The organism is Klebsiella sp. I138 (assembly GCF_051131765.1).
GTDB lineage: Bacteria > Pseudomonadota > Gammaproteobacteria > Enterobacterales > Enterobacteriaceae > Klebsiella.
Window position 1 is genome coordinate 4482592 of sequence record NZ_CP180447.1, and the last position, 115343, is coordinate 4597934.

Sequence of the window (115343 nt, forward strand, 5' to 3'; positions counted from 1 at the left end):
TACCGTCGGCGTTACGGAGCTCGCGGCGGTCGCCGTTGTCGACCAGGGTCCAGCCGCTCGGCAGCTGCGGTTGCCATGCGGCGATAGGCCAGTGGCTGAGCATCACGTCGGCCAGTACCTGACTTGCCGGCGGCAGCTGCGGGACTACGATGGATTGTTCGGTTCGCAGCCCCTTTTCATCATAGGTCACCAGAAACAGGCGGATCCCCACCGATGAGAGACCCGCGAGGGTGATTTTTTTGTCATCGGCATTGAGCATCACCAGCAGCGACTGGGTCTGGCCGTGAAAACGCCCGGTCAGCAGCTGCTGAGCGTTCAACGGTGGGCTGATCCCCGGAGACGGTAGGGTAACGCGGGTCCCCGGCTCCAGCCATGCCTGCGGGCGGCCTTCCTGCGGTGGCGGCGAGTGGCTGCATCCGGCGAGGATTACGGTGGCGGCCAGCGCGGCTGCACGCCAGAATCTGTGCTTCATCATCGTCTTTTTTTCTCTTTTTTACCGGGCATCGCCAGAGGGGAAAGCAGGAACGCGGTGAAAATACCGCTGACCAGCACAATGCCAAAACTACTGATGGCCTGAGTGGCGCTGAAAACCAGCATGCCGAGAGTCAGCAGCGTGGTCATCATGGCGAGGATGATGGCCAGCAGCGACGTTAGCGGTGTCCCGCGCGGGTTGCTGAAAAACAGGGTGTAGTTGATGCCGATCCCCAGCACCAGCACTAGTGCCAGCAGTGAAAACAAATTCACCGGGTGGCCGCTGAAGGACAGGGCCGCCAGCCCGCAGCCTAATGACAACACGGAGGGCACCAGGCTGAACAGCCCTTTACGCCAGCCCAGACGCAGCATGGCGCCACAGGCGATGACTGCCAGCGCAACGGCCAGCAGCCCCGTCAAAATATGACGATAGAGGGCGAACAGCTCGTCAAAGGTGCTTTTTCTGTCGACCCACGCGACGCCGGGCTGCGTTGCGCTCAGCGCCTGTAACGCCGCGCTTGATTTCACACCGTCAACCGGAACCAGCACGCCGCTTTCGCCGTCTTTTAGCGTCAGCCACAGCAGGCGCCAGCCTTCGCTGGCAGGGCTGGCAAGCCAGGCATCGACCGTGACCGGCATGGCGGTAAGATCCGCTTCAATCGTTTTTAACCCGGCGTTTTGCAGGGCGGCGGTGACCGCCGGAACAGCCGCATTGAGCAGCGTCAGATCCTGACGTTGGCGGGACAGTGAATTCAGCGGCAGCGTGCGATAACCGCTGAGCATCCCCTGACGTTTGGCCTGCTCCAGAGCCGGCGTAAAGGCTTCCAGTCGTTCCAGCGTTTGCTGTGGTGTTGCGCCGTAGACCACGAACCATTTCTGATCGACACGTTGGCCGGTTAGGGCAACGATGGCTTTCTCTTCGCCCAGAAGATGCTGCGGCAGCGCCTGGAGCTGAGAAATATCGTCATCGACGCGCAGGGTGGCGATGCCGGCCAGCGAGAGGATCGTCAGCGCCAGTGGCAGGCCGATGTAGAGCTTTTTATTGCGCCGCCATGCCGCCAGCCAGCGCAGCAGCAGCCCCATCGCCGGAACCGGACGAACCGGCAAACCGCGGGAAAGCAGCGGATGCCAGAAAATTACCGTCAGACAGGAGGCGCTGAGTCCGGCGGCGGCGAACACCGACATCTGGCGAATGCCGGGGAAGGGGGCCAGCATCATGATGAGATAGGCCACCACGGCCGTCAGCAGCGCCAGAAGTAGCGCGCGACGAACTCTGGCAAGGCTTTGCCACGGCGTGACATCATGCCCGTGGACCATACGTTCCGTCAGATAGTAGAGCGTATAGTCGGCGGAGATGCCGATAATGCTCATGCTCATCACCAGCGTCATCATATGCAGTTCGCCGAACAACAGCAGCGTGGCGACGGTGCCAGCCAACCCGCCAATGCCGACGGAAATCAGGCACAGCAGCAGCGGACGTAGCGAACGGAAGGCTACGACGATAAGCAGGATCACGCCCAGTATCGTGGCGACGCCGAGGGTGGAGATATCCTGCTTCGCCTGCTGGCTGGCGTAGTCGCTATAAAACACCGTCCCGCGAGAGAGCAGTTGCGCCTGCGGGTAGCGCGCTGTTAATTTCTCTTCCAGCCCGGCGAGGGTGGTCACGACGTCGTGCGTCTGCTGCATATCGAATGAGGAACCCGCCAGCTCACCGTGGATCAGATACCAGTCATTCCCCTGTTTATCCTGGGCGACAAGCCAGCCGTCTTTTAGCTGCAGGCGCTGGCCGTTTTGCGCCATCGCCAGCTGCGAGCCACGCATTAGCATCAGGGGATCGTGTTGCAGCTCTTTGCCGCTGACGCCGGAGAACGCAGAATAGAGCTGAGAGAGGACCCACTGCGCCTGGGCAGTACCGCCATTTTGCAGGCGGGCGCGGGTGGCATCATCGATAAGCCCGTTGCGGTGCTGCCAGAAAAATGCGCCCCAGGCCTGCTGGCTGGCGGCATCCATCGGGCCTTTTACTTCCGCGAGGGTATGTGACTGCTGCAGGAGAGTGAGCCATTCGCGTGCCACCTGTGGATCGGCCTGCTTGCCGGGGCTCACCAGCCAGACAATCTGCCGGTCCAGACGCTGCATAAAACCATCGTTCAGGGCCGGAGGAATGGCGCCGAGCGTCTGTTTTGGCAGCATGGCCAGCACGCTGCTGTTGATGCGCGATTGAGGCAGCAGCGTCAGCAGAACGCCCAGCATCAGCAGGCAGGCGCATCCCCACAGCAGCGCGATGCTGCGGCGGTTACGGTGCAGCAAATCGTTGTCGTTCGTCATCGGTCAGTTGTGCAGGCGTCAGTTGGTGGTGAGAAAGTGCGATATCGGTGCGATCGCCCTGTTTATCATTCAGTTGAATGCTGTCCAGATAGGTCTGCCCGGCCAGATCGATGGTGGCGAAGATTTTATCCAGCGGCGCGGTGAGCGGCGTCAGGCGCAGGGTCCAGCGCCCCTGTCCCTTATCGCTAAATTCGACGCGAAAATTCTGTTCGAGCACGCGACGGTCGGCCTGGAACAGCGCGCGCAGCAGATGATTGAACTGAAACATCTGCGGGTTGTTCTCGGCGGTAATGGTTTGCGGCGGCTGGCCGTTGATTACCTGCACCATCCGTTTATCATCCAGCAGGAGCTGCATCGGAAACGGCGTTGTCTGATCCCACAGCAAACCCTTATCGCGGGCGATCAGCATCTGACCCTGGGATCGTAGCGGCTGCGGAAGATCCTTGATGGTGCGAGTTTGATCGAAGTGGGCGCGGACCACTGGCTGCTCGGTAAAGCGCTGTTGCAGATCGTCAAGCGTCAGGGCGCTGACCAGCGGGCTGATCAGCAATGCCAGCAGAGGCCACCACTTCATGGCTTCACCCCCATCCGCTCAAAGAGAATATCCGGGCTGACGAAGCTCAGCTCACGACTCTTCTCTTCCACCGCCACCTGGATGGTGTAGCCGGTAGTCGTGCGTTTCCCGCTGTCGGCGGCGAAAATCTCATAGCCGATGCGCAGCCGGTTTTCGTACTCTTCGAGCCTGGCGCGTACGCGAAAACGTTGTTCAAAGGTCAGGACGTCGCGGTACTTCACGCGGGTGTCCACCACCGGCCATAAATAGCCCGATGCTTTCATCTGGCGGTAGCCGTAATTAAATTGATTAAGCAGCGCCTCGCGGGCAATCTCAAAGTAGCGGAAGTAGTTGCCGTGCCAGACAACGCCCATCATATCGACGTCGTGAAACGGTACGGTCAGCTCTACCTCGGCAGTAAAACGGGGATCGTTAAGCACCCTTTACTCCTTCTCTTTGGCATCCGGCAACTGCCAGAAATCGAAAAAATTAAACCAGTCCAGCGGTGACTGGAGCGCGTAGTGCTCAAGACGTTTTGCATAGCGGTCAATCGTGCGCTGTAACGCCGCCTGGCGTTCGGCACGAGGCAGCAACAGCGGATCGGCGAAGGATTCACAATGAATATGCAGCTTACCCTGCTGGCGCAGTGCAAAAATCAGCTGCACCGGGCAACGCAGGATCGACGCCAGAATAAACGGCCCCTGCGGGAAAGGCGCGGGCTGCCCCATGAATTCGCTCCAGCAGACGCGCCATTCGCCGCCGCGCTGAGGGGTGACGGCGATACGATCGCCAACGATAGCTACCCACTCGTTACGCTCCAGCTTCTCTTTCAGCAACATGGCGGTCTCGGGGCCAATGTCATCCACCGGCATCAGGTTGACCCCGGCCTGGGGGGCCATCTCCTGCATAATCTGTTTAAAGCGCCGGGCATTTTTGCTAAAGACCAGCGCAGTAATGACGGGGCCGCCCTGCAATTGCGCCAGCGCCCGACAGGCCTCGACATCACCGAGGTGCGAGGCCAGTAGCAGCCGGCCGCCTGTTGCGCCACGGTTGAGCGTTTCCTCGGCGCCAGGCGCAAAAACAACATCGCGGCCGAGGCGTAATTCGCCGCGCCAGCTGGCGATTTTGTCGAGCATCGCATCGCCAAAGCGCAGAAAATGGCGATAGCTGTTGAGGTGCTCCGGCAGCGGCTGCTGGCGGGCGGTGAGCCGGGCACGTACGCGGGACAGCCAGCGTTGCGAGGCCTGACGGGCGCGGTGCGCCGTTAGCCAGTAGACGGCCACCACCGGGTAGAGCAGCCATGAAAACGCGCGACGCCCCAGCAGCCGCCAGACCAGTAGCATCAGGCGCATCCCCCACAGCCCTTTGACTTCATCCTGTCGCGCCCAGTGCGTTGCCCGGCGACGAAACAGCAGCGAAGGGATACGCGGTAACATGCCGAGGAACAGGCGGGTGTGCATCCAGGAAATGCGGCAGTTGTCCTTCAGCGCATCAAAATGCGACAACCCGTCTACGGGATAGGTGACGCGGGTCGGTACAAAATAGCTGTCATTGCCCAGCCAGTAGAGGCGCACCATGACTTCGGTATCGAAATCCATGCGCTTACCCAGCGCCACGCGCTGCGCCAGCTGAAGCGTTGGCGCAATCGGGTAGACGCGAAAGCCGCACATGCTGTCTTTCAACTGTAGCGAGAGCGTTTCGATCCATACCCAAACGTGGGTTATCCAACGGCCATACAGCCGCGAGCGGGGAATGGAGTCGTCGTAAACGGGCCGCCCGGAGATCAGCGCCGCCGGATGCGCCTGCGCCAGCGTCAGCAGCTGCGGAATATCCTCAATGGCGTGCTGCCCGTCGGCATCGACCTGTACGGCGTGGCTAAATCCAGCCTCGGCAGCGGCCTGCAAACCGCGAATCACCGCCGTGCCTTTGCCTGAGTTCTCCGCCAGACGAATCAGCGTCAGCCCGGGTTCCTGCGCCGCCAGCTGTTCCAGCACCTGGCGCGTTGGCTCGTCGCTGCCATCGTCCACGACAATGCACGGCAGATGGTAGGGCCGCAGGCGAGCCAGCACCCGCGGCATCATTACGCCGTGGTTGTAGCAGGGGATCACCACGCAGGGCATGAATGTCACTGACATAGACGGATTTTCCCGCTGCTGGCGGTATGACGCGCTTCGCCATCGTGGCGCTGGAAGCTGAAGGCGAGGATCTGGCGCGTTTCCTGCCAGTGCAGAGTGAGTGTGACAGTGGCGCCCGGTAAGAGCGGAGCCTGGAATTTGACGTTCTGAATACTGTGGAAATGCCAGCCAGGCGCCAGCAGCGTGGTGGCGTAATGCATTACCCAGTCCAGTTGGGCAACGCCGGGTAACAGCGGCTGTACAGCAAAATGCCCACGGAACCAGAAAAGCTCAGGATCGAGGGACAGGATAATCTCAATCTGCTGCTGGTGTGCCTGATGGCGCCCAATTTCATGGGGTTTCATGAAACAACTCCTGTAATTGCGCATAGACACGCTTGTTCATACTGTTCACCGGGATCTCGTCGATAATGCGCCAGTAGCGGGGGATGGCGACGGGCTCAAGCGTTGGCCGCAGCGCCTGTCGCCAGGCCTGCTCAAGGATTTTGCTTGTGTTATGCCACCGCTGTCGGGTTTGCGCGTCCAGCACCAGCAGGACCCCGACGCTCTGGCGGCCGCCGCGGGTTACGGGCAGGGCGACCGCTTCGCGAATGCCTTCCAGTTCCAGCAGGCGCTGCTCAACTTCGCCGAGCGAAATCCGCTTTTCTTCAATTTTCACTACCCGCCCACGGCGACCCGTCAGCTGGAAGTGACCGTTGGCCGCGAACTGTAGGCTATCGTCGAGCAACAACCCGTTGTTGTCGGCAATCAGCGGTGAAAAGACGCGGAACGTTTCTCCCTGGGCGTGGAACCTGACGCCGGGTAACGGCTGCCAGGCGGCCTGCTCCCGATCGCGCAAGCGCCAGGCGAGAACGCCGGTTTCGGTGCTGCCGTATATCTCATCCGGCCAGCGTTTGAGCCAGTCGGCCGTCCGTACCGCATCCTGCCAGGCGAGCAGGCCACCTGCGGAGATGATGAGATCGACCGACGGAGGTTCCAGTCGGTGATCGAGGCGCTTTAAAAACGCCGGGCTGCTGATAAACGCATAGCGGTGCCGATGATCCAGCGCGGTAACCTGCTCGGCATAGTTCAGCATCCCCGCATGCAGCGGCAGGCCGAGCGCCATAGGCAAAAAAATGCGGAAAGTCAGGCCGTAGAGATGCTGAGGTGCTACCGATGCGACAACGCGACAGCCCGCCAGTCGGTCGGCAAAGTGCGTAGCCAGCAGTTCGGCCTCGCGGTCAAGGCTGGCCAGCGGCTTGATAACACGCTTCGGCTGCCCCGTCGATCCTGAGGTAAAGAGCTCGATGCAGGCATCATCGGCGATGTTGCGAAACGTGATGGCCTCTGTCAGAGCTTGCTGTGCGCTGCCGACGATAAGCGTAGGGCCGTTCCAGCCCATGGCCTTATCGCTGATGACGCCATCAAACAGCGCCCGCTGTTCATCCAGCAGCGAAATGCGGCCGTGTCCTGGCATGACCGGCGTTTTACCGGCGTGTAGCGTGGCCAGAAGCGCGACGAGGAACAGATAGCTGTCGTCGAAACAGAGCGCCCAGCGCTGGCTACTTTGTTTCTCCAGCTGCGTTACCCACCGCGCGACGTCATTGCGGAGCTGGCCTAATGTCCAGCGCTGTTCATTCACCCAGGCGATGAGCGTGTCGGCCGGGCGGGGAGCATTCAGCCAGCGGGAGAGGGCAAGAGGTGTCATCATAACGATTCTCGCTTGATGACCCGGCGGCGCACCAGCCACTCACCGCCCATCAGCGCGCCGATCAGCAGATAGGCAATCATGCCATTCCAGGCGGTCCACAGCGCCATATCGCCATATAGCGCTGTCGCGAGGGCGATGCTGCCGTTAACGCTAAAAAAGACGCACCAGACCTGGGTGACTCGGCGGGTATAGCCTACGGCGGCGGCAGGAAGCTGAGGGTCCTGGATGCGGGCAAGACGTTCAACGATTGGCATGGCGGACCTGAGCGAGCCGCCAAAAATCGCCAGCATCACGCCATTCACCACCACCGGGTAAAACAGCAGCAGCTGGTGCGTTTTCAACAGATAGCTGGCAGCGCAAAGCGTGATGCCCGCCAGCGCCACCACCTGGGTGACGACGCGCAGCGGCCCCGCCTGGCGCCGGGTCTGATGAAAGCGTAAACAGAGCAGCAGCGCCATCACGGGCAGCAGCCAGTGCAGGCTGTTATGCGCGAGACCCAGCCAGATGAGACATGGCCAGGCCAGCAGGAGCAGCGTCGTCAGCAGCAGTATGGCTTTGCGTGAGAGTGCCCCCGACATACGGATCAGGCTTCTCGGGACAAGCGTTCAAGGGCATCAACAACGTCCTGAACGGTACGCACGGCTTTAAACTCTTCGGCCTTGATTTTTTTACTGGTTTTCTTTTGCAGGTGGACAATCATATCGACCGCGTCGATGCTATCCAGCTCCAGGTCTTCATACAGGCGCGCTTCCGGTTTGATATCTTGCGGATCAATTTCAAACAGTTTGACCAGAAGTGCCGAGACCTCGGCATAAACATCGTGTGATTCAGTCATGGGGCGAGCCTCAGGTACGTTGAGCGTGGATAAAAGCGGCCAGGGTGGCAACGGAGAAGAAGTGCTGGCGCATCTCATCACTTTCGGCCGAGAGCACGACGCCATACCGGTTCTTCACCGCCAGTCCAAGCTCCAGGGCGTCAATGGAATCCAGACCCAGTCCATCACCAAAGAGTGCCGCATCGGTGTCAATGTCGTCAGCCGACAGATCTTCCAGATTGAGCGTATTAATTATGAGATTTTTAATTTCAAGATAGAGCGCTTGCATCATTAATTCCTGAGCCAGGCGTAGTACCTGATTGTAATTGAAGCAAAAGATGCCGGTTTAGCTGTCGTGCCGCCAGCGATGGCGCCTGTGAGCTGGCATCGTAAAACTGGTCAATACGTACCCGATCCCGCACCTCAATCGTAAACAGGGGTTTAGTGGGCGGCGCATCGTACCATTTGCAGTGCTTGCCAAGCATGTGCTCGCTGCAACGGATCGTCACGACCCGTAAATCGCTGGCGCAGCGTACGGCGATATTGGCTGCGCCGCGCTGTAACGTCATTTGTTCACCGGGTCGCGTGCGCGTGCCCTCAGGGAAAATCAAAATCGTATCACCCTGTCGTAGACGGTTCTGGCTGGCGGGCAGCAGCGAGTCCGCCTGATCGTTAATCAAATAATCCGCTGCGCGAATCACCCCGCTGACGAACGGGTTCTTCAGTAAGGCGCTTTTAACCAGGCAGTCGGTCTCCGGCATGATGGAGGCCAGCATCACGTAGTCGATCAGGCTGGGATGGTTGGCGACCACCAGACACCCGCGCTCCTGGCGCAAAATGTCACCGCCTTCAATGCGGTAATCCAGGACGCCGACGGCTTTCACTACCGCAAGAAAGAGGCGGAAACTGGCCGCAATGCTGCGCCGGGCCACGCGACGGCGACGAGGTTTGTTCCTGACAACGAGCAGCAGCAGGTTGAACCAGATGAGGGACAGCAGCAGCCCTCCAAGACCGAACAGGGCGAAGCAGACGCCGGTCATGGCGGCTCGCCAGATCCGGTTCAGGCGCATTACGACACCGTTCATGCGCGACTCCACTGCCACTGCATACGTTCGCCAGGCAGGCTGAACGCAGGGCTGTTCTGCAAATAGTGTTTTAAAAATAACAGGCTTTGCGGCAGTTCGGCCTCCGGGGACGGTGCGTGACGCCGGGTGGTGCAGCGCCACGTCTCCCCGGCCTCAATCACCAGCGCCAGCGCGTAGGGCCAGGTTGGCATGGCGGGCGGAAGTTGCGGGCGATAAAACTCGGGCAGATGGCCATCAAAATCAACCATTAGCACGCGCTGATAGCCCGCCTGCAGCAGGCACATCACTTCACAGAGTCCTTGCTGGAAGGTATCGCGCCCGGCTGAAAGCGAAGAGGACGTTATGGGCTGGCGGGCGGCAATCGTCAGATTCCCCACTGCCGAATTATGCACGGAAAGGGCGAAGTCGGTCGGCGAAATGGCCTGCTCCGTTGCCAACGCGTGGAGGATACGATAGTTACGCTCCAGCTCCCCGTGACGGCTGGTGTACAGCACGGCATCGATATTGTGCTGGCGGAGCATTGCCAGCCCGCATTCAACGGCAAGTTTGCTGCCGGAGCTCAGTCGCCGGGCGGTCATCATCGGTAATTCGGTTAAGGCGGCCTGCGGGGCCGACGGATCGATGGCGAGCGAATGCCGTGACCATTGCTGCCACTGCGCCGTTTCGCTCAGTCCCGGGGCTCTGCCCTGCCAGTCAACTATGTTTAGTGCAAATTTCATCAACGCGTATCCGCGGTAAGCCGGATATCCCGGCGACGTTTTTAACCTAACGTTGTTATTTTTCTTCTGACCTGCGAATACAGTATGGCTAACGTCTGAACGAACGGCGACCTGCCTGGATTCATGACGACCTCACTTTTCTGCCGACCGGATATCCATTCTGCAAATTAAGCGAAGAACGCACCGACAAGCAAATTCACCGCATGGCAATTTATGACGCGAAGTCTGCGCGTATTTTCGATATTTTCACACGCCAGTGCAATTTATTATGGCAAATATTCTCGCCTGACAGAGATATACCGTTATTCCGTCAACAGGCCAGTGACCTGCCTCTGACATTTCCGCCACATCTTGTACAGAATGGCCTACGAATACATAGGATAATGCTGAATCCCGGTAGTGCAGCGGAATAGTCTCTGTCTCAATTCTTCGGTAGGAGATGCATACTTGCGGGTTATCCTCTGAATTAATGAGTGGAAGAAAATGCAATGAGAACGATTTCTGATTGACGTCCGCTGTCCGCGGTCCCCCGTACGACTTTCCTGTTAAATTCAGGTAATACAGTGAAATGACGGATGTGAAAAAATGAATACCAGACAGAATAAAATTCTGGATAAATAGGGCGGGCGAATTTCCGTTTTATCGTATGCGGTACAGGAGGCCGCATAATGCGGGAGTGCAGAGTCGCCGGTATCATTCCATCATGAGGCATGATTTTATGGGGTTGAATTTTCACAGCATAGCGAAATTGATCGCGTTCTGGGAACCTGCATTATTATTCTCGGGTGGGGAATAATCCGCGATATAGCACCATATTGTCGGAAGCATATAAATATGGCTAAAAACCATTAGTGGGTAGCCAGAGAAGCTTGCGGTAGGCAATATTTATATAGCAGGGATATTATTTAGCGCGGTAAGAACGCCAGCCGCGGCACAGAGAAATATCTCATCCGGCGTGGGAGGCTGCGTGATTTTTGGCTCAGTGGGCTGCTTTTGAGCAGGCGACGTGGTAATAGTGAAACACTGTTGTAAAAATCTGGTGGACCCGATGCCCGAACCCGTCGACGAACCGGCGCTGAATGGACTGCGCCTCAATCTGCGGATTGTCTCAGTTGTGATGTTTAACTTTGCCAGCTACCTGACAATTGGCCTGCCGTTAGCCGTCCTGCCAGGCTATGTGCATGACGTGATGGGATTCAGCGCGTTCTGGGCCGGGCTGGTGATTAGCCTGCAATATTTCGCAACCCTCCTCAGTCGCCCTCATGCCGGGCGCTATGCCGATCTCCTTGGTCCAAAAAAGATCGTTGTCTTCGGGCTGTGCGGCTGTTTTCTCAGCGGTGCGAGCTATCTGCTGGCGGCTGTCAGCAGCGGCTGGCCGTTCGTTAGCCTGGTTCTGCTGTGTCTTGGCCGCGTAATTCTCGGCATCGGGCAAAGCTTTGCTGGCACTGGTTCAACGCTATGGGGCGTGGGCGTGGTGGGGTCGTTACACATCGGGCGCGTTATTTCGTGGAACGGCATCGTGACCTACGGGGCGATGGCGATGGGGGCGCCGCTGGGCGTGCTCTGTTACTCCCTCGTGGGTCTGCATGGGCTGGCATGGACGATAATGATCGTGGCACTGATAGCTATCCTGTGCGCGCTGCCGAGGGCGGCGGTCAGGGCAACAAAGGGCAAGGCGATGTCATTTCGCGCCGTGCTTGGCCGGGTCTGGCCGTATGGAATGGCTCTGGCGCTGGCTTCTGCCGGGTTTGGTACGATCGCGACGTTTATTACCCTGTTTTACGACGCGAAAGGCTGGGACGGCGCGGCGTTTGCGCTGACGCTGTTTAGCTGCGCGTTTGTTGGCACGCGTCTGTTGTTCCCCAACGGGATTAATCGTCTGGGGGGACTCAACGTCGCGATGCTGTGCTTTAGCGTTGAGATTGCCGGGCTCTTGCTGGTGGGGCTGGCTGATAGCTCGCTGATGGCGAAAATCGGGACCTTCTTTGCCGGTGCCGGTTTTTCACTGGTCTTCCCTGCGCTGGGGGTGGTCGCGGTGAAGGCGGTGCCGCAGCAGAATCAGGGTTCGGCGCTGGCGACCTATACGGTATTTATGGATCTGTCTTTAGGGATTACCGGTCCGCTTGCCGGGCTGCTGATGGCATGGGCCGGGATTTCTACGATTTATCTGGCGGCGGCGGGGCTGGTTGCGGTGGCGCTGTTGCTAAGCTGGCGGTTAAAAAAACGGCCCCCGGTTGTTGCTCCGGAGGCCGCGGCGTCGGGCCAGTAGTTACTGGATGACGAGGGTGTTGATGATGTTTTCAGCCGCGCTTTGCGCCTGCTGCTGGTTGTCTGCCGGCAGCGTGATCTGCAGGGTCAGCAGCTTATCGTCAACCTTGCCGAGGATAACGGAAGACCAGGCGGTCTGCCCCTTGGCGGAGATGATGCTGTCCAGCTGTTGCAGCGTGTGACCTTTGATCTCAATTGATTTATTAGTGACAACCTGCAGCTGCGGATCGCGGCTGCGCTGCTGATCTTCCAGGCGCTGAGCCAGCACGCTTAATTCTTCACTGGTGGTGTCGCCGACAATCACGATCACTGCTTTCTGCCCGGTGACGTCAGAATAGACGTGCATGTTGTTGGCCTGGGTTCCCAGCTTGCCGCTCTGGTCGGTCATTCCTGCTGGCAGGGAGAAACTCAGCTTCCCATCCAGCAGGCTGATATTTTGCCCACTGGCGTTGCTTTCTGCTGCTGCCCCTTCGGTTGGCGCTTTTGAATCGCTGTTATCACAGGCCGCAAGCCCCATAACCAGCAGGCCAATACCGACATATTTAACCAAATTGCGCATTGACATCTTCCTTTCGATAAACGGCCATTAACGGCTCATCCGCGTATCTTATCACATCAGCCTGCGAGTACTCTTAACCTGGCTGCAATGCTGATAAATCAGATTTATCTGCCAGTTTTTTCATCAGCATATTCAACAGCATGCCATACATCGGCAGGAAGAAAGCAATGCTAATCAGTACCTTGAAGCTGTAGTCGACAATCGCGATTTCTCCCCAGTTTGCCGCCATAAACGGGTCCGGGCTGCGCCAGAACGCAATGAAGAAAAAGGCCAGGGTATCGCTGACGTTGCCGAACAGGGTAGAGGCGGTTGGCGCCAGCCACCAGCGACGGTTCTGCCGCAGGCGGTTAAAGACGTGGACATCGAGGATCTGGCCCAGCGCGTAGGCCATAAAGCTGGCGGCAGCGATACGAGCGACGAACAGGTTAAAGTGGGTCAGCGCAGCAAAACCTTGCCACTCGCCCATATAGAACAGGGACGAAACGCCATAGGAGATCAGCAGCGCAGGGACCATCACCGCAAGGATAATGCGTCGCGCCAGCGGAGCGCCGAAAATTCGCACCGTCAGATCGGTTGCCAGGAAGATAAACGGAAAGCTGAATGCACCCCAGGTGGTATGAAAACCAAAAATGGAGATCGGGAGCTGCACCAGATAGTTACTGGAGGTGATAACCAGCAAATGGAAAAGAGAAAGCCAGACCAGCGCTTTTTGACGCTGTGACGTCGTAAATGGACTCATATTGTGACCTTTTTAGTGATTGGGGTGAGGGAACCCAATAAATCAATACTCGCGCGGTGGCTTGCCAGCGTGCGTGTACCAGCGTGAAGCGGCAGAATGATACTGCGTTGAGCAGGTAATGCAACGGTTGTTTTTCGCGCAAACGTTAACCTGGCTTGCGTAGCGGAAAAGTGGGGGTAAACTAGGGCCGTTTTGTTGATGTGAGATGAAAATGACCGAACTTTTCTCCAGTCCTGACCACACTCTGGATGCTCAGGGCCTGCGTTGCCCGGAGCCAGTGATGATGGTGCGTAAGACCGTACGTACGATGCCGGTGGGCGAGACGCTGCTGATTATCGCCGACGATCCGGCTACAACTCGCGATATTCCGGGCTTTTGCCGCTTTATGGAACATGAGCTGGTTGCGCAGGAAACCGAGGCGCTGCCCTACCGTTATCTGATTCGCAAAAGCCATTAAGCACGGGTTTGCGTACCGCGCTGCCAAGGACAAAGATCTCTGGCTCCCGTAGCCCCGGTAGGCAACGCGCCACCGGGGTCTCTCCGCTTATTTCTTACGTAACAGTCGCAGGGCGTTTGCGGTCACCAGCACCGTCGCCCCCGTATCGGCCAGCACGGCCAGCCACAGCCCGGTCAGTCCGAGCAGCGTGGTGATAAGGAAAATGCCCTTCAGCCCAAGCGCAATCGCGATGTTCTGGCGGATGTTGGCGTGGGTGGCTCGGGCCAGAGAGATCATCTGCGCCAGACCAGTTAAGCGATTATGCGTCAGGGCGGCATCGGCGGTTTCCAGCGCCACGTCGGTTCCGCTGCCCATCGCAATGCCGATGGTGGCGGCCTTCATCGCCGGTGCGTCATTAATCCCGTCCCCGACCATGGCCAGCGGTGCAGCGGCGTTGAGCGCCGTAACCGCTTCCACTTTATCGGCTGGCAGCAGCCCGGCACGGAATTCCAGCCCCAGCTCTCCGGCAATGGCGGCCGCTGCACGCGGATTATCGCCGGTGAGGATCACCCCTTGCACTCCCAGACGATGCAGGTCATCGACCGCCTGGCGGGCGTCATCGCGCAGCGTATCCTGCAGTGCCAGAATGCCGAGCAGAGACTGCTCGCGCAGCACCAGTACCACCGTCTGACCGGCGCTTTCAAGCTGTTGAATCTGCGCCTCATGCCGGGGAGCCGCACCGTTACCCGCCGCGCAAATCAAGACGCGACGGCCGTCGACTTCGGCTTCAATACCGGAACCTGCCAGCGCACGCTGGTCGCGGGCGGACGGAATCACCAGCTGGCGTTGCTGAGCTTCGCGCACGATAGCCTGCGCCAGCGGGTGGCTGGAGCCTTGTTCTACCGCCGCGGCCAGTGCCAGCAGGTTATTTTCATCTTCGTCATTCAGCGGGATTGCGGCGGTGACGCGCGGTTGGCCGACGGTCAACGTCCCGGTCTTGTCAAAGGCCACCTGGCGTACGCGGCCCAGTTGCTCAAGCGCTGCCCCCCCTTTAATCAGGGCACCGCGACGGGCCGCCACTGCCAGCCCGGACGTAATGGCCGCCGGAGTGGAAATAACCAGCGCACAGGGGCAACCGATCAGCAGCAGCGTCAGACCCTTGTAGATCCACGGCAGCCACGTGGCGGCAAAAAACAGCGGCGGTACGATAGCGACCAGCAGGGCGATGGCCATAATGGCCGGCGTATAGACCCGGCTGAAGCGATCGATAAAGCGTTCAATTGGTGCCCGGCGTTCCTCTGCCTCTTCAATCAGCTTCAGAATGCGGTCAATGGCGCTGTCACCCGGCTCTGAAATCACCGTTAGCTGAACCAGGCGGTCGACGCTGGTAGCCCCTGCCGCCACGCGCTCGCCGGAATGGCGTTCGACCGGCACGGATTCGCCGGTTAAGGCGCTCTCGTCGAAGCTGGCGAACGGCGTGTTCAACTGACCATCTGCGGGTAAACGACCGCCTGCCGCGACTTCAATGACGTCGCCGGGGCGGAGATCGCGCTGGGCGACGGTTTCCCGCACGCCGTCACGCAGGCGAGTGGCGGTATCGGGTTTTAACGCCATCAGGGCGCTCACGCCCTGACGGGCACGGCTGGCGGCCCAGCCCTCAAGACGCTCGCCAATCATGAACAGCAGCAGCACCATTGCGGCTTCGGCCGTTGCGCCGATAAACAGCGCCCCGATGGCGGCGACGCTCATCAGTGTTTCAATAGCGAACCAGCTGCCGCTGCGGATCAGGCGTACTGCCTGGCGGGCGACGGGCCACAGGCCTACCAGCGTGGTGGCAATAAACGCCAGCTCGCCGAAGGGGTGATTAAATTGTTCCAGACCCCAGCTCAGCGCCATCAGCAGCAACAGCGTTATCAGTGGCAGGTTCTCGCGCAGGCGAGAGGTTTCCGGCGGCGGGGTGCTTTCATCGCGCAGCGTGTAGCCCACGGCACGCACTGCGCTTTCTACGGCTGAGCGGATATCGGTATCGGCATTGACCAGCAGTTTTTCGGTAGCAAACAGAACCTGCACCTGGCCGACGCCCGGAACCTGACGCACCGCATTTTCGACCTTACGGGCGCAGGCAGCGCAGTCCATACCTTCGACCAGCCAGCTGTAGCGCGCCTCGTTGAGTGCGTCGCTGTCGGGAGTGGCATTGGCGGTACAGCCTGATTCTGTGCAGCAGCTGTCAGCCTCGGCGGCAACCGGCTTTAATTTGAATGACGAGAACTGCGGGACTTTTTTATCCTGAGCTTCTGGCGTCGACATGGGACCCTCCGGGCAATGATAATTTTCTCATTACCCAAAGGATACACTCTGGAGTCGACTCCAGAGTCAAGCGCTAAATTAGAGGTACAGTGCGCGGACGATCAGGAAGTGGCCGGCAAAGTAGAAGGCGGCGGCGATGGCATTATCGGCGCGAAAACGACGGCGATAGTGGCTGATCAGCCAGACGATATTGCTCAGGAGCAGGAATGTTGCGCCGGCGAAGCCTGAAAGCGCGGTATCTGTCGGACGGAAGAACCATAGCTCACCGGCCAGCCAGACCATCACCAGCGTCATACCAATGAAGGTGAACACCGGCATGCGCAGATCTTCCAGCCGACTCCAGATAACCGCCAACAGCAGCGCGCCGATAACCAGCAGCACCAGCGGCAGCGGCCAGAAAAACGACATTGTCATCTGGCTGGCAAACCAGATTGTGTACAGCAGGTGCGACAGGAAAAAGGCGCCCACCGCATACATCACCCGCTGACGCGGCAGCAGCGTTAATGCATCACCCAGTAACGAGGCGCACAGCCCGGCGAGCACCAGGTAGCTGATGGCGTTGAACATCGGCGCCTGCCAGGCCAGCAGCAGTAGCAGGATCAGCGTGACGGGTTTAAAAACCCAGCGTTGCCACGTGGGGCCGCGATAGGATGCATCGACATAAAGCCACGCGGAGAAACAGACAGCAATAAACGACCAAAGCATAGTAAGTCCTTGTATCTGTTATTATTAAATGGTTGATGTATTGACGGTACTGAATTCTAGTGTAGTGGTTCGGAGCGGCAGATGACAATGTTAATCAAGGCGCGGTATGCTAATTCCTGAGAATTCTTATGGGTTAGATCAATGAGCAAGGTTCCGCTGTTTTTTATTCTCGTCGTCGCCGTCATTGTGGTGGCCGCCTCGGTGCGCTATGTCCAGCAGCGACGGGAAAGTATGGATAATGACGCTGCGCCAGTACTACAAAAGCGGGTGGTGGTGAGTAATAAGCGGGAAAAGGTGATTAACGATCGCCGGTCGCGCCAGCAAACCGTGGCGCCTGCCGGGAGCGATACGCGCTATGACGCGAGCTTCAGGCCGCAAAGCGGTGGTCTGGAAGTGAGTTTTCGACTTGAGGCGGCGCAATATCATGCGCTGAGCGTCGGTGACCGGGGAACGCTGAGTTATCAAGGCTCAAGGTTTGTCGCGTTTACGCCAGAACCTTGAGCCAGGAGGATTACTTCTTACGTAGCGTGGCCTTGAGCTTTTTCTGCCAGGCCACCAGTTCGAACACGCCGAAGACAAAAATGCGAACCTGCTCGAAGCGGCCCAGCGGCGGGGCATCTTTCGGCTGGGTGGCCTTCAGCAGCGTCAGCTGCAGGCCGTGCATCAGGATCATAAAGATCAGCGCGACGTTAACGAAGATGTTCAGCGGCTTCGGAAAAGGCTGAAACAGGTTTAATAGCAAGAATGCCCAGACGCACAGCATCAACACGCGGCCAAAATTAATCAGCATGATTTTCTCCTTGTGCCTCACGTTGATAGAGACGGTAGGCGACCTGTCCGGCCACTTTTTCACGATACAGGTGCCAGCTTGTCGGCACCGGCGGTAAACCATTTTCGACTTCGCTCTCAACATAGATAAGCGCGTCATCGGCGAGCCAGCCGTTATTTTCCAGCAGGCGCAGCGTCTCTTCCAGCAGACCTTTGCGAAAAGGCGGGTCGACAAACACGATATGGTGCGGCGTTCCGGGCTGATTGAGATAGCTGAGCGTATTGGTGTTGACCACCTTGCCATGGTTGGCTTTCAGGGTCGCCAGGTTTTTTTGCAGCTGCTGGGCGACGCCGCGCTCCATTTCCAGAAGCGTTGTGCTGCCTGCATAGCGCGAGAGCGCTTCCAGCCCGAGGGCACCGCTACCGGCAAAGCAATCAAGGCAGTGCGCGTCGACCATTACAGGCGCCAGCCAGTTAAAAAGGGTTTCACGGACCCGGTCGGTGGTCGGGCGCAGGCCCGGGCTCTCCGGCACCGGTAATTTCCGGCCCCGCCATTGCCCACCAATAATGCGGATCTGGCCGCTGCCCGCGTGGTTTGGTTTCTTCATCTCTTTGCTCTGGTCTCCACTTTCAGCCCGCTATTCTAGCGATCGAACGCGGATGACGAAACCTTAATCCGGGGGCGGTGATGCGAGTTAAGTTAAGTGATAGACTATCCGACTAATTTCATCATTTTTCAGCTTCCGCTATTGTTATGCCGAAGCTGTGCCATGAATAAACAGCGGGAGTGTCGTCGCAAATGGCAAAAGAGAAAAAACGTGGCTTCTTTTCCTGGCTGGGCTTTGGACAGAAAGAGCAGGCGCAGGAAACCGAGACCGAACAGAAAGTAGAAGGGCAAACCGAGGTTGCTGAACAGCATCCGGCTGCGGAGTTGCCTGCTGAGGCGGTTGCGGCACCAGAGGCGGATGCGGTGAGCGCACCTGCAGAGGAAAAAGAGGACCCGGAAGCCTTTGCAGCCGATGTCGTTGAGGTCACTGAACAGGTTGCTGAGAGCGAGTTACCGCATTCGGCACCGATGACGCCAGCGGCTGAAGCCCCGGTCGACGTCGAAGAGATCCCTCAGCCGCACGTTGCTATCGAAGCGACGCCGGTTGTCCACGCGACGGAAGAAGAGGTCGCCGTTGAACCGGTTATCGCGGAGACCGTTGTTGAAGATGCTGTTGTTGAAGAGCCTCGGGCGCAAGACGCTGTCGTCGCAGAGCCGCTGGTTGAAGAGATTATCGCTCAGCCGGTTGTCGCGGAAGCGGTCGCCGGGCAGACGCCGGAAGTCGCCGCTGTTGTAGAAGAGACGGCGAGCGATGAGACGCTCGATGAAGAGCAGTCCGAACCTGCGCTGTCTGATGAAGAGCTGGAAGCTCTGGCGCTGGCCTCACAACCTCTTGATGATGAAGAGGTTGCTGAAGCACAAGAAGAAGAGGGCCAGCCGGAGGATACCGCGCAGCAGGAGCAGGAAAAACCGACGAAAGAGGGCTTTTTCGCCCGTCTGAAGCGCAGCCTGATTAAAACCAAGCAGAACCTCGGTTCCGGATTTATCAGTCTGTTCCGCGGCAAAAAAATCGACGATGATCTGTTTGAAGAGCTGGAAGAGCAGCTGCTGATTGCCGATGTTGGTGTGGAAACAACGCGTAAGATCATTACGAATCTTACCGAAGGCGCGAGCCGTAAGCAGCTCCGCGATGCGGAAGCGCTGTATGGCCTGCTGAAAGAAGAGATGGGCGATATCCTCGCGAAAGTGGATGAGCCACTGAATGTTGAAGGGAAAACGCCATTTGTTATTCTGATGGTTGGCGTGAACGGCGTGGGCAAAACGACCACCATTGGCAAGCTGGCGCGTCAGTTCGAGCAGCAGGGTAAATCGGTGATGCTGGCGGCAGGGGATACCTTCCGCGCCGCTGCGGTAGAGCAGCTGCAGGTCTGGGGTCAACGTAACAACATCCCGGTGATTGCCCAGCATACCGGTGCGGACTCGGCATCGGTCATCTTCGATGCTATCCAGGCCGCGAAGGCGCGCAACGTTGACGTGCTGATCGCCGATACGGCGGGCCGCCTGCAGAATAAATCGCACCTGATGGAAGAGCTGAAAAAGATCGTCCGCGTAATGAAAAAACTGGACGAAGATGCGCCGCATGAGGTCATGCTAACCATTGATGCCAGTACCGGGCAAAATGCGATTAGCCAGGCCAAACTGTTCCATGAAGCCGTTGGGTTGACCGGTATTACGCTGACTAAGCTGGATGGCACTGCGAAGGGGGGCGTTATCTTCTCCGTCGCCGACCAGTTCAGTATTCCGATTCGCTATATTGGCGTCGGTGAACGTATTGAGGATCTGCGTCCGTTTAACGCGGGCGACTTTATTGAGGCACTTTTTGCCCGAGAGGATTAATCATGATTCGCTTTGAACAAGTCAGCAAAGCCTATCTCGGTGGGAGACAAGCGCTGCAGGGGGTGAACTTCCACCTGCAGTCGGGCGAGATGGCATTTCTGACCGGCCACTCCGGCGCGGGGAAAAGTACCCTGCTTAAGCTTATCTGCGGTATCGAACGGCCGAGCGCCGGGAAAATCTTATTCGGCGGCCATGATATTAGCCGCCTGAAGAGCCGTGAGGTGCCGTTTTTGCGCCGCCAGATCGGGATGATTTTCCAGGACCACCACCTGCTGATGGACCGTACGGTGTTTGATAATGTGGCTATCCCGCTGATTATTGCTGGCGCCAGCGGGGATGACATTCGCCGTCGCGTGTCGGCGGCGCTGGACAAGGTCGGGCTGCTGGACAAAGCGAAAAACCTCCCTATCCAACTTTCCGGCGGGGAACAGCAGCGCGTGGGGATTGCCCGCGCGGTGGTGAATAAGCCCGCTGTGCTGCTGGCGGACGAACCAACCGGTAACCTTGATGAGGCGCTCTCGGAAGGCATTTTACGTCTGTTTGAGGAGTTTAACCGCGTAGGGGTAACGGTTCTGATGGCGACGCACGACATGGGGCTGATTTCCAGTCGCTCGTATCGCATGCTGACCCTGAGCGACGGTCATATGCATGGAGGCCATTGGGGTGAATAAGCGCGACGCAATAAACCAAATTCGCCAGTTCGGCAGCAGATTCGATCGCTTACGCAATGGCGCAGGCGCTGGCGGCGGTGGACGTAATGCCCCGAAGCGGCCGAAAGCGGCACCGAACCCGGCTTCCCGTAAGAGCAACGTCTTTAACGAACAGGTGCGCTATGCCTGGCATGGCGCGGTGCAGGATCTGAAAAGTACGCCGCTGGCCACGTTCCTGACGATTATGGTTATCGCCATTTCGCTGACGCTGCCGAGCGTATGCTACATGGTGTACAAAAACGTCAACAGCGCGGCGGCGCAGTACTATCCGTCACCGCAGATCACCGTTTATCTTGAAAAAACGCTGGACGATGACGCCGCGGCGCGGGTGGTAGGCCAGCTCCAGGCGGAGCAAGGCGTGGAGAAGGTCAACTATTTGTCGCGGGATGAAGCGCTAGGGGAGTTCCGCAACTGGTCTGGTTTCGGCGGCGCCCTGGATATGCTGGAAGAGAACCCGCTGCCGGCCGTGGCGATTGTCGTGCCGAAGCTGGATTTCCAGAGCACCAATGCACTGAATACCCTGCGCGATCGCGTGACGCACATTCAGGGCGTGGACGAAGTGCGTATGGATGACAGCTGGTTTGCTCGCCTCTCCTCGTTGACCGGGCTGGTGGGCCGGGTGTCGGCGCTGATTGGCGTGCTGATGGTCGCGGCGGTATTCCTCGTTATTGGCAACAGCGTGCGTCTGAGCATTTTCGCCCGCCGCGATACCATTAACGTGCAAAAACTGATTGGTGCGACCGACGGCTTCATCCTGCGTCCGTTCCTGTATGGCGGTGCGTTGCTGGGCTTCTGCGGTGCCTTTTTGTCGCTGATTCTCTCGGAAATTATGGTGATGCGTCTGTCATCTGCAGTGACGGAAGTGGCGCAGGTATTTGGAACGAAGTTTGAACTCAGCGGGTTAGGGTTCGACGAGTGCCTGCTGATGCTGATTGTCTGCTCGATGATCGGTTGGGTTGCGGCCTGGCTGGCTACCGTTCAACATTTACGTCACTTTACCCCCGATTAAAAAAAGTCTGATATAATCTTTCCCTGCACTGATGAATGTCTCTCTGCAGGGAAAGAGTCCCTGTTGTCTCTTCCCTACGTTTTCATTTCCATGTCACATTTTGTGCGTAATCTATTCACATCGTTGCATGGAACTTGTGGATAAAATCACTGTCTGATACTAATGTGGGTGATATTCTCGTTGCTCATAAACGCTGGCATGTTTGTTGCTCATCTCGCAGGAACCATCACGTCAGACGATATCGATTGAGAGGATTTGAATGACCAAAGATATGCAAACTTTAGCTTTAGCCCCCGTTGGTAACCTGGAATCGTATATCCGGGCTGCAAACAGCTGGCCGATGTTGTCGGCCGATGAAGAGCGGGAGCTTGCTGAAAAGCTGCATTACCAGGGCGATCTGGAAGCAGCGAAAAGGCTGATCCTGTCTCACCTGCGCTTTGTTGTTCATATTGCTCGTAATTACTCGGGCTATGGCCTGCCGCAGGCGGATTTGATTCAGGAAGGCAATATCGGCCTGATGAAAGCCGTACGTCGTTTCAACCCGGAAGTGGGCGTGCGTCTGGTTTCCTTCGCCGTGCACTGGATTAAGGCTGAAATTCATGAATACGTCCTGCGTAACTGGCGTATTGTGAAAGTCGCTACGACGAAAGCGCAGCGTAAGCTGTTCTTTAACCTGCGTAAAACCAAGCAGCGTCTGGGCTGGTTTAACCAGGATGAAGTCGAAATGGTGGCCCGCGAGCTGGGCGTGTCGAGCAAAGACGTACGTGAAATGGAATCCCGTATGGCGGCGCAGGACATGACCTTTGATATGTCGTCGGATGATGAGTCCGATAGCCAGCCGATGGCGCCGGTGCTCTACCTGCAGGATAAAACATCTAACTTTGCCGATGGCATTGAAGATGATAACTGGGAAGAGCAGGCGGCCAACAAGCTGACTGACGCGATGCAGGGCCTGGACGAGCGTAGTCAGGACATCATCCGCGCCCGCTGGCTGGACGAAGACAACAAGTCGACGTTGCAGGAACTGGCTGATCGCTATGGTGTGTCGGCTGAGCGCGTGCGCCAGCTGGAAAAGAACGCGATGAAGAAACTGCGTACTGCCATCGAAGCGTAACGCGAAAGCGTGCATGCTTGCCTCTTCGCAGGCACCCGATAACGCCCCACATTACGTTGGGGCGTTTTGTTTTTCTGCGTCTGCTCCGCTGAGCAACACCTGAGGGCATAGTGCCTGTAAACACCCCAGCAGGATATGAAAGGCCGGCTCCATTTGCGTCTCTGCCAGGCTGGCAAAACCCATCAACAGCCCTTTCTTACGCTGCTCCGTCAGATAGTAGCGTGAGAGCGGACGCACCAGAATATTGTGGGCATTCGCCTGCTGCGCGATGGCCACATCATCCGCATCGTCTGGCAGGTTCAAAATCAGATGCAGGCCGGCGTTATCGCTGAAATCTGACAGCGCGTGCGGGATACAATAGCGCTGAATCAGCTCGGTCAGGCAGGCGCGACGGCGGCTGTAAAGCAGGCGCATGCGTCGGATATGGGCGGAGTAATGGCCCGCGTTAATAAATTCCGCCAGCGCCATCTGTATCAGCGAATGGCCGCCGCGATACAGTTCGGCATGGGCGCTTTTCAGATCGCCCGTCAGCGGGCGAGGCAGCACCACATACCCCATTCGTAGCCCCGGATAGAGCGTCTTACTGAACGTGCCGATGTAAACGACCGGCGCATCGGCAACCAGCCCCTGCAGCGCCGGAATCGGCTGTCCGGAAAAACGAAATTCACTGTCGTAATCGTCCTCGACGATCCAGCTCCCGTGCTGGCGTGCGAGGGCCAGCAGGCGCTGACGGCGCTCAAGACTCATCACCGCGCCCAGCGGATATTGATGCGATGGCGTAACAAAAATCAGGTGCGGCGACTCCTCGACCGTCTCCGGTGGGCACAGTCCGTTGGCGTCGACGGTTATTGGTTTGACCCGCACATTGTTCATCGCCAGCACGTGGCGGATCCCCCAGTAGGAGGGTTCCTCGACCCACGCCAGATCGCCACTATCGCAGAGCATACGTGTCACCAGGTCGATCGCCTGATGAATCCCTTCCGTAATAAGAATTTGATCTGCCTGACAATGGACGCCGCGCGACACGCGAAGGTAATCCACTAACGCCTGCTGCAGTTCCGGCGTACCGCCGTTACAGCTGTAGCTCAGCCGCTCGGGCTTCGGACGACGGCTGATTCGAGCCTGAATCTTGCTGAACAGCGGATGGGGGAAGGCATTGACGTCCGGTACGCCGGGGATAAATGCTCCCCACTGGCGCGGGCTGGCGCTGACGTGAGTAAGCAACTGTTGTCCGCGGCGGGATAAAAAGGGCGCTGCCATCGGGTCGCTGCTGTTTTCGGCAATGCTACCAGCAGAAAGAGAAATATCTGGTCCGGTTTTCGCGACGAATGTGCCGCTTCCGCGGCGGGAGACCACATATCCTTCCGCCAGTAATTGTTCATAAGTTGTTAATATGGTGTTTCTTGAAACGCCAAGCTCTCCGGCCAAATCTCGTGAGGGAGGCAGGCGACTGTGAGGCGGTAAAGAACCGTCCAGAATCGACCGGCGAACCGCGTTGTATAAGCGTTTGTGCAAGAGTGGGTCCGTCTCTTCCTGCAATCTGACCAGCACAAGGTCACCGACGAGTGAACGCATTGGATCCCTCAGATAATCTAAATTGGTACTCGATTATAGGGCCAACTCCTGTGTAAATAAACGACATAGTTTCTAGATTGTTGCGATAACGTGACATACATGACAGGAGATTCGAGGGTGAAAAGTTCAGAACTGAATCAACGTCGCCAGCAGGCGACGCCGCGCGGCGTAGGCGTAATGTGTAATTACTTTGTTGAGAAGGCGGAGAATGCCACGCTGTGGGATGTGGAAGGCAACGAGGTGATTGATTTTGCTGCGGGAATTGCCGTGCTCAATACCGGCCATCGCCACCCGAAAATCGTGGCCGCCGTCGCGAAGCAGCTGGAAGCCTTTACCCATACGGCGTATCAGATTGTCCCTTACGAAAGCTATGTTTCGCTGGCGGAGCGCATTAACGAGCTGGCGCCGGTAGATGGCCCGGCTAAAACGGCATTCTTCACCACCGGCGCGGAAGCCGTAGAAAACGCGGTGAAGATTGCCCGCGCCTATACCGGCCGCCCGGGGCTGATTACCTTCGGTGGCGGTTTCCACGGTCGTACCTTTATGACCATGGCGCTGACCGGTAAGGTTGCACCGTACAAAATCGGTTTCGGTCCCTTCCCGGGGTCGGTGTATCACGGGGTCTACCCGAATGCCGCCCACGGTATTACCACCGATGAGGCCATGAAAAGCCTGGAGCGCATCTTTAAAGCCGATATCGCGCCGGATCAGGTGGCGGCCATTATCCTTGAGCCGATTCAGGGGGAAGGCGGTTTTAACGTTGCTCCCGCTGAGTTTATGCAGGCGCTACGTGCGCTGTGCGATACCCACGGCATTCTGCTGATTGCAGATGAAGTGCAAACAGGCTTTGCACGCACCGGCAAGCTGTTTGCGATGCAGCATTACGATGTGAAACCGGACCTGATGACCATGGCGAAAAGCCTTGCCGGCGGTTTCCCGCTGTCCGGGGTGGTGGGCCGTGCCGAGGTGATGGATGCACCGGCGCCGGGCGGGCTGGGTGGCACCTATGCCGGTAACCCGCTGGCAGTGGCGGCGGCTCATGCGGTTCTTGATGTCATTGACGAAGAGCAGCTTTGCCAGCGTGCGGAACAGCTTGGCAGCCACCTGAAAGAGGTGTTGAACCAGGCCCGCGAATATTGCCCGGCGATTTATGATGTGCGTGGGCAGGGGTCGATGGTTGCCGTGGAGTTTGTCGATCCGCAGACCGGTGAGCCGTCACCGGAGTTCACCCGTCAAATCCAGCAAAAGGCACAGGAAAATGGTCTGCTGCTGTTGAGCTGTGGCGTCTATGGCAACGTGATCCGTTTCCTGTACCCGCTCACCATTCCCGATGCGCAGTTTACCAGGGCGCTGGATATTCTGGCCCGCATCCTGAAGGGATGATGTGCCCGACTCCTGTGCGGCGGCAGGGAAGCCAGATAAAACAGGATGCCGCACAGGCGTTTTCATACTCAGCGTGAGTGGTTTATCACCCTGATATCACCTTTTTTCCGGCGGCGCGTGTCGCCGGAATAAAACGGAAAATATTATGTCTGAAAATTCCACCTTTTCCTCGGTTCTGACGAGCCGGGAGCGTACCGCTGTACCTGCAAAATCCCTGAGCTTCGTTGAAGGGGTGTCGATGATCGTCGGCACCAATATCGGTGCCGGGGTGTTATCTATCGCCTATGCATCCAGCAAGGCCGGCTTTTTACCGCTGCTGTTCTGGCTGGTTGTGGTCGGCAGCCTGACGACGATCACCATGCTGTATGTCGCAGAATCGACCCTGCGCACCCGCAAACACTTACAGCTGAGCGGCCTGTCGCGCCGCTATGTCGGGCGCTTCGGGGCATTAATGATGTTCCTGTCCGTTTGCGTAAACAGCGTTGGTGCGCTGACGGCCTATATGACCGGCAGCGGCAAGCTGCTGCATTCGCTGTTTGGTCTTTCCCCGGCACTGGGCAGCGTGCTGTTTTTTATCCCGGCAGCGGGCGTGCTTTACCTCGGGCTGAAGGCTATTGGGCGTGGTGAAAAATTCATTAGTATCGGCATGGTGGTGATGATCGCTGTGCTCGTGGCCGCGACGCTGCTCAAAGATACAACCCAGGTCAGCTATCTGCTCGACGGCAACTGGCTGTATATGGTGCCGGTGTTCAACGTTGTCGCATTCTGCTTCTCGGCGCAGTATATCGTGCCGGAAATGGCCCGTGGGTTTGCAGATAAGCCGGAGAAATTGCCGAAAGCGATTATGGTGGGGATGGGATTGACCTTCTGCCTGCTGGCGCTGGTCCCGCTATCTGTTATCTCCCTGAACGGGCTGGATAATATTTCCGATGTGGCGACGATTTCGTGGGGCAGGGCGCTCGGTGAGTGGGCCTTTTTCTCCGCCAATCTGTTTGCCCTGTGTGCGATGTTGACCTCGTACTGGGGACTGGGGGGAAGCTTCCTGACCAATATTTTCGATCAGTTCCGTCTGGGTAACGACGAGCAGCCGCTCAAGCGCTTGATGGTGCTGTTTATCGTGGCAATCCCGCCATTTATTCTGGCTTACAGCGGCATGGTGTCGTTTGTAAATGCGCTCTATTTTGCCGGCGTCTTTAGCGGCGTAATTTTATCGATTATGCCGATTCTGATGCTCAAAGGTGCCCGGCAGCGCGGCGATATCACGCCCGGCTGGACTTGTCCGGCGCTGATAACCCATCCGCTTATCCAGACCTTCATTGTGTTGCTTTACCTTTGTAGCGCCGTTTACGCGATAGCTTCCGCATTGGGCTACCTGCCCGCCGGTTGGTAATTTGGCCTCTGACTCCACCGCGTCCGGTTCATCCTGGCGCGGTTTTTTATTTGTCACTTATCTGTTACATAACCCTCAATTTTGTCATTTCAAATTCTCCTGAATGGCGGTATGTTTAGCATAGTGTGCTGAAAAAGCGCAGTCGGCAGACCTTAAAGTAGATGTAATATGCTTTTTTTATGTCTCTAACTAGAATAATGCGCTAACAAACAACATCACAACAAATGCAAAAAACCATAATAATGGGGAGCCTCAGGATGAACATGAAGGGTAAAGCGTTACTGGCAGGATGTATCGCCTTGATTATGAGCAATGCCGCGCTTGCTGAAGACATCAAAATTGCCGTGGTAGGCGCGATGTCCGGCCCGGTGGCACAGTACGGTGACCAGGAGTTTACCGGTGCTGAGCAGGCGGTTGCCGATATTAACGCTAAGGGTGGGATCAAAGGCAATAAGCTGCAGATCGTTAAATATGATGATGCCTGCGACCCGAAACAGGCGGTGGCCGTTGCCAACAAAGTGGTTAACGATGGCATCAAGTATGTTATTGGCCATTTGTGCTCGTCCTCTACCCAGCCGGCGTCTGATATCTATGAAGACGAAGGCATTTTGATGATCACCCCGGCCGCCACGGCGCCGGAGTTGACCGCTCGTGGTTATAAAATGATTCTGCGTACCACTGGCCTGGATTCCGATCAGGGCCCGACGGCGGCAAAATATATCATCGAGAAGGTGAAGCCTAAGCGCATCGCTATCGTGCATGACAAGCAGCAATATGGCGAAGGCCTGGCGCGTGCGGTGCAGGATGGCCTGAAGAAGGGCGGCGCTAACGTGGTGTTCTTCGACGGGATCACCGCCGGTGAGAAAGATTTCTCCACCCTGGTGGCGCGTCTGAAGAAAGAAAATATCGACTTCGTCTATTACGGCGGCTATCACCCGGAAATGGGGCAAATTCTGCGTCAGTCCCGCGCGGCAGGCCTGAAAACGCAGTTTATGGGGCCGGAGGGCGTCGCCAACGTCTCCCTGTCTAACATTGCCGGTCAGTCTGCGGAAGGGATGCTGGTAACGAAGCCGAAGAACTACGATCAGCTTCCTGCGAACAAACCCATTGTTGACGCGATTAAAGCGAAGAAACAGGACCCGAGCGGCGCATTCGTCTGGACAACCTACGCGGCAATCCAGTCGCTGCAGGCTGGCCTGAATCAATCCGAAGACCCGGCGGCTATCGCGAAATACCTGAAGGCCAACTCAGTGGAGACCGTCATGGGGCCGCTGTCCTGGGATCAGAAAGGCGACCTGAAAGGCTTCGAATTCGGCGTGTTTACCTGGCATGCTGATGGCTCGGCAACCGACGCCAAATAATTTAACCGTCGCCTTTCACGCTACAGGTGCGTTGGCAGCGCCCCTCAACCCCGGTCACTTACTGATGTAAGCTCCCGGGGATTTCGACGCAGCCGCCTGCCTGTAGCATGAAATCCTCGGTTAAATAAGCTGGCTGTCTTTCACGCTACAGAGTTAAATAAATTGTCATCCCGGATAAGGCGCGAAGCGCCGCCATCCGGGATGTTCTTAACGTTTTTCCCAGCCGTCCTGCTGTGCGCTAAAGCCCAGCGCCTGCATAAATGCCGACATTACCGACTTGTCTTCTACGCCAGCTGCATTGACCCGCCAGCGGCCGATCTCCGGGTTATCTTGCAGGATCTCTTCCACCAAATACTGCCCGACGCCGCGCCGACGGGTGACTTCACGTACGCAGAGCGCGCTGAGTTCGCCTTCACTGCCGTGTAGCGTGACGCGCACGGCGGCCAGCAGGCGTTCGTTAAAGCGGGCGGCGTAAATCCGGTGACGATCGTCCAGCGGGATCCCGTCGATATCCTGCGACGGCCAGATTTTCCCTAAGTCGATGCGATCCTGATCGCTGAAAAGCGGTAATCGAATAATGGTCAGTTTCATGCGCGACAAGTCCAGTCAAAACGGATGGGGCAGTGTACCCAAATTTGCTGTTGGACGGGGCGCTGTTTTTTATCCATTCATCAGGGGATTCGTTCTTCTGGCAGGTTCAGAGTAGCGCAATCCGTCATGGATCGAAAAATAAGCAGAATTTTAACCTAATGTGCAGCGTTTTATTCCGCCTTATGTATCGTTATTTTATGCTGGAAACTGGACTTTTTTTGTTTATCTTCGCTTGAATACAGAATATTATCTTTGCTTAATCGCCTGAAATATAGAGAATTTAATCTGAATTCAGGTAAAAACCGCGCTAAACCATTAAAGATCATGGTAAAAGTAGCGTTGTTTAATAAAAGCACAGAATGCTTTTTAACCATAAAAATACAAAATATTTACACCACATCACGAACGGGGTTCTGAAGCATGAAAACGAACGCAAAAACCATTATTGCGGGATTCGTTGCACTGACGATGTCGCACGCGGTCATGGCTAAGGATATTAAAGTCGCCGTTGTCGGCGCGATGTCCGGCCCGGTAGCTCAGTGGGGCGATATGGAGTTCAACGGCGCACGACAGGCTATTAAAGATATTAATGCGCAGGGTGGAATTAAGGGCGATAAGCTGGTGGGCGTTGAGTTTGATGATGCCTGTGACCCGAAACAGGCCGTGGCGGTCGCGAACAAAATCGTCAATGAAGGCATCAAGTACGTCATCGGTCACCTGTGCTCGTCTTCAACCCAGCCGGCATCCGATATCTATGAAGATGAAGGTATTCTGATGATCTCTCCGGGCGCCACGAACCCGGAACTGACCCAGCGCGGCTATCAGTACATTATGCGCACCGCCGGTCTGGACTCCTCTCAGGGGCCTACCGCCGCCAAATACATCCTGGAAAAAGTGAAACCGCAGCGTATCGCTATCATCCATGACAAACAACAATACGGCGAAGGCCTGGCCCGCTCCGTGCAGGACAGCCTGAAGAAAGGTAATGCGAATATTGTCTTCTTTGATGGCATCACCGCCGGTGAGAAAGATTTCTCCGCGCTGCTGGCACGCCTGCAGAAAGAAAATATCGACTTCGTTTATTACGGCGGCTACTACCCTGAAATGGGGCAGATGCTGCGTCAGGCTCGCTCCGTGGGACTGAAAACCGTGTTTATGGGGCCTGAAGGTGTTGGCAACGCATCGCTGTCAAATATTGCCGGTGCGGCGGCGGAAGGCATGCTGGTGACAATGCCGAAACGCTATGACCAGGATCCGACAAACAGCGCTATCGTTGAGGCGCTGAAAGCAGAGAAAAAAGATCCGAGCGGTCCGTATGTCTGGATTACCTACGCTGCCGTGCAGTCGTTAGCGCAGGCGATGGACAGAAGCAGCAGTCAGGAACCGCTGGACTTAATCAAAGATCTGAAAGCTCACGGGGCAAAAACCGTGATTGGGCCGCTGAATTGGGACGAAAAAGGCGATTTGAAGGGATTTGAGTTTGGTGTCTTCCAGTGGCATGCGGATGGATCATCCTCTGTCGCCAAATAAGATGCGTTATCCCACCGCCCGTGTGAAACGGGCGGCATGAAAAAGGTTACCTTATGTCCGAGCAGTTTCTCTACTTTCTGCAGCAGATGTTTAACGGCGTCACGCTGGGCAGTACCTATGCACTGATCGCCATCGGTTATACGATGGTGTACGGCATTATCGGTATGATTAACTTCGCCCATGGCGAGGTCTATATGATTGGCAGCTACGTCTCCTTCATGATCATCGCCGCCCTCATGATGATGGGGATTGATACCAGCTGGCTGCTGGTGGCCGCCGGGTTTATTGGCGCGATTATTATCGCCAGCGCCTACGGCTGGAGTATTGAACGCGTGGCCTACCGGCCGGTGCGTAGCTCCAAGCGCCTGATTGCACTGATCTCCGCCATCGGGATGTCCATCTTCCTGCAAAACTACGTCAGCCTGACGGAAGGCTCGCGCGATGTCGCGCTGCCGAGCCTGTTTAACGGTCAGTGGATTATCGGCAGCAGCGAAAACTTCGCCGCGACCGTCACCACGATGCAGCTGGTGATTTGGATCGTGACCTTTGTTGCGATGCTCGCGCTGACGCTGTTTATCCGCTATTCACGTATGGGCCGCGCCTGCCGCGCCTGTGCAGAAGACCTCAAAATGGCGAGCCTGCTGGGCATTAATACCGACCGGGTGATTGCCCTGACGTTTGTGATCGGCGCGGCAATGGCGGCGGTCGCGGGTGTACTGCTGGGCCAGTTCTACGGCGTTATCAACCCGTATATCGGCTTTATGGCCGGGATGAAAGCTTTCACCGCAGCGGTACTGGGCGGCATCGGCAGTATCCCTGGGGCGATGATCGGTGGCCTGATCCTCGGCATCGCTGAAGCGCTCTCTTCTGCCTATCTCAGCACGGAATATAAAGACGTCGTCTCCTTTGCTCTGCTGATTCTGGTGCTGCTGGTCATGCCTACCGGTATTCTGGGCCGCCCGGAGGTAGAGAAAGTATGAAACCGATGCATATTGCGATGTCGCTGCTGTCTGCGGCGATGTTCTTTGTCCTGGCCGGCGTATTTATGGGCGTGCAGCTGGAGCTGGATGGCACCAAACTGGTCGTGGATACCGCCGCCGATATTCGCTGGCAGTGGATCTTCATTGGCACCGCGGTGGTCTTCTTCTTCCAGCTGATGCGTCCGCTGTTCCAGAAAACGCTGAAAAACGTCTCCGGGCCGAAGTTTGTGATGCCGGCCATCGACGGCTCGACGGTTAAGCAAAAGCTGTTCCTGATAGCGCTGCTGGTCATCGCCGTGGCGTGGCCGTTTATGGTGTCGCGTGGGACGGTGGATATCGCCACGCTGACCATGATTTATATCATTCTGGGTCTTGGTCTTAACGTCGTCGTGGGGCTGTCAGGCCTGCTGGTGCTGGGCTACGGTGGCTTCTACGCCATCGGCGCTTACACCTTTGCGCTGCTGAACCACTATTACGGCCTCGGCTTCTGGACCTGTCTGCCGCTGGCGGGGTTGGTGTCTGCGGCGGCGGGCTTCCTGCTTGGTTTCCCGGTGCTACGTCTGCGCGGCGACTATCTGGCGATCGTCACCCTCGGTTTCGGCGAGATCGTCCGTATTCTGCTGCTCAATAACACCGAAGTTACCGGCGGCCCGAACGGCATCAGCCAGATTCCTAAGCCAACGCTGTTTGGCCTTGAGTTTAGCCGCAGCGCTCGCGAAGGCGGCTGGGATACCTTCAGTAATTTCTTCGGTCTGAAGTATGACCCAAGCGATCGGGTTATTTTCCTCTATCTGGTGGCGCTGCTGCTGGTTGTGCTGTCGCTGTTTGTGATCAATCGCCTGCTGCGTATGCCGCTGGGCCGCGCGTGGGAAGCGCTGCGTGAAGACGAAATTGCCTGCCGTTCGCTGGGCCTGAGCCCAACGCGCATTAAGCTGACCGCCTTTACCATCAGCGCCGCATTTGCCGGTTTTGCCGGTACGCTCTTTGCCGCGCGCCAGGGCTTTGTCAGCCCGGAGTCCTTCACCTTTGCCGAGTCGGCTTTCGTGCTGGCGATTGTGGTGCTGGGCGGGATGGGGTCGCAGTTTGCGGTCATTCTCGCCGCGGTGCTGCTGGTGGTATCCCGCGAGCTGATGCGTGATTTCAACGAATACAGCATGCTGATGCTGGGTGGTTTGATGGTGCTGATGATGATCTGGCGTCCGCAGGGTCTGCTGCCGATGACGCGTCCGCAGCTGAAGCTGAAAAAAGGTCAGGCGAAAGGAGAGCAGGCATGAGTCAGCCATTATTATCCGTCGACGGTCTGATGATGCGCTTCGGTGGCCTGCTGGCGGTCAACAACGTGTCTCTGGAGCTGCGCCCGCAGGAGATCGTGTCGCTGATAGGTCCTAACGGGGCCGGGAAAACCACGGTCTTCAACTGTCTGACCGGCTTTTATAAGCCCACTGGCGGTACCATTAAGCTGCGCGAGCAGCATCTTGAAGGGCTACCGGGACAGCAGATCGCCCGAATGGGCGTCGTGCGGACGTTCCAGCACGTGCGACTGTTTCGCGAAATGACGGTTATTGAAAACCTGCTGGTTGCACAGCATCAGCAGCTGAAAACCGGGGTTTTCTCCGGGCTGCTGAAAACGCCGTCCTTCCGCCGTGCGCAGAGCGAAGCGCTGGATCGTGCCGCCACCTGGCTGGAGCGTATTGGCCTGCTGGAGCACGCTAACCGCCAGGCCAGTAACCTGGCCTATGGCGACCAGCGGCGTCTGGAAATTGCTCGCTGCATGGTGACCCAGCCGGAAATTCTGATGCTGGATGAGCCCGCCGCGGGCCTCAACCCGAAAGAGACGAAAGAGCTGGACGAGCTGATCGCCGAGCTGCGCAGTCATCACAACACGACCATCCTGTTGATTGAGCACGATATGAAGCTGGTGATGGGCATTTCAGACCGTATTTATGTGGTAAACCAGGGCACACCGTTGGCTAACGGTACGCCGGAAGAGATCCGCAACAACCCGGACGTGATCCGCGCATACCTTGGTGAGGCATAAGCATGGAAAAAGTGATGTTATCTTTTGACAACGTCAGCGCCCACTACGGCAAGATTCAGGCGCTGCATAACGTCAGCCTGCATATTAATCAGGGGGAGATTGTTACCCTGATTGGTGCCAACGGCGCGGGGAAAACGACGCTGCTTGGCACCCTGTGCGGCGACCCGCGGGCTTCCAGCGGGAAAGTGGTCTTTGATGGTAAAGATATTACCGACTGGCAAACGGCGAAAATCATGCGTGAAGCGGTGGCGATTGTCCCGGAAGGGCGTCGGGTTTTCTCGCGCATGACGGTTGAAGAGAACCTGGCGATGGGCGGTTTTTTTGCCGATCGTGACCAGTTCCAGAGCCGGATTAAGTGGGTCTACGAGCTGTTCCCGCGCCTGCTTGAACGTCGAATTCAGCGTGCGGGCACCATGTCCGGCGGCGAGCAGCAGATGCTGGCGATTGGCCGTGCGCTGATGAGCCAGCCGCGCCTGCTGCTGCTGGACGAGCCTTCGCTGGGTCTGGCACCGATCATCATCCAGCAGATCTTCAACACCATCGAACAGCTGCGTGAGCAGGGGATGACCATCTTCCTTGTCGAGCAGAACGCCAACCAGGCGCTGAAGCTGGCCGACCGTGGCTATGTGCTGGAAAACGGCCACGTCGTGCTGGAAGACACCGGTGATGCGCTACTGGCTAACGAGGCCGTGCGTAGCGCCTATCTGGGCGGCTAAGCCGGCATGTTTCCCCGGCGGCGCTGTGCCTGACCGGGGGACAAACTGCACTCATCGCCCGGGCGAGGCGCTTGCGCCGACCCCGGGGAACCGCATTATTGCCCATACGTGTCTCAGCTCCCACTTTCCTGTCTCCAATCCTTCATCGTCTTGCCATCTCTCTGACGCGTTACTATCTTTTTTTTGTAATAAAAAAGTTATTTTTCTGTAATTCGAGCATGTCATGTTACCCCCGCGAACATAAAACGCGTGAAATCGCGCATCTGGAACAACAAGAGAGATAACCGATGATATCGTTACGACATACAGCTTTAGGACTGGCGCTCAGCCTGGCATGTGCTGGTCAGGCGCTGGCAGTGACCAATATTCCGTTCTGGCATTCAATGGAAGGGGAATTGGGGAAAGAAGTTGATTCTCTGGCGCAACGTTTCAACGCGGCCAATCCGGATTACAAAATTACGCCAGTGTACAAAGGTAACTATGAACAGAGCCTGAGTGCCGGTATTGCTGCATTCCGTACCGGTAATGCACCGGCGATTCTTCAGGTTTATGAAGTCGGTACCGCGACAATGATGGCTTCTAAAGCCATTAAGCCGGTTTACCAGGTGTTCACCGATGCGGGCATTAAGTTTGATGAATCGCAGTTTGTCCCGACCGTTTCCGGCTACTACACCGATTCCAAAAGCGGCCATCTGCTCTCCCAGCCGTTTAACAGCTCCACGCCGGTGCTGTACTACAACAAAGACGCCTTCAAAAAAGCCGGTTTAGATCCGGAGCAGCCGCCGAAAACCTGGCAAGAGCTGGCAGCCTATACCGATAAGCTGAAAGCCGCCGGGATGAAATGCGGCTACGCCAGCGGCTGGCAGGGCTGGATTCAGATTGAAAACTTCAGCGCCTGGCATGGCCTGCCGGTGGCGACTAAGAACAACGGCTTTGACGGTACCGATGCCGTGCTTGAGTTCAACAAGCCCGAGCAGGTTAAGCATATCGCGATGCTGGAAGCGATGAACAAGAAGGGCGATTTCAGCTACTTCGGACGTAAAGACGAGTCTACCGAGAAGTTCTATAACGGTGACTGCGCGATTACCACCGCCTCTTCCGGCTCACTGGCCGATATTCGCCAGTACGCTAAATTCAACTATGGCGTAGGGATGATGCCGTACGACGCCGACGTGAAGGGTGCGCCGCAGAACGCCATTATCGGCGGGGCCAGCCTGTGGGTTATGCAGGGTAAAGATAAAGAAACCTACACCGGCGTGGCGAAATTCCTCGAATTCCTCGCTAAACCGGAAATCGCCGCAGAGTGGCACCAGAAAACGGGCTACCTGCCAATTACCACCGCCGCTTATGACCTGACCCGCCAGCAGGGCTTCTACGATAAGAACCCGGGCGCGGATATCGCCACCCGTCAGATGTTGAACAAGCCGCCGTTGCCGTTCACCAAAGGCCTGCGTCTGGGCAATATGCCGCAGATCCGCACCATTGTGGATGAGGAGCTGGAAAGCGTGTGGACCGGTAAGAAAACGCCACAGCAGGCGCTGGATTCAGCGGTTGAACGTGGTAACCAACTGCTGCGCCGCTTCGAACAATCAACGAAATCGTAATAGTTGACATGCCCGGTGGCGCTTCGCTTACCGGGCCTACGATGTGCCATATGTAGGCCGGGTAGGGCGAAGGCACCACCCGGCTATTTCTGGAAAAGAGTCCATTTATGTCATCATCCCGTCCGGTATTCCGCTCGCGCTGGCTGCCCTATGTGCTGGTCGCGCCGCAGCTGATTATCACGATTATTTTCTTTATCTGGCCTGCGGGTGAAGCGCTGTGGTATTCGCTGCAAAGCGTTGATCCTTTTGGCTTATCAAGCCAGTTCGTTGGCCTGGATAACTTCGTGACGCTGTTCCACGACCCCTACTATCTGGACTCGTTCTGGACCACCATTAAGTTCAGTAGCCTGGTCACCTTCAGCGGACTGATTATTTCGCTGTTTTTTGCGGCGCTGGTGGATTATGTCGTGCGCGGCAGTCGCTTGTATCAAACTCTGATGCTGCTGCCCTATGCCGTGGCGCCCGCGGTGGCGGCGGTATTGTGGATTTTCCTCTTTAACCCAGGGCGCGGGTTGATAACCCACTTCCTCGGCGAGATGGGCTACGACTGGAACCATGCGCAGAACAGCGGTCAGGCAATGTTCCTGGTGGTTTTTGCCTCGGTATGGAAACAGATTAGCTATAACTTCTTGTTTTTCTTTGCTGCATTGCAGTCGATCCCGCGATCGCTGGTCGAGGCTGCCGCCATTGACGGTGCCGGGCCGATTCGCCGCTTCTTTAAACTGGCGCTGCCGCTGATTGCGCCGGTTAGCTTCTTCCTGCTGGTGGTTAACCTGGTTTACGCCTTTTTCGATACCTTCCCGGTCATCGATGCTGCCACCGCCGGTGGGCCGGTCCAGGCGACCACGACATTGATTTATAAGATCTATCGTGAAGGTTTCGCCGGGCTGGACCTGTCGGCGTCCGCCGCTCAGTCGGTGGTGCTGATGTTCCTGGTCATTGTGCTGACGGTCGTTCAGTTCCGCTACGTTGAAAGTAAGGTGCGCTACCAATGATTGAGAACCGTCGCGGGCTGACGATTTTCAGCCACACCATGCTGATTGCAGGGATCGCCGTCATCCTGTTCCCGCTGTATGTCGCCTTTGTTGCTGCGACGCTGGATAACAAAGCCGTCTTTGAGACGCCGATGACGCTGATTCCCGGCGGGCATCTGCTGGAAAATATGGCCACTATATGGACTCAGGGCGTTGGTGCGAACAGCGCGCCGTTCTGGCTGATGATGCTGAACAGCTTCATCATGGCATTCGGCATTACGGTGGGGAAAATTGTAGTCTCAATGCTCTCCGCGTTCGCCATTGTCTGGTTCCGTTTCCCAATGCGTAACCTGTTCTTCTGGATGATTTTTATCACCCTGATGCTGCCGGTTGAAGTGCGTATCTTTCCCACGGTGGAAGTTATCGCCAATCTGAAAATGCTCGACAGCTACGCCGGGCTGACGCTGCCGCTGATGGCCTCGGCGACCGCCACCTTCTTGTTCCGCCAGTTCTTTATGACGCTGCCGGATGAGCTGATTGAAGCGGCGCGCATCGATGGTGCTTCCCCGATGCGCTTTTTCCGCGACATCGTGCTGCCGCTGTCGAAAACCAATCTTGCGGCGTTGTTTGTTATCACCTTTATCTACGGCTGGAATCAGTATCTGTGGCCGCTGCTGATTATTCAGGACGTGAATCTTGGCACCGCGGTGGCGGGTATTAAAGGCATGATCGCCACCGGCGAAGGCACCACCCAGTGGAACCAGGTGATGGCGGCGATGCTCCTGACGCTGATTCCCCCGGTTGTTATCGTTTTAGCCATGCAGCGCGCGTTTGTGCGTGGTTTAGTGGACAGTGAGAAGTAGGTTGTATCCCTTGATTGTTCGTGGAGGCGATGCTGAGTCGACACCGCGTAATCAAGGCGGAGGATGATGGACATAGTGGGCCTGTGTCCAAATCCGACAACGCAGAGTGCGCGGTTTCGGCACGCGTCCCGAAGGGCTGGGGCCATGTTTGCCCGGTTCCGTGTTACTCGCGTCTTATTTGGGCCCACCAAACTGCGACGCTTGCGCCTTGCCCCGAGCAAATATAGCCGCCAGCGACGTTCAAGAATAATTAAGGGATACAACCTTTTATGGCTGGTTTAACACTACAGGCAGTAACCAAAAGCTGGGATGGCAAAACCCAGGTGATCCAGCCGCTGACGCTGGACGTCGCGGACGGAGAGTTTATCGTCATGGTCGGGCCGTCAGGCTGTGGGAAATCAACCCTGCTGCGCATGGTGGCAGGTCTTGAGCGCGTGAGCAGCGGCGATATCTGGATTAACCGCCAGCGCGTCACCGAAATGGAACCAAAGGATCGCGGTATCGCGATGGTATTTCAGAACTACGCCCTCTATCCGCACATGAGCGTGGAAGAGAATATGGCCTGGGGTCTAAAAATTCGTGGTATGGGCAAAAGCCTGATCGCCGAGCGGGTGCAGGAAGCGGCGCGTATTCTGGAGCTGGATGGTCTGCTCAAGCGCCGCCCGCGCGAACTCTCGGGCGGCCAGCGCCAGCGAGTGGCAATGGGCCGCGCTATCGTGCGTGACCCGGCGGTGTTCCTGTTTGATGAACCGCTGTCGAACCTTGATGCTAAGCTGCGCGTCCAGATGCGTCTCGAACTCCAGCAGCTGCACCGTCGCCTGAAAACCACCTCGCTGTACGTCACGCATGACCAGGTGGAGGCGATGACCCTTGCCCAGCGGGTCATGGTGATGAATAAAGGCATTGCCGAGCAGATTGGCACCCCCGTCGAGGTGTACGAAAAACCGGCCAGCCGCTTTGTGGCCAGCTTTATCGGCAGTCCGGCAATGAACCTGCTGGACGGGCGCATCAGCGAAGATGGCCACCGTTTTGAACTGGATGGCGGCCTGCGTTTGCCGATGAATGGCGAGCATCGCCGCTATGCCGGGCGTAAGATGACGCTAGGTATCCGCCCGGAGCATTTTGCATTAAGCTCCCAGGCGGAAGGTGGCGTACCGCTGGTGATGGATACGCTGGAAATTTTAGGTGCCGATAACCTTGCCCACGGTCGCTGGGGCGAGCAAAAGCTGGTGGTCAGGTTGCCGCATCAGCAGCGCCCGACAGCGGGCAGCACGCTGTGGCTGCATCTGCCCGAGGATCATCTGCACCTCTTTGATGGTGAAACAGGACAACGCGCATGAGTCACTGGCCTTATCCCCACATCGTCGCCCATCGCGGTGGCGGCAAACTGGCGCCGGAAAATACCCTGGCGGCCATCGACGTGGGCGCCCGTTTTGGGCATACGATGATCGAATTTGACGCCAAGCTGTCGAAAGACGGACAGATTTTTTTGCTGCACGATGACAACCTTGAGCGTACCAGCAACGGCTGGGGTGTTGCCGGTGAACTGGCCTGGAGCGATTTGCTGAAAGCCGATGCCGGGAGCTGGTATAGCCATGAATTTAAAGGCGAGCCGCTGCCATTGTTGGCGGAAGTTGCCGAACGCTGTCGTCAGCACGGCATGATGGCGAATATTGAGATTAAGCCAACTACCGGTACCGGCCCGCTCACCGGGAAAGCGGTGGCGTTGGCGGCCCGTGAGCTGTGGCAGGGTATGACGCCGCCGCTGCTCTCATCGTTTGAAATTGATGCGCTGGAAGCGGCGCAGCTGGCAGTGCCAGAGCTGCCGCGCGGACTGCTGCTGGATGAGTGGCGTGAGGACTGGCGCGAGCTGACCTCGCGGCTGGGTTGTGTGTCGATCCACCTCAATCATAAGCTGCTGGATGCGGCGCGAGTGGCAAGCCTGAAGGCCGCAGGCCTGCACATTCTCGTGTATACCGTTAACAAACCCCAGCGAGCGGCTGAGCTGTTGAGCTGGGGTGTGGACTGCATTTGTACCGATGCCATTGACGTCATCGGTCCTCACTTCCAGGCCTGATCGGGCGGCAGGCGGCCGTTATGGCGTCGTCTGCCGTTGCAACATCCCTCCGTTGGTATTCGGTAACATCTGCTGTGATGAGTTCAAATTACCGCTCTGGGTGACCCGCTGCTGGTTGTTGTTGAGCTGCGTCTGAAGATGCTGCTGCTGGGCGCGCGTCTGGCTTTGCATATCCTGCTTCAGCATGCTTTGATGCTGCTGCTGTTGGACCTGCATCTGATTTTGCATCCGCTGCTGGCTAGGGATGACGTACCCCGGCTGGTTGGGATTATTGGTCGTGTTGAGTGGCTGTGCCAGGACGCTTAATGGCATCAGCGCCGCCAGAAATAATAGTGCTTTCATTGTTCTCTCCTCCCGTGTGGGATCGTTTAAGTGTACCTCCTTTCCAGCATAACAATGATTTTTTAGGACTTATCAACCAGGCTTAAGCGGGGAAAAAAAATACATTTCAGGAGTAAGACAATGATAAACACGCGTTCCTGGCGTCAGGTGGTCATCGCTGCTTTGCTGGCCGGCGGAAGTTTTACCGTCGCGGCAAATCCCACCCCGCCGCCCGTTTCTTATGGTGTAGAAGAGGATGTCTTTCACCCGGTTCGTGCCCAACAAGGGATGGTTGCCTCGGTAGATGCGATGGCGACCCGCGTCGGCGTTGAGATTTTGCGCCAGGGGGGGAATGCCGTCGATGCCGCCGTGGCCGTAGGCTACGCGCTGGCGGTTACGCATCCGCAGGCCGGCAATATTGGCGGCGGCGGGTTTATGATGCTGCGGACCAAAGAGGGTAAAACGACGGCGATTGATTTTCGTGAAATGGCACCTGAGCAGGCCACCCGTGACATGTTCCTCGACGATCAGGGTAACCCGGACAGCAAAAAATCGCTGACCTCGCATCTGGCATCCGGTACGCCGGGTACCGTGGCGGGTTTCTCCCTTGCGCTGGAGAAATACGGCACCATGCCGCTGAACAAAGTGATCCGCCCGGCGATTAAGCTGGCGGAAGAAGGCTTCACGGTGAACGATGCGTTGGCCGACGATCTAAAGACCTACGGGAGCGAAGTGATCCCCAACCATGCCAACAGCCGGGCCATTTTCTGGAAAAACGGCGAGCCGCTGAAAAAGGGCGATAAGCTGGTACAAAAACAGCTGGGCAAAAGTCTCGAACTGATTGCCGAACTGGGCCCGGAGGCGTTTTATAAAGGGGCTATTGCCGATCAGATAGCCGATGAGATGCACAAAAACGGCGGGCTTATCACCAAAGCTGACCTTGCGGGTTACAAGGCTGTCGAGCGGACGCCGATAAGCGGTGAGTATCGCGGTTATCAGGTGTTTTCGATGCCTCCTCCGTCGTCCGGGGGGATCCACATCGTGCAGATCCTCAATATTCTCGAAAACTTCGACATGCATAAATATGGCTTTGGTAGCGCAGATGCGATGCAGGTGATGGCGGAAGCTGAGAAGCGCGCCTATGCCGACCGCTCGGAGTATCTTGGCGATCCGGACTTCGTGAAGGTGCCATGGCAGGCCCTGACGAACAAAGCCTACGCCAAATCGATTGCCGATCAGATTGATATCAACAAAGCCCGCCCTTCAAGCCAGATTCGCCCGGGTAAACTGGCACCGTACGAAAGTAATCAGACCACCCATTTCTCGGTGGTGGATAAAGAAGGTAACGCTGTGGCGGTCACCTATACGCTGAATACCGTTTTTGGCACCGGTATTGTGGCGGGCAGCTCCGGGATCCTGATGAACAACCAGATGGATGACTTCTCCGCTAAGCCCGGCGTACCAAATGTTTACGGACTGGTGGGCGGCGATGCCAACGCCGTTGGGCCGAAAAAACGTCCGCTGTCGTCCATGTCGCCGACAATTGTCGTGAAAGAGGGGAAAACCTGGCTGGTGACCGGCAGCCCTGGCGGCAGCCGCATTATTACCACCGTCCTGCAGATGGTGGTTAACACCATCGACTTCGGCATGAACGTGGCGGAGGCCACCAATGCGCCGCGTTTCCATCATCAATGGTTGCCTGATGAGCTGCGGGTGGAGAAGGGCTTTAGCCCGGATACGCTGAAGCTGCTGGAACAGAAAGGGCAAAACGTGGCGTTGAAGGCGGCGATGGGCAGCACCCAGAGCATTATGGTTGGGCCGGACGGGACGCTGTACGGCGCGTCCGATCCGCGCTCGCCGGGTGATTTGACGGCGGGATACTGATTTATATGCCGGGCGACACTGCGTTTGCCCGGCATATAGTCTCGTAGGCCCGGTAAGCGTGCGACAACGGGCAATTCCTTAAAGATTACTTCAGCCGCGCCATAAAATACGCGTCTACATACTCGCCGTTGCGCAGCGCGAACCTGCGTCCCGTCCCTTCAACGACAAAACCGTGTTTGCGATAGACGGCAACGGCGGCGGCGTTATCGGCAAATACCGTTAATTCGATGCGCTCCACCCGCAGCCAGTTATCGCACAGGTTAATCATTTCGCGCATCAGCGCACTGCCCACTCCGCGCCCGTGGAACGCCGCAGCAACGCTCATCCCGAAGGTGGCAACGTGGCTCCGACGAGGACGTGGTTCGACGCTAAGCATCAGATGACCGACGAGCTCATTGTTAAGAGTGGCAACCAGATGGTGGCTGTGGGGCCTTGGCTGGAGACGTTCTTGCCACATCTCCATAGAAGGATGAGGAAGCTGTAGCGTGTCGTGATAGACCTCCGGTTGTGCAGTCAGCTGGCGTAAGGGTTCTGCATCGCGCGGTTCAGCGTGGCGTATCACTATGTCACTCATTCCTCTTCTCCTTTGGGCTGGAATAGCGGTTTTTATCCGCTTTATCATCCGGTTAAACATCCCTGACTTTAAAAAATGCGTCAACGCCTATTTTTTGCAAAAAGAGGTAGACAAGTGCGAATGAGAATGATTATTATTGTCCTGCATTCAGGGAGACCCTTGCGGAAAGCCTGAAAGCACGACATTGCTCACATTGCTTCCAGTATTACTTTAGCCAGCCAGGTGCTGGCTTTTTTTTATCCTTTTTTTGCCCTCTCAGGCCGAAGGGCACGCAAAGGGCACCATTAATGCTTCCTGCCTTTCCTCTGTATCCGGGTCTGGCTGCGCAATCGCTTTGCCCGATGCGGGTTCACCGTTGTTCTCGATATCGTCCACCAGAATCCCGGCCTGGCCGGAGAAAACACCTCCTTTTTTCACCGCCAGGGTGCGGTAAATTAGCGTCCCGGTTACTTTGCCATTTTCATCGATTTCAATGCTGTCGCTGGTGCACTGCCCGGTTACGGTACCTCCAATAACCAGCTCGCGACAGGTGATGTTCCCTTCGACCTGACCATCACGCCCGATCGTAATCTGATTATCCTGGGCATCGATATTGCCGTTCAGCAAGCCATAAATTTCAACGTTGCTGTCCGCAATGATGTTGCCGTCAACGTTAACGCCGTTGGCTACGATGGTCGCGTGCCGGGTTTGTTCCGACTCGCTAAGGGACGATGGAGGTTGTGCGGTAGAGTTTTTGTTTTTGAACATGCCATTAACCTGAGTGGGCTGGAAGTGGATAATGAAAGCGGTAACGGAAAATACGCCAGATAGCCAGGCCAGATGAGTCTGGTAGAAACACCAGGCAACCAGCCCGAGTAGCCAGAAGAGCAGCGCGCTATTTAACGCGAGGTATTTTTTTTCCATGTGAGGTGGATGGTGCCTCCCTGAGTGCTCTTATGATTTTTTATTCGCCGCGGAAACGGTATGGCCGGCTCGTTGCCTGACGTGGTGATCGCCATCGGCAGTCCATGATTCTCTTATCCAGAAATTAAGTTACAGCGTCAAGGCTTTAGTGGCTGAATTTTTCAATTAATTGTCTTATTTATTATCTAGTTATATTTATATTGTATATTTTGGCTTCGACATATTTTGCCGGTAAATTTCCACCATGTTTGCCAGGGAAAGAGTTAAGTTCATCGCCAGGGTGCGCTATGGTTAGCAGCAGAAACCTCAACAAAGGACAGCTTTATGACTCTACACTGCGCATTTATCGGGTTCGGCAAAAGCACGACCCGCTACCATCTCCCCTATGTTCTGCACCGCAAAGACCGCTGGCACGTTGCACATATTTATCGCCGCAGCGCGAAGCCAGAGGAACAGGCGCCGCAATACTCGCATATTCACTTCACCAGCAGTCTTGATGACGTGCTTAGCGACCCGCAGGTCAAGCTGGTCATTGTCTGTACTCATGCGGATAGCCACTTTGAGTATGCGAAGCGGGCGCTGGAAGCAGGCAAGAATGTGCTGGTGGAAAAGCCGTTCACGCCTACTCTGGCAGAGGCGAAGGCGCTCTTTGCGCTGGCGAAGAGCCGGGGGCTGACGGTGACGCCTTATCAGAACCGCCGCTTTGACTCTTGTTTCCTGACGATGAAAAAGGTGATTGAGAGCGGTAAGCTGGGCGATATCGTTGAGGTGGAGAGTCATTTTGATCTCTACCGCCCGGTTGCAGAAACACAGCCAGGGCTGCCGCAGGATGGTGCATTTTACGGTCTGGGCGTGCATACGATGGATCAGCTCATCTCGCTGTTTGGCCGACCGGAGCGCGTGACCTATGACATTCGCAGTCTGCGTAACAAAGCCAACCCGGACGATACGTTTGAAGCTCAGCTGTTCTACGGCGATCTGAAGGCCATTGTTAAAACCAGCCATCTTGTGAAGCTGGCGTACCCGAAATTTATCGTCCACGGCCATAAGGGCTCGTTTATTAAATACGGTATCGATCAGCAGGAAACCAGCCTGAAAGCCAACATTATGCCCGGCGAAGCGGGCTTTGCGGCAGACGATAGCGTTGGCCTGCTGGAATACGTTGATGAAGCGGGAATTAGCGTGCGTGAAGAGGTGCGGGTGGAACCCGGCGACTATGGCCGCGTCTATGATTCTCTGTATGACACCCTCGTTAACGGTCGGGAGAATTACGTCAAGGAATCTGACGTTTTCACCAATATGGAGATCCTGGAGCGCGGGTTTGAACAGCCTTCTCCAGCCACGATAACCCTCGATAAATAAGCTTTTTTGACTCTTCTGTTGTTGTTCATATTTTTTGAACAGAGGAGTCAATTTTCACCCTCTATGATCGCGAGCGGATTGAGTCCACACTTATTCCATCGAAAACATACGGGGGTGCAACATGATCTACTTACGCAAAGCTAACGAACGCGGTCACGCTAACCATGGCTGGCTGGATTCCTGGCATACTTTCTCTTTCGCTAACTATTATGACCCGAACTTTATGGGCTTCTCAGCGCTGCGCGTGATTAACGATGACGTGATTGACGCCGGTGAAGGCTTCGGGACCCACCCGCACAAAGACATGGAAATCCTGACCTATGTGCTGGAAGGGGCGGTGGAGCACCAGGACAGTATGGGCAACAAAGAGCAGGTGCCGGCAGGTGAGTTCCAGATCATGAGCGCGGGTACCGGGATTCGTCACTCCGAATACAACCCGAGCAGCACCGAACGTCTGCGTCTGTACCAGATCTGGATCATGCCAGAAGAAAACGGCATCACTCCGCGCTACGAACAGCGCCGCTTTGATGCTCTGCAAGGCAAACAGCTGGTGCTGTCGCCGGATGCCCGCGAAGGTTCGCTGAAAGTGCACCAGGATATGGAACTGTACCGCTGGGCGCTGCTGAAAGACGAACAGTCGGTGCATCAGATTGCCGCTGAACGTCGCGTCTGGATCCAGGTGGTGAAAGGTGAAGTGACGATTAACGGTACCAAAGCGACCACCAGCGATGGCCTGGCGATTTGGGATGAGCAGGCTATTTCCGTTCATGCCGACAGCGATAGCGAGATCCTGCTGTTCGATCTGCCACCGGTTTGATTCAGTTCTGAAGATGTTTAAATAAATTGCGCAGCCTTCCCGGATGTTTGGGAAGGTTGCGCTTTGTCCGTGATAAACTGAGAGAATGTCTCCCCGTTATCACAGTCAGGACGATGAAAAAGAAAAGACCCGTACTTCAGGATGTAGCCGATCTTGTCGGCGTGACCAAAATGACGGTCAGTCGCTTTTTACGTAACCCGGAGCAGGTCTCCGAGGCCCTGCGTGGCAAGATTGCCGTTGCTCTCGATGAACTGGGTTATATTCCCAATCGTGCGCCTGATATCCTCTCCAATGCCACCAGCCGCGCCATTGGCGTGCTGCTGCCTTCGTTAACCAACCAGGTGTTTTCGGAAGTACTGCGCGGAATTGAAAGCGTCACCGATGCCTTCGGCTACCAGACGATGCTGGCGCACTACGGCTATAAGCCTGAAATGGAAGAAAAGCGCCTTGAATCGATGCTGTCATGGAACATCGATGGCCTGATCCTCACTGAACGTACTCATACTCCTCGCACGCTGAAAATGATCGAAGTTGCCGGTATCCCGGTAGTCGAACTGATGGACAGCCAGTCACCGTGTCTCGATATTGCCGTCGGCTTTGATAACTTTGACGCCGCGCGGCAGATGACCGCCGCGATTATTGCTCGCGGCCATCGCCACGTTGCGTATCTTGGCGCGCGTCTCGATGAACGTACTATCATCAAGCAAAAGGGATACGAGCAGGCGATGCACGATGCCGGTATGACGCCATATAGCGTGATGGTGGAACAGTCTTCTTCCTACTCGTCAGGGATTGAGCTGATGCGCCAGGCGCGTCGCGAATATCCGCAGCTTGATGGGATCTTCTGCACCAACGATGACCTTGCGGTCGGTGCCGCCTTTGAGTGTCAGCGTCTGGGATTGAAAATTCCGGACGATATGGCGATAGCCGGTTTCCACGGTCACGATATTGGTCAGGTCATGGAGCCGCGGCTGGCCAGTGTGCTGACTCCGCGTGAGCGAATGGGGCGCATTGGTGCCGAGCGCCTGCTAGCCCGCATTCGTGGTGAAGTGGTGACGCCTAAGATGTTAGATTTAGGTTTCACATTGTCACCGGGTGGATCAATTTAAACCGACAAGTTTGAAGTAGATCACACATATTCACTTCTGGCACGAATGGTGATTGCTTATCCCTAAGTCCGGCATGACAATGTTACCGATAACAGTTACCCGTAACAATCAACCTGTATGCGAGCATTTCACGCTGTATTCTTGCAGCCTGTGCGGCCTCGCATATGTGTCCAGTGGGAGGAAGCTTTGAGCACGACTAACCATGATCACCACGTCTATGTCCTGATGGGCGTTTCCGGCAGTGGTAAATCCGCTGTCGCCAGCGAAGTGGCGCATCAGCTGCATGCCGCGTTTCTCGATGGCGACTTTCTGCATCCGCGTAGCAACATCAACAAGATGGCCTCCGGCGAGCCGTTAAACGATGACGACCGTACGCCGTGGCTTCAGGCGCTGAACGATGCCGCTTTTGCCATGCAGCGTACGAACAAAGTGTCGCTTATCGTTTGCTCGGCGCTGAAAAAAAGCTATCGCGATATTCTGCGTAAGGGCAACCCGAACCTCTCTTTCGTCTACCTGAAAGGGGACTTCGACCTGATCGAAAGCCGCCTGAAAGCGCGTAAAGGGCATTTCTTCAAAACCCAGATGCTGGTGACGCAGTTTGAAACGCTGCAGGAACCAGGCGCAGACGAAGGCGATGTCTTAATCGTCGATATTGATCAATCGCTGGAAGGCGTGGTCGCGAGCACCATTGAGGTGATCAACAAAGGCAGTAACTAGTGAGTACATTAACGCTTGTTTTAACAGCAGTCGGCTCCGTTTTGCTGCTGCTGTTTTTAGTCATGAAGGCGCGTATGCATGCCTTCGTGGCCTTGATGGTGGTTTCAATTGGTGCCGGTCTGTTTTCCGGAATGCCGCTGGATAAAATCGCGGCAACGATGGAAAAAGGAATGGGTGGGACGCTGGGCTTCCTGGCGATCGTCGTGGCGCTAGGGGCGATGTTTGGCAAGATTCTTCATGAAACCGGCGCGGTCGATCAGATTGCCGTTAAAATGCTGAAATCTTTTGGCCACAGCCGCGCCCATTACGCGATTGGCCTGGCCGGTCTTATCTGTGCGCTGCCGTTGTTTTTTGAAGTGGCGATTGTGCTGCTGATTAGCGTGGCCTTCTCCATGGCGCGCCATACCGGTACTAACCTGGTGAAGCTGGTTATTCCGCTGTTTGCCGGTGTGGCTGCGGCGGCAGCGTTCCTGCTGCCTGGGCCTGCGCCGATGCTGCTGGCATCGCAGATGCACGCTGACTTTGGCTGGATGATTCTGATTGGCCTGTGTGCGGCGATTCCAGGAATGATTATTGCCGGCCCGCTGTGGGGCAACTTCATCAGCCGCTACGTTGAGCTGAATATTCCTGACGATATTAGCGAGCCAAGCCTGGGTGAAGGCAAGATGCCGTCCTTTGCCTTTAGCCTGTCGCTGATTCTTCTGCCGCTGGTGCTGGTGGGGTTGAAAACGATCGCCGCGCGCTTTGTACCGGTCGGTTCCAGCACCTACGAATGGTTTGAGTTTATCGGCCATCCGTTTACCGCGATTCTGGTGGCGTGTCTGGTGGCTATCTACGGTCTGGCGGTACGTCAGGGGATGGCGAAAGATCGGGTGATGGAGATCTGCGGTCATGCGCTGCAGCCTGCGGGGATTATCCTGCTGGTTATTGGTGCCGGTGGCGTCTTTAAACAGGTGCTGGTTGATTCCGGCGTCGGTCCGGCGCTCGGTGAAGCGCTGACCGGCTTAGGTCTGCCGATCGCGATTACCTGCTTCGTGCTGGCGGCTGCGGTACGTATTATCCAGGGTTCTGCGACCGTTGCCTGCTTAACGGCCGTGGGTCTGGTGATGCCGGTTATCGAGCAGCTGAACTACAGCGGCGCGCAGATGGCGGCACTCTCCATCTGTATCGCAGGTGGTTCTATTGTGGTGAGCCACGTGAACGACGCTGGTTTCTGGCTGTTTGGTAAATTTACCGGCGCGACCGAAGCCCAGACGCTGAAAACCTGGACGATGATGGAAACTATCCTCGGTACCACCGGTGCCATTGTCGGGATGATTGCGTTTACGCTGCTGAGCTAAACGTCGATAAGATTGTCCGGCCGAGCGATGCGAGGCCGGGCAAATTACCCGCCCAGGACTGCAAATATCCTTTCCCCACCGATTGATAAAACAAAAAGCTTAATCCTCGTAAGACCGCATCAGGCCTGCTTTTCTTTACTTTCATCACGGTCTTAAAATCACCATATTTCCGCGCAGATCCATAATCCAGATCAATAAAAAAGCGGCAGAAAATATTCCCTTCCCGAGGCAAAATCCCCGATAATCTTTGAGGTTTTTCTGGGCACCGATGTCGGCAGAAGCTGCGTTCAATAAGTTGCTTTTCTGATTGCTGCGCAATCATTGATTAATTTCACTTGCGACTTTAGCAGCATTTTGTAATGTGAGGGATGATCCAGCAGGAAACTGGCTTGGCACAAACAGCACACATCTCCCAGGAAATACGTTATGAAAAATGTTGGTTTTATCGGCTGGCGCGGAATGGTCGGCTCTGTACTCATGCAACGCATGGTTGAAGAGCGCGACTTCGACGCCATTCGCCCTGTTTTTTTCTCCACCTCTCAGCTGGGACAGCCGGCTCCATCCTTTGGTGGCAGCACCGGCGGTACGCTTCAGGATGCGTTTGATCTGGACGCGCTGAAGGCGTTGGACATTATTGTGACCTGCCAGGGCGGGGATTATACCAACGACGTTTATCCGAAGCTGCGTGAAAGCGGCTGGCAGGGTTACTGGATTGATGCGGCCTCTTCGCTGCGTATGAAAGATGATGCGATCATTATTCTTGATCCAGTGAACCAGGACGTGATTACCGCCGGGCTGAATAACGGCGTGAAAACGTTCGTTGGCGGGAACTGTACCGTCAGCCTGATGCTGATGTCCCTCGGCGGCCTGTTCGCACAGGATCTCGTGGAGTGGGTCAGCGTCGCGACTTACCAGGCCGCTTCCGGCGGCGGGGCGCGTCATATGCGCGAGCTGCTGACCCAGATGGGCCAGCTACATAGCCACGTAGCGACAGAGCTGGCGAACCCGGCGTCCGCCATTCTGGATATCGAACGCAAAGTGACCGCGCTGACTCGCCGCGGTGACCTGGCGGTAGATAACTTTGGCGTGCCGCTGGCAGGCAGCCTGATCCCGTGGATCGACAAACAGCTGGATAACGGCCAGAGCCGCGAAGAGTGGAAAGGTCAGGCTGAGACGAACAAAATTCTCGCCACCTCGTCCGCCATTCCGGTAGATGGTCTGTGTGTACGCGTTGGCGCGCTGCGTTGCCATAGCCAGGCGTTTACCATCAAGCTGAAAAAAGATGTTTCTATCCCGACCGTGGAAGAACTGCTGGCCGCACACAACCCGTGGGCCAAAGTGGTACCGAACGATCGCGATATTACGATGCGCGAGCTGACCCCGGCTGCCGTCACTGGCACCCTGACCACGCCGGTGGGTCGTCTGCGTAAATTGAATATGGGGCCGGAATACCTGTCGGCCTTTACCGTCGGCGACCAGCTTTTGTGGGGCGCTGCCGAGCCGCTGCGACGCATGCTGCGCCAGCTGGCCTGATATCAGGTATAAAAAAGAGGGAGAGGGGGTGTCTTGCACCTCCTTTTTTTTGCGTAATACAAGGAGTAAACGCGGATGTTAGATTTTTTCCAACGGAGGTAAGACAGCCTTGGCTATGCTTTAAGTAAGGAACGATAACGTTGCCTTACCTGAAGGTGGGACGGAGCAGGAGGATGCACAGTGTGCTGCACCGTTCAGGTCAAAAAAAGTCGCCAGATACAGGAATGGGCGACACTTACAACAGGATGAAACCATGTCTAATCGTATCGATAGAGACGTGATTAATGCGCTTATCTCTGGCCATTTTGCGGATCCCTTTTCCGTACTGGGCATGCATCAAACCGATGCCGGGCTGGAAGTGCGCGCATTATTACCCGATGCCACCGATGTATGGGTTATTGAACCGAAAACCGGGCGCAAAGTCGGCAAACTCGAATGCCTCGACTCACGCGGATTCTTTAGCGGCGTTCTGCCGCGTCGAAAAAATGCTTTTCGCTACCAGCTGGCGGTCACCTGGCATGGTCAGCAAAACCTGATTGATGACCCTTATCGTTTTGGTCCACTGTTACAGGATCTTGATGTCTGGCTGCTGTCTGAAGGTACTCATCTGCGGCCCTATGAAACGCTGGGCGCACACGCCGACACCATGGACGGCGTGACCGGTACACGCTTTTCTGTCTGGGCGCCGAACGCCCGCCGGGTTTCCGTTGTTGGCCAGTTTAACTACTGGGACGGCCGTCGCCATCCGATGCGCCTGCGCAAAGAGTCCGGTATCTGGGAGCTGTTTGTTCCCGGTGCGCATAACGGTCAGCTGTATAAGTTTGAGCTGATCGACGCCCACGGTCATCTGCGCGTGAAATCTGACCCCTATGCTTTTGAAGCGCAAATGCGTCCGGAAAGCGCATCGCTTATCTGCGGCCTGCCGGAAAAGGTCGAACAGCCACAGTCCCGTAAGCAGGCTAACCAGTTTGATGCACCGATTTCGATTTATGAAGTTCACCTTGGCTCGTGGCGCCGCCACGCCGATAACAATTTCTGGCTGAGCTATCGCGAACTGGCAGACCAGCTGGTGCCTTATGCGAAGTGGATGGGCTTTACCCATCTGGAACTGCTGCCGGTTAACGAACATCCGTTTGACGGTAGCTGGGGCTATCAGCCGACCGGGCTGTACGCGCCGACTCGCCGCTTTGGCACGCGTGAGGACTTCCGCTACTTCCTGAATGCCGCCCACGCCGCAGGCCTGAATGTCATTCTCGATTGGGTGCCGGGTCACTTCCCGTCGGATGACTTTGCGCTGGCATCATTTGATGGCACCTCGTTGTATGAACACAGCGACCCGCGGGAAGGTTACCACCAGGACTGGAATACGCTGATCTACAACTACGGTCGCCGTGAAGTCAGCAACTTCCTGGTCGGGAATGCGCTGTACTGGATTGAGCGCTTCGGTATTGACGCCCTGCGGGTGGATGCGGTGGCATCGATGATCTATCGCGACTACAGCCGCAAAGAGGGCGAATGGGTGCCCAACGAGTACGGCGGACGGGAAAACCTCGAAGCGATCGAGTTCCTGCGTAATACCAACCGCGTACTTGGCGAACAGACGCCGGGGGCGGTCACGATGGCGGAAGAGTCTACCGACTTCGCCGGCGTGTCGCGGCCTTCGTCGACGGGCGGTCTTGGTTTCTGGTTCAAATGGAACCTCGGCTGGATGCATGACACCCTTGACTACATGAAGCTCGATCCCATCCATCGCCGTCATCATCACGACAAGATGACCTTCGGGATGCTCTACAACTACACCGAAAACTTCGTGCTGCCGCTGTCTCATGATGAAGTGGTTCACGGCAAAAAATCGATTCTGGATCGGATGCCCGGCGATGCCTGGCAGAAGTTTGCCAACCTGCGAGCCTACTACGGCTGGATGTTCGCCTTCCCGGGTAAAAAGCTGCTGTTCATGGGCAATGAGTTCGCCCAGGGGCGGGAGTGGAACCACGATGGCAGCCTGGACTGGCATCTGCTGGAAGGCGGCGATAACTGGCATCACGGCGTCCAGCGTCTGGTGCGTGACCTGAACCATACCTACCGCCATCATAAAGCGCTGCACGAGCTGGATTTTGACCCGTACGGATTTGAATGGCTGGTGGTGGATGACCACGAACGTTCTGTCTTTATCTTTGTACGCCGCGATAAAGCCGGCAATGAGATTATTGTTGCCAGCAACTTTACTCCGGTGCCGCGTCACGGCTATCGCTTCGGGATTAACCAGCCAGGGCGCTGGCGTGAAGAGCTGAATACCGACTCAATGCACTACCACGGTAGCAATACCGGTAACGGTGGCATTGTGGAAAGTGAGGCCATCGCCAGCCACGGGCGTGAACATTCGCTCTCAATTACGCTACCGCCGCTGGCGACCGTCTGGCTGGTACGGGAGGCTGAATGACGATACTGGCGGCCGGAAAGCCCTCGCCATTGGGCTCACGCTATGACGGAAAAGGGGTGAATTTCACGCTCTTTTCCGCCCATGCTGAACGGGTAGAACTCTGCATATTTGATGCACAAGGCAATGAGCAGCGGTTCGATTTACCTGCGCGCACTGGTGATATCTGGCACGGCTGGCTTCCTGCCGCCGGGCCGGGGCTACGCTATGGCTACCGTGTCCATGGGCCGTGGGATCCGGCCCAGGGGCACCGCTTTAATCCAGCTAAGCTGCTGCTCGACCCGTGCTGCCATCGGGTCGAGGGCCAACTGCCCGATGATGAGCGTCTCCACGGCGGCGACCGTCTTCCCGATAACCGTGACAGCGCGGCGATAGCGCCAAAATCGCAGGTTGTGGATCTGTATTACAACTGGCGGGGCGATGTGGCGCCGCGCACGCCCTGGGGCCAGACGGTTATCTATGAGGCCCATGTGAAAGGGCTGACCTGGCTGCACCCCGATCTGCCAGAGGCGATTCGCGGCACCTATAAAGCACTGGGTCATCCGGTGATGATCGATTACTTCAAAACCCTTGGCATTACGGCGCTTGAACTGATGCCGGTGGCACAGTTTGCCAGCGAACCGCGTCTACAGAGAATGGGATTGAGCAACTATTGGGGCTACAACCCAATGGCGATGTTTGCGCTCGATCCTCGCTATGCCAGTGAGCCCGCACGCGCGCTTGACGAGTTCCGCGATGCGGTAAAGGCGCTGCATGCCGCAGGTATCGAGGTGATCCTCGACGTGGTGTTGAACCACAGCGCGGAAATTGATCTTGAAGGACCGACCTTCTCTTTGCGCGGAATCGACAACCGTAACTATTATTGGATCAGAGAAGACGGGGATTACTACAACTGGACCGGCTGTGGGAATACGCTCAATCTCAGCCATCCGGGCGTAGTGGAGTATGCCCGCCAGTGTCTGCGGTTTTGGGTGGATGAATGCCACATCGATGGCTTCCGTTTTGATTTGGCCTCGGTGATGGGACGTACGCCGGAATTTCGCCAGGATGCGCCGCTGTTTGAGGCGATCCGTCAGGATCCGCAGCTGGCGGCCGTTAAGCTGATTGCCGAACCCTGGGATATCGGCGCCGGTGGCTATCAGGTTGGCAACTTCCCGCCGCTGTTTGCCGAATGGAATGACCATTTTCGCGACGTCGCAAGGCGTTTCTGGTTACAACAAAATGTGTCATTGGGTGAGTTTGCCCGGCGCTTTGCCGCGTCCAGCGATGTCTTTCAGCGTAACGGGCGTCAGCCTGCTGCGGCGGTAAATCTGATCACCGCCCACGATGGCTTCACCTTGCGCGACTGCGTTTGTTTCAATCAGAAACACAATGAGGCAAACGGTGAAGAGAATCGCGATGGGACTAACAATAACTACAGTAACAATCATGGTATAGAGGGTACAGGCGGCAGTCTCGATGTGCTTGAGCGGCGTCGGGATAGTGTGCACGCCCTGCTCTCCACGCTGCTGCTGGCACAGGGCACGCCAATGTTGCTGGCGGGTGACGAGCATGGTCATAGCCAGCATGGCAACAATAACGCGTACTGTCAGGACAACGGATTGACCTGGCTTGACTGGCGTCAGGCAAATCGCGGGTTGACCGCATTTACCGCCGCGCTCATTCATCTGCGTCGAAGCATACCGGCATTAACCGGTAATGGCTGGTGGCAGGAAGGGGACGGCAACGTGGTCTGGCTAAATCAAAATGCACAACCGCTAACCGCTGACGAATGGCAGCACGGCACAGCGCGTCTGCAAATTCTGCTATCTGGCCGTTGGTTGATGACGGTGAACGCTACCTCAGAGGTGGCATATATGGAATTACCCGAGGGGGAGTGGCATGCCGTTCCTCCTTTCGCCGGAGAGGATAATCCGGTCGTCATGGCTGTCTGGCATGGGCCCGCGCACGGAGTGTGCGTATTTCAAAGGTCGTAAGCCCTGAAGCTTCCGGTTGCACTCGCGGCGGCTGCGCGGTGAGAAGGACAGGAAGGCTGGGATGTAAAAAGGAGTTAATCATGGTTAGGCTAGAAAAGAATGACCCGTTGATGCTGGCACGTCAGCTGCCCATCAAAACCGTTGCGTTGATTCTTGCGGGTGGGCGCGGTACCCGGCTTAAGGATTTAACTATTAAGCGTGCAAAACCGGCCGTCCACTTTGGCGGTAAGTTTCGCATAATCGATTTCGCATTATCTAACTGCATTAACTCAGGTATCCGCCGTATCGGCGTTATCACCCAGTATCAATCGCACACTCTGGTACAGCATATCCAACGTGGCTGGTCGTTCTTTAGCGAAGAGATGAACGAGTTCGTTGATTTGCTACCGGCACAGCAGCGTGTCCATGGCGAAAACTGGTATCGCGGCACGGCGGATGCGGTGACGCAGAACCTCGATATTATTCGCCGCTACAAAGCGGAGTATGTCGTGATCCTCGCCGGCGATCATATCTATAAGCAAGACTACTCACGTATGCTTATCGATCACGTCGAAAAAGGGGCACGCTGCACCGTTGCCTGTATGCCAGTGCCCATCGAAGAGGCATCCGCCTTCGGCGTCATGGCGGTAGATGAGAGCGATAAAATCATCGAATTCGTCGAAAAGCCGGCGAACCCGCCCGCCATGCCGAGCGATGCGAGCAAATCGCTGGCCAGCATGGGGATCTATGTCTTTGATGCCGATTATCTTTATGAGCTATTGGCTGAAGATGATAACGACGAAAACTCCAGCCACGATTTCGGCAAAGATATTATTCCGAAGATTACCGATGCTGGCATGGCTTATGCACATCCTTTCCCGCTCTCCTGCGTGCAGTCTGACCCGGATGCGGAACCGTACTGGCGCGATGTGGGAACGCTTGAAGCCTACTGGAAAGCGAACCTTGACCTGGCGTCGGTGACCCCGGAGCTGGATATGTATGACCAGAACTGGCCGATTCGCACTCATATGGAGTCTCTGCCGCCCGCGAAGTTCGTACAGGATCGTTCCGGTAGCCACGGTATGACGCTGAACTCGCTGGTTTCCGGCGGCTGTATTATTTCCGGCTCCGTAGTCGTGCAGTCGGTATTGTTCCCGCGCGTGCGCGTGAACTCATTCTGTAACATTGATTCGTCAGTCTTATTACCAGAAGTCTGGGTAGGGCGCTCATGTCGCCTGCGCCGCTGCGTGATCGATCGCGCCTGCGTGATTCCTGAAGGCATGGTGATCGGCGAACACGCGGAAGAGGATGCGCGTCGTTTCTACCGCTCAGAGGAAGGTATCGTGCTGGTTACGCGTGATATGTTGCGGAAGTTGGGGCATAAACAGGAGCTATAATGCAGGTCCTACACGTATGTTCAGAGATGTTCCCGCTGTTAAAAACCGGCGGTCTGGCAGATGTCATCGGCGCATTGCCTGCGGCACAAATCGCGGAGGGTATTGATACGCGCGTGCTGTTGCCAGCGTTCCCGGATATTCGCCGTGGTATCACCGATGCGCAGGTCGTTACGCGCAGGGACACCTTTGCCGGGCGCATGACGCTGCTGTTTGGTCATTTTAACGGCGTGGGCATTTATTTGATTGATGCCCCGCATCTCTACGACCGTCCAGGTAGCCCTTATCACGACACGAATCAACATGCTTACACCGACAACGTGATGCGTTTTGCGCTGCTGGGCTGGGTTGGCAGCGAGATGGCCAGTGGGCTGGACCCTTTCTGGCGTCCTGATGTCGTGCATGCCCATGACTGGCATGCGGGTCTGACGCCAGCCTATCTGGCGGCGCGCGGACGGCCAGCAAAATCAATCTTTACGGTGCACAATCTGGCGTATCAGGGCATGTTCAATTCCTGGCACATGAATGAGATAGAGCTGCCGTGGTCGTTCTATAACATGCATGGCCTTGAGTTCAACGGCCAGATTTCGTTCCTTAAATCCGGTCTCTATTACGCTGACCATATTACGGCGGTCAGCCCGACCTACGCTCGTGAAATAACCGAACCGCAATTTGCCTACGGCATGGAAGGGCTGCTGCGTCAGCGCCAGCACGAGGGGCGGCTATCGGGGATTCTGAACGGCGTGGATGCGAGCATCTGGAACCCGGAAAGCGACCTGCTACTGGCGTCGCGCTATGACCGCGATCGGCTGGAAGATAAAGCGGAGAACAAGCGGCAGCTGCAAATTGCGATGGGGCTGAAAGTGGACGACAAAGCCCCGCTGTTCGCCGTGGTCAGCCGTTTGACCAGCCAGAAAGGGCTGGATTTGGTTCTCGAAGCGCTGCCGGGCCTGCTGGAACAAGGTGGGCAGCTGGCGCTGCTGGGAGCAGGGGATCCGGTCCTTCAGGAAGGTTTCCTGGCCGCAGCCGCAGAGCACCCGGGCAAAGTTGGCGTGCAGATTGGCTATCACGAAGCTTTTTCGCACCGCATTATGGGCGGCGCCGATGTGATTCTGGTTCCCAGCCGCTTTGAGCCCTGCGGCTTAACGCAGCTCTATGGCCTGAAGTACGGCACGCTGCCGCTGGTGCGGCGTACCGGTGGTCTGGCGGATACCGTTACCGACAGCTCACTGGAAAACCTGGCCGATGGCGTGGCCAGCGGTTTTGTGTTTGAAGACAGCAATGCACTGTCGCTACTGCGGGCAATTCGGCGCGCGTTCGTGCTGTGGTCGCGCCCGTCGCTCTGGCGTTATGTTCAACGCCAGGCGATGAATATGGATTTTAGCTGGCAGGTCGCGGCGAACTCGTATCGCGAACTTTATCAACGCTTGATGTAACCACAGGAGTCATTGCGATGAATGTACCCTTTAGCTATGCATCACCCACGTTGAGCGTTGAGGCGTTAAAGCACTCTATTGCCTATAAGTTGATGTTTATCATCGGTAAAGATCCGGCAATCGCCAACAAACATGAGTGGCTCAACGCCACGTTGTTTGCCGTTCGTGACCGCATGGTGGAGCGCTGGCTGCGCTCTAATCGCGCTCAGCTTTCGCAGGAAGTTCGCCAGGTTTATTACCTGTCGATGGAGTTTCTGATTGGCCGTACTCTTTCTAACGCCTTGCTGTCGTTGGGCATCTACGAAGATGTGAACAACGCGCTGGAAGAGATGGGGCTCAACCTTGAAGAGCTGATTGACGAGGAGAATGACCCGGGGTTAGGCAATGGTGGCCTCGGGCGCCTGGCCGCCTGTTTCCTGGATTCACTGGCGGCGCTAGGCCTGCCGGGACGGGGCTACGGTATCCGCTATGACTATGGGATGTTTAAGCAAAATATCGTCGACGGACGGCAGAAAGAGTCCCCGGATTACTGGCTGGAATACGGTAATCCGTGGGAGTTTGAACGCCATAACACACGTTATAAGGTGCGCTTCGGCGGACGAATTCAGCAGGAAGGCAAGCATTCACGCTGGGTTGAAACCGAAGAGATCCTTGCGGAAGCCTACGATCAGATAATCCCGGGCTTTGATACCGATGCAACCAACACATTACGCCTGTGGAGCGCTCAGGCCAGCAGTGAGATCAACCTGGGTAAATTTAATCAGGGCGACTACTTCGCCGCGGTTGAAGATAAAAACCACTCCGAAAACGTTTCCCGGGTACTGTACCCGGACGACTCAACTTACTCCGGGCGCGAGCTCCGTCTGCGTCAGGAGTATTTCCTTGTCTCCGCCACGGTGCAGGATATTCTCAGCCGTCATTATCAGTTGCATAAAACCTTCGCTAACCTGGCAGATAAAATCGCCATTCACCTTAACGATACGCATCCGGTGCTGTCGATTCCGGAGCTGATGCGCCTGCTGATTGACGAGCATAAATTCAGCTGGGATGAGGCGTTTGAAGTGACCTGCCAGGTGTTCTCCTACACCAACCATACATTGATGAGCGAAGCCCTGGAAACCTGGCCTGTCGATATGCTGGGGAAAATTCTGCCCCGTCATTTGCAGATTATTTTCGAGATCAATGACTACTTCCTGAAGACGCTCCAGGAGCAGTATCCCAACGATACCGCGCTGCTGAGCCGCACGTCGATTATCGACGAATCCGACGGCCGTCGCGTGCGCATGGCGTGGCTGGCGGTGGTGATTAGCCATAAAGTGAACGGCGTTTCCGAGTTGCACTCCCGGCTAATGGTGGAGTCATTGTTTGCCGACTTCGCGAAGATTTTCCCGATGCGCTTTACTAACGTGACCAATGGCGTGACCCCGCGCCGCTGGCTGGCGCTGGCGAACCCACCGCTGTCGAAGGTACTGGACGAGAATATTGGCCGCACCTGGCGTACCGATTTAAGCCAGCTGAAGGAGCTGGAACAGCATATTGACTACCCGCTGGTGAATCAGGCCGTGCGTCAGGCGAAGCTGGAGAACAAGCAGCGGCTGGCAAACTACATCGCCCAGCATCTGAACGTGGTGGTGAATCCTAAAGCGCTGTTTGATGTGCAAATCAAGCGTATTCACGAGTACAAGCGCCAGCTGATGAACGTGCTGCACGTCATCGCTCGCTATAACCGCATCAAGGCCGATCCCGACGCCGATTGGGTTCCGCGGGTGAATATCTTTGCCGGGAAAGCCGCTTCGGCTTATTACATGGCCAAGCATATTATTCACCTCATTAACGACGTCGCGGCAGTGGTGAACAACGATCCGCAGATCGGCGATAAGCTAAAAGTGGTGTTTATCCCGAACTACAGCGTGAGTCTTGCGCAGCTGATCATTCCGGCGGCGGATCTTTCTGAACAGATCTCGCTGGCGGGAACGGAAGCTTCCGGTACCAGTAACATGAAGTTTGCGCTGAACGGCGCGTTGACTATTGGTACGCTGGATGGTGCGAACGTCGAGATGCTGGAGCACGTGGGGGAGGATAATATCTTTATCTTCGGCAATACCGCGGAACAGGTCGAGGCGCTGCGTCGTAACGGCTACAAGCCGCGGGAGTTTTACGAACAGGATCCGGAGATGCATCAGGCGCTGACGCAAATCGGCACTGGCCTGTTCAGTCCGTCGGAACCGGGGCGCTATCGCGATCTGCTGGATTCACTGATCAACTTTGGCGACCATTATCAGGTGCTGGCTGATTATCGTAGCTACGTGGATTGTCAGGATAAGGTAGATGAGCTGTATCGTCATCCGGAAGAGTGGGCGATGAAGGCGATGCTGAATATCGCCAACATGGGCTATTTCTCTTCTGACCGTACGATTCAGGAGTACGCCGACCATATCTGGCATATCGACCCGGTACGTTTGTAGCCGGTCAGGCAGTAAAAACGAGGCCGATGGTCTAATGCTGGTCACTTAAGGTGGCCAGCATTTTTTATGGTTTATGGCAGGTCGGGGGAGATGTCGGTAAATCACCGTAAAAACAAAATCCCTGGCTCAACGGTGAGCGGTTAAGACGCCAGAGAGAGTTCAGTCTTTCCCACGCGCTGGGCCAGCCATTCACCGATCCGCGCCTGCTGCTCGTCGTTCAGCCACATCCCCTGTTTCGTCCGGCGCCAGATGGCATCCTCTAGGGTGCGTACCCACTCATGCTCCACCAGGTATTTCAGCTCGGCTTCATAGAACTCGTGGCCAAAATCTTCGCCCAGGTCCGCTATCGATGCTGCTTTTGTGAGGATCAACTCGCTGTTGCTGCCGTAAGTGCGGGCGTAATGGCGCGCCATCGACTCGCTGATAAAGGAGAACCGGCGACGCAGTCTGGCTGCATAATCGTCGCGGTCGCCGTCGATATCACCGCCTGGCAACACAGCGGTTTTGGTCCAGGCCGGGCCGATGCCTTTATAGTACGGCGTCAGTTTTTCCAGCGCGTGTTCGGCCAGCTTGCGATAGGTTGTCAGCTTGCCGCCAAATACCGACAGCAACGGTGCCTGGCCATTTTCGTCATGGATATCCAGGGTGTAATCGCGGGTGATAGCCTGCGGTGAGTCCGATTCGTCATCGCACAGCGGGCGTACCCCAGAGTAGGTCCAGACAATATCATCCCGGGACAGCGTCTTTTTGAAGTGCGCGTTATAGGCCGTCAGCAGATAGTTAATCTCGTTGTCATCGATCGCGACTTTTTGCGGATCACCGTTGTATTCAACGTCGGTGGTACCGATTATCGAAAATTCATCCATCCACGGGATCACGAACACGATGCGTTTGTCTTCGTTCTGCAGAATGTAGGCCTGTTTTTGGGTGTGCACGCGCGGCACCACGATGTGGCTGCCCTTAATCAGGCGAATGCCGTACGGCGATCGCAGATGCATACCTTCATCAAAGAAGTGTTTGACCCACGGACCGGTGGCATTGACCAGACCGCGAGCCTGCCAGGTCAATGTCTCGCCGGTATCAATGTCTTCTGCTTCGACAATCCACAGGCCGTTTTCACGTTTCGCTGATATTGCCCGGGTGCGAGTCCGAACCTCACCGCCTTTGCGCACCACCATCTGGGCGTTAGCCAGTACCAGACGCGCATCGTCAACCCAGCAGTCGGAATATTCGAAACCGCGCACAATCTCAGGTTTTAATACTGATTCTGCGCCAAATCGCAAGCCGGTAGAACCGGGTAAACTGGTGCGTTTCCCCAGATGATCGTACATAAACAAGCCGATACGGATCATCCAGGCCGGGCGCAGGTGCGGGCGATGCGGCAGGCGAAAACGCATCGGAAAGGCGAGATGCGGCGCCATCTTTAACAGGACCTCGCGCTCGGCCAGCGCTTCGCTGACCAGGCGGAATTCATAGTGTTCAAGGTAGCGCAGCCCGCCGTGAATCAGCTTCGAGCTGGCGCTGGAGGTGGCGCAGGCGAGATCGCGTGCTTCCAGCATCAAGACGGATAAACCACGCCCGGCGGCGTCTGCCGCGATACCGGCACCGTTGATGCCTCCCCCTATCACAATCAGATCTTTGGTTTCCACGTTCGCTACCTCTGACGCTTTCGTTTAAGCTCACAAATGTTCGTTATCGCTCAATATAGCAAACAAACGCGCCATTGGTAACATCAAAAAAACATTTCAGAGTGATGCATGTAACATATTGGCGTTTATTTCCCGTCTGACGGTAAACTAGGCAGTAGAATCATGGCCGGTTACCCGCCAGCAATATCATTTCGCTATATAGAGAAAGAGCACATGGACCACTTTGAATGTATCAATGTTGAAGAAGCGCACCAGAAACTGCATCAGGCGATGGCGGTGCTGGTAGACATCCGCGACCCGCAGAGCTTCGCAATGGGGCATACGCCGGGTGCGTTTCATCTGACCAACGATACGCTGGGCGCGTTTATGCGCGACAACGACGTTGACACCGCGGTGATGGTGATGTGCTACCACGGCAATAGCAGTAAAGGTGCTGCGCAATATCTGCTACAGCAGGGCTATGACAAGGTCTACAGCGTGGATGGCGGGTTCGATGCATGGCACCGTCATTTCCCGGCGGAAGTGGAACATGGCGCGCTTTAAGCCTTAATGCGCCATAGCCGTGCGATACCCGGTCTGTTTCCGGTGGCATGGCTGTGGATGCGCAGGCCAGGGACGCCCGCTGCGCGCTGGCCCGGCAACTCGTATATACTAGCCCCCTTTGTGTGGAATAAGCGATCCGCTGTATGTTAATGATTACCTCTTTTGCTAACCCGCGTGTGGCCCAGGCGTTTGTCGACTACATGGCGACGCAGGGCATTATCCTGACTATTCAGCAGCATGATCAGAGTGATGTCTGGCTGGCCGATGAGAGTCAGGCCGGACGGGTTCAGACTGAACTGGCTCGCTTTCTGGAAAACCCCGCCGATCCGCGTTATCTGGCGGCCAGCTGGCAATCCGGGCACACCAACAGCGGTTTGCACTACCAGCGCTTCCCCTTCTTTGCCACTCTGCGCCACAACGCCGGGCCGTTTACGTGGGCCATTCTGGTTGCCTGTATCCTGGTCTTTATATTGCAAAATATCATCGGCGATCAGCCGGTCATGCTGCTGCTGGCCTGGCCGTATGACCCGTCGCTGAAATTTGAAGTCTGGCGCTACTTTAGCCATGCTTTCATGCACTTCTCGCTGATGCATATTCTGTTTAACCTGCTATGGTGGTGGTACCTCGGCGGCGCGGTGGAAAAACGCATCGGTACCGGCAAACTGGTGGTTATCACCGTCATTAGCGCCTTGTTGAGCGGGTTTATTCAGCACCAGTTTAGCGGCCCCTGGTTTGGTGGTTTATCCGGCGTAGTGTATGCGCTGATGGGCTATGTCTGGCTGCGGGGAGAGCGGGATCCGCAAAGCGGCGTCTATTTGCAGCGCGGCTTGATACTCTTCTCTTTAGTGTGGTTAATTGCTGGATGGTTTGATGTTTTTGGCATGTCGATTGCCAACGGTGCGCACGTAGCAGGTCTGGTGACCGGGCTGGCGATGGCATTTGTCGATACGCAACATGCGCGAAAGCGAACATAGGGCCGCATTACCCGGCTTTCTGCAACGACAGCGCCTTTATGCGAGTCTTTTAATCCCAGGGATATTTCATGAAACAAACACAACGTCATGACGCTATTATCGAGCTGGTAAAAAAACAGGGATATGTCAGCACGGAAGAGCTGGTCGAGCAATTTGCCGTCAGTCCGCAAACCATTCGCCGGGATCTGAACGACCTCGCCGAACAGAAGATGATCCTGCGCCACCACGGCGGGGCTGCGCTGCCGTCCAGTTCGGTGAATACTTCATGGCACGACAGAAAGGCCACCCAGACGCAGGAAAAAGAACGTATTGCCCGCAAGGTGGCCAGCGAGATCCCCGATGGTGCCACGCTGTTTATTGATATCGGCACCACGCCGGAAGCAGTCGCCCATGCGCTGCTGGATCATCACGATCTGCGTATCGTCACCAACAACCTGAACGTAGCCACTACGCTGATGGTGAAAGAGGACTTCCGCATTATCCTGGCGGGTGGTGAGCTGCGCAGCCGGGATGGCGGTATTATCGGCGAAGCGACGCTGGATTTTATCTCCCAGTTCCGTCTTGATTTCGGCATTCTTGGCATCAGCGGCGTCGACAGCGATGGTTCGCTGCTGGAGTTTGATTATCATGAAGTGCGCACCAAACGCGCGATTATTGAAAATTCTCGCCACGTGATGCTGGTGGTGGATCACTCTAAGTTTGGTCGTAACGCGATGGTGAACATGGGCAGCATCAGCATGGTCGATGCGGTCTACACCGATGTGATGCCGCCGGCAGGCGTGCTGAAGGTGATTACGGAAAACAACCTTCAGCTGGAACTGTGCTAAACGACGTCAGACGCCGTATCCCATCATTTTAAGCAACCGCTGGGCGTGCTGTACGGCATCCTGGCGGTGCGCAACTCCCAGCTTCTGATACAGATTACGAATGTGGGTTTTTATGGTCGTGGCCGCTACGTCCAGCTCACCGGCAATCTGTTCGTTGCTGTAGCCAGAATAGATAAGCCCCAGTACCTGCCATTCACGTTGGGTGAGTGGGCTGGTGCGAATCAGCTCCGGGACTTCCGGGTGACTCAGCAGGCGTTCGACGAAGCCTTCATCGAAGTGGGCAAACTTATGACGATGATGCTGGTTAATATCGCGCAGGATACGCTGAGCGCGATGCTGCTCCAGCTCCGGCAGCGTATTGAGCTGTATTAGCTGGCGCAGCTGCTGCGCCATGGCTTCACCTTCAATAACAAAGTGGTTGATAAACCCAGTGCGGTTGGCGAGCGCGAGCGCCTCCAGCAGGACTTTCTGCGCTTCACTTTTCCGCCCCGCCTGCCAGTAAAGCTGGTTGAGCAGCAGCAGGTTGCGGTTAATATCGCTCATCAAGCGCAGCGAACGGGCATTATCGTTTAACTCTTCCAGCACCATTTCCGCAGAGTCGAAATCACCCAGCAGGATTTGCGCCCGGGCAATGTTGCGCCACTGGCTTTGCAGGAAGTGGTTATTGGCAAATTCAGGTTTTGGCGTCTGGCGCAACCAGTTGGCGGCAGCGGCTTTATCGCCGACCATCTGCCAGTAGATGACCCGGACTTTATCCGCATTTGATACCCAGTCGCTATGATAGTGGCCGTTGCCGAGCAGGTTTTCCAGGCGGTTCAGGTGGCTGCGGGCGTTATCCAGATCGCCGCGTGCCAGCGAGCACTGCACCATCAATGCCAGGCACTGTAGCTGTTGCTGAGGCTGATAGCTTGACAGGACGTCCATACCATTACGCGCTGATGCTTCTGCTTCGTCCAGTCGCGCCCAGGCCCACAGCAGCTGTGAGCGAATGCGCAGCAGGAATTCATGCATTGGCAGCTGTTCGAGATGCTGTTCGCGAATAAGCTGGAAGGCTTTTTCCTGAACCTCCCATGCGGCCTGCAGGAAGCCCTGGGCAAAGAGAATTTCGCTTTGCTGGATCATGCTCCACAGCGCGTAGTGCCAGATATCGTGGCGGCGGGCCATCTGTTCCGTCTGCTGCATGACCGCCAGAGATTTACTTAGCTGGCCTTTACAGTGCAGAACTTCACCGTGGACTGACGTGGCCACAATACGACTGTAGTAGCTGGCCAGAGGCAGCTCTTCTAACGCCACCATCGCCAGCCGCTCGGCTTCTTCCTGGTCGCCTGCGTTAATTGCCACCTGCGCACGCAGAGCGTTGAAATCGCCGTGCATGGCGGTATCCATCTTCATATCCATCTCCTGCTCGGCGCGGGCCAGCAGGGTGTTCACTTCGCTGTAACGGTGCTGGCTTTGCATCAGCCAGGCCTGTAGCAGAAGCAGACGCGGATTCTCCAGCAGATTTGACCACGGCAGGGCCGCCAGCGACTGTTCGAGTAGCCCCAGTTCGCTGTGGTTAAACATACCCCAGGCGTGATTGAGTAAAATATCGCGCAGCATTTTCGCATCACCGGCCGCCAACGCATGATGTATGGCTTCGCTCGGGAAGCCCAGCGCCATCCAGCCTTCAGCGGCGGAGCGATGAATTTCAGGCAGCTCGGTTGCCAGTTCCCACTGGCAGCGCTGGCGCAGGAAGTTACCGAAAAGCGGGTGATAGCGGAACCATTCGCCGGAGTCGTCCATCCGCTGCATGAACAGACCCTGGCGTTCAATCTCTTCCAGCTGCATCTGACCGTTTTCTTCTCCGGTCACGCGAACGATCAGCGCATCGTTCATTGAGCGCAGCAGCGAGCTTTTCAGCAGAACGTTACGCGTCCGCGCGTCGACGTTATCCAGCACCTCATCTACCAGGTAATCGGAGAGATGGCTGGCGTTGATACCGGCAAGACGGCGGGCTGAATGGTGGGCGGAGGAATTATTCTGGCGGGCTGAAAGGGCGATGAGCTGCAGCGCCGTGGCCCAGCCGGCGACGTCGTCGCACAGTCTGCTACTGTCGTCAGCTTCAATCGGCGAAGCCAGACGACAGTCGAAAAATTGTTTTGCTTCCTGATGGGTGAACGCCAGCTGCTGGCTGCCAATCTCCAGCAGCTGATCGCGAACGCGCAGGTTGGCAATGCCGAGCTGCGGCAGGTTACGCGAAAGCACCACCAGGGTCATATTCTCCGGCTGATGACGGAGGAAGAAGCGCATCGCGTCGTGAATCACCGGGTTGTTGATCAGATGGTAATCATCAATCACCAGGAACAGCGGGCGCTGCCAGTCAGCCAGCTCAATAAACAGCTGAGCGAAAAGCGAGGGCAGGCTGGCGTACTGGCGTTTCTGGACCATTGTCTCGCTGGCCACGCAATGGCCACCGGTAGCTTGCTGAACAGAAGCGATCAGATAACTGGCAAAACGCTCCTGTTGGTTATCGCCTTCATCCAGCGAGAACCAGCCAAGTTCATTTTTCCCCGCCGCCCACTGAGAGACGAGCGTGGTCTTGCCATACCCAGCCGGGCTGGTGACCAGCACGAGACGGTAATTGTTCGCGCCGGAAAGTTTCGCCAGTAATCGCTCACGAACCACGGTGTGTTCAAGGCGGACTGGGCGACTTAATTTAGACGGAATCAACATAGTTAATCATTTCGCTGTGCAAGAGAGGATTTGCGATTTTTTTTGCGCTTCGTAATTAATGACTATTAAGGTCGGCGATAATGAAAATTATTGCAAGTTATGTCCGAATTTTATGCTCTTGAATTTGCACCAGGTCACAAATTCCCAATTAAACACCCTGCGTTATAAAACCGGTACCAGCGTGCATGGCTCCTGGGTTTCCCTCTGTTTTGGCGACAACAAAATGACTTTCACTCCAGTTTTTTGTAGTTGTATGTTTTTATTAAGTTAATGGCAGGAAAATCTTATAAATAATCGCTTTGGCGTATTTGTGTCATGAGACAGGATTATTTTTACACAATGCTTATTTTTATTTCGTGATAATTACGGAATGGTGTTTTATTCATCGCCCTGTCTCGGCCTGTAACAAATTTTCTTCTGATAGTCATGAACGAAATAGTGTTTCTGTAAGGCGGATTTTTCAGCATGTTTTTGCCGAAGAGCTACCGTTATAGTGGCCTCGATCACACTTTTCGCTCATCCCTGCTGCTCCTCCCTGCCTAATCCCCATCGGGATGAGGACGTTGCTTCAGGAGGTCGGCACACTAACGCCAACGTTTTAGTAAAGGACCCGGATTTCTTATGTCACAGACTTCTTTTAATAAAGATCAGTTTCAGGCTGCACTGACCCGTCAGTGGCAGCACTTTGGCTTACAGTCCGCTTCTGAGATGACTCAGCATCAGTGGTGGCACGCCGTAAGCGGTGCACTTGCCGAGCTGTTGGCCGCTCAACCGGTGGCGAAACCCGCTAAAGGGCAGCGTCACGTCAACTACATCTCGATGGAGTTTTTGATCGGCCGTCTGACCGGCAACAACCTGTTGAACCTGGGTTGGTATCAAGGAGTGAGCGATGAGCTGAAGGCTCATGACATTCACCTGACCGATCTGCTGGAAGAGGAGTTCGATCCGGGCCTGGGCAACGGCGGTCTGGGCCGTCTGGCGGCATGTTTCCTCGATTCTATGGCGACCGTTGGCCAGTCGGCAACCGGCTATGGCCTGAATTACCAATACGGTCTGTTCCGCCAGTCTTTCGACGATGGTCAGCAGATCGAAGCGCCGGATGACTGGGGGCGTGGCCGCTACCCGTGGTTCCGTCATAACGAGCAGCTGGATGTCCAGGTTGGGATCGGCGGTAAAGTGAGTAAAAGCGGCGCCTGGGAACCGGCATTTGTGATTACCGGCCAGGCCTGGGATCTGCCGGTGCTGGGTTATCGCAATAACGTGGCGCAGCCGCTGCGTCTGTGGCAGGCGACCCATGCTCATCCGTTTAACCTGACCAAATTTAACGATGGCGATTTCCTGCGGGCCGAGCAGCAGGGTATTGACGCGGAAAAACTGACTAAAGTGCTTTATCCGAACGATAACCATCAGGCAGGGAAAAAACTGCGCTTAATGCAGCAATACTTCCAGTGCGCCTGTTCGGTTGCCGATATTCTGCGTCGCCATCATCTTGCGGGCCGTAAGCTGGCGGAGCTGGCGGATTACGAAGTGATCCAGCTCAACGACACCCACCCGACGATCGCAATTCCTGAGCTGCTGCGCGTGCTGATTGATGAGCACCAGCTGAGCTGGGACGATGCCTGGGCCATTACCAGCAAAACCTTTGCTTATACCAACCACACGCTGATGCCTGAAGCGCTGGAGTGCTGGGACGAGAAGCTGGTCAAAGCGCTGCTGCCGCGTCATATGCAGATTATCAAAGAGATTAACGACAGATTTAAGAAACTGGTCGAGAAAACATGGCCTGGCGATAAGCCGGTGTGGGCGAAGCTGGCGGTTGTGCATGACAAGCAGGTTCGTATGGCGAACATGTGCGTGGTCAGCGGTTTTGCGGTCAACGGTGTGGCGGCGCTGCACTCCGATTTGGTGGTGAAGGACCTGTTCCCGGAATACCATCAATTGTGGCCGAATAAATTCCATAACGTGACCAACGGCATTACGCCGCGCCGCTGGATTAAGCAATGCAACCCGGCGCTGGCTGCGCTGCTGGATAAGTCGCTGAAGAAAGAGTGGGCGAACGACCTCGATCAGCTGATTAACCTTGAAAAATATGCCGACGATGCGGCATTCCGTCAGACCTACCGTGAAATTAAGCTGGCTAACAAAGTTCGCCTGGCTGAGTTTGTTAAGCTGCGCACCGGTATCGAGATCAATCCACAGGCGATCTTCGATATCCAGATTAAGCGTCTGCACGAGTACAAGCGTCAGCATCTTAATTTGCTGAACATTCTGGCGCAGTACAAAGAGATCCGCGAAAACCCGCAGGCAGACCGCGTACCGCGTGTATTCCTGTTCGGCGCGAAGGCGGCTCCGGGCTACTACCTGGCGAAGAACATTATTTTCGCCATCAATAAGGTTGCCGAAGCGGTGAATAACGATCCGCTGGTGGGCGATAAGCTGAAAGTGGTCTTCCTGCCGGATTACTGTGTCTCTGCGGCGGAAATGCTGATCCCGGCGGCAGATGTCTCTGAACAGATCTCCACGGCGGGGAAAGAAGCTTCCGGTACCGGCAACATGAAGCTGGCGCTGAACGGTGCGCTGACCGTCGGGACCCTGGACGGTGCGAACGTTGAAATCGCTGAGCAGGTCGGCGAGGAAAACATCTTTATCTTCGGCAACACCGTTGAAGAAGTTAAGGCATTGAAAGCGAAGGGTTATGACCCGCTGAAATGGCGTAAAAAGGACAAGCTGCTGGATGCGGTACTGAAAGAGCTGGAAAGCGGAAAGTACAGCGACGGCGATAAGCATGCCTTCGACCAGATGCTGCACAGCCTGCTGAAAGGCGGCGATCCGTACCTGGTACTGGCAGACTTCGAAGCTTACGTTGCGGCGCAGAAGCAGGTCGATGAGTTGTATCGTGACCAGGAAGCCTGGACCCGTGCGACGATTCTGAACACCGCACGTTGCGGGATGTTCAGCTCTGACCGCTCGATTCGCGATTATCAACAACGTATCTGGCAGGCAAAACGCTAAGGACAGGCCTATGGAGACTAAACGCCTTGATAACGCCGCGCTGGCGGCAGGGATAAGCCCTGACTACATCAATGCGCACGGTAAGCCGCAGTCGATTGCTGCGGCGACGAAACAACGTCTGCTTGATGCGATGCATCGTACTACAGCCGCCACGAAAGTGGCGGGTGACCCGCTGCCCCCGGTGCAGGTTTTCACCCACGGTAAGAAAATGTCGTTGCCGGTGGCCGGGAAGGGGGAATTCCAGTGGATCCTCACCACTGAAGAGGGGAAACAGTATCAAGGCAAAGCGCGCGGGGGGGAAACGCTCCCGCTGCCGGCCAAACTGCCGGAAGGTTATCACTCGCTGACCCTGACCCAGGATGGCGAACGCTGGCATTGCCGGGCGATTGTAACGCCGGTGCGTTGCTATGAACCGCAGGCCCTGAAAGAGGGAAAAAAACTGTGGGGCGCCTGCGTACAGCTTTATACGCTGCGTTCGGAAAAGAACTGGGGGATCGGTGATTTTGGCGATTTGCGCGCGATGCTGCCGGAGATTGCTCAGCGCGGTGGGTCGTTTATCGGTCTCAACCCGATTCATGCGCTCTACCCGGCAAACCCGGAAAGCGCCAGTCCCTATAGCCCGTCTTCGCGCCGCTGGCTGAACGTTATCTATATTGACGTTAACGCGGTCGATGATTTTCGCCTGAGCAAAGAGGCGCAGGCCTGGTGGCAATCACCGGAGACGCAGCAGGCATTACAGGCCGCACGTCAAACCGATGATGTTGATTATACCGCCGTGACCGCGTTGAAAATGACCGCGCTGCGCATGGCCTGGAAGCGATTTTCCGCCCGTCACGATGAGGCGATGACGGCGTTCCGTCAGTTTGTGCTTCGCGAAGGCGAAAGCCTGTACTGGCAGGCGGCGTTTGATGCGCTGCACGCGTGGCAGGTACAGCAAGATCCGCTGCGCTGGGGCTGGCCCGCGTGGCCGAAAGCGTATCAGGATATCACCAGCCCGGAAGTGAAAGCGTTCTGCACCGAGCAGGCCGATGAGGTGAGTTTCTACCTCTGGCTACAGTGGCTGGCGTATTCCCAGTTTGCCGAATGCTGGCAAACCAGCCAGCGTGATGCGATGCCAATTGGCTTGTATCGTGACCTGGCGGTGGGCGTGGCGGAAGGCGGCTCGGAAACCTGGTGCGACCGTGAGCTCTATTGTCTGAAAGCCTCCGTCGGGGCGCCGCCGGACATTCTGGGTCCTTTGGGACAAAATTGGGGCCTGCCGCCGATGGATCCGCATATCATCGTCGCTCGTGCCTATGAGCCGTTTATCGAGCTGCTACGTGCCAACATGCAAAACTGCGGGGCGTTGCGTATCGACCATGTGATGTCGGTTCTACGCCTGTGGTGGATCCCGTATGGTGAAACCGCCGATCACGGAGCCTATGTGCAGTATCCGGTCGATGACCTGCTGTCGATTATGGCGCTGGAAAGTCAGCGTCACCGCTGTATGGTGATTGGTGAAGACCTGGGTACCGTGCCGGTAGAGATTGTCGGCAAGCTGCGTAAGAGCGGCGTCTATTCCTATAAAGTACTCTATTTCGAAAACGATCATGAGAAGACGTTCCGTGCGCCGCAGACGTACCCGGAGCAATCTATGGCGGTGGCGACAACGCATGATCTGCCGACGCTGCGTGGCTACTGGGAAAGCGGAGACCTGACGTTAGGTAAATCGCTAGGCCTGTATCCCGATGAAGTGGTTCTGCGTGGCTTATATCAGGATCGTGAGCTGGCGAAACAGGGGCTGCTTGATGCGCTGCATCAGTACGGCTGCCTGCCAAAACGCGCCGGGCATAACGCCTCGCTGATGGCGATGACGTCTACTCTGAATCGAGGGATGCAGCGTTACATTGCCGACAGCAACAGCGCATTGCTGGGGCTACAGCCGGAAGACTGGCTGGAAATGGCCACCCCGGTCAATATCCCCGGCACCAGTACCGAATATCCGAACTGGCGGCGTAAGCTGTCCACCACTCTTGAGCAGATGTTTGCCGATGAGCGGGTGAATAAGCTGATTAAGGATCTGGATAAGCGGCGCAAAGCGGCGACGAAGAAAAAGTAGTTTTGCGGTTCCCCGATTGCGACAGGCGCACCGGGGAAACGTGTGAAAGGTACCAATAAAAAGGCCGGGTCGCGACATGCTGACCCGGCCTTTTTTATGCTGACGTCTGGCTTACACGACCATCCCCAGCAGCAGACAGCCGACCAGGCCGCAGACTGAGATAATGGTTTCCAGCATCGACCAGGACTTGATGGTCTCGCCGATGGTCAGGTTGAAGTATTCCTTAAACAGCCAGAAGCCCGGATCGTTTACGTGGGAGAAGATAACGCTCCCGGAACCGACCGCGATAACCATCAGCTCCGGGCTAACGCCGGTAGTGGCAATCAGCGGTGCGGCGATCCCGCCAGCCGTGATGGCGGCAACGGTCGCAGAACCGAGTGCAATACGCAGTACCGCCGCGATAGACCAGGCCATAAACAGCGGAGACATGTTGGATTCATGCATGATAGAGGCGATATATTTGTCCATGCCGCTATCAACCAGCACCTGCTTAAAGGCGCCGCCGCCGCCGATGATCAACAGCATCATGGCGATAATTTTGATCGATGAGGTCAACGTTTCGTTGATCTGCTCCATCGAGCGCCCACGGTTCAGGCCAAAGGTGAACAGGGCGATGAGGACCGCAATCAGGGTCGCCATCACCGGGTCGCCAAAGAACTCGGCAACGGGCAGGAAGGCGTGGCCTTTCGGTAACACCATTTCAGCGACGGCGCGCATCGCCATCAGCACCACCGGAACCAGTGAAGTCCAGACGCTGACGCCAAAGCCAGGCATCTCTTCTTCGGTGAAGGTTTTCGGGTTGTGCAGTCCTTCCGGAATCGGTTTATCGATGTTCTTCAGGAAGCGGGCATAGACCGGGCCGGCCAGAATGACGGTCGGGATAGCCAGCAGCGTACCGTACAGCAGGGTTTTACCCATATCGGCGTGGAAGATGGTGGCAATCGCCGTTGGACCCGGGTGCGGAGGCAGGAATCCGTGCGTCACGGAGAGTGCCGCCGCCATTGGAACACCGACATACAGCAGTGGGATACGGGCAGAGGCAGCAATGGTGAAGACCAGCGGCAGCATCAGCACAAAACCTACTTCGTAGAACAGCGCGAAGCCGACGGTAAAACCGGTCAGAACGACGGCCCACTGAATATGCTTCTTACCGAACTTAGCGATTAAGGTGGTGGCAATTCGCTGAGCGCCGCCGCAATCTGCCAGCAGCTTACCGAGCATAGCGCCAAAGCCCATGATCAGCGCAAGACTGCCGAGGGTTCCCCCAACGCCGTTTTTAATGGATACGATGACTTTATCCAGAGGCATACCTTGCATAAGTCCGACGGCGAGCGCCACCAGAACCAGAGCGATGAAGCCGTTCATTTTGAAACGGATCATCAGCAGCAACAGCAGGGCAACCCCGATAGCAACGATGACTAATGGCATAATTTACCTGGCCTTTCATTTGTTATGGGTAACGTCAAATTTCAAACACTTTTCGCATGCCTGGCCGGAGCTGGCAAACGGTATGGCGCCATAAAATCGGCTATCACTCCTGTAAGAAAGGATAGCTGGCTATTTTTATAGCAGCGGTGCCTGAAAGAGATGATACGGGTAACATGGCCGGGTTGAGAATCACCCTGCGGGGTAAAATTTTAAATATGAGACTTAAGTCATACTCTTTCCCGGGTTTTTGCCGGATGACTCAGCGGTAAATGTTGTGCGGTAACATTGGCAGGGGGCGGCCCGGCAGGAAAAACGCCGCCGGGCTTAACGAAAGAGGAGGGGGACTTAGTAGTAAGAGTGCTCGCCGCGCTGGTGCTCGGTCAGATCGCGCACGCCTTTCAGCTCCGGGAATTCGTTCAGCAGCTGTTTTTCGATCCCTTCTTTCAGGGTCACGTCGACCATTGAGCAGCCGTTGCAACCGCCGCCGAACTGCAGGATAGCCAGACCGTCTTCGGTGATTTCCATCAGCGTGACGCGCCCGCCATGACCGGCCAGCTGCGGGTTAATCTGTGATTGCAGCATGTATTCAACGCGTTCCATCAGCGGCGCATCGTCGGAGACTTTGCGCATCTTGGCATTTGGCGCTTTCAGGGTTAGCTGGGAGCCAAGCTGATCGGTGACGAAGTCAATTTCAGCGTCTTCCAGATAAGGCGCGCTGAGTTCGTCGACATACGCAGTCAGTTGCTCAAACTTCAGCGCCGTGTCGGTGTCTTCCACCGCATCCGGTGGGCAGTAGGATACGCCGCACTCAGCGTTTGGGGTGCCGGGATTAATCACAAATACGCGAATTTGTGTCCCTTCTTCCTGGTTTACCAGCAATTTGGCAAAGTGCGCTTGTGCAGCATCGGAAATACGGATCATAGCGTTGGCCTAATAGTTGACTATTTTACTTGGTTATAATACGCCCATCAGCAGGGGTCTACAAGGTACGGCACATACACCATACCTGAACCGTCGCGGCGCCGTTTCGCAAAAGCTGGCGGGATATTTCAGCGACGGTGCTTCCGGTTGTGACGACATCATCCACTATGGCGATATGGAGGCCCTTGACTGATATTTCAAGCTGAAAGGCGTTTTTCAGGTTCTGTTTGCGCAGCCGTGCGGAGAGCCGGTGCTGGGTCGCGGTTCGTCGGGTGCGGCGCAAAGCATCGCTGTGCCATGCGCAGTGCAGCCAACGCGCCAGCGGACGGCATAGCAGGTCGCTTTGATTGAACCCTCGCCGCCACTGGCGGCGCTGCCACAGCGGGACGCTGACGAGACGGTCCGGGTGGGGGATCACTGCGCTATGGCGAATACGTAGCAGCAGCAGGCGTGCCAGCGCTGGCGCCAGCTCGGGTCGACGGGAAAATTTCAGCTGATGGATCAAACCGCTGAGCGGAGGCCGGTAATCATTAACCGCAACCAGCCGCTGCCACGGCGGCGGTTTCTGCAGGCAGCGGCCGCAGGGGATAGCGCTGGCAGCTGCCGGCAGGCCGCACCGTGGGCAAAGTGGGTGGCTGGGGGCCAGAGAGGCGGTGCAGCGGGAGCAGATTCCCCAGCCGGCGATAGCCAGCGGCATTTGGCATAGCCAGCATAAGCTGTGTGCTGTTAGCATATTTCACCTCGTAATGGTGGAAAGAGAACAGTAACTGATGAACGACATCTGGTGGCAAACCGTGGGCGAAGGAAAGTGTCATCTTGTGCTCCTGCACGGATGGGGGCTGAATGCCAGAGTATGGGATTGCGTGACGCCGGAACTGGCCTCGCACTTTACGCTGCATCTGGTTGACCTACCGGGGTATGGTCGTAGCAGCGGCTTTGGCGCCCTGTCGCTGGAAGAGATGGCGCGGCTGGTCCTCATCCAGGCCCCGGAGCAGGCTATCTGGCTGGGCTGGAGTCTCGGTGGGCTGGTGGCAAGCCAGGTTGCCCTGCGTCACCCGGAACGCGTCCAGGCGCTGGTCACCGTAGCCTCTTCCCCCTGTTTTGGTGCCGATGGTGACTGGCCGGGGATCAAGGCGGATGTGCTGAGTGGTTTTCAGCAGCAACTGAGCGAAGATTTTCAGCGCACCGTAGAGCGTTTTCTGGCACTGCAAACGATGGGTACGGAAAGCGCACGCCAGGATGCCCGGGCGTTGAAAAGTACCGTGCTGTCGTTGCCAATGCCGTCCGCCGAGGTGTTAAACGGCGGACTGGAAATCCTTAAGACGGCCGATTTACGCCAGCCGCTGGCGGCATTAACGCAGCCATTCCTGCGGATATATGGCCGACTCGACGGTCTGGTGCCGCGGAAAATTGTCCCGGTGCTGGATGCATTATGGCCGCAGAGTGAATCCATCATCTTTGACAAAGCGGCCCATGCGCCGTTTATCTCGCACCCGCAGGCGTTTTGCGAGCCGCTGGTGGCGTTGAAAAGCCGGCTGAGCAATTATTTTTAGCGGGCTGTGGCAAAAATCCCGGTCATAGCAATACTTAGGTTGTCACGGGGAGAATGAATTTCTGTCGCCGCCGTGGCCTATAACAACAACCTTATGGAGAGTTGAGGCTATGAAACTTATTACGGGTATTGTTGCATCTCTGGTGATTGGGTCCCTGTCTTTTGGTGCATTTGCGGCGAAAGAGATTCAAAAAGATGAAGTCGCGTCAATGAAGCTGACGAAGGTCGGGAGCATTACCACCTCAAAAACGACTTCGCCGATGGATGCAAAGCGCGACCTGTCGAAGAAAGCGGATAAGCTGGGCGGCAAGTATTTTGTGGTGATTGCCGGTGAGAAAAACGAGAAAACCGTTCACGCCAACGCCGACGTCTACAAATAAACAAAAGCGGGTCTCAGGACCCGCTTTTGTTTTATCGCACGTACGTTTTATCGCCCCGCAGCCACGTTATCAGCGCAGCGCCCACCACTCTCGCAGGCAGGCCTTTCCCTCGGGGCAACTTTTGCAGCTTCCGGACAGACAGCCATCCGCGTCTTCCGTGATGCGCACGGCTTTCCCCATGGCTTCCAGACGGCTCAGCATAGCATCGACCAGCGGCTGCGGGGCATGCAGACGAGCGCTGAGCTGAGCTGCCTCCATACGCCCCTGCAGGGCCAGCATATCGCGTACTTCAATCAACGATGCCATGATGACCTCTTAGTGGCAATCACCCGCCGGACTCTGACAGCAGGATGACGGCGTTTTACGCGTGGCCAGCAGGGAGACATCGACTCGGCTGCGGGCCCGGCGCAACAGACCAAAGACCACGATGTTAAATAACACCACCGACAGAATGCACACCAGGCTGTAGCGCGGATGCTGGCTGAAACTCACGGTCTGATAGTACAGCGTGGAAAGCGAGTAGGCGATATTCAGCCCCCACAGGATAGAGAACGACATCCATCCGCGGCTGGATTCACGAGCGATAGCCCCCATCACCGAGATACACGGAATATAGAGCAGTACGAATATCAGGTAGCTGTAGGCGGCCGCTGCGCTGCCGAATTTACTGCCCATAACGCCCATGGCACCGGTCTCCATTTCACCATCGCCTTTACTGGCTTCGATAGGGTTCGCCAGTACGCTCAGGCTGAAGGTATCTTTCAGGCTCTGCCAGGTTTCGTCCAGCGCGGCCAGCAGTTCATCACCGAGATGAAATTCCTGCGGGTTAAACGCTTCATTCTGAATATCTTCGGCGGTGTAGAGCGTGTTCAGCGTCCCGACGACCACCTCTTTTGCCATCGCACCGGTGAACAATCCAACGGTAGCCTGCCAGTTATCTTCATGCACGCCGATAGGTTTAAATACCGGGGTGATGATGCGGCTGACGGAGGCCAGCGCCGAATCGTTAATGTTATCCACCAGCTTGCCGTTGAGCGAGAAGCTGTTCAGCGCGCTCAGGAAAATACTGACGATAACGATAACTTTACCCGCGCGCAGTACAAAGCCTTTCAGGCGTTGCCAGGTCTGGATGATCAGGCTTTTGATGTGCGGGACGTGATAGACCGGCAGTTCCATAACGAACGGCGATGCTTCACCACGCATAATGGTGTGCTTGAGCATCAGGCCGGTCAGGATTGCCATCACGATACCGAGCAGATACAGCGAGAAGACCGCCAGTGCCCCATTCTGGCCGAAGAAGGCGGCGGCGAATACGGCGAAAATCGCCAGACGCGCGCCACAGGACATAAACGGCGCCATCATGATAGTCATCAGGCGTTCGCGCGGCGCATCCAGAGTTCGGGCGCCCATCACCGACGGTACGTTACAGCCGAAGCCGACAATCAGTGGGACGAAGGATTTCCCCGGCAGGCCAAGCGCCTGCATCAGGCGGTCCATGACGAATGCGGCACGTGCCATATAGCCGGAGTCTTCAAGGAAGGAGAGGAACAGATACATCATGCCGATCTGCGGTACCAGCGGGAGTACGGTATTGATACCGCCGCCAATCCCCTGGGCAAGGAAAACGGTCAGCCAGTCCGGGAGATGCAGGGTGTAACCTAACCACTGGATGCCGTGGATAAAGATAGCCACGGAACCGGCGTCGAAGATCGGCTGCAATGCGCCGCCGATGTTAATCGCCAGCAGGAACATCAGGTACATCACAAACAGGAAGATCGGCAGCCCCAGCACGCGGCTGAGGATGATTTTGTCCATCGCGGTGGTGAAGCGGCTCGGTTCGGCGGTCAGCGTGTTGCTGACGGCATCGCAGATGGCCGCAATGCTTTGATAGCGGGCATCCGCAATATGCAGCGCCGGATCGTCAATTTCTGCGCTCAGGTTTGCCAGCGCATCGTCGAGCTTATGCGCCGCATTTCCGGCGTACTCTCGGCTGTAAATGTCGCCTTCCAGCATTTGCAGGCCCAGCCAGCAGCGCTGACGCTGAGGGATATCCTGCGCCATCTCCTCGGCCAGCTTTTCGGCTTCACGCAGCAGCGGCTGAGGGTAGTGCACCAGCTCCAGCGCCGTATTTTGCTGGTGGCGGTCGACGGCCATTTTTAAGGCTTCGATACCGCGCCCACGGGTGGAGACCAGCGGGATCACCGGGCAACCCAGGCGAGCCGCCAGGGCGTCAACATCGATACGGATTTTTTGCTTCTCAGCAATATCCAGCATGTTCAGCGCAACGATGCAGGGGATACCCAGCTCCAGCAGCTGAAGCGTCAGATAGAGATTGCGTTCCAGATTGGAAGCGTCGACCACGTTGATCAGCATGTCGGCGTCGCCGCTGAGGATATAGTGGCAGGCGATCTGCTCATCCAAAGAGGTCTGAGAAGAGATGGTCGTGAGTGAATAGGTGCCTGGCAGGTCAACCAGCGTGACCTGGTGATCGGTCGTGGTAAACGCGCCTTCTTTACGCTCAACGGTGACCCCGGCCCAGTTACCTACGCGCTGACGTGCGCCAGTGAGCTGATTGAATAACGTTGTCTTACCGGAGTTCGGATTACCAATTAAACCAAGGGTTAACTTTTTCATATTTCAGACTCTGAGTGCCGGGCCAGGTGTTATTGTGCAACCGCTTCCAGTTCGATTAAATCGAGATCTTTTTTGCGTAATACCAGGCTCACGCGCCGGGTTTCGATATGCACGGGATCGCCAAGCGGAGCCACGCGGACCACATTAAAAGAAGAACCTGGCAGCATTCCAAGGGATAACAGTTTCTGACGATAAGCCGGGCTAATATCGCGAGAGAAACCCGTGATTTTCCACGCACTATCAGGAGTGAATTGCATAGGGCCTACCTGTAATCGCTAACTAAACGAGAGTTTCCGTGTGCGGTCGCCGCACAGCACCGGGGAGACGAGCCAACGGAGGAAATTATATACTTACTGCAAATGATGATAATGATAATGGTTTTTATCATCAATACATAATTGGCGTAATAATCGGCATTCTCCGGAAATGTGCGGCTTTTTTGATATGACTCAAGGTCTGCATTGTAGCGATAAATAAGGTTAAAATTTATTTCATCACTTAATGTTTAATTAAGGTTTCATTAGTTAACGGAATGAAATTTTAATAAATAGCGTATTTACTCGCCTTTATTAACCGTAATTAACCGGTTACCGGAGTATACAAAATCGGGTGCTGAGAACGGGCGTGGGGAAAACGGCCCTCGTAATGAGGGCCGGAAAGGGATTAGCGTTTTTTGCCCATAGCGGCTGCCAGGGCGTCCATCATGGCGCTGTTACCGCCGGACTGCGCCTCACGCCCGCGTGGTTTCGCCGCTTTCGCCGCCGGGCGATTGCCCTGCGCACGTTCGTTACCGCCGCCGCGTCGCGCGTTGCTCTCGCCTGGTTGCTCATCCAGGCGCATGGTCAGCGCGATGCGTTTGCGCTGCAGATCGACTTCCATCACTTTGACCTGCACGATGTCGCCCGCTTTCACAACGGTATGCGGATCCTCGACGAATTTGTTCGACAGCGATGAAATATGCACCAGACCATCCTGGTGAACGCCGATATCGACAAAGGCGCCAAAGTTAGTAACGTTGGTGACCGCGCCTTCCAGTACCATGCCTGGCAGCAGGTCATTCATGGTTTCCACTCCATCAGCGAACTTCGCGGTTTTAAACTCCGGACGCGGGTCCCGACCGGGTTTTTCCAGCTCTTTGATGATGTCTGACACGGTCGGCACGCCGAATTTCTCATCGGTGAAGTCGGACGCTTTTAGATTGCGTAACTCACTGCTGTTGCCCATCAGGTCGTTTAACGCCTGCTGGGTGGCGGCCAGAATGCGCTCAACGATGGGATACGCTTCCGGGTGAACGGTGGAGGCATCCAGCGGGTTGTCGCCGTGGTTGATGCGCAGGAACCCGGCACACTGCTCGAAGGCTTTTGGGCCGAGACGGCTGACTTTCAGCAGCTGCTGGCGGTTCTTGAACTGGCCGTTTTCATCGCGCCAGGCGACGATGTTCTGCGCCATCATGCGCGTCAGGCCAGCCACGCGGGTGAGCAGCGGCACGGAGGCGGTGTTCAGATCCACGCCGACGGCGTTAACGCAGTCTTCGACGACCGCATCCAGCTTACGCGCCAGCTGCGACTGGCTGACGTCGTGCTGATACTGGCCCACGCCAATGGATTTCGGGTCGATCTTCACCAGCTCGGCCAGCGGATCTTGCAGACGACGGGCAATGGAAACGGCGCCGCGCAGAGACACATCGAGATCCGGGAACTCAAGGGCCGCCAGTTCAGAGGCGGAGTAGACGGATGCACCGGCTTCGCTGACGATCACTTTTTGAGCGGTGACTTTCGGGAACTGCTGCTGCACATCGAGGAAGAAGCGCTCAGTTTCGCGCGATGCCGTTCCGTTACCGATAGCCACCAGCTCAACGTTGTGTTTTTCACACAGCGCAGCGACGGCAACCGCGGCTTTGGCGGCCTGCCCGGTGTGCGGGTAGATAGTGTCCGTCGCGACCAGTTTACCGGTGCCATCGACAACGGCGACTTTTACGCCGGTACGCAGGCCCGGATCGAGACCCATGGTCGCGCGCAATCCGGCCGGTGCGGCCATCAGCAGATCGTGCAGGTTGCGGGCAAATACGTTGATGGCTTCCTCTTCCGCGCGTTCGCGTACGGTGCCCATCAGCTCGGTTTCCAGATGCATCAGTACCTTGATGCGCCATGTCCAGCTTACGACCCCTTTGCGCCAGCTGTCCGCCGCGGCGTTGTTCAGACGTAAACCCAGGTGGTCGATAATAATCTGTTCGCAGTGGCTCTCTTTTGGCGGCTCATCAAACTGCGGGTCAGCATTCAGAGCCAGCTGCAATATGCCTTCGTTACGGCCACGGAACATGGCGAGCGCGCGGTGCGAAGGGACGGAAGCAACAGGTTCATGGTGATCGAAGTAGTCGCGGAATTTTGCCCCTTCCTCTTCTTTCCCACTGACCACCGTGGCCACCAGATGCGCATTCTTCCACAGGTAGTTACGCACCTTTGCCAGCAGCGCGGCGTCTTCGGCGAAACGTTCCATCAGAATATAACGCGCGCCATCCAGCGCGGCTTTCGTATCGGCGACGCCTTTATCGGCATCGATAAACTTCGCGGCTTCCGTTTCCGGGTCGTGGGACGGCTCGTTCCACAGCAGATCCGCCAGCGGCTCCAGCCCGGCTTCAATTGCGATTTGCCCGCGGGTGCGACGTTTCGGTTTATAGGGCAGGTAGAGGTCTTCGAGCTCGGTTTTGCTCAGGGTGGTGGTAATCGCTTTTTCCAGCGCGTCGGTTAGCTTACCCTGTTCACCGATCGATTTGAGGATCGATTGACGGCGGTCTTCCAGTTCTCGCAAATAACCGAGCCGGGTTTCCAGATTACGCAGCTGCGTGTCATCCAGACCGCCGGTGACTTCTTTACGATAGCGTGCGATAAACGGCACGGTATTCCCTTCATCAAGCAGGCGAACGGCAGCTTCTACCTGTTCAGCTCTGGCCTGAAGTTCACCCGCAATAATGCGGCAGAGCGAATCATTCATCATGTCTGTTTCATCTTGTAGATCGAAAATCAGGGGATAGTTATACGGACTGACACGGCAAAATGCCAGTCACGGCACGAGGCTCTCAGACTGTTCCGGACGCGTTATTTCACATATTCGATATCATTCACGTACCAGCTTGCTTCACCGGCAGGCGTGTTAACCACCGCCAGATCGCCGACCTCTTTTTTCAGCAGCGCACGAGCCATCGGTGAGTCGATAGAGATATAGTCTTTACGCCCAAAGATTTCATCGTAGCCGACGATGCGAAAGCGCTTGGTATCGCCCTCATCGTTTTCGATTTCAACCCATGAGCCGAAAAACACCTTGCCCTCCTGCTGCGGGGAGTAATCGACGATTTTCAGATTTTCCAGGCATTTGGTGAGATAGCGCACCCGGCGGTCGATTTCGCGCAGGCGCTTTTTGTTGTACTGGTAATCTGCGTTTTCGCTACGATCGCCAAGGCTGGCAGCCCAGGTCACTTTTTTGGTGACCTCCGGACGTTCTTCACGCCACAAGTAGTCCATCTCTTTTTTAAGTTTTTCATACCCTTCACGGGTGATCAGCGGCGTTTTCATTCATCGTTCTACCTTCTGATTGTCGGACATTGCGCATGGTGATGTGCGGTAGCGCACAATTCGTAGTGCGTAATAATACCGACAGGATAAATAATGTGTCTTATGATTAAATGTATACTTAAGCTGCTGTTAAATATGCTTTGTAACAATTTAGCCTGGAATATATACCAGATTTAGCTGGTGGGCGACCCGGGCTTTTTTGAGAATACGCTCTGACAATTGCAGTGAACCTTTGGGAGTATAAACAATGCAAGAGAATTATAAGATTCTGGTTGTCGACGACGACATGCGCCTGCGCGCGCTGCTCGAACGTTATCTGACCGAGCAAGGCTTCCAGGTTCGAAGCGTCGCAAACGCTGAACAAATGGATCGTCTGCTGACTCGTGAATCCTTCCACCTGATGGTGCTGGATTTGATGCTGCCGGGCGAAGATGGCCTGTCCATTTGCCGTCGTTTGCGTAGCCAGAGCAACCCGATGCCGATCATTATGGTGACGGCCAAAGGGGAAGAGGTAGACCGTATTGTGGGCCTTGAAATCGGTGCGGACGACTATATTCCGAAACCGTTCAACCCGCGTGAGCTGCTGGCCCGTATTCGCGCCGTGCTGCGCCGTCAGGCAAATGAGCTGCCGGGTGCGCCGTCCCAGGAAGAGGCGGTGATCGCCTTTGGTAAGTTCAAACTGAATCTCGGTACCCGCGAGATGTTCCGCGAAGATGAACCCATGCCGCTCACCAGCGGTGAATTTGCGGTATTGAAAGCGTTGGTCAGCCATCCGCGTGAACCGCTCTCCCGCGATAAACTGATGAACCTCGCCCGCGGACGCGAATATTCGGCGATGGAGCGTTCCATCGACGTGCAAATCTCCCGCCTGCGCCGCATGGTTGAAGAAGACCCGGCACATCCGCGCTATATCCAGACCGTGTGGGGGCTTGGCTACGTATTCGTGCCGGACGGCGCTAAGGCATGAAACGCGTGCGCTTTTCGCCGCGAAGCTCGTTTGCTCGCACCCTGTTATTGATTGTCACTTTGCTGTTTGTCAGCCTGGTGACGACCTATCTGGTGGTGCTGAATTTTGCGATTCTGCCGAGCCTCCAGCAGTTTAATAAGGTGCTGGCATACGAAGTGCGTATGCTGATGACCGATAAACTGCAGCTGGAGGATGGCACCCAGCTGGTGGTGCCGCCGGCGTTTCGGCGCGAAATTTATCGCGAGCTGGGCATTTCGCTCTATTCCAATGAAGCGGCGGAAGACGCAGGTCTGCGCTGGGCGCAGCATTATGAGTTTTTAAGTCAGCAGATGGCGCACCAGCTCGGTGGGCCAACCGAAGTGCGGGTTGAGGTGAACAAAAGCTCTCCCGTGGTGTGGTTGAAAACCTGGCTGTCGCCCAATATTTGGGTGCGCGTACCGCTGACAGAAATCCATCAGGGTGACTTCTCACCGCTGTTCCGCTATACCCTGGCGATTATGCTGCTGGCGATTGGCGGCGCCTGGCTGTTTATCCGTATTCAGAACCGGCCGCTTGTCGATCTTGAGCATGCGGCGTTGCAGGTCGGACGCGGCATTATTCCGCCGCCGCTGCGGGAATACGGCGCATCCGAGGTGCGTTCGGTCACCCGGGCCTTTAACCACATGGCCGCAGGCGTCAAGCAGCTGGCCGATGATCGTACGTTGCTGATGGCCGGCGTTAGCCACGATTTGCGTACGCCGTTGACGCGTATTCGTCTGGCAACGGAGATGATGGGGGAAGAGGACGGTTACCTTGCCGAGTCGATCAACAAAGATATCGAAGAGTGTAACGCCATCATCGAGCAGTTTATTGATTACCTGCGTACCGGCCAGGAGATGCCGATGGAGCTGGCGGACCTTAACTCCGTGCTGGGTGAGGTTATCGCCGCGGAGAGCGGCTACGAGCGAGAAATTGCGACGGATCTGCAGGCCGGAGAGATTCTGCTGCGCATCCATCCGCTGTCTATCAAGCGTGCGCTGGCCAATATGGTGGTTAACGCCGCGCGCTATGGCAATGGCTGGATCAAGGTCAGCAGCGGTAGCGAAGCGAGCAGCGCCTGGTTCCAGGTGGAGGATGATGGCCCGGGGATTAAGCCGGAACAACGCGAGCATTTATTCCAGCCGTTTGTCCGTGGCGACAGCGCCCGCAGTACCAGTGGTACGGGCCTGGGATTAGCCATTGTGCAGCGCATTATCGATAACCATAACGGCCGTCTGGAGATTGACTCCAGCGAGCGGGGCGGGTTGTTGATTCGCGCCTGGCTACCGGTTCCGGTTCAACGAGCGCTGGTGCCGACGAAGCAGAGTAAAGAAAGTTAGTCAGCCGTTCATCGCTATCTGAATCATGCGAGTCAGCAAGAGAGCATAAAAAAGCCGGGCATTTGCCCGGCTTTTTCTTTATGGCTACACGCTTAGCGTTTTGGACCGGCAGCAACCAGCGCTGCGCCCGCCGGCGTATCGGTATACTTCTCGAAGTTTTCAACGAACAGCTTCGCCAGCTGTTCGGCTTTCTCCTGCCACTGTTCCGGCGAACCGTAGGTGTTACGCGGGTCGAGGATGTGCGTATCAACGCCCGGCAGCGAGGTTGGGATCTGCAAATCAAACATCGGCAGCGTGAAGGTTTCCGCGTTGTCCAGCGAGCCGTCGAGGATGGCGTCGATAATAGCGCGGGTATCTTTAATCGAGATACGTTTGCCGGTGCCGTTCCAGCCGGTATTGACCAGGTAGGCCTGTGCGCCGGATGCCTGCATGCGCTTCACCAGGACTTCTGCATACTGCGTCGGGTGCAGCGACAGGAACGCCGCGCCGAAGCAGGCCGAGAAGGTTGGCGTCGGTTCTGTAACGCCACGCTCGGTACCGGCCAGCTTAGCGGTAAAGCCAGAGAGGAAGTGATACTGGGTCTGGTCAGCAGTCAGCCGCGAGACCGGAGGCAGCACGCCAAAGGCATCAGCGGTCAGGAAGATAACTTTGGTGGCATGGCCCGCTTTCGAAATTGGCTTAACGATGTTCTCGATATGGTTGATAGGGTAGGAAACACGGGTGTTCTCGGTTTTCGAACCATCATCGAAATCAATCGTGCCGTCTGCGCGAACCACGACGTTTTCCAGCAGCGCATCGCGGCGAATCGCATGATAGATATCAGGCTCTGCGGCTTCGGAAAGTTTAATGGTCTTGGCATAGCAGCCGCCTTCGAAGTTGAAGACGCCATCGTCATCCCAGCCGTGCTCGTCATCGCCAATCAGGCGACGCTTTGGATCGGTAGAAAGAGTGGTCTTGCCGGTGCCTGAGAGGCCGAAGAAGACTGCAACATCGCCTTTTTCGCCGACGTTAGCGGAACAGTGCATCGACGCGATGCCCTGCAGCGGCAGCAGGTAGTTCATAATAGAGAACATCCCTTTCTTCATTTCGCCGCCGTACCAGGTACCGCCGATCAGCTGGATACGCTCGGTCAGGTTGAAGGCAACGAAGTTTTCAGAGTTCAGGCCCTGTTCCTGCCACTGCGGGTTGGTGCATTTGGCGCCGTTCATCACGATAAAGTCTGGCTTAAAGCTGGCCAGCTCTTCGTCGCTTGGGCGAATAAACATATTTTTGACGAAGTGTGCCTGCCAGGCCACTTCGGTAATGAAGCGCACGCTCAGACGCGTGTCGGCATTGGCGCCGCAGAACGCATCAACGATGAACAGGCGCTTGCCGGAGAGCTGGTGAGTGACCAGACCTTTCAGATGTTGCCAGGTTTCCTGAGAGAGTGGTTTGTTGTCGTTCTTACCGTTGCCTTTATCAGACCACCACACGGTATCGCGGGTCGTATCGTCACGAACGATATATTTATCTTTCGGCGAACGACCGGTAAAAATACCGGTATCGACGGCGATAGCGCCAAGACTGGTCAGTACGCCACGCTCATACCCTTCCAGAGTGGGATCGAGTTCTTCCTGATACAGTGTATCGTAACTGGGGTTGTGGACGATATCCTGGACGTCATTGATACCATAAGCCTTGAGATCCTGCGGGGTTAAACCATTATTAACGCGCATGTCACTGCTCCTTAGCCAATAATATATACTGCTTTAAATTGTAGGGGTTCTTTCGGGGTATAGACCGCGACCAGGCTCATAGATTTACGTATCTCGACAAACGCCTTACTTACGAAAAACACGGTGACTCCTGTCACGAAACATGCGTGATTATCTCAGGAAATTGGTCGTTGGTGGGGATAGATGTTTCTTATTGGTTAAAAAGTAATTAAAGAAACTGCTGAATTGTGAATGTAATCGCTTTCTTGAAAGAAAATTACGTAACTCTTTCAGTGAAAATCGATTCATCTCGCGAGGAAAAGCTTGACGGCAGATGCGGCGGAGGGAGAAAACCTCCGCCGTGAGCTCGGACGGGCAGGATTATCAGTGAACCTGCAGGTCGGCCGGAGACGCATTATTGCGAATCTCGGCGATATCCATTGCGTTGAAGAGGTAGTGATTGCCGCAGTAATCGCAGTGCATATCAATTTCACCTTCGTCAGCGAGGATGCTGTCGATCTCTTCATCCGGCAGCGTTTTCAGCGCGCCGGCGCAGCGTTCACGAGAACAGGTACATTTAAATTCCACGTTCTGCGGATCGTACACGGTCACTTCTTCTTCGTGATACAGACGCCACAGGACGTCTGAGGCCGCCAGGGTGAACAGCTCCTCGGCCTTGATAGTCTCGGTCAGCGTTGCCAGATGTTCGAAGTCGTTGGCCTGAGTCTCTTGTGCCGGCATCACCTGGAGCAGCATGCCGCCAGCCATTGGTTTGCCTTCATGTTCGCCGGTGCGAATGATAAGACGCGTTGGCAGCTGTTCTGAGCGCTGGAAATAATCTTCCAGGCAAGCCGCCAGCGTTTCGCCTTCCAGACCGACCACGCCCTGATAGCGCTCGCCTTCATCCGGAGAGATGGTAATGACCAGGTAACCGTTACCGACCAGCGTTTTCAGGTCCGCATCTTCCGGGATATCGCCCTGAATTCGCGCTACGCCGCGCAGCTGCTGCTGGTTTGTCCCGTTAATGACCGCCAGAGACAGAGGACCATCGCCCTGCAGCTGCACGGTAATATCGCCGGCAAACTTCAGCGTTGCGGTCAGCAGGCTGGTGGCAACCAGCAGCTCTGCCAGCACGGTTTTGACCGGCTGCGGGTAGCTGTGGTTAGCCAGAATCTGTTCCAGGGTTTCCGAGACGGTAACCAGTTCACCGCGTACGGCATAGTTTTCAAACAGATAACGATGTAATTGATCGTGTTGAGTCATAATGGTCTCTCTTGCTGGCAACAGCGGTGCCTACAGGTATAGGCGATTATTCACTGTCGCCGTGTTTAAATCTCATCAGGTCGCGGCGTTCTTTCTTGTCCGGACGTCTGTCGGGATGCGGCATGGTTAGCGCGTTCATTTTGCGCGCCAGCGCCATTTTCTCGCGTTTCTCGATGCTCTCTGCCGTCTCTTCATATAACGCGACGGCTTCGCTGGCAGGTCTGCGCTGTTCCGTTATCCCTAAGATCAGCAGGGTGCGCTCATCGTTGCCCTGGCGTAATGTCAGGGTGGCGCCTTGCTCAACGACTTTACCCGGCTTGCTGCGCTGTCCGTTGTAATGCACCTTGCCGCCTTCAATCATCTCGCGCGCCAGTGCACGGGTTTTATAAATGCGGGCTGCCCAAAGCCATTTATCCAGCCTGACGGCCTCGGCGGGCTTTTCTTTCATGGCCTCTCCTTTGGGTTCAGCGAAGGGATCAGACGCCGGTAGTCGTTCAGTCCAGGGTGGCGGGCGTAGCTTTTATCCGCCAGCCCGGAATCCGGATTGGTGATACCCAGGCAGTAGCGAATACCAAACTGAGTTGCGGCATCCAGAATCGCCTCGCTATCGTCAACAAAGAGCGTTTTACGCGCATCGAAGCCGGTTTCTTCTGCCACCGCACGCCACAGGCGCTGATCTTCTTTCGGATAACCAAATGTGTGGGTGGAAAGTAATAAATCAAGGTGTGCGTCGAGACCGGTATGTTCGAGCTTCACCGCCAGGTTGTGCGGATGGGCGTTGGTCAGGAGGATACGGCGCTTGCCGCTGGCCTTGAGCGCATCGAGGAACGGGATGGTATCTTCACGCAGCGCCGCTTTTGGCCCCTGTTCGCTGGTCATCGCACGAATATCCAAATTCAGGCGCTCGCTCCAGTAGTCCAGACAGTACCAGTTTAGCGTATGCTGCACCGCGTGATACTCCTGATGCATTGCCTCTTTGGCCTCTTGCAGGTTGAGCCCGCGCGTCGCCCCCCAGGTTTCCGGAACCAGTTTTTGCCAAAAATAGTTGTCGAAGGCGAGGTCGAGTAGCGTGCCATCCATATCCAGCAGAACGGTATCAACCTCCTGCCAGGCGATATCAAAATGCATGGTGAGTCTCCAGCGAGGGGAAATGCGCGACAGGGTATCACACCCCATCGCACAGGGAATTACTCTTGATGATCCGGTGAGGGGATGAGAACCGGATTCAGACAGCTTTCGTAGTATTTCTGAATATCTTCCATACGCTGGCGATGACGCTGGTAGCGACGAAGCGTCAGGATCCCGTGCCAGGACATGCAGCCCAGCATGGTCAGCAGCAGCAGCGTCGTACCCAGATAGCGCCACAGGCCTGAACGATCCGGAATGCGGTGTAGATTAATATGTTGCGTTCCATTCGCATCGGTATAGAGATTAGTGACTATTCCCTCTGCGTGGAACGGTGTATGCATTAGCATCCCGGCCAGTCGCTGTAGTTCTCCCCATTGCTCATGTGCCGGATAGTCATACAGGCTGGTGGTTGGCCACGGCTGATTGACCAGGTCGCTGCCTTCATCGCTGACGATCAAGAAACCACCGGGGGCAGGGCTGTTCAGGGCCTGAGCGGCGCGTGATGTTTCGCGGATCACAAACGGCGCCGTTGACGTTGTCACCAGATTTTCCAGCGACTCGGCGCTTACCGGGCGCAGCAGCACGTTCACGCCATCGAGCTTGCCGGAGTTGGCGCGTTTTATCAGAGATTCCCAGCTGCGCGTATTGCCAAGGTTAACCAGCGCGTTCTTTAAACGAGTACAGTCATCTTTCGCGGCACACAGGTTATTGGTTTTAATAACGATATCGCCAAAATCATCCAGCAATACCATGCCTGATTTCTGAATCGCCGAACGCAGAGCGGGGCTGACATGTGAGTCATCGTCCGGATCGGGATGCAGCTGGCGCTGAACGGATTGCATTAGCGCAGTGGCTTTACTGACGACGTCGGACTCCGGCAGCGGTAGCGGAGGTGCGTCATTCCAGATGATCTGCGAGCAATCAAACGGCATAAACGGTGAGTTTTCTTTCGCCGTCCAGGTATCCGGGGAGTGGATATTACACGTGCCGCTGCCTTTCAACCGCAGCGTATCACCGATGCGTACCTGCGACTTTTCCAACTGGGCAACAGTCGTCGCTTCAATGGTTTGTGCCCCTTTCAGCCATGAAATCGTGAACTTAAATGGCATATTCAACGGTACGCTGGCCCACAGCATTACGACGACCAGCAGTGCGCCGATGGCGATAATGGCGCTGCGCAGCCAGTATTGCAGCGGGAAGTGTTTCACTTCATCGTGCAGCGACAGGAAACGCCCCTGGCGCACGACGTGGCGAGTGAGATAGATATCGATATCCGTCTGCTGGCCAAGGTCCTGCGCAATCCAGGGCTGCCAGTGGCGCGGATAGATCAGGTCGATAATCCCCAGGGAGATATTATTGATGTGCTCCTGGTCGTTTTCGCCGAACAGCCCCCAGCGTTTGGGCATCCCGCGCAGGCAGTGGATCTCCCGGAGCGCGGTTTTACGCGGTGGAGCATAAATGCCCCACAGTCCTGCAGCCAGCAGCAGCAGCCCGCCGCCCAGCAGCCATGGGGTAAAAACGTAGGGGCTTATCAGGCTGAAGTAAAACAGCAGGAAGGAGGTGACGATAAAGATTGCTTCGCGCAGGCCCTCCGGCCGACTGAGGGCGTATTCCTCAGGGGTTTCCTGGCGAATGCTCAGCAGCTCGATCTGCTCGCTCTCTTCACCGCGGATTGAAGCCTGGGTCGCTGACGCCCGTTCAAGCGCGTAACCGCGGCTCTCCTGCGGGTAGTCGCTGAGCGCATGGCCGTTGAGTGCAATCACCAGCGGCAGGCTGTCGGTAGGTATCAGCTCAACGCTATTCTCGTCATTGATATACTGTTCCCAGAACGGCGGCAGATGTACCTCCACCGAGTCGAGGAAGTAGCGCCATTTGTTCGGATCGTCAGTGGTAATACCGTAGCGCGTAATGGAACGAGTTACCGTGAAAACGGTATCGCTCTGCAGAGTTAGCGAGAGTACGGCAGGGGCAACGCTTGCCCCAGATGCTGGCATCTGCTGGGCGCGGTTGAGTCCTTCAAGATACTTTTCCACCGCGAGACGCTCTTGCTCAGCCAGCTTGCGCGTGACGGCATCGCTAAAGGCATGCAGGAGAGGGAGGCGGCGACGTCTGGCAAGCGATCGATACCACCACCCGATAAGCAATGCGCAGATTAGCAGAGCTGTGAAAGAAATCAGAAAGGTGCCCATGCCCATCCCATCATAGTTATTCTTTTCTTACAGGTGTCTTTAGTTGCTTAACACTTTGCGTGAACCTGCAGTGTGCTATCGGCAGATGTCGTGTAAACACGGGAAAAAAATATCGTGCAATACAGCAGCATACAAGCTTATCAAAAACGTTAAAATTCAGGAATCAGCAAATTCTCAAAAACATTTCAACCTATTGACTTTTTTGTCTTTCTGATTATTAAGTTTGGGTTGCTAAAGTTGCAACTATGTAAATAAGTGGCGAATTGAATTGCCGAAACCGTGCTGCGTATCGCACAATGACCTCTGGAATCACAGCATAGATCGATAACAATGAGCAAATCATTACAAAAACCCACCATTCTCAATGTTGAAACCGTCGCGCGTTCGCGTCTTTTTAACGTTGAAAGCGTGGATCTGGAATTCAGCAACGGCGTGCGTCGCGTTTATGAACGCATGCGCCCTTCTACGCGTGAAGCCGTGATGATTGTACCGATTGTCGATGACCATCTCATTCTGATTCGTGAATATGCCGTCGGCACCGAGTCGTATGAGCTTGGATTTTCTAAAGGGTTGATTGACCCGGGTGAAACCGTCATGGAAGCCGCGAACCGCGAACTGAAAGAAGAGGTCGGTTTCGGCGCCAATAAGCTGACGTTCCTGAAAAAACTGAGTATGGCGCCGTCCTATTTCTCCAGCAAGATGAATATTCTGGTGGCAGAGGACCTGTACCCGGAATCGCTGCCGGGTGATGAGCCGGAACCATTACCGCAGGTGCGCTGGCCGCTGTCGCAGCTCATGACGCTGCTGGATGATGAAGATTTTAATGAAGCGCGCAACGTCAGCGCTCTGTTTTTGGTTCGCGAGTGGCTAGTGGCCCAGGGACGCCTGTAGGCTGCCCAACGCGCTCCTGAAGAACCGGTCTGATAAGCCGGCTGAAAAAGAAAAAGCGCCCGCAGGCGCTTTTTTTGTCAGAACAGTTCGTGAGTTTCGCCACCGCCATCGGTGATCGTTGTCCCCACTTCATGAACCGCCTGGTGGGTAGGCTGTGTGCCATCAATGAAGTATTCGGCACGACTGTTGCCGCCGCTCGCCAGCTGCCCGGTACTCCGGTCGATGTTGACCGTGACCACGCCAGGCGGTGGCGTTAACGGTTCTTCCGGTACGCCTTCGAGCACGCGTTTCATAAAGTCATCCCATGCCGGCTGGGCGCTTTTAGCTCCCCCTTCATAGCCGGAGATCTGATCCTTAATCGCCCCGGAAGCGGTCGTGCGCCCCAGATCGCGGCGGTGATCGTCAAAACCAATCCATACCGAGGTCACAACCCCCGGGCCGTAGCCGGAGAACCACGCATCTTTTGAGCTGTTGGTGGTCCCCGTTTTACCACCGATATCGCGGCGTTGCAGATCGCGACCGGCGCGCCAGCCAGTGCCCATCCAGCCTGGTTCACCGAAGATGTTACTGTTCAGCGCACTTTTAATCAGGAACGACAGCGGCGTGTTGATCACATGCGGCGCGTATTCCGGAGAACCGGTCTGTGCAACCAGCGCCTGGTTGACCTGTTCAAGCTGCGGCTGCGGCGGTACTACGGCGTTCTGCGGTATTTCAGAGGTCGCGACATCTTCGACATCTTTATTTTCCAGCACGTCGGACTTCGGCGTATCACCGTAAATAACCGGCAGGTTGCACTGCGGACAGGCAACTTTTGGCCGCTCTTCGAAGATCACGCCACCCTGGTCGTTCTCGATTTTGCTGATAAAGAATGGCGTGACCAGGAAGCCGCCGTTGGCCATGACGGAATACCCACGCGCAACCTGCATTGGCGTAAAGGACGCGGAACCCAGCGCCAACGACTCGGTATGCACGATGTTTTGTGCCGGGAAACCGAAACGTTGTAGATACTCCGCCGCGTAATCAACGCCCATGGCACGCATAGCGCGAACCATCACAACGTTCTTCGATTGCCCCAGTCCCTGACGCAGGCGAATAGGGCCTGCGTACTGCGGCGGTGAGTTTTTCGGCTGCCAGTCGGAGCCTGCACCGGCGTCCCAGCGGGAAATCGGAACATCGTTAAGCATACTGGCCAGCGTCAGACCTTTATCCATCGCGGCGGTGTAGAGGAACGGCTTAATGTTTGAGCCCACCTGGCGCAGGGCCTGGGTCGCGCGGTTGAATTTGCTCTGATTGAAATCGAACCCCCCGACCAGCGCGATAATGGCGCCGTTTTGCGGGTTAATGGAAACCAGCGCCGAGTTCACATCCGGTACCTGCGACAGCCACCAGCTATCACCGACCTGACGGACCCAGATCTGTTGCCCGGCCTGCAGGACATCGTTAACTTTCCGCGGCGTCGCGCCCTGTTGGGTATCGGAGATAAAGCGGCGTGCCCAGCGGACGCCGTCCATATTTAGCGTGACCGATGTTCCATTGCTTAATAGTGCCACTGCCTCTTGTGGATTTGCGGAGGTAATCACCGCCGGAGAAAGCGGCCCGGAGCCTGGCAGGTTTTTCAGCGAGGCGATAATTTTGGCGTGATCCCAGGGCGTTTCGCCCACTTTCCACAGGACGTTGGCAGGACCGCGATAGCCATGGCGCATATCGTAATCCAGCACGTTATTTCGTACCGCCTGCTGAGCCGACTGCTGGTTTTTACGCGTGATGGTGGTGTAAACGCGGTAGCCATCTTCGTATGCCTGTTCGCCATAGCGGCTGACCATCTCCTGGCGAACCATTTCACTAAGATACGGCGCGGAGAAGGCGATTTCCGGCGCGTGGTAGCGCGCGTCGATAGCTTCACTACGCGCCTGATCGTACTGGCTCTGCGTGATATAGCCTTCGCTCAGCATACGCGCCAGGACGACGTTACGACGCGCGGTCGCCCGATCCATGGAATAGAGCGGGTTAAACGTCGATGGGGCTTTAGGCAGACCGGCGATAACGGCCATTTCGCTCAGGCTAAGCTGGTCGACAGATTTACCAAAATAAACCTGTGCCGCAGCGCCGACGCCATAGGCGCGGTAGCCGAGATAGATTTTATTCAGGTAGAGCTCAAGGATTTCGTCTTTATTCAGCAACTGCTCGATGCGGATCGCCAGAAAGGCTTCTTTGATCTTACGCATCAGCGTCTTCTCCGGGCTCAGGAAGAAGTTACGCGCTAACTGCTGGGTGATAGTACTCGCGCCCTGTGAGGCATGGCCTGAGAACATGGCAACGCTGGCTGCGCGAAAAATACCGACCGGATCGACGCCGTGATGCTCGTAGAAACGACTGTCTTCGGTGGCAATAAACGCTTTAATCAGCTCGGGCGGCATTTGTTGCAACGTGACGGGAATACGGCGTTTCTCGCCATATTGCGCGATAAGCTCGCCATCCGCGCTATAGACCTGCATTGGGATCTGCAAGCGCACATCCTTTAAGGTCGCGACGTCAGGGAGTTGCGGCTCAATATATTTGTAGAGGCCAAAAACCGAGCCTGCTCCCAGCAGTACGCAACAGACTGCAAGGATCAATAGGTACTTTACGAACTTCACCGGAGATTTCCCATTAAGTTTAATTTGGGCAGTTTATAAACAAACGCGCGGTAGTATAAAGGCAAGCCTGGTGCATTGATAGAGTCGAGCCGTAATGGCGGACAAGGAGATCGTAAGCATGGCTTTCAGCAACTGGCGAATCGGGATGCATATTCAACAGGACGCGATTATTCTGGTCGCGTTGCGTTACTCGCGTTCGCGCTGGGCGCTATGCCGCTGGTGGCATATCGAACTGGCGCCCGGCATCGTGCGTAATGGGATGGTAGTTGACGTTGTTGCGCTGGCCGAACGGTTGCGGAACTGGCGGCGGGAACTGCCTTTTCAGCATCAGGTCAGCATTGCGTTTCCAGCCAGCCGAACGCTACAAAAAAAACTGCCTTATCCCCAGTTGTCTCTGAGCGAAGGAGAGCAGGCAACGTGGATAGCCAGCGTAATGGCGCAGCAGCTGGAAATGCCTGCCGCCTCGCTCTGCGTCGATTATTCCGCCGCACCGGCAAAGACCGAGTGGCGGGCAACGGCGGCACAGCGGCTGGATATCGATGCCCTGCGTCAGCTCGCCACTTGTCTGAAGCTGAACATCGCGGGAATTGTACCGGATGCCAGCGCGCTGAGCGCGTTCCTCCCCTGGCTACCGTCAGGCTCACAAGGCCTGGTGTGGCGTAATGATTCCCGCTGGCTTTGGGCAACGCGAGAGGCCTGGGGCAGCTCTCCGTGCGCGGAAGCCTCTTCGCTCTCGCAGCTCTCCGTGCTGATTGACGCCACACCACTTCAATACTGCGCCACGCGTTCTGCCGATGAGGAATCTTTTGATCCCTGGAGCGTGATTCCGCGCCTGCAGCCTCCACTGCCGGACTGCGGCGACCGCTTTACTGTGGCGATTGGGCTGGCGTTAGGAGGGCGTTAACTATGGCGACGGCGGTGAATTTTCTCCCATGGCGTGAAGCGCGCCGCCGCCAGCGGCTGCGTGTCGGGCTGCTGTACGCCGTGGGGCTACTGCTGGCTCTGCTGACAGTTGTTCAGGTCAACCGGGCTGAACGTCGCACGGGTGAGACACTTGCTGCGGTGAGACTCGCGGCTGAAAACCAGCTCTCTTCCGCGCTTCGGCAGCACGAAAGCATGATGCTTGAACGTCAGCAGCAGGCTGAGCGGCGGCGTCTGCGGCGTCAGAGCAGGGCGCTAACCGAGGCATGGCAGTCCCGGCTGCGGGCCGTTGCGGCTCAATTACCGGAGCAGGCCTGGTTAACCCAACTGGAGTACCAGCGCGATACCCTGATGCTGAGTGGCCTGGCATTGAATCTGCACGCTGTAGCCAGATTAGAGGAGGTGCTGGGCAGGGTCGCCGGGTTCAAACCGGCAAAAGCCGGTGAAATGCGCCGCGGTGACCAGGGGCGCTGGCAGTTTCGCTTTTCCCTGGCCGGAGATCGCATCGATGCCGGCACTCATTGAGCGTGGGATAACGCTATTTTTTTCTCCACGGGGGCGGTGGCTTGTATTGCTCGTCGTTCTCGGGCTGATAGCGGTGATGCTCTTCCCGCTGTCGTCGCCACCTCCACCGGTAGAAACCGACGGACATCTCCGCCTGCGTCAGCAGTGGCTTCGGTTAATACCGCTGCAGGCAGCCCTACAACATGACACTCCGGATGAGCGTAAGACACGCGTGTTCTCTCCGGTTACGCTGCCGGTATCAGGAGCCGAGCTGGTGACCTGGCGTCCGTTAGGGAGCGGCGGTGAGCTGTTACTGGCGACCAGCTGGCAGGCCGTGCCGCGATTGTTTCCCTGGTTGGCAGACTGCGGAATGCGCGTGACGGGCTTTACGCTGCGCCCGGAAAAAGGAGGGCTACAGATGGCACTACAGCTGGAGGCCGAAGATGCGGGGTAAAGTGGGGTGTTTGCTGTGGCTGTCTCTGCTCTCGCATCCCTTACTGGCCAGCGATCGTAATCCATTTCTGCCGCCGGAGGATCGCTGCCAGGCGGCACAGCTGGCGCAATGGCGTTACGGCGGGGCGATAGGCCATCCACAATATAGGGTCGGTTATTTACAGGACCCTCGCGGGCAGTGGCGTCGGGTACGAGATGACGCATCTTTACCGGCCGGCTGGCGAATCCACCTGCTGACGGCGCAAAGACTGGAAATAACAACAGGGCCAGGGTGCGAACCTGCGCATTGGTCATGGCTGCGGGAAAAAGGAGGAAAGCATGATGCGATGGGCAGGCCTGCTGTTTCTGTTGCTGCCAGCGATAGCGGCGGCAAAAAATGAGCAAACGGTGTCGCTGGTGGTCGATGATGTCCCGGTTGCGCAGGTGCTACAAACGCTGGCAGAGATGCAGCAAAAGAATCTGGTCGTCGCGCCGGATGTCAGCGGTACGGTGTCGCTGCATCTAAAAAGCGTTCCCTGGTCGCAGGCATTGCGATCGGTTATCGATAGCGCTGAGCTGGTGCTGAGTCAGCAAGGTTCGGTGCTCTATATTCATACGCTTGCCTGGCAAAATGCACGTCAGGCGCAGCAAGAGGGCGCACGCGTGAAGCGGTTGCAGAATCTGCCTTTGCAGCGGCATAGCGTCATGCTGCAGTATGCCGATGCGACTGAACTGGCTAAGACCGGGGGGCAATTGCTCAGCGCCCGCGGAAGCCTGACGGCGGATAAACGGACGAATCGTTTGTTAATTCATGATGATGCCCACCATCTTTCTGTACTGAAAGCGTGGGCGCTGGAGATGGACCTCCCGGTGGGGCAGGTTGAGCTGGCGGCGCATATTGTCTCCATGAGTGAAACCAGCCTGAGAGAGCTGGGCGTGAAATGGAGCCTGGACGAGGCCAGCAGTGCGCCAGGATCTGGAAAGTTGACGGTGTTAAACAGTCATCATTCTGTCAATGGCGCCACCACATGGGCGGGGTTTAATATCGGCCGCCTCAGTGGGCGACTGCTGGCACTGGAACTTTCGGCTCTGGAGCAAAAACAGCTGGTGGAAATTATCGCCAGCCCGCGGTTACTGGCTTCTCATATGCAGCCCGCCAGTATCAAACAGGGCAGCGAAATCCCCTATCAGGTCTCCAGCGGTGAAAGCGGTGCGACGTCGGTTGAGTTTAAAGAGGCGGTGCTGGGAATGGAGGTGACACCTACGGTTTTGCCACATAATCGCGTGCGTCTGAAGCTACGCATTAGCGAAAATACGCCGGGCCAGGTCCTGAAGCAGGAGAATGGCGAGGCGTTAGCGATTGATAAGCAGGAGATTGAGACGCAGGTCGAAATGAAAAGCGGTGAAACCCTGGCGCTGGGCGGAATATTTTCGCAAAAAAAGAAATCTGCCCGCGGCAGTGTTCCGCTACTGGGTGACATTCCGCTGCTCGGTCAATTGTTTCGTCACGACGGTAAAGATAGCGAACGGCGTGAACTTGTGGTCTTCATTACCCCACGAATTCTGGCAGTGCATTAAGCGGTTTTCTTGCTAAACACGTTTCAGGTGTTTGACGTGAGGACGGATTTAGCATACAAGGGGTACCGATTTGAGAGTCGGGTTCGGCATCAATCCTCCCTTTTTGTCCGGTGATTTATCCACAAGATCATTCAGGATGCGTCGAGGCGGTAAGCTGGTTTACCCCCAGAAACATAGATAACTATGCACCTGGAGGCGGATAAGTGCAGCCGACGGCAAGGTAGTTTGAATAATGACGAGTATATTCAGTTGCCAAACCTGCCTGAGTATTGAGATAATTTTCAGTCTGACTCTCGCTCTATTGCATATGAGGTTTCAGTTCATGTCCTGCTGCGCTGGGTATTCGCGAAGCGGGTTTACCATTAACGAATAGTCTTAGTAGTACCGAAAAAATGGCAGAGAAACGCAATATCTTTCTGGTTGGGCCTATGGGTGCCGGCAAAAGCACTATTGGGCGCCAGTTAGCCCAACAGCTCAATATGGAATTTTACGATTCTGATCAAGAGATTGAGAAACGCACTGGCGCAGATGTAGGCTGGGTTTTCGATGTCGAAGGTGAAGACGGCTTCCGCGACCGTGAAGAAAAGATCATCAATGAGTTGACGGAAAAACAGGGAATTGTGCTGGCGACTGGCGGCGGCTCTGTTAAATCCCGTGAAACGCGTAACCGTCTCTCCGCCCGCGGCGTGGTGGTCTACCTGGAAACAACGATCGAAAAACAGCTTGCCCGTACGCAGCGCGATAAAAAGCGTCCTCTATTACAAGTTGAAGCGCCGCCTCGCGAAGTTCTTGAAGCGTTGGCCGACGAACGCAACCCACTGTATGAAGAGATTGCTGACGTCACTATCCGTACCGACGATCAGAGCGCGAAAGTCGTGGCAAACCAGATTATTCATATGCTGGAAAGCAATTGATTCTGGCTTAATAAAGAGCGTCAGAGTAAAAGCAACTGAGGTGGACGTCGCGTTATGGAGAGGCTTACTGTAACTCTCGGGGAACGTAGTTACCCGATTACCATCGCGGCTGGTTTGTTTAACGATCCAGCTTCCTTCCAGCCACTGAAATCAGGCGACCAGGTTATGCTGGTCACCAATGAGACGCTGGCGCCGCTTTATCTGGAAAACGTTCGCTCTGTACTGGAGCAGGCGGGAGTTAACGTAGACAGCGTCATTTTACCCGACGGCGAGCAGTATAAAAGCCTGACGGTGATGGACTCCGTCTTTACCGCCCTACTGCAAAAACCGCACGGCCGTGACACCACTCTGGTGGCGCTCGGCGGCGGCGTAGTCGGTGATTTAACCGGCTTTGCTGCGGCCAGCTATCAGCGCGGCGTGCGTTTTATCCAGGTTCCAACCACTCTGCTGTCGCAGGTGGACTCCTCGGTCGGAGGTAAGACGGCCGTCAATCACCCTCTTGGTAAAAACATGATTGGTGCCTTCTGGCAGCCGGTTTCCGTGGTCGTCGATCTCAACTGTCTCAAGACGTTGCCGGCCCGTGAACTCTCTTCTGGACTGGCCGAAGTTATCAAATACGGCATTATCCTCGACGGCGAATTCTTCAACTGGCTGGAAAACAATATCGATGCGCTGCTGGCGCTTGATGAGAAGGCAATGGCGTACTGTATTCGTCGTTGTTGTGAGCTGAAAGCCGAAGTTGTCGCCGCTGACGAGCGTGAAACCGGGTTACGTGCTTTACTCAATCTTGGACATACTTTTGGTCATGCGATCGAAGCCGAAATGGGCTACGGTAACTGGCTACACGGCGAAGCCGTTGCCGCTGGCATGGTGATGGCCGCGCATACGTCCGAACGGTTAGGTCAGTTCAGCGCGCAGGATACGCAGCGTATCGTGACGTTGCTGCAGCGTGCGGGCTTGCCGGTGCGTGGGCCGCAGGAGATGACTGCGCAGGCGTATCTGCCCCACATGATGCGTGATAAAAAAGTACTGGCAGGCGAAATGCGGCTGGTGCTACCGCTTGGAATAGGGAAAAGTGAAGTTCGCGGCGGAGTGTCGCATGATGTAGTTCTTGGCGCGATTGCTGATACTCAGCTAGCGCAACAATAAGAAGGTCTAGCCGCGTCCGCGCGGCGTTATCATTTCAGGTGACATGCAATAGTCGTGAGCATAAGCCTTTTAGTGGGGTGTTAAATGGATGAATTAAAACCAGAAGATGATCTGAAAGCCGATCGTAGCGATCGTCGTACTGGTCGTTCCCGTCAATCTTCCGAGCGCGATAGCGATCCGCAGATCAATTTTGATGATGTCGATCTTGATGCGGACGACAGCCGTCCAACGCGCGCCAGTAAAGCACGCCGTGAGCGCGATGAAGAAGAGTATGAAGCGGACGTAGAGTCTGAAGAAGACGAAGAGTCAGAAGAGCAGCAGGTTGAGCGTCGTCCGCGCAAGCGTAAAAAAGCGCCCGCGAAGCCAGCCTCTCGCCAGTATATTATGATGGGGGTGGGGATTCTCGTGCTGCTGCTGCTGATCGTTGGCATCGGCTCTGCACTGAAGTCGCCGTCCTCTTCCAGTGAACAAACCGCGTCAGGTGAGAAGAGCGTTAGCCTGTCAGGCGATCAGTCTGGCAATAGTCAGCCTGCCGCTGGCCAGCCTGTCGCTCAGGATCAGACTGCGGCGAATAACACGCAGCAGGATGTTTCTCTGCCGCCGATCGCGTCTAACCCGACTCAGGGCCAGGCTGCCGCGGAACCACAGGGACAGCAGCGTGTTGAGGTACAGGGCGATCTCAATAATGCGCTGACTCAGCAGCAGGGACAGATTGACAGCGCCGTAGCGAACTCCACGCTGCCGACCGAGCCCGCCACCGTGGCTCCTGTTCGTAATGGGACGGCTCCGCGGCAGGTAACGACTGAACGTCAGACTACCGTGGCTCAGCGTCCGGTAGAGCGTAAACATACGGTGATTGAGCCGAAGCCGGTAGCGAAAGCACCTGTTGAAGCGAAGCCGGTTCAGCCTAAACGTGTTGAAAGCACGGCGGTGGCCACGGCAGTGAAAGCGCCGGCTACCCAGCCGAGCAAGCCTGTCGCTACCGCGCAGACAAAACCTGCTCCGACGGCTACGACAACCGCGACCGCGCCTGCGGCCACCGCGGCGGCAACGGCAGCCCCGGCTGCGGCTGCAGGCAGCAAAACTGCCGGTGATGTCAGCTCGATGAAAGCGGCGCCGTCTGGCAACTACACTCTGCAACTCAGCAGCTCCTCCAACTACAACAACCTGAATAGCTGGGCGAAGAAAGAGAAGCTGGAAAAATATGTCGTCTATGAGACCACGCGTAACGGTCAGCCATGGTATGTACTGGTCAGCGGTATCTACGCTTCTAAAGATGAAGCGAAGCGTGCTGTTGCCACTCTGCCAGCGGATGTGCAGGCGAAAAACCCGTGGGCGAAACCGCTGCATCAGGTTCAGGCTGACCTGAAGTAAGTACGGCGTAGTCTTAAGCGCAGGGTGCTGTCGGAGCTTTCTCCACAGCCGGAGAATGTGGTAATTAGTTAGGCAGCATGAAAAAGAATCGCGCTTTTCTGAAATGGGCAGGGGGGAAATACCCCCTGCTTGACGATATTAAAAAGCACTTGCCGCAGGGCGATTGTCTGATTGAACCCTTTGTTGGTGCAGGGTCGGTATTTCTTAATACCGACTTTTCTCGTTATATTCTGGCGGACATCAATAGCGATCTGATCGGTCTTTACAACATCGTCAAAACGCAGACGGATGAGTACGTTGCGGCGGCGCGTGACATGTTTACGCCCGAGAATAACGCGGCAGAGCAATACTACCAGTTCCGCACTGAATTCAACCAAAGTCAGGATCCGCTGCGCCGTGCGGTGCTGTTCCTGTATCTTAACCGCCACGGTTACAATGGCCTGTGTCGCTACAACCTTCGCGGTGAGTTTAACGTACCGTTCGGCCGTTATAAGAAGCCTTACTTCCCGGAAGCCGAGCTGTATCATTTTGCCCAGAAGGCGCAAAATGCGTACTTCTACTGCGAATCGTATGCCGACAGCATGGCGCGAGCGGACGGTTCTTCAGTCGTTTATTGCGATCCGCCGTATGCCCCGCTGTCGTCTACTGCCAATTTTACGGCATATCATACGAGCAGCTTTAATTCTGAGCAGCAGGCCCATCTGGCCCGGCTGGCAGAGAACCTACTGGAACAGCGGGTTCCGGTGTTGATTTCCAACCACGATACGGCGCTCACGCGCGAATGGTATCGTCTGGCTAAACTGCATGTCGTTAAAGTGCGACGCAGTATCAGCAGCAACGGTGGTACACGAAAGAAGGTGGACGAGCTTCTTGCTCTTTACCGTCCGCCCAAGACTAAATAATTTCAAGGAGATGCGGATGAAGCAGTATTTGATTGCCCCTTCGATTCTGTCGGCTGATTTTGCCCGCCTGGGTGAAGATACCGCCAAAGCGTTGGCAGCAGGTGCAGACGTTGTGCACTTTGACGTGATGGACAACCACTACGTGCCGAATCTGACCATCGGCCCTATGGTGCTGAAAGCACTGCGCAACTACGGCATTACCGCCCCTATCGATGTGCACCTGATGGTGAAGCCGGTCGATCGCATCATCCCTGATTTCGCCGCAGCGGGCGCCAGCATCATCACCTTCCATCCGGAAGCCTCTGAACACGTCGATCGCAGCCTGCAGCTCATCAAAGAACATGGCTGTAAAGCCGGCCTGGTGTTTAACCCGGCGACGCCGTTGAGCTATCTCGATTACGTGATGGATAAGCTGGACGTTATTCTGCTGATGTCCGTGAACCCGGGTTTCGGCGGCCAGTCCTTCATTCCCCAGACTCTTGATAAACTGCGTGAAGTGCGTCAGCGCATCGATGCGTCCGGCTATGACATTCGCCTGGAAGTCGATGGTGGCGTAAAGGTCAGCAATATTGCGGATATTGCGGCAGCAGGCGCAGATATGTTTGTTGCGGGTTCGGCGATTTTTGATAAGCCGGACTACAAGCAAGTTATTGATGAAATGCGTAGTGAATTAGCAAAGGTTAGTCATGGATAAATTACACTCTGTTCGCGGTGTCGCCTTTGACCTTGACGGCACGCTGGTTGATAGCGCGCCGGGTTTGACGGCGGCGGTTGATAGCGCACTCTATGCGCTGGAATTGCCGACGGCAGGTGAGGCGCGCGTCGTGACCTGGATCGGTAACGGGGCGGATGTTCTGATGGAACGTGCCCTGAGCTGGGCGCGTCAGGAGCGTGCAGCGCAGCGCGCGGCCATCGGTAAGCCTTCTGTCGATCATGACGATATTCCTCAGGCAGAGCAGCTGACGGTACTGCGTAAGCTGTTCGACCGCTACTATGCTGAGGCGGCGGAAGAGGGCAGCTTCCTGTTCCCGTCGGTTGCCGATACGCTCGGTGCTCTGCACGCGAAAGGCTTGCCGCTGGCGCTGGTGACCAATAAGCCAACGCCGTTCGTTGCGCCAATTCTGGAAGCGTTGGATATCGCTAAATATTTCACCGTTGTTATCGGCGGTGACGATGTGAAGAATAAAAAACCGCACCCGGATCCGCTGCTGCTGGTGGCGCAGAAGCTGGGAGTGACGCCCGCTGAGCTGCTGTTCGTCGGTGATTCACGCAATGATATTCAGGCGGCTAAAGCGGCCGGCTGTTGCTCAATCGGATTGACCTACGGGTATAACTACGGCGAGTCGATTGCGCTTAGCGAACCAGACTATATCTTCGACCAATTTAATGAACTCCTACCCGCTCTCGGGTTACCGTACAGTGAAACTCAGGAATTAAAACATGACTAAGCCCATCGTTTTTAGTGGCGCACAGCCCTCAGGTGAATTGACCATTGGCAACTATATGGGTGCGCTGCGTCAGTGGGTGGGTATGCAGGATGACTATCACTGCATCTACTGCATCGTTGATTTGCATGCCATTACCGCGCGTCAGGACCCGGAGAAACTGCGTAAAGCGACGCTGGATACGCTGGCGCTTTACCTGGCATGCGGTATCGATCCTGAGAAAAGCACCATCTTCGTCCAGTCTCACGTGCCGGAGCATGCGCAGCTGGGCTGGGCGCTGAACTGCTACACCTATTTTGGTGAGCTGAGCCGCATGACCCAGTTCAAGGACAAGTCCGCGCGCTATTCAGAAAACATCAACGCCGGCTTGTTCGATTATCCGGTGCTGATGGCGGCGGATATCCTGCTGTATCAGACCAACCAGGTTCCCGTTGGGGAAGATCAGAAACAGCACCTGGAGCTGAGCCGCGATATTGCCCAGCGCTTCAACGCCATTTATGGCGACGTGTTTAAAGTGCCTGAGCCGTTTATCCCGAAATCCGGCGCCCGCGTGATGTCCCTGCTTGAGCCGACCAAGAAAATGTCCAAGTCGGACGACAACCGCAATAACGTGATCGGCCTGCTGGAAGACCCGAAATCGGTCGTGAAGAAGATCAAGCGTGCAATGACCGACGGTGACGAGCCGCCTGTTGTTCGCTATGACCAGCAGAATAAAGCCGGCGTTTCCAACCTGCTGGATATCCTCTCGGGCGTCACCGGGCGGAGTATTCCGGAGCTGGAGCAGCATTTCGAAGGCAAAATGTATGGTCACCTGAAAGGCGAAGTAGCCGAGGCGGTATCCGGTATGCTGCAGGAACTGCAGGAGCGCTATAACCGCTTCCGTAACGATGAAGCATTCCTGAACCAGGTGATGAGAGACGGGGCCGATAAGGCCAGCGCTCGCGCGTCTGAGACTCTGAAGGCGGTGTACGAAGCCATCGGTTTTGTGGCCAGACCGTAAGCGATAGCCGGTCGGGAAACAGAAAAGGGCGGGTTATCCCGCCCTTTTGCTTTTCAAGGATAGCCTGAATCAGTGATGTGAGAACCAGTTCAGTTTGTCGCGCAAGCTCACCACGCGGCCCACGATAATCAGCGCCGGGCTGGCCATCTGCTGCGCCAGAACATCCAGCTGATCCAGGGTGCCGGAGACCACTTTTTGGCTGACTGCCGTACCGTTCTCTACAATGGCCGCTGGCATATCCGCGGCCATGCCGTGCGCAATAAGCTGCTCCCGAATAGCCGGCGCCTGGTTTAACCCCATATAAAACACCAGGGTCTGTTTTTCTACTGCCAGATTTTCCCAATCCAGCTCACCACCGGTTTTCAGGTGTCCGGTGATTAAGCGCACGCTTTGCGCGAAATCGCGATGGGTCAACGGGATGCCAGAATAGGCGGAACAGCCGGAAGCTGCGGTAATTCCTGGCACCACCGAAAAGGGGATCCCGGCATGGCACAGGGTTTCCAGTTCTTCGCCGCCGCGGCCAAAGATAAAGGGATCGCCACCTTTCAGACGCACCACGCGCTTACCGCTCTGCGCCTCGCGCAGCAGGATCTGGTTAATCTCATCCTGCGGTACGCAGTGGTAGCCCGCACGTTTACCGACGAAAATCCGATCGGCGTCGCGACGGACCAGATTCATAATATCGTCGGAGACCAGACGGTCATAGACCACGACGTCCGCCTGCTGAATTTGCTGGAGTCCTTTGAGAGTCAGCAGACCGGCATCGCCGGGACCGGCTCCGACCAGCACCACTTCACCACGGTGATCCAGCGGTTCCGTTAGCAGCTGTTCGGTGGTATCAGCAACGGCCTGGCGGTCTTCATTGGCCAGAGATTGTGCCAGACGATCGTTGATAAACAGTTTTTCCCAGAAGCGTCGGCGTTCGCTAACCGTTGCAAACTGTTTTTTGACCCGCGAACGCAGCTGGCCTGCATAGTGGGCCAACTGACCTAAATGGAGTGGCAGAACTGATTCCAGCTTTTCGCGCAGCAGACGCGCCAGAACCGGTGAAGTACCGCCGGAGGACACGGCAACCATCAGCGGCGAGCGGTCGATGATGGATGGCATAATAAAGCTGGCTTGCCGTGGAGCATCCACCACGTTACAGAATATCCGCCGGGCCTCTGCCGCTTCACTGACCTGTTGGTTCACCGACTCATCGTCGGTGGCGGCAATCGCCAGCCAGCAGGTATCGAGAAGCGCGGGATTAAACGGTGCCTGCACCAGGGTCAGCCTCTGCGAATCAGCCCATATCTGGAACTGCGGTGAGAAATCCAGCGCGTTGACCGTTAATCTGGCGCCGGCGTCCAGCAGCAGGCGCGCCTTGCGTTCGGCAACATCGCCGCCGCCGACCAGTAAGCAGTCGCGATCGCGTAGCTGACAGAAAATAGGTAAGTGATCCACGGAACATCCTCGCAGCAAAGCAGTGGGAGAGGGGAAGCGGGTGTAGCATAACAGTAGAGGGTTTACGGGATATATGACTTTTCCGGTGCCTACCTCTTCGTTGGCATAAGAAAAATATAGGGATCCCTCCGGGTAAGGAGGGAACCCCTGGCATCAGGCTTTCAGCTGGACGTTGCCATCTTTCACTCGAGCGTCGAAATGCGCAATAGAGTGGCTTTCATCTTCCATGCACAGACCGTCGCGCAGGCGAAAACGCTGTTTCTTCAGTGGGCTGGCAACCCACAGGTCGCCTTCGTGTTCGGCAATGATACCGCGTGACAGCACGCTGGCGTTGAAGAACGGGTCAATGTTGCTGAGCGCAAAGACCCGATCGTCATGGTAAGGCCGGAACAGGGCAACCTGCTGCTGGCCGAGCAGCGCACAGACGCCGGTTGCAGGCAGGATATCGTCAATCTTGCAGATGTTTACCCACTGGCTCATGCGTTTTCCTCCACCAGAGTGACCGGGATACGCTCATACGGCGTGGCCGGACGATGCTGTTCACGTTCCGGAACGACCTGAACATTCGGGTCGCGCTGGTTACTGTTGATAAAGTGTTTGAAGCGGGTCTGCGCCGCCGGGTTGTTAACCGTCTCAGTCCACTCACAGGCGACAGCGGCACGCAGACGCGCCAGCTCTTCTTCCAGGTGAGCATTCAGACCCAGTTTGTCGTCGATAATGACGCTGCGCAGGTAATCAATACCGCCTTCCATGTTGTCTAACCACGGTGCGGTACGCGTCAGCTTATCGGCGGTACGGATATAGAACATCATAAAGCGATCGAGATAGTTGAGCAGCGTTTCGCGGTCGAGATCGGCGGCCAGCAGGTCAGCGTGGCGCGGCTTCATCCCGCCGTTGCCGCAGACATACAGATTCCAGCCTTTCTCGGTGGCGATTATCCCCACGTCTTTACCCTGTGCTTCCGCACATTCACGAGTACAGCCCGAGACGCCAAACTTCATTTTGTGCGGTGTACGAATGCCTTTGTAGCGGTTCTCTAGCTCGACGCCGAAGCCCACGCTGTCACCGACGCCGTAGCGGCACCACGTGCTACCGACGCAGGTTTTGGCCATACGCAGCGCTTTTGCGTACGCGTGGCCGGTTTCGAAGCCGGCTTCAATCAGCTGGCGCCAGATCTCCGGCAGGTCGTCTTTTTGCGCGCCGAACAGGCCGATACGCTGCGAACCGGTGATTTTGGTGTAAAGGTTATATTCGCGAGCGATACGTCCCACGGCTACCAGGCCTTCCGGCGTGATTTCGCCGCCGGCGGAGCGCGGAATAACAGAATAGGTACCGTCTTTCTGGATGTTGGCGAGGAAGTTATCGTTCGTATCCTGCAGCGGGGTATGCTGAGGCTTGAGGATATACTCATTCCAGCAGGAGGCCAGCAGGGAGCCGACGGTCGGCTTACACACCTCGCAGCCGTAGCCTTTACCGTGTTTTGCTAACAGCTCTTCAAAGGTTTTAATGCCTTCAACGCGAATAAGATGGAACAGCTCCTGGCGGGAGTAGGCAAAGTGTTCACACAGGTTGTGGTTAACTTCGATACCCTGTTTCGCCAGCTCCGCGTTCAGGACCTGAGTCACCAGCGGGATACAGCCGCCGCAGCCGGTACCGGCTTTGGTTTCGGCTTTCAACGCGGCAACGGTATGACAGCCTTTGTTAATGGCGGAAATCAGCATCCCTTTGGTGACGTCAAAGCAGGAACAGATTTGCGCGCTGTCCGGCAGTTTATCGACGCCAATTGACGGCTTACCGCTGCCCGCGTGCGCTGGCAGAATCAGTGAGTCAGGGTTTTCCGGCAGCTCAATGCCGTTCAGCACCAGTTGCAGCAGGTTGCCGTAGTCGCTGGTATCGCCGACCAGCACCGCACCGAGCAGCGTTTTATTATCTTCACTGACGATCAGACGCTTGTAGACTTCTTTGCTTTCATCAAGATAGACGTAGCTACGGGCGCCCGGCGTGCGGCCATGCGCATCGCCGATACCACCCACATCAACGCCAAGCAGCTTCAGTTTGGCGCTGAGGTCGGCGCCGATAAAGCGGTTATCGTTGCCGAGAAGATGATCGACGGTGACCTGCGCCATTTTATAACCCGGCGCGACCAGGCCATAGACGCGGTTGTTCCAGCTGGCGCATTCGCCGATAGCATAGATATCCGGGTCGGAGGTCTGGCAGGTGTCATTTACCACGATGCCGCCGCGTTGTGCCACGGCCAGACCACATTGGGTTGCCAGCTTATCACGCGGACGAATACCGGTGGAGAAGACGATAAAGTCGACCTGTAGCTCGCTGCCATCGGCGAACTGCATGGTTTTCCGTGCTTCGCTGCCCTGTTGGACAATCTCTTTCGTATTTTTGCTGGTATGGACCTTCACGCCCATGCTTTCGATTTTACGCTTGAGCTGCTCGCCGCCCATGTTATCCAGCTGTTCTGCCATCAACATTGGCGCAAATTCGATGACGTGGGTTTCCACGCCAAGATTCTTCAGCGCGCCCGCGGCTTCAAGGCCGAGAAGGCCACCGCCAACGACGGCGCCGCGTTTGCTGCGCCGCGCGCAGGATTCAATCGCGTTGAGATCTTCAATGGTGCGGTAAACGAAGCAGTCCTGAGTTTCAGCGCCTTTGATCGGCGGGATCCACGGATAGGAGCCTGTTGCCATCACCAGCTTGTCGTAAAATACGGTGCGTCCCGCGCTGGAGTGAATGACTTTCTCCTGGCGGTTAATGGTAATAGCGCGTTCACCGATAAGGACTTTAACGCCATGTTTCTCGTAAAATCCTTCACGGACCAGCGAGAGTTCTTCGGCGGTGTGATGGGAGAAGTAAGACGACAGGTGGACGCGGTCGTAAGCGATACGGGGTTCTTCGCAGAACACGGTAATGTCGAACTGTCCGGCAGGCGCCTTATCAAGAAGCTCTTCGATAAAGCGATGGCCAACCATGCCGTTACCGATAATAGCGATTCTGACTTTGCTCATTTTTGCCTCGATTTCTTTTCTATTACCGCCTACCTTAACGATTCAGCCAGTGCGCTTATTGATACAAATCAAGATCGCCCTTACCTACCACTTAATGGGTATGCTCATGATTTTCCTGGAATTTTATAAGTTGTGGAAAACTCAGGCTTTTCCTTATTGCTGGTTTTGTGTACAAAATGGATGTGGGGAAATGTTCATGATCTGGGCGAAAAATCGGCAATATTTACGGGAGTCATCAAGATGACAGCAGTTCCGCTTTGGTTGGTTCAGAACGTACGTCTGCCAGACCGCGAAGGGTTATGGCAGATAGCGATTGATAAAGGCTGCTTTGGTGATATCACCCCGATGGGGGACGCGCGCAGCGAAAGTTATGAGGTGCTCAACGCCCGCGGCGGGCTGGCGATTCCACCGTTCATTGAACCGCATATTCACCTGGATACAACCCAGACCGCCGGCGAACCGAACTGGAACCAGTCCGGGACGCTGTTTGAGGGTATCGAGCGCTGGGCGGAGCGTAAGGCGCTGTTGAGCCATGAAGATGTGAAGACCCGGGCGTGGAAAACCCTGAAATGGCAAATTGCCAACGGGATCCAGTTTGTCCGAACGCATGTTGATGTGTCTGACCCCACGCTGACGGCGTTAAAGGCGATGCTGGAAGTGAAGCAGGAGGTAGCGCCATGGGTAGATTTGCAGATAGTCGCCTTCCCCCAGGAGGGGATCTTATCCTACCCCGATGGTGAGGCTTTGTTGGAAGAGGCGCTGCGGCTCGGGGCCGATGTGGTGGGCGCCATTCCGCACTTTGAGTTTACGCGCGAGTATGGTGTGGAATCACTGCATATTGCGTTCCGTCTGGCGCAGAAGTACCAGCGACCGCTGGATATTCACTGCGATGAAATTGATGATGAGCAGTCGCGGTTTGTCGAAACGGTTGCTGCTCTGGCGTTGAAAGAGGGCATTGGCTCTCGCGTCACGGCCAGTCATACCACCGCAATGCACTCCTATAACGGCGCGTATACCTCGCGGCTGTTTCGTCTGTTAAAGCTTTCGGGCATCAACTTTGTCGCTAACCCGCTGGTGAATATTCACCTTCAGGGACGTTTTGACGATTATCCAAAGCGCCGCGGTATTACCCGGGTAAAAGAACTGATGGCGGCGGGCATTAACGTCTGTTTCGGTCACGATGATGTTTTTGATCCGTGGTATCCGCTGGGCACCGGCAATATGTTACAGGTGCTGCATATGGGTCTGCATGTCTGTCAACTTATGGGCTATCAGCAGATTAACGACGGTCTGAAGCTAATCACCGACAACAGCGCCCGCACCTTCGGTCTACACGATTACGGCATTGTCCCGGGGAATCAGGCAAACCTGATTATTCTACCGGCAGAGAATGGTTTTGAAGCGGTTCGTTGCCAGGTGCCGGTACGCTGGTCGATTCGTCGGGGGCGGGTCATTGCCACAACGCAGCTGGCGCAAACCTGGATCCAGACCGACAGAGGAGGAGAGGAGCTGTTCTTCAGCCGAAATAGCCCCTTCACTGATGCAAAGGGGCCTGAGAAGGCTTAGTGGGACGCCGCTGACGCGTTGTGCTGGCGGTGACGGGAGACGAAACCAAGAATTAAGCACATCACAAAGACGACTGCGTAGAGGCCGTTAGCGGTGTGCAGCGCAGCCAGCGGGCCGCTGGCTGCCACAATTGGACCTGTCACCACGAAAGTCAGCATGGTACCGATGGTGCCGCAGGTGAGAACGAAGTTCACCAGTTTCGGCGACGCCACTTTTGTTTGCAGCGAGCCCAGGGTGATGAGCGAGGTGTAAATCGCGCTGGAGAAGAAGCCGAGGGTCAGGATAAACCACGGCATATTGTCCGGCGAACCGTTGATAAACAGGTACATCAGTACGGTTGCCAGGCCTGCCAGTACGGTCAGGATGCGCTGCAGGTCGAAGAAGCGCAGGATAAAGCTGAATGACCACATACCAATCATGTACGACATCCAGAAATCGCTCACCAGCTTGCCGCCATCGGCAAGGCTCATGCCCAGCGTTTTAGCATATTCCGGTACCCAGGAGATAAAGCCCAACTGGCCGAGGATATAGCACAGCGCGGCAATCGAGAGGAACAGCACGCCGATGCCCCACTTTTCTTTCACGACCGGCTGGCTGTCCTGCTGCGCTTTTTTGCCCAGGTCCGGGAACTCACAGCCGAAAGTCAGAATAAAGATAGCAACGTAAACCAGACCAATACAGGCATAAACCCAGTACCACTCGATGCTGCGGGCCAGCAGGAAGGCGGCGACCATCGGGAAGATCATCCCCGCCATACTGAAGAAAGAGTCGGTAAACAGCAGACGCGCGCCGCGCTGGCGACCTTCATACATGTGAGTGATCAGGAAGGTCCCAATAGACATGGTAATCCCGCTGACCAGCCCCAGAACGAACATGGAGGCAGAGAACAGGGCCAGACTGTGGCTATACATCAGCCCGGCAACGGCCAGCACCATCAGAATGAAGCCAAAGCGCAGCTGGGTTTTCAGCGGCACAATTTCCATCAGCCAGGCGTTCAGGAAGATAGAAATCAGGATACCGGCATTGAGGAAAGTAAAGGTGTTGCTCATACTGGAGACGGGCAGGTGGAAATAATCGGCAATATTTCCCATCACCATCCCGGTGACGATCACCAGCGCGCCGGTGAGGGCGTAGGAAAAGAAGCTGATCCATGTGAGCTTGATACGGTTGCTGTTAGTCATGACTGGCCTGTGAATAGAAATGTAAAGCGCATTGACTGCGCCAGGGCGGACAGATTTTATTCATTCGAGTGATGTAAGCAAACGTTTATTATGCAATGAGATGCTTTTTGCATGGATTAGTGTGATGTGGATCTCTTTTATTTATCGCACTGGTTAATGAGTGCGACGTAACAACTATTTCAGCTACGTAAAATTAGGTAAAAGGCTGGCCCAGGATGCAAAGGCTCTTTAGAATCAATGCACTTGCTTTTTATTCTGCTCCGTTAAGGAATTCCCATGCTCAAATCAACTCTGGCGGCGGTGGTTGCCGTTTTCGCCATTTCAGCTTTCTCTCCGGCCATGGCGGCGAAGGGCGATCCTCATGTATTGCTGACGACATCTGCGGGCAATATTGAGCTGGAGTTAAATAGCCAGAAAGCACCGATTTCCGTGGATAACTTCCTGAAGTACGTCAATAGCGGCTTCTATAACAACACCACCTTCCATCGTGTGATCCCAGGCTTCATGGTGCAGGGCGGTGGCTTTAACGAACAGATGCAGCAAAAGCAGCCGAACCCGCCGATTAAAAACGAAGCTGATAATGGCCTGCGCAATACCCGCGGCACCATCGCGATGGCGCGTACCGCCGATCAGGATAGCGCCACCAGCCAGTTCTTCATTAACATTGCGGACAACGCCTTCCTTGACCACGGGCAGCGTGATTTTGGCTACGCGGTCTTTGGTAAAGTGGTGAAAGGCATGGACGTGGCCGATAAGATTTCTCAGGTACAGACGCATAACGTAGGGCCGTACCAGAATGTTCCGTCCAAACCTGTCGTCATCCTCTCAGCGAAAGTACTGCCATAAGTCTTTAAGCGCGCGGGGGATCGCCCGCGCCTTGCCAGCCTCTCTGCATAACCCAAAATTGCTGCTTATACTTGTGGCAAACGAGGGACGATAAGGGAGGCGACCATGCGTTCACTCACTGACAAGCAAAAATCCCAACTCTGGGAACAGACCCGCAATGCCAATTTTCAGGCCAGCCGTCGCCTGGAAGGCGCTGAGATCCCGCTGGTTACGTTAACCGCCGAACGGGCGCTGGCGCGTCTTGCCGAGCTCAGGAGGCGCCATGAGCAGTAAATATGGCGACGATCGCGACCCTTACCTCTATCCTGCGCTCAATGTGATGCGTAACCGCCTTGGCATTCGTCAGGCGCAGCGTCTGGAGCAAACCGCCTGGGAAATCACTTCCCTGCGTGCAGCGACGCTGCCGCTGGGGCCGCGCGGTCGCGGGCTACCCTATCTCTGTTTTATTCACCATCAGCTCTACCAGGATATCTTTGACTGGGCGGGACAATTCAGAGAAGTCGATATTTATCAGGGAGACACGCCTTTCTGCCACTTTGCGCGGATTGAGAAAGAGGGCAATACGCTGATGCAGGCGCTGGAGGAAGAGCGCTATCTCAGCGGAATTAGCCGAGAGGCATTCGTCACGCGTATAAGCTGGTACTACGGAGAAATCAACGTCCTGCACCCGTTTCGCCTCGGCAGCGGCCTGGCTCAGCGGATTTTCTTTGAACAGCTGGCCCTTCACGCAGGCTTTGTGCTCGACTGGCGCGGTATCGACCCCGATGCCTGGAGCCAGGCCAATCAACTGGGGGCGATGGGCGATCCTGAACCCCTGGAGCGGATCTTTCGCAAAGTGGTAAGCGAAGCGTGAGAATCTGAGTAGAATAGCCCGGTTTTGTTCTTTCCGGAGCCGCTATGATCCTGCTTATCGACAACTATGATTCTTTCACCTGGAATTTGTACCAGTATTTCTGCGAACTAGGAGCTGAGGTGCTGGTCAGGCGTAATGATGAGTTGACGCTCCAGGAGATAGCGGCGCTGGCGCCGCAGAAAATCGTTATCTCCCCTGGACCCTGTACGCCTAATGAGTCAGGCATCTCGCTGGCGGTGATTGCGCATTATGCCGGTCAGGTTCCGCTATTGGGAGTGTGTCTGGGTCACCAGGCCATTGCCCAGGTGTTTGGGGCGACTATCGTGCGGGCGGCTAAAGTGATGCATGGCAAGACTTCACCCATCCAGCATAACGGGCAGGGGGTCTTCCAGGGGCTGAATAATCCGCTGACCGTTACCCGCTACCACTCTCTGCTGATCGACCCCGCGACGCTCCCCGACTGCTTTGAAGTGACGGCCCGCAGCGAAAGCGGTGAGATTATGGGGATTCGCCATCGGGAGTGGGATCTCGAAGGAGTACAGTTCCACCCGGAGAGTATTCTCAGCGAGCAGGGGCATCGGCTGCTGGCAAACTTCCTCAATCGGTGATTTGTAGTTGCCATTGACTGATTTTTTATGCATATTTTGTGATTAGATTATCAAAATAATGACTGCGTAACGAAGAAGGATGGCATGACATGGCAACTGAGCAACCGGTAATTACCCGCGCCACATTCGATGAAGTTATTCTGCCGATTTATGCACCGGCAGAATTCATCCCGGTAAAGGGGAAAGGTAGCCGCGTATGGGATCAGCAGGGCAAAGAGTACGTTGATTTCGCCGGCGGGATTGCGGTGACGGCGTTAGGTCATTGTCATCCGGCTCTGGTCGCGGCACTGCATAAGCAGGGTGAAACCCTCTGGCACACCAGTAACGTCTTTACCAACGAGCCGGCGCTGAGCCTGGGTCGTAAGCTGGTGGATGCCACCTTCGCCGAACGCGTGGTGTTTATGAACTCCGGCACGGAAGCGAACGAAACGGCGTTCAAACTGGCACGTCACTACACGATTACCCGTCGCAGCCCGTATAAGACCAAAATCATCGCCTTCCATAATGCCTTCCATGGCCGTTCGCTGTTTACGGTTTCCGTGGGCGGACAGCCAAAATACTCTGATGGTTTCGGTCCGAAGCCGGCAGATATTATCCACGTACCGTTTAACGACCTGCATGCGGTCAAGGCGGTGATGGACGATCATACCTGCGCGGTAGTGGTCGAGCCGATTCAGGGAGAAGGTGGGGTGATGGCGGCAACGCCAGAGTTCCTGAAGGGGCTGCGTGAACTGTGCGATGAGCATCAGGCGCTGCTGGTGTTTGATGAAGTCCAGTGCGGCATGGGACGAACCGGGTCGCTGTTTGCTTATATGCACTACGGCGTAACGCCGGACATTCTCACCAGCGCTAAAGCGCTGGGTGGTGGCTTCCCGATCAGCGCCGTACTGACTACCCACGATATTGCCAGCGCATTCCACGCCGGTTCCCATGGTTCAACCTACGGCGGCAACCCGCTGGCCTGTGCCGTGGCCGGGGCGGCATTTGACCTGATTAATACGCCG

104 protein-coding genes (2 of these 104 only partly in view) are annotated in these 115343 nt (G+C 56.0%); 60 read left to right on the forward strand and 44 right to left on the reverse strand.

The genetic code is table 11. From position 1 onward, the window contains the following. The 12 genes in view from ACMYSK_RS20875 to ACMYSK_RS20930 are tightly spaced (at most 10 nt apart) and all read right to left on the reverse strand, a layout consistent with a single transcriptional unit that may run on beyond the window. Positions 1 to 475: the 5' portion of a DUF3261 domain-containing protein gene (locus ACMYSK_RS20875; RefSeq protein WP_434638345.1), read on the reverse strand. 110 nt of this gene lie to the left of the window's left edge; only the first 475 of its 585 coding nucleotides appear in the window; it begins with the start codon at positions 473 to 475; the stop codon falls past the left edge of the window. Further along, a complete protein-coding gene (locus tag ACMYSK_RS20880) occupies positions 472 to 2796 on the reverse strand; it encodes an MMPL family transporter (RefSeq protein ID WP_434638346.1) in 2325 nt (774 codons plus the stop codon). The genes ACMYSK_RS20875 and ACMYSK_RS20880 overlap by 4 nt, the downstream gene beginning before the upstream one ends. Beyond that, positions 2765 to 3370: a LolA family protein gene (locus ACMYSK_RS20885; protein WP_434638347.1), complete on the reverse strand. Its 606-nt coding sequence runs from the start codon at positions 3368 to 3370 to the stop codon at positions 2765 to 2767. Before ACMYSK_RS20885 ends, ACMYSK_RS20880 begins: the two co-directional genes overlap by 32 nt. Then, complete coding sequence (locus tag ACMYSK_RS20890) at positions 3367 to 3789, reverse strand: acyl-CoA thioesterase (protein ID WP_434638348.1); 423 nt, start codon at positions 3787 to 3789, stop codon at positions 3367 to 3369. Before ACMYSK_RS20890 ends, ACMYSK_RS20885 begins: the two co-directional genes overlap by 4 nt. Positions 3790 to 3792: 3 nt before the next feature. After that, complete coding sequence (locus ACMYSK_RS20895) at positions 3793 to 5484, reverse strand: glycosyltransferase family 2 protein (protein WP_434638349.1); 1692 nt, start codon at positions 5482 to 5484, stop codon at positions 3793 to 3795. Continuing rightward, positions 5475 to 5828: an ApeI family dehydratase gene (locus ACMYSK_RS20900; RefSeq protein ID WP_434638350.1), complete on the reverse strand. Its 354-nt coding sequence runs from the start codon at positions 5826 to 5828 to the stop codon at positions 5475 to 5477. The genes ACMYSK_RS20895 and ACMYSK_RS20900 overlap by 10 nt, the downstream gene beginning before the upstream one ends. Next, a complete protein-coding gene (locus ACMYSK_RS20905; RefSeq protein WP_434638351.1) occupies positions 5815 to 7173 on the reverse strand; it encodes an AMP-binding protein in 1359 nt (452 codons plus the stop codon). Before ACMYSK_RS20905 ends, ACMYSK_RS20900 begins: the two co-directional genes overlap by 14 nt. Next, the gene (locus ACMYSK_RS20910) at positions 7170 to 7751 is read right to left on the reverse strand and encodes a hypothetical protein (protein ID WP_434638352.1); all 582 of its coding nucleotides are present in this window, start codon (positions 7749 to 7751) and stop codon (positions 7170 to 7172) included. Before ACMYSK_RS20910 ends, ACMYSK_RS20905 begins: the two co-directional genes overlap by 4 nt. 5 nt (positions 7752 to 7756) lie before the next feature. Next, positions 7757 to 8008 carry an acyl carrier protein gene (locus ACMYSK_RS20915; RefSeq protein WP_434638353.1) on the reverse strand — a complete coding sequence of 84 codons (252 nt, stop codon included), beginning with the start codon at positions 8006 to 8008 and terminating at the stop codon, positions 7757 to 7759. Positions 8009 to 8018: 10 nt separating this feature from the next. Then, positions 8019 to 8276, reverse strand: coding sequence for a phosphopantetheine-binding protein (locus ACMYSK_RS20920; RefSeq protein WP_434644266.1), 258 nt, complete (start codon positions 8274 to 8276; stop codon positions 8019 to 8021). Then, complete coding sequence (locus ACMYSK_RS20925; protein ID WP_434638354.1) at positions 8257 to 9072, reverse strand: lysophospholipid acyltransferase family protein; 816 nt, start codon at positions 9070 to 9072, stop codon at positions 8257 to 8259. Before ACMYSK_RS20925 ends, ACMYSK_RS20920 begins: the two co-directional genes overlap by 20 nt. Then, positions 9069 to 9791 (reverse strand): beta-ketoacyl synthase chain length factor, encoded by a 723-nt coding sequence (locus ACMYSK_RS20930; protein ID WP_434638355.1) that lies wholly within the window; start codon positions 9789 to 9791, stop codon positions 9069 to 9071. The genes ACMYSK_RS20925 and ACMYSK_RS20930 overlap by 4 nt, the downstream gene beginning before the upstream one ends. A 1048-nt stretch (positions 9792 to 10839) precedes the next feature. Here ACMYSK_RS20930 and ACMYSK_RS20935 point away from each other — a divergent pair. Further along, positions 10840 to 12060: an MFS transporter gene (locus tag ACMYSK_RS20935; RefSeq protein ID WP_434638356.1), complete on the forward strand. Its 1221-nt coding sequence runs from the start codon at positions 10840 to 10842 to the stop codon at positions 12058 to 12060. Here ACMYSK_RS20935 and ACMYSK_RS20940 read toward each other — a convergent pair whose 3' ends face one another. Continuing rightward, entirely contained in the window at positions 12061 to 12618 is a 558-nt protein-coding gene (locus ACMYSK_RS20940) for a DcrB family lipoprotein (protein WP_434638357.1), read from the reverse strand. A gap of 73 nt (positions 12619 to 12691) precedes the next feature. After that, positions 12692 to 13357, reverse strand: coding sequence for a 7-cyano-7-deazaguanine/7-aminomethyl-7-deazaguanine transporter (locus ACMYSK_RS20945; RefSeq protein WP_434638358.1), 666 nt, complete (start codon positions 13355 to 13357; stop codon positions 12692 to 12694). A gap of 211 nt (positions 13358 to 13568) precedes the next feature. On the opposite strand from ACMYSK_RS20945, the gene tusA reads away from it, so the two are divergent. After that, positions 13569 to 13814 (forward strand): sulfurtransferase TusA, encoded by a 246-nt coding sequence (tusA, locus tag ACMYSK_RS20950; RefSeq protein ID WP_434644267.1) that lies wholly within the window; start codon positions 13569 to 13571, stop codon positions 13812 to 13814. Between the two features lie 87 nt (positions 13815 to 13901). Here tusA and zntA read toward each other — a convergent pair whose 3' ends face one another. Together zntA and ACMYSK_RS20960 are read right to left on the reverse strand one after the other, a co-directional pair. Further along, entirely contained in the window at positions 13902 to 16100 is a 2199-nt protein-coding gene (gene zntA, locus ACMYSK_RS20955) for a Zn(II)/Cd(II)/Pb(II) translocating P-type ATPase ZntA (protein WP_434638359.1), read from the reverse strand. A 78-nt stretch (positions 16101 to 16178) separates the two neighbouring features. Further along, positions 16179 to 16805 carry a lysoplasmalogenase gene (locus tag ACMYSK_RS20960; RefSeq protein ID WP_434638360.1) on the reverse strand — a complete coding sequence of 209 codons (627 nt, stop codon included), beginning with the start codon at positions 16803 to 16805 and terminating at the stop codon, positions 16179 to 16181. Between the two features lie 141 nt (positions 16806 to 16946). Between ACMYSK_RS20960 and ACMYSK_RS20965 the strand changes: the two genes are divergently transcribed. Further along, positions 16947 to 17306 (forward strand): DUF2500 domain-containing protein, encoded by a 360-nt coding sequence (locus ACMYSK_RS20965; protein WP_434638361.1) that lies wholly within the window; start codon positions 16947 to 16949, stop codon positions 17304 to 17306. 10 nt (positions 17307 to 17316) lie between these two features. Here ACMYSK_RS20965 and ACMYSK_RS20970 read toward each other — a convergent pair whose 3' ends face one another. Further along, positions 17317 to 17595, reverse strand: a complete 279-nt coding sequence (locus ACMYSK_RS20970) for a DUF1145 family protein (protein ID WP_123757275.1) — start codon at positions 17593 to 17595, stop codon at positions 17317 to 17319. Then, positions 17585 to 18181, reverse strand: coding sequence for a 16S rRNA (guanine(966)-N(2))-methyltransferase (gene rsmD / locus ACMYSK_RS20975; protein WP_434638362.1), 597 nt, complete (start codon positions 18179 to 18181; stop codon positions 17585 to 17587). The genes ACMYSK_RS20970 and rsmD overlap by 11 nt, the downstream gene beginning before the upstream one ends. Positions 18182 to 18372: 191 nt before the next feature. On the opposite strand from rsmD, the gene ftsY reads away from it, so the two are divergent. The 4 genes from ftsY (at position 18373) to rpoH (ending at position 22849) form a co-directional block, all read left to right on the forward strand. Next, positions 18373 to 20016, forward strand: a complete 1644-nt coding sequence (gene ftsY, locus ACMYSK_RS20980; RefSeq protein ID WP_434638363.1) for a signal recognition particle-docking protein FtsY — start codon at positions 18373 to 18375, stop codon at positions 20014 to 20016. A gap of 2 nt (positions 20017 to 20018) precedes the next feature. Beyond that, positions 20019 to 20687 (forward strand): cell division ATP-binding protein FtsE, encoded by a 669-nt coding sequence (gene ftsE, locus ACMYSK_RS20985; protein ID WP_434638364.1) that lies wholly within the window; start codon positions 20019 to 20021, stop codon positions 20685 to 20687. Next, the gene (ftsX, locus tag ACMYSK_RS20990; protein ID WP_434638365.1) at positions 20680 to 21735 is read left to right on the forward strand and encodes a permease-like cell division protein FtsX; all 1056 of its coding nucleotides are present in this window, start codon (positions 20680 to 20682) and stop codon (positions 21733 to 21735) included. Before ftsE ends, ftsX begins: the two co-directional genes overlap by 8 nt. Before the next feature lie 259 nt (positions 21736 to 21994). Beyond that, positions 21995 to 22849: an RNA polymerase sigma factor RpoH gene (gene rpoH, locus ACMYSK_RS20995; RefSeq protein WP_004868561.1), complete on the forward strand. Its 855-nt coding sequence runs from the start codon at positions 21995 to 21997 to the stop codon at positions 22847 to 22849. Positions 22850 to 22900: 51 nt separating this feature from the next. Here rpoH and ACMYSK_RS21000 read toward each other — a convergent pair whose 3' ends face one another. Continuing rightward, the gene (locus ACMYSK_RS21000; protein WP_434638366.1) at positions 22901 to 24424 is read right to left on the reverse strand and encodes a PLP-dependent aminotransferase family protein; all 1524 of its coding nucleotides are present in this window, start codon (positions 24422 to 24424) and stop codon (positions 22901 to 22903) included. A 117-nt stretch (positions 24425 to 24541) separates the two neighbouring features. On the opposite strand from ACMYSK_RS21000, the gene ACMYSK_RS21005 reads away from it, so the two are divergent. From ACMYSK_RS21005 to ACMYSK_RS21015, 3 genes are all read left to right on the forward strand, one after another. Continuing rightward, on the forward strand, positions 24542 to 25807 hold the full coding sequence (locus tag ACMYSK_RS21005) for a 4-aminobutyrate--2-oxoglutarate transaminase (protein ID WP_434638367.1): 1266 nt from the start codon (positions 24542 to 24544) through the stop codon (positions 25805 to 25807). 145 nt (positions 25808 to 25952) lie between these two features. Continuing rightward, positions 25953 to 27197: an aromatic amino acid transport family protein gene (locus ACMYSK_RS21010; RefSeq protein WP_434638368.1), complete on the forward strand. Its 1245-nt coding sequence runs from the start codon at positions 25953 to 25955 to the stop codon at positions 27195 to 27197. 257 nt (positions 27198 to 27454) lie between these two features. Then, positions 27455 to 28558, forward strand: coding sequence for a branched-chain amino acid ABC transporter substrate-binding protein (locus ACMYSK_RS21015; protein ID WP_434638369.1), 1104 nt, complete (start codon positions 27455 to 27457; stop codon positions 28556 to 28558). A gap of 207 nt (positions 28559 to 28765) precedes the next feature. Here the strand turns inward: ACMYSK_RS21015 and panM are convergent, their stop codons facing one another. Next, complete coding sequence (gene panM, locus ACMYSK_RS21020; protein WP_434638370.1) at positions 28766 to 29149, reverse strand: aspartate 1-decarboxylase autocleavage activator PanM; 384 nt, start codon at positions 29147 to 29149, stop codon at positions 28766 to 28768. Between the two features lie 420 nt (positions 29150 to 29569). On the opposite strand from panM, the gene livK reads away from it, so the two are divergent. The 10 genes from livK to ugpQ all read left to right on the forward strand — a co-directional run bounded on the left by livK (position 29570) and on the right by ugpQ (position 39931). After that, on the forward strand, positions 29570 to 30679 hold the full coding sequence (livK, locus tag ACMYSK_RS21025) for a high-affinity branched-chain amino acid ABC transporter substrate-binding protein LivK (protein WP_434638371.1): 1110 nt from the start codon (positions 29570 to 29572) through the stop codon (positions 30677 to 30679). Between the two features lie 53 nt (positions 30680 to 30732). Further along, positions 30733 to 31659: a high-affinity branched-chain amino acid ABC transporter permease LivH gene (gene livH / locus ACMYSK_RS21030; protein ID WP_434638372.1), complete on the forward strand. Its 927-nt coding sequence runs from the start codon at positions 30733 to 30735 to the stop codon at positions 31657 to 31659. Further along, on the forward strand, positions 31656 to 32933 hold the full coding sequence (gene livM / locus ACMYSK_RS21035; RefSeq protein ID WP_434638373.1) for a branched chain amino acid ABC transporter permease LivM: 1278 nt from the start codon (positions 31656 to 31658) through the stop codon (positions 32931 to 32933). Before livH ends, livM begins: the two co-directional genes overlap by 4 nt. Next, positions 32930 to 33697: a high-affinity branched-chain amino acid ABC transporter ATP-binding protein LivG gene (livG, locus tag ACMYSK_RS21040; protein ID WP_434638374.1), complete on the forward strand. Its 768-nt coding sequence runs from the start codon at positions 32930 to 32932 to the stop codon at positions 33695 to 33697. The genes livM and livG overlap by 4 nt, the downstream gene beginning before the upstream one ends. 2 nt (positions 33698 to 33699) lie before the next feature. Then, entirely contained in the window at positions 33700 to 34413 is a 714-nt protein-coding gene (livF, locus tag ACMYSK_RS21045) for a high-affinity branched-chain amino acid ABC transporter ATP-binding protein LivF (protein ID WP_086815724.1), read from the forward strand. 287 nt (positions 34414 to 34700) lie between these two features. Then, the gene (gene ugpB, locus ACMYSK_RS21050) at positions 34701 to 36017 is read left to right on the forward strand and encodes a sn-glycerol-3-phosphate ABC transporter substrate-binding protein UgpB (protein WP_434638375.1); all 1317 of its coding nucleotides are present in this window, start codon (positions 34701 to 34703) and stop codon (positions 36015 to 36017) included. 107 nt (positions 36018 to 36124) lie between these two features. Next, the gene (gene ugpA, locus ACMYSK_RS21055; RefSeq protein WP_434638376.1) at positions 36125 to 37012 is read left to right on the forward strand and encodes a sn-glycerol-3-phosphate ABC transporter permease UgpA; all 888 of its coding nucleotides are present in this window, start codon (positions 36125 to 36127) and stop codon (positions 37010 to 37012) included. Then, positions 37009 to 37854, forward strand: coding sequence for a sn-glycerol-3-phosphate ABC transporter permease UgpE (ugpE, locus tag ACMYSK_RS21060; protein WP_434638377.1), 846 nt, complete (start codon positions 37009 to 37011; stop codon positions 37852 to 37854). The genes ugpA and ugpE overlap by 4 nt, the downstream gene beginning before the upstream one ends. Positions 37855 to 38123: 269 nt before the next feature. Further along, positions 38124 to 39194, forward strand: a complete 1071-nt coding sequence (locus ACMYSK_RS21065; RefSeq protein ID WP_434638378.1) for a sn-glycerol-3-phosphate import ATP-binding protein UgpC — start codon at positions 38124 to 38126, stop codon at positions 39192 to 39194. Continuing rightward, positions 39191 to 39931 (forward strand): glycerophosphodiester phosphodiesterase, encoded by a 741-nt coding sequence (gene ugpQ / locus ACMYSK_RS21070; RefSeq protein ID WP_434638379.1) that lies wholly within the window; start codon positions 39191 to 39193, stop codon positions 39929 to 39931. The genes ACMYSK_RS21065 and ugpQ overlap by 4 nt, the downstream gene beginning before the upstream one ends. A gap of 18 nt (positions 39932 to 39949) precedes the next feature. Here the strand turns inward: ugpQ and ACMYSK_RS21075 are convergent, their stop codons facing one another. Continuing rightward, positions 39950 to 40273 carry a DUF2756 family protein gene (locus ACMYSK_RS21075; RefSeq protein ID WP_434638380.1) on the reverse strand — a complete coding sequence of 108 codons (324 nt, stop codon included), beginning with the start codon at positions 40271 to 40273 and terminating at the stop codon, positions 39950 to 39952. A 120-nt stretch (positions 40274 to 40393) separates the two neighbouring features. Between ACMYSK_RS21075 and ggt the strand changes: the two genes are divergently transcribed. Next, positions 40394 to 42136, forward strand: a complete 1743-nt coding sequence (gene ggt / locus ACMYSK_RS21080) for a gamma-glutamyltransferase (RefSeq protein ID WP_434638381.1) — start codon at positions 40394 to 40396, stop codon at positions 42134 to 42136. Positions 42137 to 42221: 85 nt separating this feature from the next. On the opposite strand, the gene yhhY is transcribed toward ggt, so the two are convergent. Both yhhY and ACMYSK_RS21090 read right to left on the reverse strand, forming a co-directional pair. Next, positions 42222 to 42698, reverse strand: coding sequence for an N-acetyltransferase (gene yhhY / locus ACMYSK_RS21085; protein WP_434644269.1), 477 nt, complete (start codon positions 42696 to 42698; stop codon positions 42222 to 42224). Between the two features lie 267 nt (positions 42699 to 42965). Next, a complete protein-coding gene (locus ACMYSK_RS21090) occupies positions 42966 to 43613 on the reverse strand; it encodes a bactofilin family protein (protein ID WP_434638382.1) in 648 nt (215 codons plus the stop codon). 324 nt (positions 43614 to 43937) lie between these two features. Between ACMYSK_RS21090 and ACMYSK_RS21095 the strand changes: the two genes are divergently transcribed. From ACMYSK_RS21095 to gntU, 5 genes are all read left to right on the forward strand, one after another. Next, positions 43938 to 44975 (forward strand): oxidoreductase, encoded by a 1038-nt coding sequence (locus tag ACMYSK_RS21095; protein WP_434638383.1) that lies wholly within the window; start codon positions 43938 to 43940, stop codon positions 44973 to 44975. 121 nt (positions 44976 to 45096) lie between these two features. Continuing rightward, on the forward strand, positions 45097 to 45792 hold the full coding sequence (yhhW, locus tag ACMYSK_RS21100; RefSeq protein ID WP_434638384.1) for a quercetin 2,3-dioxygenase: 696 nt from the start codon (positions 45097 to 45099) through the stop codon (positions 45790 to 45792). Positions 45793 to 45905: 113 nt separating this feature from the next. Continuing rightward, positions 45906 to 46901, forward strand: a complete 996-nt coding sequence (gntR, locus tag ACMYSK_RS21105; protein ID WP_434638385.1) for a gluconate operon transcriptional repressor GntR — start codon at positions 45906 to 45908, stop codon at positions 46899 to 46901. Between the two features lie 186 nt (positions 46902 to 47087). Then, entirely contained in the window at positions 47088 to 47618 is a 531-nt protein-coding gene (gntK, locus tag ACMYSK_RS21110) for a gluconokinase (protein ID WP_004868532.1), read from the forward strand. Then, the gene (gene gntU, locus ACMYSK_RS21115) at positions 47618 to 48958 is read left to right on the forward strand and encodes a gluconate transporter (protein ID WP_434638386.1); all 1341 of its coding nucleotides are present in this window, start codon (positions 47618 to 47620) and stop codon (positions 48956 to 48958) included. The genes gntK and gntU overlap by 1 nt, the downstream gene beginning before the upstream one ends. Here gntU and ACMYSK_RS21120 read toward each other — a convergent pair. Then, the gene (locus ACMYSK_RS21120) at positions 48942 to 49280 is read right to left on the reverse strand and encodes a hypothetical protein (RefSeq protein ID WP_434638387.1); all 339 of its coding nucleotides are present in this window, start codon (positions 49278 to 49280) and stop codon (positions 48942 to 48944) included. The two genes, gntU and ACMYSK_RS21120, sit on opposite strands and share 17 nt — an antisense overlap. Positions 49281 to 49384: 104 nt before the next feature. On the opposite strand from ACMYSK_RS21120, the gene asd reads away from it, so the two are divergent. The 6 genes from asd (at position 49385) to glgP (ending at position 60178) form a co-directional block, all read left to right on the forward strand. Further along, positions 49385 to 50491 carry an aspartate-semialdehyde dehydrogenase gene (gene asd, locus ACMYSK_RS21125; RefSeq protein ID WP_434638388.1) on the forward strand — a complete coding sequence of 369 codons (1107 nt, stop codon included), beginning with the start codon at positions 49385 to 49387 and terminating at the stop codon, positions 50489 to 50491. A 253-nt stretch (positions 50492 to 50744) separates the two neighbouring features. After that, positions 50745 to 52931 carry a 1,4-alpha-glucan branching enzyme gene (glgB, locus tag ACMYSK_RS21130; RefSeq protein WP_434638389.1) on the forward strand — a complete coding sequence of 729 codons (2187 nt, stop codon included), beginning with the start codon at positions 50745 to 50747 and terminating at the stop codon, positions 52929 to 52931. Then, positions 52928 to 54904, forward strand: coding sequence for a glycogen debranching protein GlgX (glgX, locus tag ACMYSK_RS21135; protein WP_434638390.1), 1977 nt, complete (start codon positions 52928 to 52930; stop codon positions 54902 to 54904). The genes glgB and glgX overlap by 4 nt, the downstream gene beginning before the upstream one ends. Positions 54905 to 54984: 80 nt before the next feature. Further along, complete coding sequence (gene glgC, locus ACMYSK_RS21140; protein ID WP_434638391.1) at positions 54985 to 56280, forward strand: glucose-1-phosphate adenylyltransferase; 1296 nt, start codon at positions 54985 to 54987, stop codon at positions 56278 to 56280. Further along, the gene (glgA, locus tag ACMYSK_RS21145; protein WP_434638392.1) at positions 56280 to 57713 is read left to right on the forward strand and encodes a glycogen synthase GlgA; all 1434 of its coding nucleotides are present in this window, start codon (positions 56280 to 56282) and stop codon (positions 57711 to 57713) included. Before glgC ends, glgA begins: the two co-directional genes overlap by 1 nt. 17 nt (positions 57714 to 57730) lie before the next feature. Then, positions 57731 to 60178 (forward strand): glycogen phosphorylase, encoded by a 2448-nt coding sequence (glgP, locus tag ACMYSK_RS21150; RefSeq protein ID WP_434638393.1) that lies wholly within the window; start codon positions 57731 to 57733, stop codon positions 60176 to 60178. A 140-nt stretch (positions 60179 to 60318) separates the two neighbouring features. Here the strand turns inward: glgP and glpD are convergent, their stop codons facing one another. Beyond that, on the reverse strand, positions 60319 to 61827 hold the full coding sequence (gene glpD / locus ACMYSK_RS21155; RefSeq protein ID WP_434638394.1) for a glycerol-3-phosphate dehydrogenase: 1509 nt from the start codon (positions 61825 to 61827) through the stop codon (positions 60319 to 60321). A gap of 213 nt (positions 61828 to 62040) precedes the next feature. On the opposite strand from glpD, the gene glpE reads away from it, so the two are divergent. The 3 genes from glpE (at position 62041) to ACMYSK_RS21170 (ending at position 64171) form a co-directional block, all read left to right on the forward strand. Continuing rightward, positions 62041 to 62370, forward strand: a complete 330-nt coding sequence (glpE, locus tag ACMYSK_RS21160) for a thiosulfate sulfurtransferase GlpE (protein WP_032690433.1) — start codon at positions 62041 to 62043, stop codon at positions 62368 to 62370. 143 nt (positions 62371 to 62513) lie between these two features. Beyond that, positions 62514 to 63344: a rhomboid family intramembrane serine protease GlpG gene (gene glpG, locus ACMYSK_RS21165; RefSeq protein WP_434638395.1), complete on the forward strand. Its 831-nt coding sequence runs from the start codon at positions 62514 to 62516 to the stop codon at positions 63342 to 63344. A 68-nt stretch (positions 63345 to 63412) separates the two neighbouring features. Continuing rightward, on the forward strand, positions 63413 to 64171 hold the full coding sequence (locus tag ACMYSK_RS21170; RefSeq protein ID WP_434638396.1) for a DeoR/GlpR family transcriptional regulator: 759 nt from the start codon (positions 63413 to 63415) through the stop codon (positions 64169 to 64171). 6 nt (positions 64172 to 64177) lie between these two features. Here the strand turns inward: ACMYSK_RS21170 and malT are convergent, their stop codons facing one another. Continuing rightward, the gene (malT, locus tag ACMYSK_RS21175; RefSeq protein WP_434638397.1) at positions 64178 to 66883 is read right to left on the reverse strand and encodes an HTH-type transcriptional regulator MalT; all 2706 of its coding nucleotides are present in this window, start codon (positions 66881 to 66883) and stop codon (positions 64178 to 64180) included. A gap of 621 nt (positions 66884 to 67504) precedes the next feature. Here malT and malP point away from each other — a divergent pair. Both malP and malQ read left to right on the forward strand, forming a co-directional pair. Then, positions 67505 to 69895, forward strand: a complete 2391-nt coding sequence (malP, locus tag ACMYSK_RS21180; RefSeq protein ID WP_434638398.1) for a maltodextrin phosphorylase — start codon at positions 67505 to 67507, stop codon at positions 69893 to 69895. 10 nt (positions 69896 to 69905) lie between these two features. Beyond that, a complete protein-coding gene (malQ, locus tag ACMYSK_RS21185) occupies positions 69906 to 71993 on the forward strand; it encodes a 4-alpha-glucanotransferase (RefSeq protein ID WP_434638399.1) in 2088 nt (695 codons plus the stop codon). 111 nt (positions 71994 to 72104) lie between these two features. Here malQ and gntT read toward each other — a convergent pair whose 3' ends face one another. The 3 genes from gntT to gntX form a co-directional block, all read right to left on the reverse strand. Further along, positions 72105 to 73421 carry a gluconate transporter gene (gene gntT, locus ACMYSK_RS21190; RefSeq protein ID WP_434638400.1) on the reverse strand — a complete coding sequence of 439 codons (1317 nt, stop codon included), beginning with the start codon at positions 73419 to 73421 and terminating at the stop codon, positions 72105 to 72107. 345 nt (positions 73422 to 73766) lie between these two features. Further along, the gene (gene nfuA / locus ACMYSK_RS21195; protein WP_004868496.1) at positions 73767 to 74342 is read right to left on the reverse strand and encodes a Fe-S biogenesis protein NfuA; all 576 of its coding nucleotides are present in this window, start codon (positions 74340 to 74342) and stop codon (positions 73767 to 73769) included. A gap of 58 nt (positions 74343 to 74400) precedes the next feature. After that, a complete protein-coding gene (gntX, locus tag ACMYSK_RS21200) occupies positions 74401 to 75075 on the reverse strand; it encodes a DNA utilization protein GntX (protein WP_434638401.1) in 675 nt (224 codons plus the stop codon). A gap of 37 nt (positions 75076 to 75112) precedes the next feature. Between gntX and bioH the strand changes: the two genes are divergently transcribed. Further along, positions 75113 to 75895, forward strand: a complete 783-nt coding sequence (bioH, locus tag ACMYSK_RS21205) for a pimeloyl-ACP methyl ester esterase BioH (RefSeq protein ID WP_434638402.1) — start codon at positions 75113 to 75115, stop codon at positions 75893 to 75895. Between the two features lie 109 nt (positions 75896 to 76004). Then, the gene (locus ACMYSK_RS21210; protein WP_434638403.1) at positions 76005 to 76274 is read left to right on the forward strand and encodes a DUF1471 domain-containing protein; all 270 of its coding nucleotides are present in this window, start codon (positions 76005 to 76007) and stop codon (positions 76272 to 76274) included. 69 nt (positions 76275 to 76343) lie between these two features. Here the strand turns inward: ACMYSK_RS21210 and feoC are convergent, their stop codons facing one another. The 5 genes from feoC to greB form a co-directional block, all read right to left on the reverse strand. After that, complete coding sequence (gene feoC, locus ACMYSK_RS21215; protein WP_434638404.1) at positions 76344 to 76580, reverse strand: [Fe-S]-dependent transcriptional repressor FeoC; 237 nt, start codon at positions 76578 to 76580, stop codon at positions 76344 to 76346. A 9-nt stretch (positions 76581 to 76589) separates the two neighbouring features. Then, on the reverse strand, positions 76590 to 78908 hold the full coding sequence (gene feoB, locus ACMYSK_RS21220) for a Fe(2+) transporter permease subunit FeoB (protein ID WP_434638405.1): 2319 nt from the start codon (positions 78906 to 78908) through the stop codon (positions 76590 to 76592). A 29-nt stretch (positions 78909 to 78937) separates the two neighbouring features. Continuing rightward, a complete protein-coding gene (feoA, locus tag ACMYSK_RS21225; protein ID WP_004868486.1) occupies positions 78938 to 79165 on the reverse strand; it encodes a ferrous iron transporter A in 228 nt (75 codons plus the stop codon). A 406-nt stretch (positions 79166 to 79571) separates the two neighbouring features. Continuing rightward, on the reverse strand, positions 79572 to 81902 hold the full coding sequence (locus ACMYSK_RS21230; protein WP_434638406.1) for a Tex family protein: 2331 nt from the start codon (positions 81900 to 81902) through the stop codon (positions 79572 to 79574). A gap of 101 nt (positions 81903 to 82003) precedes the next feature. After that, entirely contained in the window at positions 82004 to 82477 is a 474-nt protein-coding gene (gene greB, locus ACMYSK_RS21235) for a transcription elongation factor GreB (RefSeq protein ID WP_434638407.1), read from the reverse strand. A gap of 247 nt (positions 82478 to 82724) precedes the next feature. On the opposite strand from greB, the gene ompR reads away from it, so the two are divergent. Both ompR and envZ read left to right on the forward strand, forming a co-directional pair. Next, entirely contained in the window at positions 82725 to 83444 is a 720-nt protein-coding gene (gene ompR / locus ACMYSK_RS21240) for an osmolarity response regulator transcription factor OmpR (RefSeq protein WP_006177890.1), read from the forward strand. Beyond that, on the forward strand, positions 83441 to 84802 hold the full coding sequence (gene envZ, locus ACMYSK_RS21245) for a two-component system sensor histidine kinase EnvZ (RefSeq protein WP_434638408.1): 1362 nt from the start codon (positions 83441 to 83443) through the stop codon (positions 84800 to 84802). The genes ompR and envZ overlap by 4 nt, the downstream gene beginning before the upstream one ends. 92 nt (positions 84803 to 84894) lie before the next feature. Here the strand turns inward: envZ and pckA are convergent, their stop codons facing one another. From pckA to ACMYSK_RS21270, 5 genes are all read right to left on the reverse strand, one after another. Then, positions 84895 to 86517, reverse strand: coding sequence for a phosphoenolpyruvate carboxykinase (ATP) (pckA, locus tag ACMYSK_RS21250; protein WP_434638409.1), 1623 nt, complete (start codon positions 86515 to 86517; stop codon positions 84895 to 84897). A gap of 363 nt (positions 86518 to 86880) precedes the next feature. Further along, the gene (hslO, locus tag ACMYSK_RS21255; protein WP_434638410.1) at positions 86881 to 87759 is read right to left on the reverse strand and encodes an Hsp33 family molecular chaperone HslO; all 879 of its coding nucleotides are present in this window, start codon (positions 87757 to 87759) and stop codon (positions 86881 to 86883) included. A 46-nt stretch (positions 87760 to 87805) separates the two neighbouring features. Continuing rightward, positions 87806 to 88207 (reverse strand): ribosome-associated heat shock protein Hsp15, encoded by a 402-nt coding sequence (gene hslR / locus ACMYSK_RS21260; protein ID WP_434638411.1) that lies wholly within the window; start codon positions 88205 to 88207, stop codon positions 87806 to 87808. Further along, positions 88204 to 88887 (reverse strand): GMP/IMP nucleotidase, encoded by a 684-nt coding sequence (gene yrfG, locus ACMYSK_RS21265; RefSeq protein WP_434638412.1) that lies wholly within the window; start codon positions 88885 to 88887, stop codon positions 88204 to 88206. Before yrfG ends, hslR begins: the two co-directional genes overlap by 4 nt. 59 nt (positions 88888 to 88946) lie before the next feature. After that, on the reverse strand, positions 88947 to 91076 hold the full coding sequence (locus tag ACMYSK_RS21270; protein ID WP_434638413.1) for an intracellular growth attenuator family protein: 2130 nt from the start codon (positions 91074 to 91076) through the stop codon (positions 88947 to 88949). A gap of 330 nt (positions 91077 to 91406) precedes the next feature. On the opposite strand from ACMYSK_RS21270, the gene nudE reads away from it, so the two are divergent. Continuing rightward, complete coding sequence (gene nudE, locus ACMYSK_RS21275) at positions 91407 to 91967, forward strand: ADP compounds hydrolase NudE (protein ID WP_434638414.1); 561 nt, start codon at positions 91407 to 91409, stop codon at positions 91965 to 91967. 77 nt (positions 91968 to 92044) lie between these two features. Here nudE and mrcA read toward each other — a convergent pair whose 3' ends face one another. After that, a complete protein-coding gene (gene mrcA / locus ACMYSK_RS21280) occupies positions 92045 to 94603 on the reverse strand; it encodes a peptidoglycan glycosyltransferase/peptidoglycan DD-transpeptidase MrcA (protein WP_434638415.1) in 2559 nt (852 codons plus the stop codon). A 118-nt stretch (positions 94604 to 94721) separates the two neighbouring features. On the opposite strand from mrcA, the gene ACMYSK_RS21285 reads away from it, so the two are divergent. From ACMYSK_RS21285 to trpS, 12 genes are all read left to right on the forward strand, one after another. Further along, complete coding sequence (locus ACMYSK_RS21285) at positions 94722 to 95507, forward strand: pilus assembly protein (protein WP_434638416.1); 786 nt, start codon at positions 94722 to 94724, stop codon at positions 95505 to 95507. Positions 95508 to 95509: 2 nt separating this feature from the next. Continuing rightward, entirely contained in the window at positions 95510 to 96049 is a 540-nt protein-coding gene (locus ACMYSK_RS21290) for a PilN domain-containing protein (protein WP_434638417.1), read from the forward strand. A gap of 46 nt (positions 96050 to 96095) precedes the next feature. Further along, positions 96096 to 96482 (forward strand): hypothetical protein, encoded by a 387-nt coding sequence (locus ACMYSK_RS21295; RefSeq protein WP_434638418.1) that lies wholly within the window; start codon positions 96096 to 96098, stop codon positions 96480 to 96482. Beyond that, positions 96472 to 96861, forward strand: a complete 390-nt coding sequence (locus ACMYSK_RS21300) for a HofP DNA utilization family protein (RefSeq protein ID WP_434638419.1) — start codon at positions 96472 to 96474, stop codon at positions 96859 to 96861. Before ACMYSK_RS21295 ends, ACMYSK_RS21300 begins: the two co-directional genes overlap by 11 nt. Further along, positions 96800 to 98038: a DNA uptake porin HofQ gene (gene hofQ, locus ACMYSK_RS21305; RefSeq protein WP_434638420.1), complete on the forward strand. Its 1239-nt coding sequence runs from the start codon at positions 96800 to 96802 to the stop codon at positions 98036 to 98038. The genes ACMYSK_RS21300 and hofQ overlap by 62 nt, the downstream gene beginning before the upstream one ends. Positions 98039 to 98430: 392 nt before the next feature. Next, positions 98431 to 98952: a shikimate kinase AroK gene (aroK, locus tag ACMYSK_RS21310; protein ID WP_004868452.1), complete on the forward strand. Its 522-nt coding sequence runs from the start codon at positions 98431 to 98433 to the stop codon at positions 98950 to 98952. 54 nt (positions 98953 to 99006) lie between these two features. Then, positions 99007 to 100101, forward strand: a complete 1095-nt coding sequence (aroB, locus tag ACMYSK_RS21315; protein ID WP_434638421.1) for a 3-dehydroquinate synthase — start codon at positions 99007 to 99009, stop codon at positions 100099 to 100101. 84 nt (positions 100102 to 100185) lie between these two features. Next, the gene (damX, locus tag ACMYSK_RS21320) at positions 100186 to 101475 is read left to right on the forward strand and encodes a cell division protein DamX (protein ID WP_434638422.1); all 1290 of its coding nucleotides are present in this window, start codon (positions 100186 to 100188) and stop codon (positions 101473 to 101475) included. A 77-nt stretch (positions 101476 to 101552) separates the two neighbouring features. Continuing rightward, positions 101553 to 102377 carry an adenine-specific DNA-methyltransferase gene (dam, locus tag ACMYSK_RS21325; RefSeq protein ID WP_434638423.1) on the forward strand — a complete coding sequence of 275 codons (825 nt, stop codon included), beginning with the start codon at positions 101553 to 101555 and terminating at the stop codon, positions 102375 to 102377. A gap of 16 nt (positions 102378 to 102393) precedes the next feature. Beyond that, the gene (gene rpe, locus ACMYSK_RS21330; RefSeq protein WP_434638424.1) at positions 102394 to 103071 is read left to right on the forward strand and encodes a ribulose-phosphate 3-epimerase; all 678 of its coding nucleotides are present in this window, start codon (positions 102394 to 102396) and stop codon (positions 103069 to 103071) included. Then, the gene (gph, locus tag ACMYSK_RS21335; RefSeq protein ID WP_434638425.1) at positions 103064 to 103825 is read left to right on the forward strand and encodes a phosphoglycolate phosphatase; all 762 of its coding nucleotides are present in this window, start codon (positions 103064 to 103066) and stop codon (positions 103823 to 103825) included. The genes rpe and gph overlap by 8 nt, the downstream gene beginning before the upstream one ends. After that, positions 103818 to 104822 carry a tryptophan--tRNA ligase gene (gene trpS / locus ACMYSK_RS21340; RefSeq protein ID WP_434638426.1) on the forward strand — a complete coding sequence of 335 codons (1005 nt, stop codon included), beginning with the start codon at positions 103818 to 103820 and terminating at the stop codon, positions 104820 to 104822. The genes gph and trpS overlap by 8 nt, the downstream gene beginning before the upstream one ends. A 69-nt stretch (positions 104823 to 104891) precedes the next feature. On the opposite strand, the gene cysG is transcribed toward trpS, so the two are convergent. The 3 genes from cysG to nirB form a co-directional block, all read right to left on the reverse strand. Beyond that, complete coding sequence (gene cysG, locus ACMYSK_RS21345) at positions 104892 to 106265, reverse strand: siroheme synthase CysG (protein WP_434638427.1); 1374 nt, start codon at positions 106263 to 106265, stop codon at positions 104892 to 104894. Between the two features lie 153 nt (positions 106266 to 106418). Then, positions 106419 to 106745, reverse strand: coding sequence for a nitrite reductase small subunit NirD (gene nirD, locus ACMYSK_RS21350; RefSeq protein WP_434638428.1), 327 nt, complete (start codon positions 106743 to 106745; stop codon positions 106419 to 106421). Further along, positions 106742 to 109285, reverse strand: coding sequence for a nitrite reductase large subunit NirB (nirB, locus tag ACMYSK_RS21355; protein WP_434638429.1), 2544 nt, complete (start codon positions 109283 to 109285; stop codon positions 106742 to 106744). Before nirB ends, nirD begins: the two co-directional genes overlap by 4 nt. A gap of 240 nt (positions 109286 to 109525) precedes the next feature. Here nirB and ACMYSK_RS21360 point away from each other — a divergent pair, with 240 nt between their 5' ends. Beyond that, entirely contained in the window at positions 109526 to 110851 is a 1326-nt protein-coding gene (locus ACMYSK_RS21360) for a cytosine deaminase (protein WP_434638430.1), read from the forward strand. On the opposite strand, the gene tsgA is transcribed toward ACMYSK_RS21360, so the two are convergent. After that, complete coding sequence (gene tsgA, locus ACMYSK_RS21365; RefSeq protein ID WP_434638431.1) at positions 110848 to 112032, reverse strand: MFS transporter TsgA; 1185 nt, start codon at positions 112030 to 112032, stop codon at positions 110848 to 110850. The genes ACMYSK_RS21360 and tsgA overlap by 4 nt on opposite strands. Positions 112033 to 112308: 276 nt before the next feature. Between tsgA and ppiA the strand changes: the two genes are divergently transcribed. From ppiA to argD, 5 genes are all read left to right on the forward strand, one after another. Continuing rightward, complete coding sequence (gene ppiA / locus ACMYSK_RS21370) at positions 112309 to 112878, forward strand: peptidylprolyl isomerase A (protein ID WP_004868429.1); 570 nt, start codon at positions 112309 to 112311, stop codon at positions 112876 to 112878. 105 nt (positions 112879 to 112983) lie between these two features. Then, the gene (locus tag ACMYSK_RS21375) at positions 112984 to 113151 is read left to right on the forward strand and encodes a YhfG family protein (RefSeq protein ID WP_434638432.1); all 168 of its coding nucleotides are present in this window, start codon (positions 112984 to 112986) and stop codon (positions 113149 to 113151) included. Beyond that, entirely contained in the window at positions 113141 to 113731 is a 591-nt protein-coding gene (locus ACMYSK_RS21380) for a putative adenosine monophosphate-protein transferase Fic (protein WP_434638433.1), read from the forward strand. Before ACMYSK_RS21375 ends, ACMYSK_RS21380 begins: the two co-directional genes overlap by 11 nt. A 44-nt stretch (positions 113732 to 113775) precedes the next feature. Then, on the forward strand, positions 113776 to 114339 hold the full coding sequence (gene pabA, locus ACMYSK_RS21385; protein ID WP_434638434.1) for an aminodeoxychorismate synthase component 2: 564 nt from the start codon (positions 113776 to 113778) through the stop codon (positions 114337 to 114339). Positions 114340 to 114428: 89 nt separating this feature from the next. Beyond that, positions 114429 to 115343: the 5' portion of a bifunctional acetylornithine/succinyldiaminopimelate transaminase gene (argD, locus tag ACMYSK_RS21390; protein WP_434638435.1), read on the forward strand. It continues 306 nt past the right edge of the window; 915 of the gene's 1221 nt are visible here — the first part of the coding sequence; its start codon is at positions 114429 to 114431; the stop codon falls past the right edge of the window.

Bases quoted from the DNA above. Each gene is read 5' to 3' on its own strand.
- ACMYSK_RS20880 (WP_434638346.1), bottom strand. From the start codon at position 2,796: ATGACGAACGACAACGATTTGCTGCACCGTAACCGCCGCAGCATCGCG.
- ACMYSK_RS20885 (WP_434638347.1), bottom strand. From the start codon at position 3,370: ATGAAGTGGTGGCCTCTGCTGGCATTGCTGATCAGCCCGCTGGTCAGC.
- ACMYSK_RS20895 (WP_434638349.1), bottom strand. From the start codon at position 5,484: ATGTCAGTGACATTCATGCCCTGCGTGGTGATCCCCTGCTACAACCAC.
- ACMYSK_RS20900 (WP_434638350.1), bottom strand. From the start codon at position 5,828: ATGAAACCCCATGAAATTGGGCGCCATCAGGCACACCAGCAGCAGATT.
- ACMYSK_RS20905 (WP_434638351.1), bottom strand. From the start codon at position 7,173: ATGATGACACCTCTTGCCCTCTCCCGCTGGCTGAATGCTCCCCGCCCG.
- ACMYSK_RS20910 (WP_434638352.1), bottom strand. From the start codon at position 7,751: ATGTCGGGGGCACTCTCACGCAAAGCCATACTGCTGCTGACGACGCTG.
- ACMYSK_RS20915 (WP_434638353.1), bottom strand. From the start codon at position 8,008: ATGACTGAATCACACGATGTTTATGCCGAGGTCTCGGCACTTCTGGTC.
- ACMYSK_RS20920 (WP_434644266.1), bottom strand. From the start codon at position 8,276: ATGCAAGCGCTCTATCTTGAAATTAAAAATCTCATAATTAATACGCTC.
- ACMYSK_RS20925 (WP_434638354.1), bottom strand. From the start codon at position 9,072: ATGAACGGTGTCGTAATGCGCCTGAACCGGATCTGGCGAGCCGCCATG.
- ACMYSK_RS20930 (WP_434638355.1), bottom strand. From the start codon at position 9,791: ATGAAATTTGCACTAAACATAGTTGACTGGCAGGGCAGAGCCCCGGGA.
- ACMYSK_RS20935 (WP_434638356.1), top strand. From the start codon at position 10,840: ATGCCCGAACCCGTCGACGAACCGGCGCTGAATGGACTGCGCCTCAAT.
- ACMYSK_RS20940 (WP_434638357.1), bottom strand. From the start codon at position 12,618: ATGCGCAATTTGGTTAAATATGTCGGTATTGGCCTGCTGGTTATGGGG.
- ACMYSK_RS20945 (WP_434638358.1), bottom strand. From the start codon at position 13,357: ATGAGTCCATTTACGACGTCACAGCGTCAAAAAGCGCTGGTCTGGCTT.
- tusA (WP_434644267.1), top strand. From the start codon at position 13,569: ATGACCGAACTTTTCTCCAGTCCTGACCACACTCTGGATGCTCAGGGC.
- zntA (WP_434638359.1), bottom strand. From the start codon at position 16,100: ATGTCGACGCCAGAAGCTCAGGATAAAAAAGTCCCGCAGTTCTCGTCA.
- ACMYSK_RS20960 (WP_434638360.1), bottom strand. From the start codon at position 16,805: ATGCTTTGGTCGTTTATTGCTGTCTGTTTCTCCGCGTGGCTTTATGTC.
- ACMYSK_RS20965 (WP_434638361.1), top strand. From the start codon at position 16,947: ATGAGCAAGGTTCCGCTGTTTTTTATTCTCGTCGTCGCCGTCATTGTG.
- ACMYSK_RS20970 (WP_123757275.1), bottom strand. From the start codon at position 17,595: ATGCTGATTAATTTTGGCCGCGTGTTGATGCTGTGCGTCTGGGCATTC.
- rsmD (WP_434638362.1), bottom strand. From the start codon at position 18,181: ATGAAGAAACCAAACCACGCGGGCAGCGGCCAGATCCGCATTATTGGT.
- ftsY (WP_434638363.1), top strand. From the start codon at position 18,373: ATGGCAAAAGAGAAAAAACGTGGCTTCTTTTCCTGGCTGGGCTTTGGA.
- ftsE (WP_434638364.1), top strand. From the start codon at position 20,019: ATGATTCGCTTTGAACAAGTCAGCAAAGCCTATCTCGGTGGGAGACAA.
- rpoH (WP_004868561.1), top strand. From the start codon at position 21,995: ATGACCAAAGATATGCAAACTTTAGCTTTAGCCCCCGTTGGTAACCTG.
- ACMYSK_RS21000 (WP_434638366.1), bottom strand. From the start codon at position 24,424: ATGCGTTCACTCGTCGGTGACCTTGTGCTGGTCAGATTGCAGGAAGAG.
- ACMYSK_RS21010 (WP_434638368.1), top strand. From the start codon at position 25,953: ATGTCTGAAAATTCCACCTTTTCCTCGGTTCTGACGAGCCGGGAGCGT.
- ACMYSK_RS21015 (WP_434638369.1), top strand. From the start codon at position 27,455: ATGAACATGAAGGGTAAAGCGTTACTGGCAGGATGTATCGCCTTGATT.
- panM (WP_434638370.1), bottom strand. From the start codon at position 29,149: ATGAAACTGACCATTATTCGATTACCGCTTTTCAGCGATCAGGATCGC.
- livK (WP_434638371.1), top strand. From the start codon at position 29,570: ATGAAAACGAACGCAAAAACCATTATTGCGGGATTCGTTGCACTGACG.
- livH (WP_434638372.1), top strand. From the start codon at position 30,733: ATGTCCGAGCAGTTTCTCTACTTTCTGCAGCAGATGTTTAACGGCGTC.
- livM (WP_434638373.1), top strand. From the start codon at position 31,656: ATGAAACCGATGCATATTGCGATGTCGCTGCTGTCTGCGGCGATGTTC.
- livG (WP_434638374.1), top strand. From the start codon at position 32,930: ATGAGTCAGCCATTATTATCCGTCGACGGTCTGATGATGCGCTTCGGT.
- livF (WP_086815724.1), top strand. From the start codon at position 33,700: ATGGAAAAAGTGATGTTATCTTTTGACAACGTCAGCGCCCACTACGGC.
- ugpB (WP_434638375.1), top strand. From the start codon at position 34,701: ATGATATCGTTACGACATACAGCTTTAGGACTGGCGCTCAGCCTGGCA.
- ugpA (WP_434638376.1), top strand. From the start codon at position 36,125: ATGTCATCATCCCGTCCGGTATTCCGCTCGCGCTGGCTGCCCTATGTG.
- ugpE (WP_434638377.1), top strand. From the start codon at position 37,009: ATGATTGAGAACCGTCGCGGGCTGACGATTTTCAGCCACACCATGCTG.
- ACMYSK_RS21065 (WP_434638378.1), top strand. From the start codon at position 38,124: ATGGCTGGTTTAACACTACAGGCAGTAACCAAAAGCTGGGATGGCAAA.
- ugpQ (WP_434638379.1), top strand. From the start codon at position 39,191: ATGAGTCACTGGCCTTATCCCCACATCGTCGCCCATCGCGGTGGCGGC.
- ACMYSK_RS21075 (WP_434638380.1), bottom strand. From the start codon at position 40,273: ATGAAAGCACTATTATTTCTGGCGGCGCTGATGCCATTAAGCGTCCTG.
- ggt (WP_434638381.1), top strand. From the start codon at position 40,394: ATGATAAACACGCGTTCCTGGCGTCAGGTGGTCATCGCTGCTTTGCTG.
- ACMYSK_RS21090 (WP_434638382.1), bottom strand. From the start codon at position 43,613: ATGGAAAAAAAATACCTCGCGTTAAATAGCGCGCTGCTCTTCTGGCTA.
- ACMYSK_RS21095 (WP_434638383.1), top strand. From the start codon at position 43,938: ATGACTCTACACTGCGCATTTATCGGGTTCGGCAAAAGCACGACCCGC.
- yhhW (WP_434638384.1), top strand. From the start codon at position 45,097: ATGATCTACTTACGCAAAGCTAACGAACGCGGTCACGCTAACCATGGC.
- gntR (WP_434638385.1), top strand. From the start codon at position 45,906: ATGAAAAAGAAAAGACCCGTACTTCAGGATGTAGCCGATCTTGTCGGC.
- ACMYSK_RS21120 (WP_434638387.1), bottom strand. From the start codon at position 49,280: ATGATTGCGCAGCAATCAGAAAAGCAACTTATTGAACGCAGCTTCTGC.
- asd (WP_434638388.1), top strand. From the start codon at position 49,385: ATGAAAAATGTTGGTTTTATCGGCTGGCGCGGAATGGTCGGCTCTGTA.
- glgB (WP_434638389.1), top strand. From the start codon at position 50,745: ATGTCTAATCGTATCGATAGAGACGTGATTAATGCGCTTATCTCTGGC.
- glgX (WP_434638390.1), top strand. From the start codon at position 52,928: ATGACGATACTGGCGGCCGGAAAGCCCTCGCCATTGGGCTCACGCTAT.
- glgC (WP_434638391.1), top strand. From the start codon at position 54,985: ATGGTTAGGCTAGAAAAGAATGACCCGTTGATGCTGGCACGTCAGCTG.
- glgA (WP_434638392.1), top strand. From the start codon at position 56,280: ATGCAGGTCCTACACGTATGTTCAGAGATGTTCCCGCTGTTAAAAACC.
- glgP (WP_434638393.1), top strand. From the start codon at position 57,731: ATGAATGTACCCTTTAGCTATGCATCACCCACGTTGAGCGTTGAGGCG.
- glpE (WP_032690433.1), top strand. From the start codon at position 62,041: ATGGACCACTTTGAATGTATCAATGTTGAAGAAGCGCACCAGAAACTG.
- glpG (WP_434638395.1), top strand. From the start codon at position 62,514: ATGTTAATGATTACCTCTTTTGCTAACCCGCGTGTGGCCCAGGCGTTT.
- ACMYSK_RS21170 (WP_434638396.1), top strand. From the start codon at position 63,413: ATGAAACAAACACAACGTCATGACGCTATTATCGAGCTGGTAAAAAAA.
- malT (WP_434638397.1), bottom strand. From the start codon at position 66,883: ATGTTGATTCCGTCTAAATTAAGTCGCCCAGTCCGCCTTGAACACACC.
- malP (WP_434638398.1), top strand. From the start codon at position 67,505: ATGTCACAGACTTCTTTTAATAAAGATCAGTTTCAGGCTGCACTGACC.
- malQ (WP_434638399.1), top strand. From the start codon at position 69,906: ATGGAGACTAAACGCCTTGATAACGCCGCGCTGGCGGCAGGGATAAGC.
- gntT (WP_434638400.1), bottom strand. From the start codon at position 73,421: ATGCCATTAGTCATCGTTGCTATCGGGGTTGCCCTGCTGTTGCTGCTG.
- nfuA (WP_004868496.1), bottom strand. From the start codon at position 74,342: ATGATCCGTATTTCCGATGCTGCACAAGCGCACTTTGCCAAATTGCTG.
- gntX (WP_434638401.1), bottom strand. From the start codon at position 75,075: ATGCTAACAGCACACAGCTTATGCTGGCTATGCCAAATGCCGCTGGCT.
- bioH (WP_434638402.1), top strand. From the start codon at position 75,113: ATGAACGACATCTGGTGGCAAACCGTGGGCGAAGGAAAGTGTCATCTT.
- ACMYSK_RS21210 (WP_434638403.1), top strand. From the start codon at position 76,005: ATGAAACTTATTACGGGTATTGTTGCATCTCTGGTGATTGGGTCCCTG.
- feoC (WP_434638404.1), bottom strand. From the start codon at position 76,580: ATGGCATCGTTGATTGAAGTACGCGATATGCTGGCCCTGCAGGGGCGT.
- feoB (WP_434638405.1), bottom strand. From the start codon at position 78,908: ATGAAAAAGTTAACCCTTGGTTTAATTGGTAATCCGAACTCCGGTAAG.
- feoA (WP_004868486.1), bottom strand. From the start codon at position 79,165: ATGCAATTCACTCCTGATAGTGCGTGGAAAATCACGGGTTTCTCTCGC.
- ACMYSK_RS21230 (WP_434638406.1), bottom strand. From the start codon at position 81,902: ATGATGAATGATTCGCTCTGCCGCATTATTGCGGGTGAACTTCAGGCC.
- greB (WP_434638407.1), bottom strand. From the start codon at position 82,477: ATGAAAACGCCGCTGATCACCCGTGAAGGGTATGAAAAACTTAAAAAA.
- ompR (WP_006177890.1), top strand. From the start codon at position 82,725: ATGCAAGAGAATTATAAGATTCTGGTTGTCGACGACGACATGCGCCTG.
- envZ (WP_434638408.1), top strand. From the start codon at position 83,441: ATGAAACGCGTGCGCTTTTCGCCGCGAAGCTCGTTTGCTCGCACCCTG.
- pckA (WP_434638409.1), bottom strand. From the start codon at position 86,517: ATGCGCGTTAATAATGGTTTAACCCCGCAGGATCTCAAGGCTTATGGT.
- hslO (WP_434638410.1), bottom strand. From the start codon at position 87,759: ATGACTCAACACGATCAATTACATCGTTATCTGTTTGAAAACTATGCC.
- hslR (WP_434638411.1), bottom strand. From the start codon at position 88,207: ATGAAAGAAAAGCCCGCCGAGGCCGTCAGGCTGGATAAATGGCTTTGG.
- yrfG (WP_434638412.1), bottom strand. From the start codon at position 88,887: ATGCATTTTGATATCGCCTGGCAGGAGGTTGATACCGTTCTGCTGGAT.
- ACMYSK_RS21270 (WP_434638413.1), bottom strand. From the start codon at position 91,076: ATGGGCACCTTTCTGATTTCTTTCACAGCTCTGCTAATCTGCGCATTG.
- nudE (WP_434638414.1), top strand. From the start codon at position 91,407: ATGAGCAAATCATTACAAAAACCCACCATTCTCAATGTTGAAACCGTC.
- ACMYSK_RS21285 (WP_434638416.1), top strand. From the start codon at position 94,722: ATGGCTTTCAGCAACTGGCGAATCGGGATGCATATTCAACAGGACGCG.
- ACMYSK_RS21290 (WP_434638417.1), top strand. From the start codon at position 95,510: ATGGCGACGGCGGTGAATTTTCTCCCATGGCGTGAAGCGCGCCGCCGC.
- ACMYSK_RS21300 (WP_434638419.1), top strand. From the start codon at position 96,472: ATGCGGGGTAAAGTGGGGTGTTTGCTGTGGCTGTCTCTGCTCTCGCAT.
- hofQ (WP_434638420.1), top strand. From the start codon at position 96,800: ATGATGCGATGGGCAGGCCTGCTGTTTCTGTTGCTGCCAGCGATAGCG.
- aroK (WP_004868452.1), top strand. From the start codon at position 98,431: ATGGCAGAGAAACGCAATATCTTTCTGGTTGGGCCTATGGGTGCCGGC.
- aroB (WP_434638421.1), top strand. From the start codon at position 99,007: ATGGAGAGGCTTACTGTAACTCTCGGGGAACGTAGTTACCCGATTACC.
- damX (WP_434638422.1), top strand. From the start codon at position 100,186: ATGGATGAATTAAAACCAGAAGATGATCTGAAAGCCGATCGTAGCGAT.
- dam (WP_434638423.1), top strand. From the start codon at position 101,553: ATGAAAAAGAATCGCGCTTTTCTGAAATGGGCAGGGGGGAAATACCCC.
- rpe (WP_434638424.1), top strand. From the start codon at position 102,394: ATGAAGCAGTATTTGATTGCCCCTTCGATTCTGTCGGCTGATTTTGCC.
- gph (WP_434638425.1), top strand. From the start codon at position 103,064: ATGGATAAATTACACTCTGTTCGCGGTGTCGCCTTTGACCTTGACGGC.
- trpS (WP_434638426.1), top strand. From the start codon at position 103,818: ATGACTAAGCCCATCGTTTTTAGTGGCGCACAGCCCTCAGGTGAATTG.
- nirD (WP_434638428.1), bottom strand. From the start codon at position 106,745: ATGAGCCAGTGGGTAAACATCTGCAAGATTGACGATATCCTGCCTGCA.
- nirB (WP_434638429.1), bottom strand. From the start codon at position 109,285: ATGAGCAAAGTCAGAATCGCTATTATCGGTAACGGCATGGTTGGCCAT.
- ACMYSK_RS21360 (WP_434638430.1), top strand. From the start codon at position 109,526: ATGACAGCAGTTCCGCTTTGGTTGGTTCAGAACGTACGTCTGCCAGAC.
- tsgA (WP_434638431.1), bottom strand. From the start codon at position 112,032: ATGACTAACAGCAACCGTATCAAGCTCACATGGATCAGCTTCTTTTCC.
- ppiA (WP_004868429.1), top strand. From the start codon at position 112,309: ATGCTCAAATCAACTCTGGCGGCGGTGGTTGCCGTTTTCGCCATTTCA.
- ACMYSK_RS21375 (WP_434638432.1), top strand. From the start codon at position 112,984: ATGCGTTCACTCACTGACAAGCAAAAATCCCAACTCTGGGAACAGACC.
- ACMYSK_RS21380 (WP_434638433.1), top strand. From the start codon at position 113,141: ATGAGCAGTAAATATGGCGACGATCGCGACCCTTACCTCTATCCTGCG.
- pabA (WP_434638434.1), top strand. From the start codon at position 113,776: ATGATCCTGCTTATCGACAACTATGATTCTTTCACCTGGAATTTGTAC.